Origin of the sequence: Candidatus Arthromitus sp. SFB-rat-Yit (assembly GCF_000283555.1) — a bacterium.
Classification (GTDB): domain Bacteria; phylum Bacillota; class Clostridia; order Clostridiales; family Clostridiaceae; genus Dwaynesavagella.
The window spans coordinates 519,044-634,386 of the sequence record NC_016012.1; the positions used below are offsets into that span (position 1 = coordinate 519,044).

Here is a 115,343-nt window from a genome sequence, read left to right on the forward strand (position 1 = left end):
GATTAGGTGTTAATGTATATCAATATAGAAAATTGTCAAGATACTTTTAATATAGATGTTAATGATTTTATAAATGACGTTGTAAGATGTGTATTAAAATTTGAGGAAGTAGATATTGATTGTGAATTAAATGTATTTTTGGTTGATAATAAAAAGATAAGGGGAATTAATTTGGAGTATAGGGGTATAGATAAGTCTACAGACTGTCTATCTTTTCCTATGCTTAATTATAAAAAAGGAAATGTTTTTAAGAATCAATATAAGAATTATAAATTTAAGGATTATGAATTAGATGATGGAAGACTTATTTTAGGTGATATATTTATTTCGCTTGAGAAAGCAAATGAACAGTCTATAGAGTTTAATCATAGCTTTGATAGAGAAGTTAAATATTTATTAATACATTCATTGTTACATTTACTTGGTTATGATCATATTGAAGATTGTGAAAAACAAATAATGAGGCAGCGAGAAAAAATTATAATTAAAGATTTAAAAATATTTAGATAAACTTTATAGTTAGGGAGGAAGATTGATATCAAGGTAAAGAGGATAGTTGATAGTTTTAATAATGCATTAGAAGGTATGTTATATGCTGTTAGAACACAAATGAACATGAAAATACATTTGGTTATGGCATTTTTTATAATGTGCATATCTTTATTTTATGATATAACTAAAATTGAATTGATAATACTATCTTTAACAATAACGTTAGTTGTTTTTGCAGAGCTTATTAATACGGCTATTGAAGTAGCAATTGATGCTACAACAAATTATTATCATCCATTAGCTAAAATAGCTAAGAATATATCGGCAGGAGCAGTATTACTTACTGCACTTAATGCAGGTTTTATTGGATATTTAATATTTTGGGATAAAATAAGTAACTTTAGTTTTACAGTTATAAACAAAATTAAACAGAGTAATCCGTACATGGTATTTATTATTTTGTTTATGGTTGTTATATTCACTGTAATAGCTAAAGCTATATATGGGGAAGGAACTCCATTAAGAGGTGGAATGCCGAGTGGTCATAGTACTATTTCATTTTCTATAGCAACGATAATGGCGTTTATAACAAACGAACCTATTATTGTTGGGTTAAGCTTTATTATGGCGGTTATTGTTGCGCAGAGTAGAGTAGATACTGGAGTACATAGTTTGAATGAAGTTATTGTTGGAGCTTTTATAGGTATAGGGTTAACAGTTGTAATACTTAAAATATTTTATAATTAATTTTAGGAGGAGTATTGTTTGGATAAAGTATTGATACAAGATCTTATAGGTAAATCATTAGAAGTTAGAGAAAAAGCGTATGTTCCATATTCCAAATTTCCTGTAGGTTCTAGTGTTTTATTTGAGAATTCAAAAATATTTACTGGATGTAATGTGGAAAATGCATCTTTTGGAGCGAGTAATTGTGCTGAGAGGACTGCCATATTTAAGGCAGTTTCTGAAGGATATAGAAAGATATATGCGTTATGTGTTGTTGGATCTTTAAATGATTTTACATATCCTTGTGGAATATGCAGACAAGTTTTATCAGAGTTTGTTTTTGATATGAATATTCCAGTAATCATAGCTAAGAATAAAGAAGAGTATAGAGTACATAAATTAAGTGAAATTTTGCCGTATGATTTTGGAGTGAAAAATTTAATTTAGAAAGTATATGAGGTCGTTTAATGCACAAATCTGGATTTGTAAGTATAATTGGAAGAGCAAATGTTGGAAAATCAACTTTACTTAATAATTTTATAAATCAAAAATTAAGTATTGTATCGAGTAAGCCACAAACTACGAGAAATAATGTAATCGGGATATTGAATGATGAAAATTACCAAATAATATTTACGGATACTCCAGGGTATCACAAACCAAGATATAAATTGGGAAATTATATGATTAAATCTATTTCTGATGGTTTGAAAGAAACGGATATTATTATTTTTGTAGCTAACATTAGGAAAGAAATTCCAAGACTTGATCTTGAAATTTTAGAAAAGATAAAAGATTTTAATATTCCAAAAATATTTGTACTTAATAAATGTGACGAAATAAACAGCAAGGATATAATGGATGTATTATCCAGGTATAGTAAGATTCTTGATTTTAATGAGTATATACCAATATCAGCACTTAATGGGAAAAATGTTGATAAATTATTGGGGTTAATATTAAAATATTTACCTAACGGACCTAAGTATTACGACAGTGATCAGATGGCTGCTAATAACGAAAAATTCTTTATATCTGAGATTGTAAGAGAAAAAATTTTAAAACTTATACGTGATGAAGTTCCTCATGGCGTAGGAGTTGAAATAGTATCTATGAAGTATGATGATGAAAAGAAAAAATATAATATTGAAGGAAATATTTTTTGTGATAAGGAAACTCATAAAGTGATAATAATTGGTAAAAACGGGGAAATGTTAAAGAAAATTTCAACGTATTCACGTCAAGATATGGAAAGATTTTTAGGCAGTAAAGTGTATATACGTATGTGGGTTAAGGTTAGAAATAACTGGAGAGATGATAATAATCATCTTAAGAGTTTAGGATATAAGTAATTTTTGGAAGTATTTTGTATACTTCCTTTTTTATTTTGTAGTGAAATTATAATTAAGATATAATAAACACATATTTTGAAATTTTTAAAATAGGAGGTGAATATTTCATAAATACTTTTATGAAGTTAGAAATTGAAGTTAATTGATATAAAAGGTTTCGTATTAAAAGAGCAGACGTACAAGGAAAATGATAAGATTATATGGGTATTGTGTGAAAATATAGGTAAGGTATCCATATTAGCGAAAAATGCAAAGAAAATGAAAAATTCGAAGTTTGTACTTACTCAGTTATTTAGTTTGGTGCAACTTACTCTTGTTAAGGGTAAAAGTTTTTATTATATAGAAGATGGTTCTCTTATTAAAAATGTGAATTTTATAAATAATGAGGATATTATTTTCTATCTTTCTTATTTTTTTGAATTGCTTGATATTTCTTTTAATGATGGAGATGTGATAGATGTAAATTTTTTTAAAATTTTAATAAAGATATTTTTGATATTGGAATCAAATACCATAGATAAAGATTTAATATTGAGAATTTTTGAATTTAAATTGTTGAAAAAATTAGGATGTAATATAGAATTTGAAAAATGTAATTATTGTTCACAAAATTTGAAAGAAAGTGTAGTATGGTTTGATTTTACTTTTCAGAGCGTTGTATGTAATTCTTGTTCTAAATTAAAGGAGTTTAAGATTGAAAATAGAATTATAAACATTATGAGATTTTTAAGTAAACTTGATATTAGAAATATACCGAGATTAAGTGTAACCAGTAGTGATATGAAATTTATTTTTAATTTTAATAAAATTTTACTTGATCAAAATCTTATTAAAATGCCTAATAGTATAAAGTTTTTGGGAGGATATGAGTAATATGAGTGATAATTTATTGTTTCAAAACATGGAGATATTAAAAGAAAAATTTGGGGTTAGTTATAAAGAGGCGAAGGAAGTTTTACAAAACAATAATAATGATTTAATAGAAGCTTTGATATATCTTGAGGAGATATATCCTATTAAAGAAAAAAGTTGTTTAGTTAAGTCACATTTATTATATTTGAAAAATAGATTGTCTGACTTGTATGTTGAGGGAAGTAATCAGAGAATTATTTTTAGTAAGAATGATGAAGTGATATTGGATATTCCTCTAACAGCACTTATAATTAGTTCATTTACATTTGTATTATACCCTTTACTTTTACCGCTTCATATAGGGAGTATATTGTTGTTTGATATACAGGTGAAGGTTGTTGATAAATCAGGGAAAGTTTATGATGTGAATTCTAATGTGAAGCAAAAGGTAAGTGATACAATAGCAACATCTAAAGATAAGATAAATGATATTATTTTAAATGCAAATATTAAAGCAAAAACAGATGATATCAAGATGAAAGCAGTCGAATTTGGAAAAAAGGCAATGGAAAATTTTAATGGAATGGTTGAAAACAAAATAGCTAATACAATAAAAGAAAAATCCTCAAATTATGCTAAGTTCGTTTATGATGTGGAAACTGATCATATAACGGAAGAAATCAATTTTGATAATGATATAGAAAATGATAATGAGAATCATGATTTTATAGAAGTTACTGAATTTGCTGAAAGCTCAGATGTTGAAATTTCAAAAAACGAAGAAGATAGTATAAAAAATGAAAAAATTGCAGAAAATGAGTGAAAAATTGCGATAAATTGGATTTGATTTCCTGTAATAATAAATATTTAAATAATTTAATTTATATACAATAATTGTGAAATAATGTATAATTAAGTAGGTTTTAGTCAAACATTAAATTATGCGCAGCAGTATAATTTTATTTCTTAAGAATAAAAGGAGTGAATTAAATGTCTAAGAAGTATGTTTACCTTTTTAGTGAAGGTGATTCTTCTATGAAAAACCTTCTTGGAGGAAAAGGAGTTAACCTTTGTGAAATGACAAAAATTGGAGTTCCAGTTCCTCAAGGGTTTATCGTAAGCACAGAAGCATGTAATCAATATTATGAGGATGGGAAAGTTTTAACTTCAAGCATTGAGCAAGAAATTTATGAAACAATGAAGAAGTTAGAAAATATAACAGGCAAGCAATTTGGTGGAACAACTAATCCTCTATTAGTTTCAGTTAGATCAGGTGCTAGGGTTTCTATGCCTGGAATGATGGATACAATTTTAAATTTAGGATTAAATGATGAAGTTGTTGAAGTTATATCAAAATCAACAAATAATGAAAGATTTGCGTATGATTCTTACAGAAGATTCATTCAAATGTTTTCGGATGTTGTTATGGGTATTGAAAAGAAAAGCTTCGAAAATTTAATGGACGAGATGAAAGAGAAGAAGGGTGTTAAACTTGACACTGAGTTGAATGCTAATGACTTGAAAGAATTGGTAAAACAATTTAAGGATCATTATAAGAAAGAAAAAGGTGAAGATTTCCCAAGTGATCCTAAGAAACAATTAATTGAAGCGGTTGTTGCTGTATTTAGATCATGGAATAATCCAAGAGCTATAGTTTATAGAAGAATGAATGATTATCCATCAAGCTGGGGTACGGCAGTTAATGTTCAAGAAATGGTATTTGGTAATAAAGGTGAACAGTCAGGTACTGGAGTTGCTTTTTCAAGGAATCCATCCACAGGAGAGAATAAAATATTTGCTGAGTATCTAATGAATGCTCAAGGTGAGGATGTTGTTGCAGGTATAAGAACACCTGAACCAATTGAAACATTAGAGAAAAGGAATCCTGCCATATATAAAGAGTTCATGGATATAGTTGAAAAATTAGAGAAGCATTATAAAGATATGCAAGATATGGAATTTACGATTGAAGAAGGGAAACTATATTTCTTACAAACAAGAAACGGTAAGAGAACAGCTCAAGCAGCTTTAAAAATTGCTGTTGATTTAGTTGAGGAAAAGTTAATTAATAAAGAGGAAGCGATATTAAAGGTTGAACCTAAGCAATTGGATACATTGTTACACCCTACATTTGACCCGCAAGTAATTAAGAATTCTACTCCAATAACAAAAGGTCTCCCAGCATCACCTGGAGCGGCTACAGGTAAGATTGCGTTTACAGCTCAAGAAGCTAAGGATAGAGCGGCTAATGGAGAACAAGTTGTATTAGTTAGACTTGAAACATCTCCAGAAGATATTGAAGGAATGGTTGCTGCACAAGGAGTTCTTACAGTAAGGGGAGGAATGACTTCTCACGCAGCTGTTGTTGCAAGAGGAATGGGAACTTGTTGCGTTGCGGGATGTGGAGATATAAAAATTGATGAAGATGCTAGGGTATTAGAAGTTAATGGTAAGAAGTATACATCAAATGATTTTATATCTATAGATGGTTCTACTGGTAACGTATACGGAGAACAAATTAAAACTGTTGCTCCAGAAATAAGTGGATATTTTGAAATATTTATGAAATGGGCGGATGAGATTAGATCTTTAAGAGTTCGTACTAACGCAGATACTCCAAAAGATGCTGAGCAAGCTATTAAGTTTGGAGCGGAAGGAATTGGATTATGTAGAACAGAACATATGTTCTTTGAAGCCGATAGAATTCCTGTAGTTAGAGAAATGATAGTTTCTAAAACAGAAGATCAAAGGAGAGCGGCATTAGATAAATTATTGCCAATGCAGAGAAAAGATTTTGAAGGTTTGTATGAGGCAATGGAAGGTCATCCAGTTACAATAAGATTTTTGGATCCACCTTTACACGAGTTTTTACCTCATAAAGATGAGGAAATTAAAGAACTTGCTGCTGAAATGGGATTAACATTCGAAGACTTAAAGAATACTGTAGAGAGTTTACATGAATTTAACCCTATGATGGGACATAGGGGATGTAGATTGAGCGTTTCGTATCCTGAAATAGCTGAGATGCAAACTAGAGCTGTAATAGAAGCTGCTATAAATGTAAATAAAGCAAAGGGATTAAATGTAATTCCAGAAATAATGATTCCATTAGTTGGAGAAATAAAAGAGCTTAAATATGTAAAAGAAGTTGTAGTTAAAACAGCTGAAAAAGTAATGGAAGAAAAGGGTGTTAAATTAGAGTACATGGTTGGTACAATGATTGAAATACCTAGAGCAGCTCTTACAGCTGATGAAATAGCAAAAGAAGCTGAGTTCTTCTCATTTGGTACAAATGATTTGACTCAAATGACTTTTGGATTTTCAAGAGATGATGCGTCTAGATTTTTAAATGACTATTATGATAAACAAATTTATGAATCGGATCCATTTGCAAGAATTGATGAAAATGGTGTAGGACAATTAGTTAAGATAGCTGTAGAAAAGGGTAAGAAAACGAGACCAGGCATAAAACTTGGTATTTGTGGAGAGCATGGTGGAGATCCATCTTCAATAGAGTTTTGTCATAATTCTGGATTAAACTATGTATCATGTTCACCATTTAGAGTTCCTGTTGCAAGACTTGCTGCAGCACAAGCTCAGGTTAAAAATAAAAGATAATTTAAAAAGCTGACTATTAATTTAGTCAGCTTTTATTTATTTTCATGTTAAACTTAGAACTAATATATTGTTCAAAATTTTTAATAAATAATAAGTGTTTATCAAAATCATTACATGATTTAATTAAATTATTTTCATAATTTTCTATCTCTTTATTTGTTAAAATGTGATTGCTATGGAAATATAATTTAGATATTTTTAAAAATTTATATGGAAATGACAGATATGATAATAAATAAAAATATTCGTCTATGAATATTGGGTTATTTGAATTGTAATAGTTTAATAATGTTAAAGTATTTTTAATATTCCAAGAATCAAATGAATGTTTTAGATATCTTTTTAAAAAATATCCAAAATCGTATATTGAATAATTTATACAGCATCTATCAAAATCTATTGGAATAACAGATTTATCATTTATAATGATATTTTTATTTACATAATCACCATGACATAAACTAATGTTTAAATTTTTAAAGTTTGTTATTAATGAATATCTATATGCATTATTTGCTAAATACAATGAATTATAAAAATTACTTAAAAAAATTTTTGAAAATTTATCATTTTTTAATTTGGCTATTTCATGTAATTTATGTAAATCCTGAATATATTTTATGAATTTATTTTTAATGTTAACTAAATTAATAGTTGGAACTGAATATTTTATGAAATCAATTTTATTTAAATGAAAGTGTATTTTTGAAATAATTTTAATAGCTCTAATACAATCATCTAAGTTATTATATAAAAGCTTATTTCCACTTATCCAATTGCTTAATGTATAAATTTTATTATTGTATAATGTGAAGGGTTTATTATTAATAGATTTAATAAAATATGGAACTTCAAATTTATATAATTTTAGCCATTCTAAATATGAATAAATAAATAATATTTTTTGTACGTTAAAATATGTTTGTTTAAGACAAAATGATTTGTCGAAAGTAGTTATTTTATATATAATTCTAGATTTTTTTGAAGTTTTTTCCTTTATTTTTTTAATTTTATAATTTTTAATATTAAAATTAGACAGAATATATGATAAATCTATATTTTTATACATAATATTATTTTCCTTAAAATCAAATATATAAATAAAGATATTTTAAAAATTATTATATTATACATTATTTTTTAAAAATATATTAAAGTTAGAAGGAAAATATATTTAAATGGAGAATATTAATATATGAGATAATGCTAAATATTAATTTTTATTACTTTTTGTAGAAAAATGGAAAAAAAATTTTTGTATTTTTTGATTAAACTTGTTAATTGGGAATAATAATGTTAAAAGATGGAAAAATTAATAAATGTATAATTTACACCTTTTGATATGTTTATATAAGGTGATTATTAATGAGAATTTCTGATGATATTATAAAAGAGATAGAAAATAAAAATGATATTGTAGATGTACTAAGTGAATATATAAATTTTAAAAAAAGCGGAGATAATTACTTTGCTTTATGTCCATTTCATAGCGAAAAGAGTGGATCGTTTGTTGCATCTAAAAGTAAGCAGATTTTCAAATGTTTTGGCTGCGGTGAAAGTGGAAATGTTATTTCTTTTATTATGAAATATAAAGGATTAGATTTCCTACAAGCAATGAATTTTTTAGCACAGCGTGTTGGTATTTTATTAGATACGCATCATTCGCAAAAAGATCTACATAAATATTATAGAATACTTAATGATACTGCAAGATATTTTTATTTAAATCTAAAAAAAAATAATAATGTTAAGCAATATTTAATAAATAGAGGATTATCTGAGGCTACTATTATTAAATTTGGATTAGGCTATTCTTTAAATAGTTTTAAAGCATTAAATATTTATTTACTAAACAAAGGATATGAACCAAATGATTTATTAGAGTTAGGTTTGATTAATAAAAAAAATGAAAATATATATGATCGTTTTATAAATAGGGTCATGTTTCCAATATTTAATGTTAATGGAAATGTTATAGGATTTGGAGGTAGAACTTTAGAGAATAGAACACCTAAGTATTTAAATTCTAAAGAAAGTTGTATATTTAAAAAGAGGAATAATCTATATGGTTTAAATTTCTTAGTTAAGGAAAATATGTCTTATGATTCTATCATTATTGTTGAAGGTTATTTAGATTGTATATCTTTATATAATAGTGGGATAAAAAATGTAGTTGCATCTTTGGGTACATCCTTGACAATAGATCAAATTAAACTTTTAAGTAAGTATACTAGAAGGATATATTTATGCTTTGATACTGATGAGGCTGGGAAAAAGGCAACAATTAGGGCTTTTGATATATTTAAAGAGTTTATTAATGACGATGTGCTTGAAGTTTATGTTGTAGAATTATACGGATCTAAAGATCCGGATGAGTTTTTAAAGAACAATTCAGTAGATAAATTTTTTAAATGTATTAATAACAGTAATACATTAGTAGAATATATATTATTATATTATATGAAAAATTTGGATTTATCTAAAAATGTATACAAAAAAAAATATTTAAATACTGTGAAGAATATAATAGTACAACTAAATATTGTTGATAAGGAACATTATATAAAGATTATATCAAAGAATTTGATGATTAGAGAAGAATTAATTGTAGACTATTTAAATGATAATTCTAAGAATGTAAAACTAATAAATAATGAAATTGAAAAAAATTTTATTGAAAGTGCGATTGCTAAATCTGAAAGGCAATTATTAAATTTGATGTTAAATAAAGAATATTTAACATATATCTTAAATAATAATGTGGATGAGAACTTATTTTGTATTAAGGAACATAGGGAAGCATTTAAACTAATATCTAATTTTGATGGCGATGAATTGAATATAGTAGATTATTTAAAAAATAAGTTAAATACTTATGAGGGTATTAAATTAATAACATATTTTAAAGAAAACATAGGAAATTACGATAAAAACAATGTTATTAAACAAATTAGTGATTTTATAAAAGTTTTAAAAAATAATGTAGTAAGTGATTTTAAAAAGAAAATTGCGTATTTGATAAAAGAAAATGAGTATGCACATGATGAGGATAAGTTTATTGAATATCTTAGTGTATTTAATACAGTATCTAAATTAGAGAGAGATGGAAATTTATCGGATATTATGGATTTTATTAGTAATTTTAAGGTGTGATTGTAGGAAGGAGGACAATTCTGTGAAGGATAATAGTTATGTTATGTCTGTCTTAAAAGGTTTGTTAACTAAAGGAAAAGAGTCAGGCGGATTATTATCCAAAGACATAATGGATGAATTAGAAGATGTAGACTTGACTCCAGAACATGTTGAAAAGTTATATATAGCTTTAGACAAGATGGGAATAGAAGTGGTAGATAATTTTTCTAATGAATTTGTTGAGGATTTGGATTTAAACTCTGTAATACCTGAAGGTATTACTATGGATGATCCTGTTAGAATGTATTTAAAAGAAATAGGAAGTGTTCAACTTCTTACGTCAGAAGAGGAGATTTTATTATCAAAAAAAATAAAGCAGAATGATGTGACTTCTAGAATGGCTAGAAAGAAATTAGCAGAAGCAAATTTAAGATTGGTTGTGAGTATTGCTAAGAGGTATGTAGGAAGAGGAATGCTTTTTTTAGATTTAATACAAGAGGGAAATCTTGGATTAATAAAAGCAGTAGAAAAGTTTGATCATACAAAGGGATTCAAATTTAGTACCTATGCTACATGGTGGATTAGACAATCTATAACTAGAGCGATTGCAGATCAAGCTAGAACTATTAGAATTCCCGTTCATATGGTTGAAACTATTAATAAATATACTAGAGTATCTAGGCAATTATTGCAAGAATTAGGGAGAGATCCTCTATCTGAAGAAATAGCAAAAGAAATGAATATGCCAGAGAATAAGGTGAGAGATATCCGTAAAATTGCACAGGAACCTGTATCTTTAGAAACTCCAATTGGAGAGGAAGAAGATAGTCATTTAGGTGATTTTATTCCTGATGATGATGCTCCTGCTCCTGCAGAGGTAGCAGCATTTACTTTATTAAAAGAACAGCTAATGAATGTTTTAGATACTTTGAGTCCTAGAGAGAAAAATGTTTTAAAGCTTAGATTTGGGTTAGATGATGGAAGAGCTAGAACTTTAGAAGAAGTAGGTAAAGAATTCAAAGTTACCAGAGAAAGAATTAGACAAATAGAAGCTAAGGCTTTAAGAAAATTGCGTCATCCAAGTAGAAGTAAAAAATTAAAAGATTATTTAGAGTAGCTTTACTTATTGGGCTACTCTTTTATTTTAATAAATTTTGAATAAAGGAATGAGATAATAAGATTATGAAGCTAAGCAATAGAATAAGACATATAATTAATATGTGTGAATATAATAAAACTATTATAGATGTAGGTTGTGATCATGGATATATATCTATTGGATTATTGAATTTTAATAAATGTTTAAAGTGCTATGCTGTAGATATTAATAGAGAGCCACTTAATATTGCTATGAAAAATATAAAAAAATACAGTCTAGATAGTAAAGTAGAATGTATTTTATCAGATGGATTTAGATGGTTTGATAATTTAGAAAATTTAAGTGCGATAATTGCTGGAATGGGAGGAACTACGATAGCATCTATAATAGATAGAGATTTGGATAAAATTCGACATATGAATTATATTTTGATTCAACCTAATGCTTATTCTAAAGATATAAGAAAATATTTGTACGAGAAACAATTCCATGTAGAAAAGGAAGATGTTATTTATAGCAAAGGAATATATTATGAGTATATACTAATTTTTCCTAAACAACAAGAAAATTTAAATAAAGAATATATTAATTTTTTAATGTGTTTTGATTATGATATACCACTATGTGTTTTTGATAATATAGGAGGTAAATATAATGATTTTATAAAACATAAGATAAATAAGTATAATAATATATTAATCAATTTAAATGAAAGTAAACTATCAACTAAATATAAATACGAAATATTTAGTAACAGGATTAAAATACTTAAAGGAGTTTTGGTATGAAGATTTATGAATTTATTAATAAATTAGAGATGTTGGTTCCAACTAATTTAGCATTATCATATGATAATGTTGGTTTATTAGTTGGGAATTTGGAAAGCGATATTTCTGGGGTATATATTTCATTAGATATTAATGAAACTATAATTAATAAGGTTTTGGAATTTAAAATAAATACTATTATAACTCATCATCCGGTTATATTTAATTCGATTAAAAACTTGAATTATTCGTGTGATAATATTGATATAGTGAGATGTATAAAACATGATATTAACGTTATATCATACCATACTAACTTGGATATGATACATAATGGTATAAATGATGAATTAATTAATATATTAGAATTTAAATATGATAATATATCTGTTTTAGAAAAAAGTAAAATTTATCCTAATTTAGGTATAGGTAGAATTATAGATTTATCTGAAAGTTTGGATATTAATACAATTATAGATAAAATTAGAAAAAATTTATACATAAATAATATGAGATTAGTAAATAATAGAAATTGTAAAATGGATAGGATAAAAAGGATATGTATTATCAATGGTTCAGGAAATAGTTTAATTAAGTTATGTTATTACAAGAATATAGATTTGGTTATTACTGGAGATATTACATACCATACAGCTTTTGAAGCACATAAAAAAAACTTATCTATATTGGATATTGGTCATTTTAATTCGGAAAATTTTGCCTATATGAATGTAATCAAAAAAATATTTAAAACTTTGGATTTAGATAGTAGTTTAAATATAATTTATGATCAAGTTTTAACGGATGTTTATAAATATATTTAGAGTACAGGAGGTATGGTGAATAAGAATTTATATGTAAGGATAGCATTTTTTTTATTTGGATTTATGTTATTGTTAAATATAGTAGATAATTTTGTTGGTTATAGTGCTGAGTATAATATTAAAAAATTTATGTTGTATGAATCAAAATATTTAAATTTTGATTATACACGTAATTATATAACACTAAGTATTAAAAATAATAATGAGGAAAGTAAATTTGGATTAATATTCTCCCCTGGTGCATTTATTAAGGAAGATGCATATTTGCCTATTTTATCTGAATTGTCAAAGAGGGGTATTAAAGTATATATACTTAAATCTAGTCTATTTGGTATGGGTGATGTGAATTCTATATTACTTAAATCCAATATTAAGAATTATATTTTGGTAGGACATTCTTTGGGGGGAAGTAAGCTACTTAATTATTTAAAACAAGAGAATCATTATTCACAGTTAGTAAAAGGTGTTGTATTGCTATCTTCTTATGGGAGAAATAGTCAAGATTTTTCTGATAGTAATATAAAGTTCATTTCTGTCGTTGGAAGTGATGATAAAATAATTAATTTTGAAAAGTATGAAAATTATAAAAATAATTTACCAAGTAGCACTAAATATTTATATATAGAGGGTGGAAATCATTCTTATTTTGGTAATTATGGTTTACAATACGGTGATTCTGAAGGGTTAATTAGTCGTGAATTTCAACAATTTATTGTAATAAGGGAAATATTAAAATTATTAGAGGAGATATAATTTTATTAGAATTATATCTCCATTTTATTAATATACTTTAAAAATAAATTTTGTTATTGGAGTATAGTTATTTATGAGTAATGTTTCAAATATTAGAAGTGAAATAGAGAATATTGTGAGATATGTTTATGTTAATATTTTAAAATTAAATATTAATAATGATACTTTGAATTTATGGGTTAATAGATTAACATCAAAACAGGTAACTCTATATGATTTTTTATACACAGTTATATCTCCTAGTATAAATTCATTATCTATTTCAACTTTAATTCAAAATCTTTATATTGGGATATTAGGAAAGTATATTAGTACGAGTAAGAAGTCGGAGTTAGTTTCTATTTATAATAATGAATTAAGAATATATGGGAATAAGAAACGTGCATTTAAGAAAGTTTTGTTGAATTTTATTAATGATGATTCTTTGAATAAATATTGTAATAGATTGGGAATAAAAATTAAATAAATTTATTTTAGGATTTATCTTTTATTATAAGATAAATCCTTTTTATTTGATTTAATATAATTAATTTGGTAGAATGTATGTGGAGTAAGTCAGACAATCGCTGCTCATTTTTATTGAGGAGAGGAAAGTCCGAGCTCCATAGGGCAGGGTGCTTGGTAACACCAAGTGGAGGCGACTCTAAGGAAAGTGCAACAGAAATAAACCGCCTAAGTTTTTAGGTAAGGATGGAAAGGCGAGGTAAGAGCTCACCAGCAGTATGGTGACATACTGGCTATGTAAACCCCACCTGGAGCAAGACTGAATAGGATAGCATATAAAGTTGCCCGCTTTGCTATCGGGTATGTCGCTTGAGTCTATCGGTGACGGTAGACCTAGATAGATGATTGTCTAATACAGAACTCGGCTTATAGATTTGCTCTGTTTTTAATGATACTTTTGGATTGATTTATTTATTCAAGTGGTATCGGATAAAAAGATCACACAATATGATGTAATGTCTGTTGTGTGGTATTTTTTGTAGTTGGTTATATTTAATTTGGTACATTTTTATACCTCTATAAAGTTATTTGTGAATTCAATCGATGTATCTTATTAAGGTTTATGTATTTAATTGGGTCTATGGGAGTTTATGCAATGTAATTGACATTACATAAAAAACAAAATAGTATTGGATATGCAAATTATGCTTATGGGGTGATAATAGGTGAATGTGTCGGAGATGACATATGCATGGGTAACTGGTTCGGATAAAAATGGACAAGTTTTAATTTTGAATAAGTGTAGCAGTATTTTTAGAATTAATTCAAAAGATATGCACTTTTTCATTTGATAAATTTATGGGTATAGTGTAGGGGAAAAGGGTGGTGATGCTAGTTGAAAAAGATAGCTTTTTTTTGTATTCCTGCTCATGGTCATACAAATCCAATGCTACCAGTTGCGGAAGAATTGGTAAAACGTGGTAATATAGTGAGATTTTATTCATTTAATGAATTTAAAGATAAGATTATATCGACTGGTGCAGAATTTATATCTTGTGATTCATACTTGCCAAAATTAACGGAAAGAGAAGAATTAAGAATTAGAAATGCATCAGTTACTGAAATGATAATACATGGTATTCGTATCTCGATTAGTATAAATAGTTTTCTTGATGATGAGTTTAATACTTTTCGACCAGATATTGTATACACAGATTCATTTTGTTTTTGGGGAAAATTGTATGCTTGGAAGCATAATTTGCCGATGGTTGTATCTACTAGTACATTTGCATTTAATCAAATGTCTTGCCGATATATTAAAAATACGTTTAAAGAGATAGTAAATGTGGTTTTTGGAATTCAAAGGGTTTTTCGTGAATTTAGAAAACTTTGTTTATCTAATTATAATGTGAAAAAAGTATTTTCCCTTGTTGTAAGTGACAATCAAACAGATACTATTGTTTATACATCACGAAGTTTTCAGCCATATCTGGAGAGTTTTTCTGATCGATATGCATTTGTTGGCCCTTCTATATTTTCAAAAATTGAACCTAATAAAGAGAAGACTAGACCACTTGTTTACATTTCTATGGGAACAATAGTTAATTATAAATTAGATTTTTATATTAAATGTATAGAGGCTTTGAAAACTCAAAATTTTGATGTTATTATATCATGCGGGAATACTATAAATCCTGAAAATTTTGGTATATTACCAGATAATATTAAGATCTATACTTTTGTTGATCAGCTTGACATCCTTTCTAAGGCGGATGTGTTTATAACCCATTGTGGGATGAATAGTGTTTCAGAGAGTTTATATATGGCTACTCCTATGGTTCTTTATCCTCAAACGATGGAGCAACACGCTGTAGCAAGAAGGACACTAGAGATAGGTGCTGGAGTTATGCTTATTGATGATTCAAGTGATGGAATTTGTTTAGCTGTTAGTGAAATTTTAAATAATATTAAGTATGGTGTAGCAGCAAGAGAATGTAGTGTAGATTTTAGATCCTGTTCAGGAATAAATGGAGCTGCATATTTCATAGAAAATGCACCACATTCTTCTAATGGTGTTGATATTATTAGAAAGCTTAATATAGCAGGGTTTATATTTCAACTTATATATTGGATTTTAATTATCATTGTAATTAGTTTTATTGGTTTTCTTATTAGTTGGAAGTATGTTTGGGTTATTCCTATAACTGCTATTATATTATCTATGCCAATAAGTAAACAGTTACAAAAAATTAAATACGCTTCACTTGTTAAAAAGATAAGTGTACAAAGAAAATAGTTATAAAAAACCACTCCATATATATTATGGAGTGGTTTTTGATTTTTTAGAAATATTTAATAGGATAATTCTCTTTTGTATATTCTTAATATTTCATTTTTTTCATTTTCTAATCTTGTTTTAATTCCATTATATAGTGATACTATACCTGGATTTGAACTATTTGGAGGATAAGACTTTGATATTATGTTTAATCTTTCTGTGTATATTGATTCTATAATTGATTCTATTGATGAGTCTAGTGATATTTTTTTTATGATATTTACTGTACCGCTAGCTCCATGTTGTACTGATGTAGACCATAGCATGTTTGATACTGAAGAATAGTTCAGTAAATAATCTATGTTTATATTATTTTTATTAGCAATTTTTATCAATGAATCATAGTAATTTCTTTTTATAAATAGTCTTTGCATTTCATAGAAATCTTCATATCTATTAGATGCAATTTCCTTCCATGCATATATAAAGTTTGATTCGAAATTTCCATTGTCATTTTGTTTGGCTTTGATTAATTTGTCGTATATTTCGCCATCTTTATCTTTTATAAATTCTAAAAATTCATCTACTGAGCCTGCCTTACTAGATAATTGCCAAACGCCAAATGATGTACCGCCCTTATCATTTGGGTTTAATCCAATAGCTCCAGGATCTCCATTAGATTCTTCTCTAGCTGATATATAACCAAGTTGTGATTGATTCATATCATCTTGAATTATATCTATGTAGCTTGGGATATATCCTGTTTTTAGATTGTTATTTGTATCGTAATATAAAACGTTGTAAAATCCATTTTTAATTTCAGATACTTCTAGTAAAGTTCCTTCAGGGATCGTTATTTCTGTTCTTGCACTCATATTTGGCTCACTTCTTAAGTTGACATTTGCTCTGGTAACACCAATTATTTTTTTGAAATTTAAATTTTTATTGTAGACTATATTTCCATTTTTGGATATTACAATAGAATTATCTAATGATGATGCAGAATTTACGGCGTCACGCAAAGATTTTGAAGATGTATTTGGTTCGTTATCAGAGTATACAAAATAATTAGTGTTATCCCATACTATAAAATCGTTATATTTGACTACCCCATTATTTTTGGAAGCTAGTGATATAGCATTTATTAAATTGTTTTTTGAAAAGCTATCTAAAGACATTCCATTTGAGTCGTATGCTGTAAATATTGCTTCAGAATCTTGACTAGAAGGTATTTGTTTAGCGATTGTAGCTATATCTAATGCGTCAACTAATCCATCATCGTTTACATCATACTGTTTTTTATTAGAGCCTATATGGGATCCTATTATTTGTAGGTCTATGTGATTTATAACACCATCATTGTTCACATCAATATTTTTAGCAAAAGTTAAAGCGCTTGGAGTAAAAAATAAATAGAATATGTATGATAAAATTAGCTGTTTTATATTTAGTTTTAACAACGAATTTACCTCCTTAGTTGTTTATAAATTAATATTATCTACAAAAAAAGTTAAAAAAATTTAAATTATTATTACTAAAACACCAAGAATTTGTAAGCAAATAAAATAATTGTATATTAATTTTAATTAGATAAATTAGTTGTATTTATATTGATGTGAATTCTATAAAACAATTATATTGTTTGTAATTTTGATAGTATTTTCAAATATATTTATTTGAGTATTTGTTCAATAAATTTTGATGATTATTCCAAAGTTCTTGAGATAAATCTACAAAATAATTTTGTGGATTTTCAATCCTAGTAATTTCTGGCCATAATTTGGAAAATTCTCTATTTTTAATTTCATGTATTTCCATAACACTAGGGGAACTATATACACAAATTCCTTTATCAAATATTTTTTTGTGTAATTTTATTGCATAGAAATCAGTTATGATTTTTTTCTTCCATGTGAAGTTTGGATCAAATATAGTAAGTGGTTTTGTTTCATCTATTACATCATCGAAGTTTGTTATGAGGTCTGCTATTGCCATATTGGTTTTAGAGTCAAATAATCTATAAACTGTTTTGAGTCCTGAAATAGTAATTTTATCATGGTTTTCACTGATTTTAATTTTTGGAATAAGAACGTCATTTTTGTATAATGCACAAAGCTTGTATACCCCTCCTAAAATAGGTTCGCTTTTAGAGGTTATAAGTCTTTCTCCAACACCAAACATATCTACTTCTGCACCTTCAGATAAAACATTTGCTATTATATTCTCGTCCAATGAGTTTGAAACTATTATTTTAACTTCCTGGAGCCCTTCGCTATCTAATATTTTTCTTGCCTTTTTGGTTAAATAAGTTATATCGCCGCTATCAATTCTAATTCCGAGAATTCTATCATTATTTTTAGGGAGTTCTTTAAATACCTTTATTGCATTTGGTAGTCCTGATTTTAAAACGTTATAAGTATCAATTAATAGAACACAATTTTGAGGTGAATATTTAGCCCATGTTTTGAATGCTTCGTATTCTGAATCAAATATTTGAATCCAGCTATGAGCCATAGTGCCAAATGAAGGTATGTTGAATTTTTTTTCTGATATTGTACATGAAGTTGCGACACATCCACCTATTATAGAGGCTCTTGCACCATAAATAGCTCCACTATATCCTTGTGCTCTTCTAGAGCCAAACTCTAAAACACTTTTACCATTAGCTGCAGTGCAAATTCTGCTAGCTTTTGTTGATATTAGTATCTGATGATTTAGTGTTAATAGAAGAATAGTTTCAATCATTAAACATTCTAAAATGGGTCCTTTAACTGTAACGATAGGTTCTTTTGGGAAAATTGGGAATCCTTCCTCAATCGCATATACATCACAGGAAAATTTAAAATTTTTAAGGTAGTTTAGGAATTTTTCATCAAATAAATTTTTGGATTCCAGGAATTTTATATCTTCTGGTGTGAATTTCAAATTTTTTATAAATGTAATAAATTGATCTAAGCCTGCCATTATGCAGTACCCACCATTATCTGGTATTTTTCTGAAAAACATGTCAAAACAAGCTATTACACCCTTTTGATCATCTAAAAAAAGGTTGTTGGCCATTGTTAGCTCATAAAAATCTACTAGTAATGATAAATTAATCTCATTATTTTCAAACATTTAATAAACACATCCTAAAAAATATTATAAATAAGATAGTAATTGCAAACATGAAAATTTTCAATAATAACTATAATATTTATTAAAAATTGTTTAAAATTAGTTTTTTTTGGAATAATTTTAAAAAAAAGGAATTAGGGGTGATTTTATGTTTGATGAATATCAAAATAATGCGATCTTTTCTAATGAAGATAAAGTTTTATTAGTTGCAGCACCTGGTAGCGGTAAGACAACGGTTATTATAGAGAAACTTATGTATTTGGTTAGTTCTGGTTTTAAGGAAGACAGTATTTTATTGATTACATTTACTAAGAAGGCATGTGAAAATATGCGAGAAAGGTTTGATAAATTAAGTAAATCATCAACATCGCCTCACTTTTATACTTTTCATGCTTTGTTTTATAAAATCATCAGGGATAATATAAATTCTAATTTTGAAATTATTACAGATGAAAATATACAGAAATTTTTAAGTGATATATTGAAGAATTATATAGATTTTGTGAGTGAATATAAAATTCAATCATTTATGTGTGAAATTATTAGATTTAATGCGAGTAATCAAAGTATAGATGAATTTGAAACAAGGTTACCTAAACATATATTGAAAGATGCTATTGAGAGATATAAGAGTTATAAACTTTTTAATAATTTGTATGATTTTGATGATTTGGAGAGAGAAGTATTACGGTTATTTAAAGATAGAAATGATATTTTAGAATTTTATAGAGATAAGTTTAAGTACATATTGGTTGATGAATTTCAAGATTGTAATAATGTGCAATTTGAGATTTTAAAAATGCTTAGCATTAAATCTAAGTTATTTTGTGTAGGAGATGATGATCAGAGCATTTATAAATTTAGAGGTGCAAATCCATCTATAATGGTTAGTTTTTGTGACGTATTTGAAGGGGCTAAAAAATATTATTTAAAATACAACTATAGATCTAAACATTCTATTATTAATTTTTCACGTAACGTCATTGAAAATAATAGGATAAGGAATAAAAAACAATTATGTGGAAATAAGAAGGAAGAAGGTGAGGTTATTTGTAAAAAATTTTTAGAGGATACTGATCAAGGTAAATATATTGTAGATGATATAGAGAATCTTCAAAAGAGTGGTGTAAATTTATGTGATTTTGCAGTTTTGTATAGAAATCATAAAGATTCTTTCAGCATATTGAGTGAATTTATCAAAAGGAATATTAAAATTAATTTTTTGGATAGTGATTTCAATATTTTTGAGATTTTCTATATAAAGGATATAATTAATTTTCTTAAATTTATAGATAATCCAACTATAAATAATTTTAAAGAGATATATAACAAGGTAACATTCTTGTTTAGTAGAAGAGTTAATCAGATTATAAATAAGTTTGATTACGATTCTAATTTTTTTAGTGTAATTGATGCGAATTTTGATAAAATTTCTTGTAATGATAAGCGAAGTATATTTAGTTTGAAAAAAATGATTAAAAGATTCAGAAAATATCCTATAGATAGTAGAATTAATGGAATTTTAAATAAACTGGGGTATTCGTTGTACCTTGATAACATTATTACACAGAAAAAATTGAATAAAGCAGAGGTTAATTATTTTATAGAGTATTTTTATAATGTAATTACAAAATTTAAATCTGTAGATGAGTTTAGTAAAAATATTAGATTAATTAATTCTACTCATGGAGTAAATTTTGGTACTATTCATTCTTCAAAGGGAATGGAATTTAGATGTGTTTATATTATAAATGCCCGTGATATGGATAGAGAGATGAATTTTAAAAATAATATAAATATATTCTATGATGAAGAAGAGGAAAGACGTATTTTTTATGTAGGTATTACTAGAGCAATAGATTCCTTAAAAATTTTATCTCCATATTTTATAGAGGGAAGATTTAATAATAGGTTATCGAGGTTTATTGGAGAAGGTTTGATGGATTCTGATTATGGCAATATAGATACTTGTAATATTAAAAAGATATCAAAGAATAAAGTCCTTCTATATGTTGATGGCAAAAGGAAGAGTTTGGATACGAAGGATTATTTAGAAATAACTTGATTAGAGATACTTATTTTTATAATAGGTATCTCTATTTTGTTTTAAATTAAATGATATAATATAAAATGGAACAAATTATTAGAGTTGGGAGTTTGTGCAGTTATGAGTAATGATTCAATTGTTTATATAAATGGTAAGTATGTACATAAAAATGAGGCTTTAGTTTCTGTATTTGATAGAGGTATATTGTATGGTGATGGATTCTTTGAAGGTATACGGATATATAATGGGAAGATATTTATGTGTGATGAGCACATAGATAGATTTTTTGATTCATCTAAGTATACAAATATAATTTTAAATTATTCAAAAGATGAAATAGTTGATATAATCGAGAAACTTATAGAAATGAATAATGTTAAAGATGGATATATAAGGCTTGTAGCTACAAGAGGAGCATATAATCTGGGTCTTACACCACCAACTCCTGATGTGGCTAACCCTACATTAATTTGTATAGTGTCTAATATAACTCTTTATGATAGGAAGTTTTATGATAATGGAATGAATGCTATTTTTTCATCTTTTACTAGGATTGGAACATCTATGTTAGATCCGCAATGTAAATCTCTGAATTATATGTTAAATATTTTGGCAAAAATGGAGGCAAATAATAGAGGAGCACAAGAAGCTATTTTTTTAAATTCCAATGGAATTGTTACAGAATGTACGGGGGATAATATTTTTATAATAAAAGATGATGTTGTTTATACACCGCCTAGTTATACAGGGATATTAAATGGGATTACTAGGATTTTAATTATTAAAATTTTGAAAAAGCTTGGATATGATATAAGAGAACAGGAATTTACAAGGTATAATGTTTATACAGCAGATGAATGTTTTCTTACAGGAACTGCTGCAGAAGTAATATCTGTTGTTAATATTGATGGACGATTAATAAATGATGGAAAGGTTGGACCACATACTAAGATTATAATGAATGAGTATAAGAAATATATAGATAGTGTTTGTAATTAAAAATGCTCAGAGAGATTAATTTCCCTCTGAGCTTTTACTATGTTTAAAAAATGGTTTAATTCAATTTATTATTTCATTAAGAATGGACCAGCATGTACTATTGTAGGTCTACCTCCACCTTGTCCAGTTAAAACAGTAGTTATTCCACTACCAGAATTACTACGTAATTGTAATAATAATGAAGCTGGAGTTGTACTTGTCGTATTTAAATTTGTAGTTTTAAGTCCTCCAGGAGTAGTAACTATAGGAAGTTTTAAAGTTTTCGTAGTTGAACTGATGATATTAATGCCAATACACATGATGCTATTACTTTATTATGTAATTTTTTCATAATTTTGCCTCCAAAAATTTTAGTCAAGCACAAATTATATATTAATATATAGTTTTTAAAAAATCAACAATTTGTTCATATTTTTTTCGAAAATTTTTACTAAAACATAAATTTTTACTATTTATGATTAAAAATGGTATAATGTTAAATGTAATTTAACTTTGGAGGAATTTTTTGAATGAGAAATAAAGATTCTGAAATGGTTTTAGAATATACTAATAAAAGATATATTGAAGATTATATAATAAATAATCAAAAGTATTTATATAGAATTGCATTTAGCTATGTTAAAAATAAAGATGATGCCCTTGAGATAGTTCAAAATACTATTTATAAAGCACTTTCATTTAGTAAAAAGATTAGGGATTTAAATTCAATCAAACCTTGGATTACCAAAATTCTTATAAATAGTTGTTTTGATTTTTTAAATAAGAGATGTAAGGGTATTTTTAATGATGAATTAGTTGATTCAGTTGAAGATAACAACGATAGTATACTGGATAAAATTGTTTTAAAATATGCTTTGGACAACCTCCCGCTTAAATTAAGAACTATAGTGATTTTAAGGTTTTTTGAAGATTTTAAAATCAAGGATATTTCAAATATTTTGGATATGAAAGAGAATACAGTTAAAACTAATTTATATAAAGCGCTGAAGATACTTAAAATTAATTTAGAGGAGGAAGGGATTAGTGTATAGTGATAAGGATTTGGATTCATTGAAGGAAGAATATTTAAATCAAGATTACCCAGATGATTTAAATAAACATATCATAAAATGCATTTCTAAACAATCCAATAAAAAGTTCAAAAAATTTAATTATACAACTAATATTTGTGTAGGTCTGCTTTTTGCATCTTGTTTATTACTTGCAATTATACCGAGAGCTCTAAAAAAATATGAAATTGATAGTCATCAAATTAATGATGAGATGAGAAGCTATACACAATCTACTTATGATTTATACAGTAATATCCCAAAAAATTTGATTAATGTGGCAGAAAACAATTCAATAATTTCTATATATAAAGATGGGGATGAAATTTATTCAAATAATATGATCTATAATATCGATAAAACCAGAGGTGTTTTAATTGAACTGAAGGATATTTTAATTGAAAAAATTGAAGATGTGGATATAGATAAGAAATTGAAGGATATTCTTCTTAATCATGAAACTAAATTCTTTTTAAATGAAGATGGAAGTTATATTATTTTATCTGAAAGTGGAAAAATTTTAATTGATAATGTTTTGAAATCTAAAATATTTAAACCTGAGTATATGTTTTGAGGCTAATAATTTTTTATTAGCCTTTTTATTTTTCTCAAAGTTCGGATAACTCCATTATGAAAAATAAGTTTAATTTTAAAATTTAATTTAAGTGCCCAAATAAGTTAATGGAGTTAACCAAACTTAAAGAAAAATAGGCTTTTTAAATATATTTTTAGGATAGATATTGTAAAGATTATGTTTTTAAAGGAGTTTTTTGGAAAATATAGATTCTATATGGTTTATAGTTTATATAATATCGTTTTATAATGTAAAAAAGATATAAATACTTTAATTGTTTTTTACTAAACGACATTAAATTTTAACATGTTAACATTTAAAGACATTAATTTTTAATTTTTTTTTAAGTAAAACTTACTATTTAATAATTTGATTTGGAAATATAATAAGATCATTGGAAGTGACAATTAAATTAAATGCAAATTGAAAGTTAAAATAAAGAATAAATTATTAGGAGATTAAGAAATATGTTGAAGGAAAAAACTAAAAATATTTTATTAGGTACGACTCTAGGAGCTTTTATAGTATTTGGAGCATTTGTTGTTAAATCAATGGTAACGAAAAATAATATAGAAGATATGGTTAGTGTTAAGTATAATAATTATAGATCAAATCGTTATATGGATTATTATCCTGACCATGATTATGATTATTCGGATTATGCAAGTGGTTATGGATATTTAGATGATTATGATTATTCGGATTATGCAAGTAGTTATGGATATTTAGATGATTATGATTATTCGGATTATGCAAGTGATTATGATTATTCAGATTTAATAAACGAAATGTTAAGTTCTGGATATATAGATCAAACAAAAGCTAATGAGTTTAAAAATGGAATTAAATCTGAAGCTACACAATTGGAAATAGAAAAAACTTATGATTTCTATATGATTGATCAGGATGTGAAAGATGGATTTTATAGTGCAGAAGCTGGTCAGTTAGAAAAGCAATTAGTAGAAGCGGAGTATTCAGGTAATGATGAGTTATATGATCAAATATATGAAAAATATATTTCTCAATTAGAGAAAGAGGGAAATTAAATATATTATTTTACAAGGCTTTACATGGTAAAGCCTTTTTTATATTTATTTTATAAATATTTGATGATATTAGTGTGTGAATTGTGTTAAGATATTTCTTAATATATGATTAGGAGGTAATGTACAATTGTCAGATAGTTTGAAAAAGAGATATGGATTCTGGACAGCTGTAGCGATGGTTGTAGGAATTGTTATAGGGAGTGGTGTGTTTTTTAAAGCAGAGAAAGTTATCCAGGCTACTGCTGGGAATATGTATATGGGTGTATTTTCTTGGATAGCTAGTGGTAGCATAATAGTTATTTGTGCATATGCTTTTTCTATTTTAGCTGGACGTTATTCAAAAATTAATGGAATCGTTGATTATTCAGAGGCTTCTATTGGTAAAACGTATAGTTATATTGTAGGATGGTTTATGTCGGTTGTGTATTATCCGTCATTAACAGCTATATTGTGTTGGATATCAGCACGATATACATTGACTTTGTTTGGAATTAATGTGGATGCAAATAGTATGGAAGTATATTTAATAGCTTTAGGGTATTTGGTAATAATGTATTTTTTAAATATATTTGCTCCGTTATTAGCTGGAAAAATTCAGGTATCAACAACTTTTATAAAATTAATACCATTAGTTCTTATGGGAATTGTAGGTATAATTAAAGGTGTTTCAAGTGGTCAAACAATACAAAATTTTGTTAATACATCAACAGATATAGTAACATCTAATCCATTACTTACTTCGATTGTTGCTACAGCATTTGCTTATGAGGGTTGGATTGTTGCTACAACAATAAATTCAGAGTTAAAAGATCCACGTAAAAATTTGCCTAAATCTTTGATAATAGGTAGTATTTTTATAGTTATTATATATTTGTTATATTTTATTGGAATATCTGGATCGATGTCTGTTGATGAGTTCATACATGCGGGAGAAGATTCTATAAAAATAGCGTTCTTTAATGTATTAGGAAATTTTGGAGGAAGCACATTATTTATTTTCGTTATAATTTCTTGTCTTGGAACTTTAAATGGAATGATGCTTGCAACTGTAAGGGGGATTTATTCTTTAGCAGTTAGAGGAATGGGTCCACGTCCTAGTTTTTTCTCTAAGGTAAGTGAAAAAAATAAGGTTCCAATTAATTCAGGATTATTTGCAGTTTCAATGATACTTTTGTGGTTACTTATGTGGTATTTAAGTAATGCAGGTTTTTTTGGAATGTTTTTAGATTTTTCTGAGTTACCAGTTATTAGTATGTATGCATTATATATTCCTATATTTTTTTGGATGAGCATAAAACTTAAGGATTTAAATCTGTTTAATAGATATGTTATACCTTATGCTGCTATTTTGTGTTCGCTATTTATGATATATGCAACTTTTGTTTCTCATGGGATTAAGGCTGTTGCAGTATATTTTGTATTATTCATATGTGTTATTGTAATAGGATTAATATTCAAAAATGATCGAAAAGAAGAGAGTCTTTAATTAGACTCTCTTAATATTTTATACCTATTGTTTCGATTATATTTTTGAATTCAGGCTCTCCAAGCATTCTAGTTACTATATTAGTAACAGATTTCTTTTCATCATTTGTGACCTTAAAATTCTCTTCATATTCTTTTATCCAAAAATTAAGTCCTTCATTATCAGGAGTTCTATTGTACATCACAGCATAAATTCTAGTTATTTTATCGATGGGATTTTGTGAAATTTTTAAAAATTCTTCAGTGTTCAACAAATTTAGTATGAAATCTCTTGCGTTTATTTTGAAAGTAGAAAGTTGAGAAAACCAATATTTAAAACCGCTTTTATCCAATTCAACTCTATTTAATGCTGTATTGTACGCATTTTCGATATATGAGGCTAGTTTTATTAAATCAATAGCTACGATATCGGTTGAAAAATTGTTAATTATAAAATTGTGTAATTTATTTTCAGTATCTTGAACGATTAATTTGATATTTTCATATGATTGGTTTTGTTCAAGATTGCTTAATATAAGTTCGTTTGTTTCTTTATTTATTACAAATTTTAAATTAGTATCTGATAATTTGGCATCTTTTATAGTTAAATCATTTGGTAAAATGACTTTAGCTTGTATATTATTATTATTTTTGCTTATGGATACATCAACATAGCTAAAATTTTTGTTTGTAGTTGTAAATTCATTCAAATTAAATACGTGGCTATTATTTTGATCATCGAAAATTGTTAAATTTAAGTATGAATATGTAGTATTAGGTTTAAGTTCAAGTATGGTAATAGTACCATCTGAAACGTCAACTAATAAATTATCATTAGAAATTTTTGCAGATATGGGATATATGTATGATGGAAGCATAACTTCTCCACTGAAATTATCTTTATATGAAGAAACTTTTACATCAAGAGATTTGGTGATTTGATTAGGAGTTTTAAAGTTGTTCAATTTAAATGTGTGTATTTTGTTAGATGAATCAATTAACTTTATTGAAATGTCTTTATATTCAGTTTCGGGCTTTAAATTGTATAATTCAACTTGACCATCTACGATATTAATTGACATTGAACTATTAGAAATCTCTGCACTTACAAAGTTGTATTTATTAATTTCAGGAATTAAAACTTTAGCCACTATTATATCACCTTCGTGTATAAAAAATCTGACATCTAAACTTTTTGATATATTATTTTCAATTTGATTTGTGTTTGTATTTTCTATAGCTAAACTTTTAATTACTGGATTTTTTATGTTACTTAAAGGTATTAAACATACAGTTGATACAATTAATAATTTTATAAATGATTTTTTCATGAAAGAAAATATCCTCCTATTCAAATTACGATTCTATAATGTAATTAAAACGAAATTAAATATTAAAAAATGTTACAATATAATTATATATTAATTAAAAATATATTGTCAATGTATAATTAAACTTACGTTTTTTCTAAATTTAAGCCATAATAAATTTTCGAAAAACATATTACAAAAAATAAATTATTTCAACAATAATAGACTTTTTTAGTTATAATTTATATTATTTTTAGAAATGATGTTAAAAATATAGTGTATTGGAGGTAATTTTATTTTTGTTAAGGTTGTAGATGCAAAAAAACTTGTGAATATGGATAATGTTTGTGTTATAGATGTTAGATCCGAAGATGAATTTAAAAATGGGACAATAAGTGGTGCGATTAATATTCCTATACTTAATAATAAAGAAAGAGAAGAAGTAGGTTTCACCTATGTTAATAAGAGTGTTTGCGATGCGAAGAGGTTAGCATTAAGGTACGCAGGATATAAACTTGAGGATATCTTTAATAAAGTTTCTGAGGTTTTTGAAAATAATAAAGAAATTGTATTTTTTTGTGCACGTGGGGGAATGAGAAGTTTAACTGTACATAATTTGTTTAACTCTATTGGGATAAAAAATTATAAATTGGATATGGGATATAAGGGTTATAGAAAATTTTTGAGGGAGAATTTTGAAAATTATTTAAAGAATATAAGATTCATTGTCATTCATGGGAAAACTGGAATTGGAAAAACAAAAATACTAAAAGAATTAAAAACACAGGGTTATCCTGTTATTGATCTTGAGCGTGCGGCGAATCATCGTGCTTCATTTTTGGGTGGAGTTAATCTCGGAGAGCAAAATTCTCAAAAAAACTTTGAATCAATAATTTTTCATGACATTTTAGAAATAATTAAAACAAATAAATGCGACGATTCTGAAAAAATACATGTATTTATAGAAGGAGAAAGTAAGAGGATAGGTAAAATTATAATACCTGAATATTTTTTTAAAGTTATGAATGAAGGCATTCATGTTTATGTGGATTTACCTATTCAAATTAGAGTTGAAAATTTGATTGCGGATTACTTAAAGGTTTCGCTTAGTGAGATAAAAAATAGAAAAGTTAATATTGATAGTGAAATTTTGAAAGATTTTAAAGAGAGTATGAATCTTCTGGATAAATACTCAAACAAAAATAACATGGAAGAGTATAGGACTTTGTTTAAAAACGCGGAATATGAAAGGTTAGCAGAGGTTTTGATTATGAATTATTATGATCCTAAGTATTTAAATTCCATGGGTAAACATAATTTTGAGTTTAAGTTTGAGTTGAATAATTTAAATGAATTTTTAATTGAGTTAAAAGGCGTGTATAAACTATTGAAAAAATAATTATGGATAAAATTAATTTTTATGGAAATACTAATATTTAAATTATTATGATTATGGTTTAATGTTTTAATTTTCTAAGAGGTAGTTTCATGAGAAAAATAATTATTTTTGTCATAGGATTTTGTTTGATTTTTAGTTTGAATGTAAACAGCAAGATTTTTGGTAGGGATACTAATTTAGTTGATATTATTGTGTTTAAAAATTTTAGTTACAAGCAACTTAAAGATGATTTTTTAAAGCAGGTGGGTATTGATATAAATTACGTTACTATTTTAAATCACGCTAACAAAGAAGTTAATGAATCTAATTATAAGGAAATTTTAACTAATTTTCATAATGAATTGATCTATGATTATAAAGATGTATTTGGTAAGAAGGTAATTAAAAATAGAAATGTATATATTTTGCCAGAAGATGAATTTAAAAATAGTTTGAACATAGATGATAAAATAAAAATAAGTAGTGTGTCAGTGGATACCGTGTATAATGATACATCTGCAAATAAAATATTAGTTGGGAAAATATATTCTTCGCCAAAGTTAGATGATAATAAAGATTGCTATATTATAAAACTTGATAGGAATAATGGAATAATTTGGGGGAAATTATTTGAAGATTCTAAAATAAATAGATTCAATAAAATTATAGGAATTTTGGATAATGAGTATTACGTGATAGGATCGGGATATAGAGAATCGGACTGGACTGATGGATTTATAGCAAGATTTGATAGTGATGGGAATCAAATTTGGAGTGATTTTTATGGATCATCCCATATAGATGATTTTAAAGATGTTGTATCTATAGGTGGTGGCGAAGTTGTTGTTTTAGCCGAAGTTAGTAATCAGGATGGAGATGTAAAAACGACTATTAGTATAAATAATCCTTTGAATAAAGATTTGGTATTGCTTAAATACAATAGTAACGGTGAAATAGTTTGGCAAAATAGTATAGTGAATGAAAAAGATTTATCAGGATTAAAAATTATAAATAACTCTGATAATATCGTGGTTGTTGGAGAAGTTTTTAATTGTAATAATTTTGATAAACAAAGAGATATAATATTATCTACATTTGACTTAGATGGAAAGATGAAACTTTGTACGATAATAAATGATTGTGATGAAAATATGTTAAATAAATTGTATTAAATATGTACATAATAAATAGGTATCAGGTTATCCTGATACCTATTTATTTTTTTAGGAGCGTGTAATGATTAATTATATAAATTACGGAGGAGCTGATGGTATAACAGGGGCGTGTCATATGATCTGTACAGATTATGGAAATATATTATTGGACTGTGGAATTTTTCAAGGTAAAGATATAAAGAAATATTCTAATACAGATTTTTATTTTGATGTGTCTAAAGTTGATGCTATTGTTTTGAGTCATGCTCACATTGATCATTGTGGACGGATTCCTATTCTGTACAGTATGGGGTATAGAGGAAAGGTTTATGGAACAAAAGCAACAAAGCTTTTATCAAAAGTTTTATTGGAAGAGAGTTTGAAAATATATAATTCTTCTGAGGAAAGTGATAAATTATTTGATGATAAAAGCCTTGATATGTTTATAGAAAACTATGTTGAATTAGATTACAGAAATAAAATTGAGATTTTAAAAAATATATATGTTGAATTGTTTGATGCTGGACATTTGTTAGGATCTGCATCTATTGTTTTGGAAATAAATGACAAGTCAATATTTTATAGTGGTGATATAGGGAAATTAAATACACCTATATTGAAAGACCCAGAACAAGTTACTGATGTTAATTATGCGATAGTTGAAAGTACTTATGGAAGCTTGGAACAACATGAAACGAATGAGTTTTTTGATAAATTTAGAGAAATTATTATTGGCACTTTAATGAAAGGTGGTAAGTGCGTAATACCAGCTGCAACTGTTGGAAAGATGCAAGAAATATTGTATTTGCTAAATGATATTTATGAAGAAAATAAATTTAAATATAAAGTGTATATAGATAGTCCAATGTCTACTAAAATTATAGATATTTACGAAGAGTGTGAAGAAATATATGATGATGAAGCTAAAGAAAGATTGGACAAAGGTGACAACCCTTTATATTTTGAATCACTTAAATATATAACGACTAAAGAAGAATCAATTGAAGTTCAAGAAAATAATGAGCCTTATATTGTTTTAGCAGCAGGGGGAATGTGTGAGGGTGGAAGAATAGTGTATCATCTAAGAAAGCAAATTGAAAATCCTCTTAACTCTATCATATTAATAGGAAATCAAAATCAGGGAACGTTAGGATGGAAGTTAAGTAATGGAGTCAAAGAAATAAAAATATTTAGAGATAAATTTAGAGTTAATGCTAAAATTTTTAATTTTCCAAGTTTATCTGGACATGGAGATTGCAATAGTTTAGTTAAATATCTATCTTTTATGGAAGAAAAACTTGAAAAATTATTTTTAGTTCATGGAGATAGAAAAAGTCAAGAAGGTTTAAAAAATAAATTGGGTAATTATGATATTGAATATACGAAATTTTTGGGAAAATATAGTTTAGGATAAAATTAAAAAATAACATACTTAACAAAAAATACACAATTTATTTAAAAAATGTCAATAAAAATTTGTTATAATTTAGCTTGTAATAAAATTATATAGCTTCTTCAAAAAAATGTTCTTAAGTATCAGTATTAGTATGGAAAGAAGGAATTAAATTGATTAAAAGAAAGACAATGACTGTTGATGGTAATGGTGCTGCAGCATACATTGCATATGCGTTTACAGAAATAGCAGCAATTTACCCTATATCACCTTCAAGTGGTATTGGAGAAAATATAGATGAGATGGCATCACAAGGCAAAAAAAATGTGTTTGGTAGGGTTGTTGATGTTATAGAAATGCAATCAGAAGCAGGTGCATCTGGTGCGGTTCACGGATTACTACAAGGGGGAACTCTTACAACTACTTATACAGCTTCTCAAGGATTATTATTAATGATACCTAACATGTATAAGATTGCTGGTGAGTTACTTCCAGCTGTATTTTATGTAACAGCAAGAGCTATAGCAGCACAAGCTTTATCTATATTCGGAGATCATCAAGATGTTATGGCTACTAGGCAAACAGGATTTTCTTTATTGGCACTTAGTGGAGTTCAAGAGATTATGGATTTAGCACCTATTGCTCATTTATCATCGCTAAAAGGTAGAGTTCCATTTCTTGTGTTTTATGATGGATATAGAACATCGCATGAAGTTCAAAAGGTAGAAGCGTTTGAATATGAAGAATTAAAAAAATTAATTGATTTTGATGCGTTAAATGATTTCAAGAACAATGCATTAAATCCTGGTAAACCTGTAACTAGGGGTACTGCACAAAACCCTGATATATATTTCCAAGCGAGAGAAGCTGCGAATAATTACTATGAAAGGTTACCAGAAATAGTTGAACAATATATGAATAAAATTAATGAGCTTACTGGTAAGAATTATAAATTATTCAACTATTATGGAGCACAAGATGCTGAAAGAATTATAATTTGTATGGGATCTGCTGCGGAAACTGTAGAAGAAACTGTTGATTATTTATTGGCAAAAGGTGAGAAAGTCGGAGTTCTTATAGTTCATTTATATAGACCATTTAGTATTAAGCATTTATTAAAAGAAATTCCTATGAGTGTTAAGAAAATAGCTGTTTTGGATAGAACTAAAGAGCCAGGATCTCAAGGTGAACCATTATATAAAGATGTTTTAACTGCGTTTTATGGAACAGATAGAAATCCAACAATAGTTGGAGGTAGATATGGATTAGCTTCTAAAGAGCTTAACCCTACTCATGTTGTTTCTGTATTTGAATTATTAAAATCTGAGGATGTATCTAATGGATTTACTGTTGGTATAGTAGATGATGTTACTAATACTAATATTAAGTTGGTAGATGATGTGTTAATAGAAGATTCAGCGATGATTAGCTGTAAGTTCTGGGGATTAGGATCTGATGGAACTGTAGGGGCTAATAAAATGGCTATCAAAATAATTGGAGATAATACTGATAAACATGTTCAAGCTTATTTTGAATATGATTCCAAGAAATCTGGAGGAATAACAATTTCTCATTTGAGATTTGGAGATAATAGAATTAGATCTACTTATGGAATAACTAAAGCTGATTTTGTAGCTTGTCATAATCAATCTTATATGAATAAATATGAAACAATTGTTTCTGGAGTAAAAAATAATGGTACATTTTTATTGAATACATTGTGGACACCAGAGGAATTAGAAGAAAAGTTACCTGCACATGTTAAGAGAACAATTGCAAATAATAATATACATTTTTATACAATAAATGCTGTTAAGATTGCTAGAGAATTAGGTCTTGGCGCAAGAATTAATATGATAATGCAGTCAGCGTTCTTTAAATTATCAGGAATAATACCTGTAGAAGATGCTGTTAAATATTTAAAAACATCTGCAGAAAAAGCTTATAGCAAAAAAGGTGAAAAGATTGTAAAAATGAATTTTGATGCTATAGATGCGGGCGTTTCTTCTTTAGTAAAAGTTGATGTTCCAGAAAGCTGGAAAAATGCACAAGATACTGATAAAAGTGATTATTATGTTTGTAGTTTAGAAAAAACTGATTATGTGAAAAATATTCTTGAACCAGTAAATAAACTTCAAGGAAATGAATTACCTGTAAGTGTGTTTAAAGGTAGAGAAGATGGTACATTTGAAAATGGAACTTCTAAATTTGAAAAGAGAGGTATTGCAGTTACTGTACCTAAGTGGAATCCTGAAACATGTATTCAGTGTAATATGTGTGCGTTTGTTTGTCCGCATGCTGTTATTAGACCTTTCTTATTAACAGATGATGAGATAAAAAATGCTCCAGAAGGATATTTGTCTGCTGAAGCAAAAGGTATTAGAACAGAAAAGAAATTGAATTTTTCTATACAGGTTTCTATAGAAGATTGTACAGGATGTGCTAACTGTGTAGACGTATGTCCATCTAAGCCAAAATCATTAGAGATGGTTGCAACTGATGGTGAGCGTACGAAACATAAGCAAGAGCATTATGATTATTCATTTGATTCAGAAAAAGTTGAACCTAAAGAGAATCCACTTCCTCTTACAACAGTTAAAGCAAGTCAATTCCAAGACCCATTAATGGAATTTAGTGGAGCTTGTGCTGGATGTGGTGAAACTCCTTATTCTAAGCTTGTGACTCAATTATTTGGACCAAGAATGGTAGTTGCAAATGCAACTGGATGTTCTTCAATATGGGGAGGATCCGTGCCTGCTATGCCTTATACTAAAAATAGTGAGGGAAGAGGACCAGCTTGGGCTAACTCATTGTTTGAGGATGCTGCTGAGTTTGGTTATGGTTTATATTTGGCTTCTAAGAATAGAAGAAACGATAACTTCACTTTAGCTAATGAATTAATTGAAAAAGGAAATATTTCTTCAGATTTAAGTTCTTTATTGAAAGAGTGGACTGAGAATTTTAATAATGGTGATAAGACTTTAGAATTACAAAAGAGAATAGTTCCATTATTAGAGAAAGAATCTAATGATGTAGCTAAGAAGTTATTAGATAATAAAGAATTTTTAGTTAAAACTTCTAACTGGATATTTGGAGGAGATGGATGGGCCTATGATATCGGATTCGGTGGATTAGACCATGTTATTGCACAAAATGAAGATATTAACATATTAGTATTTGATACTGAAATATATTCAAATACTGGAGGACAGTCCTCTAAATCAACTCCATTTGGTGCTATAGCTAAATTTGCTGCACAAGGTAAGAGGGTTAAGAAGAAAAATTTAGCTGCAATGGCTATGAGTTATGGTTATGTTTATGTTGCTCAAGTATCTTTAAGTGCTGATTTCAACCAAACATTAAAAGCTATAAGAGAAGCTGAAGCTTATCCAGGACCATCAATAGTAATTGCATATAGTCAGTGTATAAGCCACGGAATATTATCTGGAATGGGTACAGCTCAAAAACAAGCTAAGAGAGCTATTGAAGCTGGATATTGGACTTTATTCAGATATAATCCAGCATTAAAAGATGAAGGGAAAAATCCATTTATATTAGACTCTAAAGAGCCAACTCAAGATTTTAAAGAGTATATTAAGAGTGAGATAAGATTTAATTCTTTATCTAAAATTGTTCCAGATGAAATGGAAAAGATATTCGATCAAGCGGCTAAGGATGCTGAAGAGAAAAATAAACAATATAGGAGTCTTGCTGGTTTAGAATAAATTAATTTGGTAAATGTGAGTTGTTTTAATAACTCACATTTATTTTTATGGAGATGATTTTTATAATAAAGACGTTTTTATTGATGATATTTTTAAGTTTATTTACTATAAATTCTTGTTCATATAATCGTATGATGGAAGAAGATTTAATTCAAGTAAAAGTTAATAAGCCTGATGAAATATTAGAAAAAATAAATTCTATGAATTTAGATGAAAAGATTGGACAATTATTTATAGTTGGATTTGATGGAGAGTCAAATTTGACACAAGAAGATATTTTGTTAATAAACGATTACAAAGTTTCTGGATTTATATTTTTTAGGAGAAATATTCAAAGTTCTGATCAAGTTGTCAAACTTATTAATGAAATAAAGACTATTAATAAAAATGGATCTAATATTCCGATGTTTCTTTCTTTGGATCAAGAAGGAGGGACTGTTACAAGACTTCCTAATGAGATTATTAAATTTAAGAGTGCACGTGATATTGGGAAAATAAATAATGAGCAGTATGCTTATGATACTGCAAGAGTTATGGGTGAGCTTGTACATAGTTTAGGATTTAATATGAATTTTGCTCCAGTTTTAGATGTGTATACTAATCCTGAAAATACAGTCATTGGGTCAAGAGCTTTTTCTAGTGATAAAGAAATTGTATCAAAACTAGCAGTAGCTACAATGAAAGGACTTAAGGACAGTGGAGTTATTGCTGTAGGTAAACATTATCCAGGACATGGTGATACAAAAGAGGATTCACATTATGAATTGCCCATAGTTAATCATGATTATGAAAGAGTTAAGGATATTGAATTGTATCCATTTAAGATGGCTATAGAAAATGGCATTGATTCAATTTTGGTATCACATTTACTTTATAAAAATATTGATTCTGAAAATATTGCCACTTTGTCTAAGGTTTTTTTGGATGATATACTTATGAGAGAATTAAGATTTAGGGGAATTGTTATAACAGATGATATGATAATGAATGGGCTTACTAAAAATAATTCTATTACTGAGGCTTGTCTTAAGGCTCTTCAAGCTGGGGTTGATATTTTGTTGATAGGATCTGGTTATCAAAATATTGTGGATTCAATTAACTTTATTAAGAACGCAGTTTTAAATGGTGAAATTTCTGAGTTTGAAATTGAAAAAAAGGTTTATAGTGTATTGAAAATGAAACAAAAGTATAATGTGAATAATGATAACGTGTCAAAAATTAATGTGGATGAATTTAATGACAAAATAAGAAATTTATCTTATTAAGATTAACAAAAAAATAATATATTTACAAAAAATTCAAATTGTGTTATGATTAACTCGTGTCATTGTCATAGTGTTTTTAAAAGAGGTGAGTTGATTGGCAGTTAAAAGAGAATGGACAGATAATGAGAAACAAAGTCTTTTAGAACATATAACTGAGTGTAAAAAACGCAAAATAACCGTTAAGGATGCAGCAAAACTTTTTTCAAACATGTATCCGCATATTACACCAGGGCAAGCTAGGGTTTACTATTATAAATTGATTAATGAAACAGAAAATTTTAAAAAGAAGTATCCTCAGAGGATTTGGACTGATGAGGAGAATAATATATTATTCGACTATATGGCAGAATTTAAAAATAAAAAGAAGATAGAAATATTTGATATGTTATCTGTTAAGTTAAATAGACATCCAAAGGCAATAGCATCACATTACTATTCTTTAAAAAATAATATTGATAGAGAGAATGCAACTTGTTATTCAAATATAATAAATAATACAAGTTCAAGTAATTTTGGTACTTTGTTTTTTAAGATTAGTAAAATACATGAAATTTATGAAAAGGCTTTAGAGATAGAATCAATTTTAAATAAAGAAAAATCAATCATAGAATTAAAAGTGCAATTGAGTGAAGTTTTTAATAGGATTAGCAGTATAGAGCAAAAAATTGTAGCTTTTTAGATTTATGTTTTTGTGAACTTCTAGTTTATTTATGACTAGAAGTTTTATTTATTTTTATAAGTTAATTGACTAAAGTAGTTATATGTAATAGAATTGAGTTGTGAATGTTGAATATTCTAAGTATCGATATGAGGAAGTGTAAATTATGAAAAAAATAGATATTTGTGAAAGTAATTTTGCTTTAGGGACAGACAAAGTTGTAGAAGAATTAGAGAAATCAAACGAATTTGAAGTTGAAGTTCATGGATGTTTGGGTTATTGTGGAGAATGTTGTGAATCACTTTTTGTTTTATTGGATGGTAAAATGATCGCAGCAGATTCACCAGAGAAATTACTTGAAGAAATAAATAATAATAAATAACATAATTTCATTTTTAATTGTTAACAATATAAGATAAGTACGAAAGTTTAGAATAGGGAGGTGTATTCCTTTTAAGGATATATTATGGAAAATAAAGATAAAGAATTGTTAAATGACGAAGAACTTGAGCATGAGCCAGTCTTTGTTGAATTTGAAGATGAAAACCAAAACACTATAAGGTGTGAGGTTATTGATGGATTTGAATATAAAGATAAAAATTATTGTGTTGTTTACAATGAAGAAGATGGATCATCTTATGTTTTTAGATTAACTGATGATGATGAATTGGTTGTACCAGAAGAAAAAGAGTTCGAAGAAGTTGCTGCTTATTATGATAGTATGATAGAGGAAGATTAAGAACTTTTTATGTGTGCCCTTATTTTTTAGGGCACTTTTATTTTACATATTTGGGGGATTCTATGAAATTTGCAATATTTGATGTCGATTTAACGTTGACAAAGAGGGATACGTTTATTGATTTTTATAAGTTTTTATGTAAGGAGGACAAGCGTTTTTATGCTTATCTGAATAATGTTATTTTTTCGGGTTTGATGTATGGGCTTAAAATATATGATGAAAGAAAATCTAAAGAACAGTATTTATCTTTTTTGAATGGAGTTCATGAAAATGTTATTGATAGGTTTGCGAGAAAATTTTTCTATGAGCATTTGATGAATAAGCTGATTTATAAAGATGCTATAATTGAGATTGGAAAGCGTAAAAGCGAAGGGTATGTAATAGTTTTAATTTCAGCTTCACCAGAATTTTATTTGAAATATTTTAATGAGCTAACTTATGTTGATTATGTTTTGGGAACAAAATATGAAGTTGTGAATGGGTTTTATACAGGGAAGATGGTAGGATTTAATAATAAAGGTAAGGAAAAAGTTTTTAGATTCCAAGAACTTTTGTTTAAAGAGAATATAAGAGATTATGATTTTGATAATTCGATAATGTATTCAGATTCGTTGCATGACCTTCCTATGTTTAGTATGATTGGCGGCGGATTTCTTATAAATAGTAGTAAGAGAGTGAAGGGATTAATTAATTTGAATTGGAATTAATGGAGATGGAATTTAAGTTTAAGGAATTTTGGTTTAATGGTGAATTGATTTCTGAAAAAGAATTTAAAAATTATTATGAGTATCATAAAAGGAATGTTTATGAAGTTATTAGAGTTATAAATTCAAAAATATTATTTTTAAATGATCATATAGACAGACTTAATAATTCAATTTTGTTAATGCATGGAAGTAAAATTAATTTAGATAATTTGATTTCAAATATTGAGTTAGTCATACAAAAAAATGAAATTTTAAATGGCAATATAAAAATTGAATTTATATTTAAGGACGATAGAGTTAACTTTTATATTTACCCAATTAATTTTTATTATCCAGATACACGCTTTGGTGTTGCGAGTATTACATGCAATATTGAAAGAGAAAATCCATCTGTAAAATCTTACAATTATAATTTTAAAAATAAGATGGAAAAGATTATTGAAGAAAAGAATGTTTATGAAGTTTTGTTAGTTAATAGAGATGGATTAATTACTGAAGGAAGTAGGAGCAATATATATTTTGTTAAATATAACAATTTTTTCACTGCACCAACTTGTATGGTTTTAAATGGGATTACACGTATTAATGTAAATAATATTATATGTAATCTTGGATTCAATTTGTTTGAGGAAGCTGTACATGTTGATAATATAGCAAAGTTTGATGCTTGTTTTCTTACGAGTACATCGTCAAATGTTTTGCCAATAAATAAGATAAATGATATACTAATCAGCTCATCTGAAAATAAATATTTGAGCATGGTTAATTCTTACTTTGAAAAATATTTAAAAAAAATATAATAAGATAATATTCTAGGCTATTTGTGAAATAATAAAAACAAATAGCCTTGAGTTTTTTTGTATGTTTTGAAATGCAGTATGGTTTATAGAAGGAGGTAAGTTGTTTGAATGTTTATGAGTAAGCTTTTAATCTTTAAGGTTGGTAAGAGTAAGTATGCTTGCAATATAAAAGATGTTGATAGAATTATTAAATATGAAAATTTGACATATGTTCCATCAAAACAGGTAAGTTTTGAGGGGTTTTATAATCATGAAGGAAGGGTTATAAAAATATTTAATATGTCTAAAAGGCTTGGAGTGGAAGATGATACACCTATTAAAAGCACAAATAGAAAGATAATTATTGTAAAAGATGGGAATGTTTTAGTTGGAATAGTTGTTGATGAGGTACTTGAGGTTTTTAATTACGGTGATCAGAATAATAAGATTAAAGATAATAAAGAAAAATTAAATACATTTAAGGATAAAGATAAGTATATAGACTTGCATTATGTTAAAGATATGATTTTGTTAAATGGCGAAATTGTTATATATATTTCGATAACCAAAATAATTGCTATAGAATTAGAAGAGAGTGATTTGTAAATTTTATGAATACAAATGTGAATGTTGGAATTGGTGATGTGAAATTTGGGACACATCCAATGATTCTAGAAACAAGAGGTTTAGGGTCATGTGTTGGAGTTACAATGTATGACCCTACAAAGAAAATAGGTGGATTAGCACATATTATGTTACCAAATTCTAATCCTAGTGAGACAATAACAGATACAACAAAATTGCGTTATGCAAATTATGCATTACCTTTTATGGTTGGTAAATTGATACTTATGGGTTGTTTTAAAGAAAATATAGTAGGCAAATTGGTTGGTGGTGCTTCAATGTTCAAAAGAAATTCTCCAACTCTTGATATAGGGAAGAAGAATATAGAGGCAGTGAGGAAGTTTTTTCATGATAATTCATTATCTATTGTAAGTCAGCATATCGAAGGAGTAGTTGGAAGAAGTGTATTTTTTGACCTGGATAATGGCAGAGTTCTTGTAAAAATTTATGGGAAAAACAAACAAGAATTTGAAATATAGAGATCGAATTATAAAAACGAAACTTATTATATATGATGAATCAAATTTAATGAAAAAACTTGTCTACGATAGATTTTCGAAAGACCCTAGTATAGATATTATAGATATTTTTCATGATTGTGATGAAATGAAAAATTTCATTATAAATTCAGGAATTGTACTAGATGTAATAATTTTGAATCAAGTATATCATGATAAAAATGATTTTATTAAGCGTTTATTAGAATTGAAGAATTTTACTGTTAATTTAATAGTTATATCACATTTTGATAGTAGTACGATTGAATTTATTAAACAAACAATAGGTGCAGATAAGTTAATATTTATCAAAGCTTTGAATAAATCTGAGCTTAAAAATATTTTTGAGATAAAGGAAAAACTTGTAGATATTGTTTATGGTATAAAAAATAGTCGTATTAAAAGAGCGATATTTGATAGCCATAAAGCTATAGTAATTGCATCATCAACAGGAGGACCTAAGGTTTTAGAATATATATTTGGAAATCTTGAAACTAAAATAGATATGCCTGTATTTATAGTTCAGCATATGCCTGAAGGTCATACGAAACAATTTGCCGATAGGTTAGCTGGACTTTGTAGTTATAAGGTTTGTGAAGGAAAAAATGGAGAAATTGCAATTGCTAATGTAATTTATATTGCACCAAGTGGGTATCATATGGAGCTTGACTGTAATAAACAAATTAAATTAAACGTTAACAAACCAATAAACAATGTTAGACCATCTGCTGATATTTTATTCTGTTCAGCGTCTAAGATTTATAAAAAAGGTCTTTTAGGTATTGTGTTGACTGGAATGGGTAAAGATGGTTCTGATGGAATTAGGAATGTAAAAATAAATGGAGGCATTACTATAGCTCAAGATGAAGGAAGCAGTACTGTTTTTGGTATGCCTAAATCAGCAATTGAAACCGGAATGATAGATAAAATTTTATCAAAAGATGAAATATTGTTTGAGATTGTTAAGCATTCAGGCAAATTATAGAGTGGTTTAAATGAGGTAGGGATAATGTATGATATTAACAAAATCCATGATTACGTTTATAAAGAATTTGATATACGTTTAAATGCGTATAAATCTGTTCAAATGAATCGAAGAATTGAAAGTTTTATTTCAAAATTAGGATTTAACACGTCAGATGATTTTATAAAGAAATGTAAGTTTGATAAAAAAATAAATGAAGATTTTTTAGACTTAATAACTATAAACGTAACAGAATTTTTTAGGAATCCAGATGTCTTTTTTAAAATAGATGAACTAATTAAAAAACATTTACCTAAGAGAGATACTTATAGAATCTGGAGTAGTGCTTGTTCTAATGGTTCAGAACCTTATTCTGTAGCTATGATACTTGAAAATATTAATATCGCTAATTATGAAATATTGGCGACAGATATTGATAGAAAAATGTTAAATTATGCAGAAAATGGGATTTATACTAAAGATGAGATTGTTAATGTTCCATTAGATTATTTAGAAAAATATTTTGATATGAGTCAAGACAAATTCAAAATTAAAGATTTTATAAAGAATAAAATTAAATTTAGAAAGCATGATTTGATACTTGAATATTTTCCGAGTAATTTTGATTTGATATTGTGTAGAAATGTTGTTATATATTTCACCAAAGATGAGAAAATTAAGATATATAATAAATTCTATGATTCATTAAACGATCAGGGAATTGTTTTTATAGGTGCTACAGAAAATATTTACGATTACAAACAAGTTGGGTTCAATAAATTAGGTACATTTTTTTACCAAAAGGTGGTGAAATAAATTGGATATTTCACAATATTTATCGATGTTTCTTGAAGAATCTATGGAAAATTTATCTAAACTAAATGATTCTTTATTGGAGCTTGAGCAAAAACCAGATGATTTAGAAGTAGTTAATGAGATATTTAGAGTTAGTCATACCATTAAAGGAATGTCTGCAACAATGGGATATATGAAAATGTCAGAATTAACTCATAAGATGGAAGATGTATTGTCAAAATTTAGAGAGGGTACGCTCAAGGTTAATAGAGATGTTGTTACGATTTTATTTAAATGTCTTGATACATTGGAATTTATGATTAATAACATAAGCGATGGAAATAATGATGAAATGGATATAGATGAGATCGTTGAAAGTTTAGCTGGAATTTCAGGGGATAAAGTTGTAGGAAATGTAGATCAAACTATTGAAAGTACAGATGAGAGTAAAGTAAAGGATGAAACTGTTGAAGAAAAGTTAAAGCTTGAAGAGCATCATATAAACATTATAAATAGAGAAAAGACACCTTATTTTGTTTATGAAATAAAGATTATTCTTACTGATACTGTTTTATTGAAAACAGCAAGAGTTTTTATATTATTTAGAGAGATAGAGAAGTATGGAGATATTATACATACTTTACCGTCTACTCAGGATATTGAAACAGAAAATTTTGATTTTGAAGTTGATATGCTTTATATAACTATGATGCCTAAAGAGAATCTTCAAAATATTATAAAACATATTTCTGAGATAAAGAAGGTTGCTATAAAAGAAATAAATTCTGACAATGTTAAGAAATCTTATGGAAATGAGGTATTCATAAATCTTGAAGAGGCTTCGGAAAATTTAAAAAATAATATTAAAGATGAAGAAAATACTAAATCAAAAGACTTATCTAAGGAAAAAAATAACATAGCAGTTAATGATGAAAATATAAATAAAGTTCAAATAAATGCAAATAATAAAGATGGAACTATGGAAAAAGTGTCTAAGACTAAAAAACAATCTATGTCAATTAAGAAGGGGACACAATCAGTTAGAGTTGACTTGGATAGGTTAGACATGGTTATGAATATGGTATCAGAGCTTGTAATTCATAGAACAAGACTTGAGCAGATTAGTAATACATATAATTCTTCAGAACTTAATGAAACGCTTGAACAAATTGCTCGATCCACATCGGAATTACAAGACCTGGTCATGAAAATTAGAATGTTACCATTAGAAGTTGTATTTAGTAGATTTCCGAGAATGATAAGGGATTTGTCTTTAGAACTTAATAAAGATATTCAATTTGTTATTGAAGGAGCAAATACTGAGCTTGATAGGACAGTTATTGATGAGATTGGAGAACCGCTTATACATCTTTTAAGAAATGCAGTAGATCATGGAATAGAAACTAAGGATGAGAGAATTGAAGCTGGTAAAAATCCAACAGGGCAAATACATCTCTATGCTTATCAAGAAGGCACTAAAGCTGTAATTAAGATACGAGATGATGGCAGAGGGTTAAATGTTGAAAAAATTAAAGCTAAGGCTGAGAAAATTGGTATAACTACTAATGGAATGTCTGAAACAGATATAAAGAATTTAATTTTTTTAGAAGGTTTTAGTACAAATGAAAAGGTTACAGATATTTCAGGTAGAGGAGTTGGTATGGATGTTGTCAAAACAAAAATATCATCTCTTGGAGGAACTATAGATCTTCAAAGTGAAAAAGGTAAGGGATCAACTTTTGTAATAAAATTACCGCTAACTTTGCAAATAATTAAAGCGTTACTTGTTAAAGTTAATGGTGAAACTATGGCAATATCGTTGGGATTTGTAGATAGTGTTATAAATTGGAAGGAAGATTTGATAAAGAAAAGTAATAATAAGGAAGTTCTATCGTATAGAGATAAGATTATTCCGCTTATACGGATGTCTTATAAATTTAGTTTAGAGGATAGAATATCTATGAATAATACTGATAATAACTATATAATCGTTGCTAAAGTTGGAGAAAAAATTGCTGCTTTGTTAGTTGATGATATTTTAGGTCAGCAGGAAATAGTAATAAAAAATCTAGGAAAAAGCTTACAAGGATTAAAAGAGTATATAGGAGCAACAATATTAGGAGATGGTCTTGTTACCCTTATAGTCGATGTAGCATCAATTATATCTTAAAAATAGGAGGAGAGAGGGTATGCTCGAGTACTCTGAAGAACAATTAGATATGATGAAAGAAGTATCTAATATAGCACTTGGAAATTCAGCGACATCATTATCTGAATTGTTAAATACTAGGATAACTATGACTATTCCAAATGTTCATATTGAATCTATAAGTGACTTTATGGATGAAGTTGATGATATTGAGGTAATAGGGAAAATTTTAATTTTAAAAGGCGATATAGAAGGAAGTGTTTTGCTGTTATTTGATATAAACACAGCGAAAAATATAGTAAAGGATATAGCAAGCGGACAATTAATGTTTCAAGATGAGTTGGATGATGTAAGAATTTCTTTTATAGAGGAAGTTTGTAACATAGTTTGTTCAACTTATATAAGAAACATTGCTGATTATTTTAATTTGAGAATTGAAATTGAAAGTAGTAGTTTGCTTTATGACAATCTTACTGCGATTTTATCTTACACATTAATGGAAGAGGAGCAGTTTTATGATGAGATATTAAATATAAATACAGATTTCAAATATGAGTTAGAAACTGAAATGATGAATGTATATTTTTACTTTGTTCCCAGAAAGGGCAATTTAAATAAAATCTTTAAAAGTAAAAGTCAATTTTAGGAGGAATTACGATGAGTAGAATTTTAATAGTTGATGATGCAGCTTTTATGAGAATGATGCTTAAGGATATATTAGAGAAGAATGGTTATCAAGTTATTGGAGAAGCAAGTAATGGTCTTAAAGCTATAGAACTTTATAAAAAAGATAGACCAGATGTTGTTACAATGGATATTACAATGCCAGAGATGGATGGTATTGAAGCATTAAGAGAAATTATGAGTTTCGATCCTAAAGCAAATATCATAATGTGTAGTGCTATGGGTCAACAAGGAATGGTTATGGATGCTATTAAGTCGGGGGCTAAAGATTTTATAGTTAAACCTTTTCAATCAGAGAGAGTTATTGAGTCAGTTAAAAAAGTTTTGGGATAATTTAAGATTATGCAATTAGTCATATTTAAAATCAGGGAGGAATTCTTTGGAGTTGAGGCATCGAAAGTTTTAAGTATAAATGATATGATGACGGTTACAAAGGTTCCTAATGCTCCAAGTTATATTAAGGGACTCATAAATTTAAGAGGGATTATTATTTCGCTTTTTGATATTTCTATTTTATTGAATTTGAACCATAATTCTTATGATAATTCAACTTTAAAAGATAGTAGTATAATCATACTTGATATTGAGCTTGAAGAGATTGGAATAATGGTTGACAAGGTAGATGAAGTAATAGATATAGATCCAAATTTGATTAAGAGATCTATAGATACTAAAATTCCATTTGTTAAAGGTGTATTGGAACTTAATTTTAAACTGATTACGGTTATAGATATTAATAAATTTGTTCCGAAAGATAGCGAGGTGAGTTGAAGTTTTGGGCGATAATGTATTAAGCCAAGAAGAAATTGATAAGCTGTTGAATAGTATCGAATCCGAAGGTACTTCATATAATAAGCCTAATATTTTACAAAAAAATGTAAAAAAATATGATTTTAAAAGACCTCAAAAATTCACAAAAGATCATATGAAATCGTTAAGCATTATACATGAAAATTTTACTCAATATCTTTCGAGTTATTTTGTTTCAGTTTTTGGTGTTCAGGTTAAAATTGAAATTATGTCAACTGAACAGATAACATTTCATGAATTTGTTTTTTCAATGCCTAATCCAACTACAATAATATCATTTGAGATGCCACCTTTATTTGGAAATATTTTTATGGGATTGGAATCATCTTTATCAGTGTTATTGTTGAATTCACTCCTTGGTTCTAATGATAGAAAAAATTTAGGAATTATGAGAGAGTTTAGTGATATTGATAAGAAGATTTTGACGCAAGTATCGAATGAAATACTTAATATAATAAGGGTATCCTGGGATGATATTATAAGCGTTGAGCCTAAATTTGTTAACTTAGAGACTAATCCATCTACTGTTCAATCAATGGGTCCTAATGAACCTATATTATTTGTTACTTTCAAAATTGAGATTGAGGGAGCTGCATACTTTATGTATATTTGCTTACCTTATATTTCAATAGAGAAGATAGGTGATAAGTTAAATAGAGATTATTTAGTAAAGACAAATACTGAAGAAGAAGTAGAGATTATCAAAAAATCTATTAGAAAAGAATTGAACAGTGTAAATATAGAATTAGAGGCTATATTGGATAGGAAATTTATTAGTATTCAAGATTTTTTATCTCTTCAACCTAACGATATCATAATTTTAAATAAAAAATGTAATAGTCCAGTTGAGATATATATTGAAGAAAGATTAATTTTTAATGGAGTTCTTGGGCTTGTTGGAGAGAATAAGGGTGTAAAGATTTTAGATATTTATTATAGTGAGGAGGTTATGAAGAATGGAGAAGGAAAATCAAAGTCAGAATGATGTAAGTCAACTTGAGAATAGTACAGATCCAATTCTTACTAGTGAAGAGCGAGATCTTCTTGGTGAAATTGGTAACATTTGTATGGGAAATGCGTCAACAAGTTTTTCTAAGTTGTTACAAAAGCCTGTTACAATAACTACTCCTACTGTTGAAGTTGTTAATATATCTGATATAGCCAAAGAGTTTATGCAGCCACATATAGCTTTGAAAGTAAAATACACAAAAGGCATTGATGGGAATAATGTACTTGTTATGAGTATAAGAGATGCTATAATTATTGCGGATCTTATGATGGGCGGAGATGGCAAAAATGTTGAGGAAAGGAAAATGTTAAATGAAATAGAAATAAGTGCTGTATCTGAGGCGATGAATCAAATGATAGCTTCATCAGCAACTTCTATGTCTACTATGTTTCAAAAAAGCATAGATATTTCAACTCCTGAAACAGTTATAAGTTATACTCCTGAAGACAGTGATAAGTTTTTTGGAGATGGAAATGAAAAAATTATAAAAATAAAGTTTCAAATGAATGTTACTGATTTGATTAATAGTAATATTGTTCAAGTTCTGAGCTTGGAAACAGGTAAAAATATTATAAATATTATGCTTAATGATCAAAATGGATTTAAGGAGGGATCAACAGATCACAGGTATGATGATCAGAGCTTAGACAATCAAAATTTGAAAGCAGTTGAGAATTCTTCATATACTAAGCCTATTAAGGATTATGATGTAAGTGATGCTGTTTTAATGCCGCTTAGTCAAGGAGCTACACCAGCAAATCCTAACAATATAGATTTAATTTTGGATGTTCCACTTGAGATTTCTGTTGTTCTTGGAAAAACGAAGAAGAATGTTGGGGAAATTTTGAATTTAGGTACAGGTTCGCTTGTTGAGCTAGAGAAGTTAGCGGAGGAACCAGTTGATATATTGGTCAATGGAAAGCAAATTGCGACAGGAGAAGTCGTTGTTGTTAATGAAAATTTTGGTGTAAGGATTACAGCAATTTTAAGCAATACAGAACGGGTTAAAAACTTAAATTTATAGATATTTGGTTTTTAACTTTTTTATATAAAAATTTATATATGTTTATTATATTGGAGGTAATAGGTTTGAACAAAGAAATTAATGGTATAATTCTTAATCAAATTAAGTTGTTTGATACTTTGCAAAAACATTTAGAAGAGCAAAAAGAATTTATAAAGAATAATAAATTGTTTGAACTTGATGGAGTATCTGTGAAAATTAATAATGTTTGTAAGAGCGTTGCGGATGAAGAGGTTAAGCTTAGAAAATTATTAAATAAAGAATGTATTAAAGATTTTGTTATGAGGAACAAAGATGATAAAGAATTATACGAAAGTTATATACTTCTCGTTTCTTTGGTTGAAAAGCTGAGTTTAATTAAGGAAGATAATAAATTTCTTATCAAAAAATCGTTGAGCTTTACAAATAAACTATTATCCTCTATTAATAAAAATACAAATCAATCTAATGTTTACACAAGAAAGCTTAATTATTAAATTTTAATTATTGTTCATTAGAAAGGGGGAGTTTTATTTTGGCAGGTTTGTTTAATACTCTTAATATTTCTAAACGTGGTATAAATGTTATGCAGGCAGGTCTTAACGCAACTTCACATAATATTAGCAATGCATCACGAACAGATTATACAAGACAAAGAATAAGAGTTGAAGCGTCCTCACCATTAACAACTGTTGGAAGTGCTGGTCAAATTGGAACAGGTGCCCAAGTTGCAATGGTTGAGAGAGTTAGAAACACTTTTTTAGATTATCAAATTAGAAATGAAAATTCAGCTCTTGCAGATGCAAATGTTCGTCAAAATGTTTTATCTGAAATAGAAACACTTGTTAACGAAAGTGGTGATAAGGGACTTAGCAAAATGTTTGATAAATTTTTTGACAGTTGGCAGGATTTATCAAAAAATCCATCTGATATTAATACAAGGAATATTGTTTTGCAAGAGGCGTCTAACATGACAACGGAGATAAACCGTATTTATTCAAAACTTCAAGAATCAAAGGTCGATGTAAACGATACTATTAAAAATTCGGTTGTTGAGGTTAATTCAATTCTTAATGAAATTAATGAGCTTAATCAAAAGATACAAGAAATTACTGTAGTTGGAAATCAACCAAATGATTTAATGGATAAGAGAGATGCTCTTCTTGATCAGCTTAGCAGCAAAATGGGAATAACGATTGAAAATAAAAAAAATAACGGGATCAATGTTAATGGAAAAGATATAGCACTTGGAAATTTAGTGAGCAACAAAGAAGGTCAAAACGATTTAAGATTAACATATGTAGAAGAAATTGAGGTAAATGGACAGGGAGGATTTCCTAAAGATGTAACAATAACTTATTATAAAAATAACGATTCAAGCGATCCCAATAACAGAGCTACACTTGTAATAGAGAACATGAATGAGAAAGATTTTAATGATCTTCAAAAGAATAGAATTGTTTTATCAAATAAAGAAGGAAATCTTGTTGATAAAACAGGAACTGAAATTAAAACTCCACAAATTACTTCAACTAATTTCTCATCGCTTACTCTAAGCACTGGAGAGCTTGGTGGCCTCCAAAAATCCCATAACGAACTCGATTCTTTTATAAATCAATTAAATCAATTGACAAAGTCTATTGTTTTTTCTGTAAATGCTGTTCATAGTGGTAAGACAGATGCAACTGCAGATACTTTGCCATTTTTTGTAAGTTCAGAAGGCGGAGATGAAAATTCTATAACTGCGGGGAACATTTCTATAAACAAAACTCTTTTAGATGATCCTATGAAGTTAAAAGTAAGAAAGAATGATCATATGTTTGACGATGGTACACAAAATTCAATAGATGGACAAGGTGATGGAGATAGAGCTTTAGCTATTGCATCTTTAAGAGATAAGTTGTTTAATATTTCTGATATTGGAAAAACTATTAATAGCAGAGAAGATTTTTTTAATCCGAATAAAGGTGGAAGTGAGCTTGTAAATAACGGACTTGATATTACTAATGCGAAAAGTGGGGTAAAGATTGAATCGCAATATAAAAATATGGTGACTACTGTTGGCATAAGAGCACAGGAATCAGCTAGAGAAGCAGATAATTTTGAGGATCTTGTTTATAATCTTGAAATTTCTAGAATGAGTGTTTCTGGAGTTTCACTCGATGAAGAAATGAGTAGCCTTATAACTTTTCAACATGCATACAATGCAAGTGCAAGAGTTATCTCAACGGTAGATAAGTTATTGGATGTTATTATAAACGGATTGATGTAATTGATGGGAGGATAAGAGAATGAGGATTACAAATGGTATGACTAATCGGAATTTCAATTATAACCTTCATAAGAATCTTACAAGAATGAACAAAATAGATAATCAGTTGAATACAGGTAAGGAAATTAATAAAATTTCAGACGATCCTGCTAAAGCAGCAAAAATTATGCGACTTAAAACTGATATAGCAAAGAATGCACAATACAATAAAAATATTGTTGATGCAACTAATCACCTTGATGTTACGGATAAAGCTTTGGAACAAGCAAATGATGGACTTCAAAAGATGAGAGAACTTTTGGTTAGTGCAGGTAATGCAACTTATGGATCAGATGAAAGAGCAGCATTAAAAGAAGAAATATCTCAACTTGTAAATAAAATGGGAGATGTTTTGAATACAACTTTTGATGGTAAATATGTATTTGGTGGTGAGAGGATTGATCAAAAGCCGTTAAATATATCAAAAGATCCAGTAAGTGGGAATATTAAGCTTGAGTATAATGGAAAAAATGGGCAAGCAATAACTCAAGTTGAATTAGATCAAATTAGACAGCCAATTGAGATGGAAGTTTCTCCTGGAGTAAAAATTGATTATGGAGTTAATGTAACTGAAATGATTGAGTTTAAGGATAAGGATGGGAACGATGTTAATCTCATGGAGAGTTTTGAGAAAATTTTGGAAAACTTAGATAATACTGATGAGAATGCCTATAAAGAGCTTATAACAAAAAATTTGGAACAAATTGATGATGCACTTCAAAATGTTTCAAGAATAAGAGGTCAAATTGGTTCAAAACAAAATCGAATGGAAGATGCACTCGAGAGAAATGAAGAAGAAAAATTTAATATAAAAGAAATTTTATCGAGTATTGAAGATATAGACTTTGCAGAAAAAACAATTGATTATGTAACAGCTATGACGATGTATACAGCTTCACTTCAAGCAAGTTCAAAGATAATGCAACCGTCATTGATCGACTATTTAAGATAAACTTAATTGTATATATTTTTTAAACAGGATAATAATATTATTAAAAATATTTTTAAAAAGTATTTTGATTTTTTTAATTTTTGAATTTGGGAGGAATTTAATCAATGGGAGAGCAAATGGTTTTAAAAAATGGTAGTGTAGTATTTGAAAAAGGGTTACCTGGATTTGATGGGCTTAAAAATTTTGAATTAGTAGCATTGGAGCAGGTTGGATTTTTTAATTTAAGTTCTTCTGAACAGGAAAATATTTCTCTTCTATTAATTGATCCATATATTTATTTTCCTAATTATGAAATAGAAATTGATGATAGTACAACAGAAAGATTAAATATAAAAGATGCAAGCGATGTGTTAGTTTTAAGTGTAGTAACATTAAATGATGATGTAGAGAAAATAACTTTGAATTTAAGAGCTCCTATAATTGTCAACCTTACTACAGGAAAATGTGAACAAGTAATATTAGATAGAGAAGATTATTTAGTTAGACAATCATTAGTAGTCAAAAGAGGGTGATTTTTAAGTGTTAGTTATTTCACGAAAAAAAGAGGAAAGCTTATTCATTGGAGATGATATTGAGATAAAGATCGTAAAGATTGAAGATAATTGTGTAAAACTTGCAATAGAAGCTCCAAGAGAATTAAAGATTTTAAGAAAAGAGCTTATACAAGATATTAGTTCCCAAAATAAGAAATCTATTTCTTCTAATATGATTGACGTTATTTCTAAGATTGATAATTTAAAATAGGCAGGTTTATGTAATTATTATTTGAAAATAGGTAGGTAATATTTATGTTAAACGCAAGGGATACTTACAAAAACAGTAGTATTAACAACGTATCGAAGGAAAAGCTCTTGATTATGTTAGTTGAAGGTGGAGTCAAGTTTTGTAAGATTGCAAAACTTGCCTTTAAAACTAATAATTTAAAAGAGATTCATACAAACTTGATTAAAGCTCAAGATATTTTTTATGAGCTTATGATAACCCTAGATACTGAAAAGGGTGGAGTTTGGGCAGAAAACTTAAAAAGTATATACGCTTTTATAATAGATAGGCTTTCTAAGTGTAATATTGAGAAGAACGAAGCAATACTTGATGAAGTTTTTCCTGTTGTCCAAGAAGTAAATGATATGTGGCAAGAGGTTTATAAGAAGGTTTCTAGCTCGAAATAATTTTAGGAGGGATATATATGTCATCGATTCAAATGACTGGTATGGCCTCTGGTTTGGATACAAAAGCTATTGTAGAAAGTATGCTTCAGACTGAAAAAAGTAAGATCGACCGAATAAATCAAAATAAACAAATACTAGAGTGGAGACAGGAACTCTATAGGGAAATAATAACAGAAGTTAGGGATTTTTCTAAGAAATATTTTGATCCACTTAATAAAGAAACTTATATAATGGGTTCTGGATCTCTTTCTGGAATAAAGGCTGATTCAACAGTCAGCAAAACAGTAGCAAATATTATAGCCGGTGGAACGGCTGAGCCAGGAAATTATGAATTAAAAATGACTCAAATGGCAAAACCTGCAAAAGTAACTGGTTCAAATGTAATAAACCAATCTACAGTAAAGGGAGATTTAAAAATACCAGTTATTATTGGAGCAGATAACAATACGATAAAAATTGATGGTCACCAAATAAAACTGGACTCAAAATCTTTTGATAGTAAAGAAAGTCTTGCTAAGGCGATAAATGTAAAAATTCAAGAAAACGATTCTACAAAAGATAAATATGAGGTTTCAGTTAACAAAGATGGACAACTTGAAGTAAAAAGTAATTTTGTAGTAGATGATAAAAATGATTCTTTAAAAATTGATGTTGGCGGAAAAGAGTATACAATTAAATTAGATAAAGGTTCATATAGTCAAGATAAACTTGTAAATCAAATAAAGTCTAAACTTAAAAAAGTAATATCAAGTGATGAATATAAGGAATTGAAGGTAGAAGTTGATGAGAGTGGACAAGTTAAAGTTAATGATAAGAATTTGGATTCATTAAAATTTGAAACTCCTAAAGTTTCTATTGTAGGTCAAGATTCAACCAAAACATCAGCAGATAATATTTTGCAATATGAATCAAAATTTATTAAAGGTCAGAACTCGGATTTAGTAATCAGTGTTAGAGGAAAAGATCCTACTGTAATTGATTTGTCAGATATTGATACATCGAAGAGCAAAGAGGAAATACTTAATGAGATTTCAAAAAAGGTTAATGAAAATACAAACAAAACAAATGTAAGTAGTAGTGTTGTTAATGGAAAACTTGTATTTAAAACAGATTTAAAAGAACAAATTGTTATAAGCGGTAGTGCTGCGAATTCAATTGGTATTGGGAATAGTTTGGATATAACTTTGGACGTTAAAACTGAGAAGATGGTAAACGTTTTAAATTTTGATAATCCAGACGATAAAAAGGTAGAGTTTACGATTAATGGAGAAACATTTAAATATGATTTTGGATCTAAAGAAGATAAAGATGGGTATAAAGGTGGACAAGATTTAACGATTAAACAAGTTTTTTCCGATATTTCATCGAGAGCGAAAGTTAATATTTCCTATAATACTATTTCAAGGAGCTTTAATATTGAGTCTAAAGAAACAGGGAAAGAAGTTGTTTTGAGCGGAGGAGATACATCAGGGAAATTTATTGAGTCTTTATTTGGAACTAATAAGTTAGATGCAAAAGGAGAAAGTGCTATTGTGGAATTCATGGATGGTGATGGTAATAGTAACACTTTTGAATTTTCATCAAATAGTTTTACACTTGCAGGAATTACTTTTGATATAAAAACATTACCGACAGAACCTATAAAAGTAAGCGTTATTGAAGATACGGACAAGACTGTTGAGTTAATGAAGGGGTTTGTTGAGGATTTCAATAAAATTATGGATGATCTCAACACAAAGACGAGAGAGAGAAAGAATTCCAAGTTTAAACCTTTAACTGAAGCACAAAAAGAGGCAATGAGTGAGAAGGAAATTGAGCTTTGGGAAGCTAAGGCGAAACAAGGAATACTTGGAAATGAGTCGGAGCTTGAGAGTTTTATGTATGAACTTAGAAATGCTATTTTTACACCAGTTGATGGGGTAAATTTAAGCATGCGTGAAATTGGACTCGATACATCAAATGATTATAAACAAGGGGGAAAAATCATTTTTGATGAAGAAAAGTTCAGAAAGGCTTTAGCAAGTGATCCGCAAAGCATATCAGAATTGTTTACAAAAACTTCTGATAGTGGAAATGAAAATTATAATCCTGATTTGACAGCTGACGAGAGGAAGGCGAAGAACGCAGACCAAGGAATTTTCAGGAGAATAAATGATGTTGTGAATGATTATACGAGAACTACAAGAAATAAGAGTGGTAAAAAGGGAACCTTCATTGAAATTGCAGGTATAGAAGGTGATACCACATTTTTAAGTAACACAATATCAAAAAAGATTAAAGAATATGATGAGAAAATTGATAAACTTAATGATTTGATAACTACTAGAGAAAATAGATATTATGCACAATTTACACGATTAGAAACTGCGTTAAGCAAGTTGCAATCTCAGTCATCGATGTTCATGCAGTAATATTTAATTTTGAGGTGAATGTTTATGGAAGAGTTGGTTTATAATCAATTAAAGATATTTAAAGATCTTACTATGAGAATTATTGATGCTGTGAACTTTGAAGATACAGAACTTGTTTTGGATCTTATGGATGAAAGGCAAATCATATTGAATGAGTTAGATGGTTGCGACAAGGATGTATTAATTAAATGTGCAAATGATTTGGATATTATAAAGATGGATTTGTTACTTGAATCTCTCATGAAAAATAAAATAAGTGATATTTATAATGAGATTAAAAATATTAGCAGGGAACGCAAAACTGTGCAGGCATATAACAATAATAATTCATCAAATTATTCTGCGTTTGTATATGAAGTTTAAATAATTTTTTTGAATGAGGTGATTTTATGATTAGAGGTATGTATGCAGGTATCAGTGGAATGAAGGCTCAACAGAACAAGCTTGATGTTATTGGTAACAACTTGGCGAACGTTTCAACGACAGGTTTTAAAGGTTCTAGGGTTGTATTTAAAGATATGATGTATCAAAATTCATCTAATGCAGTTGGGGCGTCAAATAACCTTGGTGGAAGTAATGCGAAACAAGTTGGACTTGGTGCGAGTGTTGGAAGTATTGATAGAGTTATGGGACAAGGTATGATGCAGCCAACAGGAAGACCACTTGATTTGGCAATGGACGGAGATGGATTTTTTATGGTTTCTAAAGGTCCAGTGGCTCACAAAGATGACGATATAACAATTACTAATGGTCAACTTGATGCTGGAGGGCGTGAAATAATGTATACAAGAGATGGATCTTTATCCCTTGATGCTGATGGGTATCTTGTTACATCGAGCGGTGAGAGAGTTCTTGGTTATACTATGACCGATGGAATGGATGATGATGGAACGGTTAATTATGTTGATGCTGATGATCCAGACTTGGAAGCGGCAGATGGTTTAAAAACTCTTAGAATACCTGATAAGGTTAAGTTTCCAGGTACAAATGGACAAGCGGATGAATACAAAAAAGTTATATCATATTCTATTGGTAAGGATGGGGTAATAACTGGAGTTGTTGAAGGTGGTCAGATGACTGTTATTGGACAACTTGCTACAGCGAGTTTCAAGAACCAAGAAGGACTTGAGGCTGTTGGAAATAATATGTATTTAAACTCTGCAAACTCTGGAACTCCATTAATATCAACAGGACTTGGAGATCCTGACCCTATAGAGAATGGTAGTATAATGCAAGGTATGCTTGAGATGTCAAATGTTGATATTGCTGAGCAGTTTACTGATCTTATAGTTACTAGTAGAGCGTTTCAGGCTTCGTCAAAAATTATATCTGCGAGTGATGAAATTCTTCAAGAGGTTGTTAACTTAAAAAGGTAGCATAACAAAAGGGCACTAAAAATTTTAGTGGCTTTTGTTATTTTTTTATAAAGTTATCAGAAAACTTTACGATAATAAAAAATGTAACACGGATAGAGTGTTACAAAAACAAGGATGTAAGATGATATTCAAGGAGGAATAAACAATGATAATTAATCACAATATGAATGCAATGAATGCACATAGGAATATGGGGAGTACGACATCTGCGCAAGGAAAGTCAATGGAAAAGTTAAGTTCAGGACTTAGAATAAATAGAGCTGGTGATGATGCTGCAGGTCTTGCAATATCTGAGAAGATGAGATCACAAATCAGAGGATTGAATCAAGCTTCAAGAAACGCTCAAGATGGTATTTCAATGATTCAAACAGCTGAGGGAGCATTGTCAGAGACTCATGCTATAGGACAGAGAATGAGAGAGCTTGCAGTTCAATCTGCGAACGGAACTTATACAGATGAAGATAGAGAACTTATAAATCAAGAGTTCAATCAATTAAAATCTGAGATTGATAGAATAGCAAACGACACAGAATTTAATGGTAGTAAAGTTATAAATGGTAACCTTTCAAGTAAAGAAATAGTTGCAGGTACTGTTGCGAAATCAACAACAGGTACAGGAATAACTACAGGAATGGCAAATGTTGTAGATACTGATTTAGAATTTGGAGATGAAGCGCATCTTCTTGGTGAAGGTAGCTTTACATTTAATGTTGCTGTTGATGATCAGGGAGTAATTACGATTGATCTTTATGATAAATCTAGCTTTAATGATAATAAGGAATATGTAATGGAAACATTAGTTATTGATGATGTAGGATCTGATATTGGTCAGACAGGTAAAAGCGTTGGTGCTACTATAGGTGGAGTAGATTTTGTATTGAATCTTGAAAATTTAGAAAAAACTAAGCAAATTAATTTTACTATAGAAAATACAGCACAACAAAAAGATTCAGGATCTGGAGTTGAATTGCAAGTAGGTGCAAACAAAGACCAAATGATAGGATTGAGCATGGAGAATATGGGTTCAAGAGAATTAGGACTAGGTGGAGTTAGTGTTTCTACTGCTGAAGATTCAAAAGATGCAATCGGCAGATTGGATAAAGCGGTTTCTAGAATTTCTGCACAAAGAGCTGACCTTGGAGCTGCTCAAAACAGACTTGAGCACACAATCGCGTCAACTGATAATACTGCGGAAAACTTACAAGCTGCTGAGTCTAGAATAAGAGACGTTGATATGGCAAAAGAAATGATGAACTTAACAAAGTTAAATGTTCTTCAACAAGCTTCCCAATCAATGCTTGCACAAGCAAACCAAGCACCACAACAAGTTCTTTCAATCTTAAGATAATTAGGGATGCCGAGAGGCATTCCCTTTTTATTTTTTATTCTGAAATTTATACCAGTATATGAACTACATAAACCACCAATAATAATAATGTCTAAATATTTAACAGGGACGTAAATGAATTTCAAGGAGGAATAATAAACAATGATAATTAATCACAATATGAATGCGATGAATGCACATAGAAATATGGGAAGTACAACAATTGCTCAAGGTAAAGCAATGGAAAAATTAAATTCAGGACTTAGAATAAATAGAGCTGCAGATGATGCCGCAGGTCTTGCAATATCTGAGAAGATGAGATCACAAATCAGAGGTCTTAATCAGGCTTCAAGAAATGCTCAAGATGGTATTTCAATGATTCAAACAGCTGAGGGAGCATTATCAGAAACTCATGCAATCGCACAAAGAATGAGAGAACTTGCAGTTCAATCTGCAAACGGTACTTATACAGATGAAGATAGGGCTTTAATCGATCAAGAATTTAATCAATTAAGATCTGAAATCGATAGAATTGCGACAGATACAGATTTTAGCGGAAGTAAAGTACTTAATGGAGAAAAATCAGGAGAGAAAATAGAATTTGATACTGGGGTTGTTAAGGCAGGTACAGGAACTTTAAGTGGTGCAGATGCAGCAACTGTTTTTTTAGATACAGATTTAAAAAATGTTAATACTCTAGGAGAAGGTACGTTTCATTTAAAAATGTCACTTGATGGAGATGATGTAAAGTTAGAGTTAACAGATGAGTCTAAGTTTAATGATAATAAAGAGTATACTATAGAAACTGTAGTTCTTAAAGATGCTGCTAATGCTGATACTGAGCAAGTCGTAACATTAGGTGGGGCACAATTTAAATTAGCACAGTTAAAAACTAAAATTAAGGATGCAAATGTTAACAATGTTGAGCTTACATTAACTAATACTGTTACAGAAAAGAATCCAGGAGTTGAACTTCAAATTGGAGCAAATAAAGATCAAATGATAAGTATAAGTATTGGGAATATGAGAAGTCGTGAGCTTGGTCTTGGAGGAGTTAACGTTGCTTCAGCTGAAGATGCAAAAGATGCAATCGGAAGATTAGATGAGGCAGTTTCGAGAGTTTCTGCACAGAGAGCTGACCTTGGAGCTTCTCAAAATAGACTCGAACATACAATAGCTTCAACTGATAATACTGCGGAGAACTTGCAAGCAGCTGAGTCTAGAATAAGAGATGTTGATATGGCAAAAGAAATGATGAACTTAACAAAACTTAATGTTCTTCAACAAGCTTCACAGGCAATGCTTGCACAAGCAAACCAAGCACCACAACAAGTCCTTTCATTATTAAAATAAATAAAGGCAAGCATTTTTTAAAAATGCAAGCCTTTTATATTCTTCTATGTTAACAAAAGGAATGTTAATAAACATTCCTTTTGTTGTTTACTTATTTAGCTATCTGCAAAGTAAAGAGTAAAGTGCAATTAGTCCAAGTGTGCTACCATATCCACACCCATTTCCCCAAAATCCTCCGTTGTTTCCGCAACCACATCCACAACCAGAATACATAGGATAGCAACTATAACTAGGGAAATTATTGCAGTAGGAATATGGCATCATACAGTTTGTATATCCATAAGAATTACAACAGCTCATTGTGTTTTGCTCCTCTTTATTTTAAATTTTGTTTATAGGATATACTACGTAAAAGAAAAAAATTTGTTACTCGGATTTATAATTTTTGTTGAGAATAGGGCAAATATAAATCTGTTCTTCATTTTCAAAAATTTTAAGCGTTCCTAAATTTTCAAACTCATTAATATCATCACTATCTTTTGAATTTTTGATGTTATCATTGAGTGTAATAACACTTTTAGCTTCCATCCCCTTTTTAATAGGAACAACTACATCTTCCTTTAACATACCTTCAATCTTAATGCCATTCTCTAAACTTTCATCAATAATCAAATCATTTGCGGAAAATAATTTCTTGTATTCATAGTTGTCTTTTGCAAAATTGTAAAGCCATTCGCTTGATTTCCATCTTGGAGTACAGTTCAAAACAACAACGACAATTTCATTATCATCACCCATGTTAAATGATGACACTAAACATTTACCAGCTTGCCCTGTGTACCCCGTCTTTGTGCCCGTTGCTTGAGGGACCATGTATAAAATTTTGTTTATATTTTGATATGATCTTGAAAATCCCGTGTCTGTATATTCTTTGGTCTTTGAAAGTTCATTAAAAAACTCAATCTCTTTTGTCTTTGATGTAAGCAATGCTAAATCATATGCAGTTGAATAATGGTTCTGGCTGTCAAGACCATGAGGAGATTCAAAATGTGAATCAATAATTCCAATTTCTTTTGCATATTCGTTCATGAGATCACAAAATTCTTCTATCGATCCAGCAACCCCTTCAGCGATTGCAATCGCTGCATCATTTCCAGATTTAAACATAAGCCCATAAATAAGTTCTCTTAAAGAAATTTCTTCATCTTTTTTATATCCAACCTTTGATCCTCTAATTGATGAGGCATTAGCAGAAATTTTAAATTTTTGATCCAAATCACCATATTTAATAGCCACTAGTGAAGTAAGTATTTTTGTTGTACTTGCCATTGGTAAAATATTACGAGCATTTTTATCAAAAAGTATCCTGTGAGTCTTTGCGTCAATAACAATAGCGGCATGAGCATTTAAGTCGTAAGGCTTTTGACTTTTAACGCTAGAAGAATAAGCATCTATATGTACACTCGAGAGACTAAACAATATACAAAGTATAGCTACCAAAATTTTAGAAAAATTTTTCAAAGACTATCACCACCTAAAAATAAAATATATTAGTATAGTATGATTAATTAAAATAAAAACTATTCTTAGTAAACTTTTGCATAATAGAGGATATATTTGTAAATAACTAATTTAAAATGAGAACTTAAGATGGTGGTTGATATCATGATAAAAATATTAATTATCTTTCTTATCATTTTAATTTTTTTCATTTCGGTAAAAATAAGATTTGATTTGAGAATTGAAAATAATAAATTAGATTTTGAAGTTTACTTGTGGAGAATCAATTTAACAAATTTGATTATCAAAAATAAAAAGGTAAAGAAAAATGACAATGAAGAATTAATAAAATCCCTAAAAGAGAAGAGGGGAATGGACATAAAAATTTCCATAAAAATCTTTAAAGAAATTTTGTCAAGAATTAAATATTTAAAACACAAACCAAAATTTACAATCACAAATACAATTGAGTTTGGAATGGAAGATGCAGACATCACAGCAATTTTATATGGACATTTAAATACAATTGTATATTCTATATTCAATATAATATCGTCTTACGTAAATACACGAGATAGCAAAATCGAAATAATTCCAAAATATAACACATTACTTTTTAAATTACAATTCAAAGGTATATTAAAAATAAAAATAGCCCAAATTATTTACATAACTTTTTTATTTATTACTCTAGGGAGGAAATTAAATGGAACAACATCCAATAGAAAACTTAATGAAAACTACTCTTGAAAATATAAAAGATATGATCGATGTTAATACAATTATAGGAAATCCTATTACTACGCCAGATGGTACAACAATAATTCCTATATCAAAAGTTGGATTTGGATTTGGTACAGGTGGATCTGACCTTCCAATGCCAGAAAATGCAACTAGTACGGTAAAACCAAATTTATTTGGTGGAGGAGCAGGTGCAGGTATATCTATTAAACCTGTTGCGTTCTTGGCAGTAAGAGAGGACGCCATAAGATTATTGCCAATAGATCACAACAACTCATACGAAAAAATAATAGACTCAATCCCTCAACTAGTTGAAACATTTAAAGGAATGTTTGGTAAAGATGAGAATTAAATAAATACTTGAAGACTTTCGGTGCGATTATGCAACCGAGAGTCTTTTTTATTATATTTTTCATCTATTATAAAATTATTGTTGACTTGGAGTTAACTTTAAATTTTATAATCTATTTTATTATTGAAGCAGATGATGTAGGAGGATACTAATGACAATAAAAGAAGTATGTGAAAAATATGGAATTAGTGCAGACACTCTTAGATATTACGAAAAAGTTGGAGTAGTTCCACCAGTTACCCGTACTAATGGGGGATTTCGTTTTTATACTGAAAAAGATATTGAATGGGTGGAAAATGCTATTTGTATGCGTAATGCAGGGCTTTCGGTAGAAATGTTATCGGAATATGTTCGTCTGTTTCAAGAAGGAGATAGTACCATTCCGGCAAGACTATCTTTACTTATAGAAGCAAATGAAACAAATGATATGATTGCCTATGCATGGGGACTTGGTATTAATTTCATAGACACTGCAAATTTTTATGGCGGTGGAACAAGTGAAGAGTATACGGGGAGGGCATTAAAAAATATTGGAATACCTAGGGATAAAGTTATTCTTGCATCTAAAGTTTATTTTAATGAGGGAAAACTTTCTCGTAATGCGATTTTGAGAGAAATTGATGGTACATTGTCACGTCTTGGTACAGATTATCTGGATTTATATTTGATTCATAGATTTGATTATGATACACCAATAGAGGAAACTATGGAGGCTTTAGATTCACTTGTAAAATCAGGGAAAGTTTGTGCTTTAGGTGTATCAGCGATGTATGGATATCAATTCCATAATATGCAAGTTTGTGCGGAACAAAATGGATGGACAAAATTCTCAACTATGCAAAATCATTATAATATTTTGCATCGTGAAGATGAGAGGGAACTTATTCCAATCTGTAAACAGTATAATGTTTTCTTAAATTCCATATAGTCCATTAGCAGGTGACACTTGACTCGTATTGAGTGGGAATCTGGTAGTAAACGTAGTAACACAGATAGTTATTTAAAAATCAAATATGATGTTTCTATGGCACATATTGCTCTAGCATGGCACTGGAAAAAAGGTGTTGCATCACCAATTGTTGGGGCAACAAAAATTTCTCATTTGGATGGAGCAGTGAAAGCTCTTGATCTAGAGTTATCAGATAGTGATGTGATTTATCTTGAAGAATTATATAGGGTACATGAAGTAATTCTGACTAAAGTAGAAAATTAAAAAGTTTTAAACCTGTATAATAAGAATTAGAAAAGTGAGATAATTAAAATGAATGGTGAAAAATTAATATTAACAAATATTTGGGATAAAACATTTCCGAAAAGTGATAAAGTGAATCACCAAAAAGTAACTTTTTATAATCGTTATGGTATTACATTAGCTGCAGATCTTTATATTCCAAAGAATGTTTCTGGAAAGTTAGCTGCTATAGCAGTTAGTGGACCTTTTGGAGCTGTAAAAGAACAAGCATCAGGTTTATATGCACAAACTATGGCAGAAAGAGGTTTTTTGACAATTGCATTTGATCCTTCTTTTACGGGCGAAAGTGGTGGTTATCCACGATATGTAGCATCACCTGACATTAACACAGAAGATTTTCAGGCTGCAGTTGATTTTCTTTCTACGCATGAAAATTTTGATTCAGAAAAGATAGGTATTATTGGTATATGTGGTTGGGGAGGTATGGCACTCAATGCTGCAGCCATTGATACTAGAATCAAAGCAACAGTTGCATCTACTATGTATGATATGACTCGTGTAACTGCAAATGGATATTTTGATTTTGAGGATAATGAGGATGCAAGGTATCAGAAACGAAAATCTATGAATGAGCAAAGAACTAAAGATTATAAAAATGGAGCATATGCACTTGTGGGTGGAGTACTTGATCAAATACCGGAGAATGCTCCATTTTATTTAAAAGATTACTTTAGCTATTATAAAACAGATCGAGGATATCATGAACGTTCTTTAAATTCTAATGGTGGGTGGAATATAACATCTTCTTTATCATTTTTAAATATGCCAATTTTAAAGTATGCAAATGAAATTCAAAGTGCAGTCCTAATGATCCACGGAGAAAAAGCACATTCATGTTATTTCAGCAAAGATGCTTATGAAATGTTAAAAGGTAATAACAAAGAGTTATTAATTATTCCAGATGCTGTTCACATAGATTTATATGATAATCTTGAGGTTATTCCATTTGATAAAATGGATAGATTTTTCAATTTGAATTTAAAGTAAATTTTAAGTATGGATTAATATTCCATACTTTTTTTGTTTTATGAGTTCTTTAATAAATAAAAAATACATAAATATATAAGGTATAAATATTAAAAAACCCCGTTTAATACAACAAATGTTAAATATATTTTTATTTTAAAAGATACTTTAAGCTTATAAGTTGGAGAATAAAGGATAAGAAAAATAGTTATAATTATGAGTTTTTAAATTTGAATATATTGTATGTGTCTTAACAATTTAGGAGGGTAATAATGGCAAGGTTAAGTAAGCAAATCAAAAACAAACTTGTCGCTTATGTAAATAATCGAGAAAAAGGAAAAAAAGCCGGCCAAGCTATTATGGAATTTTATGCATTAAATGAAGAAGAACTTAAGAAATATCAAGATGATGTACCGATGGAAGAATTTATACAAAAGTTATATATAGCATATAGAAATGAATATTTTCTAAAAAGTGTTGCTAATAAGAACATAAAAATGGTACCAGTCGAAACTGATAAAGATAAATTGTTAAATGAACTTGGGGAAACTATAGATAAAATGAATGAGTTATATAATAAAGTTAAAAAGATGTTTAATGCCTAGCTGAATAAAGACATGTTGACTTATTAATAAGTAACATGTTTTTATTTTACAATTCAGTATAAAAATTTGTTATTTGAGCAATTTTATTATAGAATCAAAGTACGTAATACATAAATAATTATTGTTAAATAAGAAGGAGTTAACTTTTATGAATATATATATTTCGTCAGATCATGCAGGATATGAGCTTAAATTTAATTTAATTTCTATGATGATTGAAAAATTTAAAGATTATGAAGTTTTTGATTGTGGACCATACTCAGAAGAATCAGTTGATTATCCAGTATTTGCTGAAAAAACTTGTGAAAAGGTTTTATCTGACGTACAAAGTTTAGGAATATTGATATGTGGTACAGGCATTGGAATGAGCATGGCGGCAAATAAAATAAAAGGAATACGCGCAGCTTTATGTAATGATATATTTAGTGCTAGTCTTGCAAGGAAACACAATGATGCAAATATTTTAGTTCTTGGATCAAGAGTAATTGGATCTGGATTAGCTCAAGAAATTGTAGCATCTTTTTTGCAGAATAAGTTTGAAGGTGGAAGACATAGTGAAAGATTAGCATTAATAAAAAATTTAGAAAATAGAAACTAATCGTATATTAACACAAAAAAAGTACAAACTATCTGTGTAGCAATTTAAGGGGGATTTTGACATGGAAGTTTGTAAGAAGGAAGATTACAAAGAAGTTGCTAAAAGGGCAAGTAAATTATTAAAAGAAGGAATTGGAATTTCTGAAATTATTAATTCAACACAAAAAAGTTTAATTAATATTAAAAGATTAAATAAAAAAATTAAATAGATATGTATATTTATGGATTATTCTTTACTTATTTGAAAGTTGGAATAATCCATTTTTTAAATAATTTTATTGAATTTAAATATTTTTATTTATATAATATTCTTATTGTATTTTTATGTATATTATATGCAGAATTTGGTTTTATTTATTTTTAAGCTGGATTAGAAGGATGATGATATATGAGTATAAGATTTATTAACATAGGTTTTGGGAATATAGTATCTGCCAATAGATTAATTGCTATTGTAAGCCCTGAATCTGCTCCTATAAAGAGAATAGTAACTGAAGCTAGAAGTAGAGGAATGTTAATTGATGCTACGTATGGTAGGAGAACCAGAGCTGTCATAGTTACAGATAGTGATCATGTTATACTTTCTGCAGTACAACCAGATACTGTAGCACATAGATTAGATATTAAGGAAAATAGTTTGAAGGAACATTTGATGGAAGAGGATGAGTAGTATTTTATGGGTGAAATTTATACTAAGGGATTATTAATTATTCTTTCTGGGCCTTCTGGTGTTGGAAAAGGTACGATTTGTAAAGAACTTATGAAAAAATATGATTATAAAGTTTCGATTTCTGCTACTACTAGGACTCCAAGAGAAGGAGAAGTTGATGGAGTTAATTATTATTTTTTAGATAAAGATGTTTTTAAATTTAAAATTAAAAATAATGAATTTTTGGAATATGCTGAAGTTTACGGAAATTATTACGGAACACTTAAAAGTCAAGTTGAAGAGGAATTGGATAAAGGAAATAATATCATACTCGAAATTGATATTCAAGGTAGTATGCAAGTGCAGAAAGTTTTTAAAAATGCAGTATACATATTTTTATTGCCACCATCTATAAATGAGCTTAAAAGTAGAATTTTAAAGAGAGGTAGTGAAACTGAATCTTCGTTTAACTTGAGATTTTCTGCGGTTAGTGAAGAACTAAAATACATGGACAGCTATGATTATGCCGTTATAAATGATGATGTTGATAATGCGGTTGAAAGAGTAAACGGTATAATAAAAACCGAAATGAGCAGAATAAGTAGAATGAATTTAGAAAAATTTATTAATGGATATGTTTTCTAATTTTTAGGGGGGATTTTTGTGAAAGATTCTATTGTTCAACCATCTATAAGTGAACTTGTGAAGAAAGTAAATAATAAATTTTCTCTTGTTATACTTTCAGCAAAAGTTGCAAGACATAATATAGATAAGGATAAGGATGTAAAGAGAGATAAGCATATTAATTATTTAACTCAGTCTGTTCGTGATATTTATGATGATAAGATAGATTTTACTACAATTGATTCTGAATGAATTTTTACAGATACTTAGGTATAGATTGCCTAAGTATTTTATTTTAATTTAATGGGAGATCTAATGAGTGGGTATGCAAAAATAATAATACAATCTATAAGCGATAAGTTAGATAGATTTTTTACATATTTAATACCAGATGAAATGGAAAGTGAAATTTCTCTGGGAAATGTTGTGAAAGTACATTTTGGATCTAATAAGAAATTAATTTTTGGATTTGTTTTTGAAATATTGTGTGAGGAGGAGTTATCCGAAGAGGATAAAAAATATTTACATAAAATAAAGAGTTTAAATTCCATTGATAAAAGATTTTGTCTGAATCGGGAATCCATAGAACTTATTAAATATATACGCAATAAATATTTGTCTTCGTATTATGAGGCTATATCCTTATTTATACCGTCAAAGTTTTTAGATGACATAAATTTGAGAGTTAAGGATTGTTTATATCTGGATTCTAATGTCATTGTACCAGACAGATTTAAAAAAGATATGTATATTAAAATAATGGAGTTTGTATTTAATAATCCAAATCTCTATGATAAAAATGAATTGAGTAAAATTAATAACTTTTCAAAGAGTTCTATATCTACTCTAATAAAACATGGAATATTGAAAATTATATCAAAGGAAAAATCCGTAATTTCTTCGATAGAGAATTTAAATTATATAAAAAAATATCTTAACGATGAACAAAAAACAGTTTATAATGAGATTATACACGGAAGCGAAAAGGTTTTTTTGGTACACGGTGTTACTGGTAGTGGTAAGACAGAGGTTTATTTAAGTATATTTCAAAATTTTATTGATAGAGGTTATGATTGTTTAATACTTGTACCAGAAATTTCTCTTACTCCACAGATGATTGATAGAGTAAGGGAGAGATTTGATAATGATGTTGTTGTATATCATAGCAAGCTAACTGTTACTGAGCGTTTTACTGAATGGCAAAAAATTAATAATGGTAAAGTTAAGGTTGCTATAGGAACACGTTCGGCTCTTTTTCTTCCCTTTAAGAATTTAGGTTGTATTGTAATCGATGAAGAACATGAGGGTACATATAAATCTGACAGTGATCCAAAGTATTTGGTTAGGGATGTTGCTGTTAAATACTCTGAATTTAAAGAGGATTTAAAGATTATACTTGGATCGGCTACACCTAGTATAGAATCATATACTTTAGCCATGGAAGGTAAATATAAACTTTTGAATATTAAAAATAGAGTTAATAATAGAAGTTTTCCGACTGTTTCTGTTGTTAATATGAAAGATGAACTCAAGTGCGGAAATAAATCTATTTTTAGTAGAGCTTTGTATGACAAAATAAATGATAGGCTTTCTAAATCTGAGCAAGTAATACTGTTTATCAATAAACGTGGGTTTTCTAGTTTCGTTTCATGTAGAGCTTGCGGATATGTTTATAAATGTAAGTATTGTGATATAACTTTGACATATCATGGGAATAATAGTCATTTAATATGCCATTATTGTGGATATGCACAGGCTATGAGTAATATATGCGTTGAATGCGGAAGCAACTATGTTAAACATTTTGGAATTGGGACAGAAAAAGTTGAGTTTATAACTAGAAATATATTTCAAAAGGCTAAGGTTCTTAGGATGGATTTTGACACTACTAGGAAGAAAAATTCATATTCAAAGTTTTATGATGAGATAAAAAATAAGAATGTTGATATTATAATTGGAACTCAAATGATTGCCAAAGGATTTGATTTTGAAGATGTGACACTTGTTGGTATTTTGGCAGCAGATTTGAGCATGAATGTTCCTGACTATAAAGCATATGAAAGAACTTTTCAACTTTTGAATCAAGTTTCGGGAAGAGCTGGTAGGGGAAATAAGTCTGGGGAGGTTTGTATACAGACATACAGTCCAGAAAATTATGTTATAAGACATTCGATGAATAATGATTATAAATCATTTTATGATGAAGAAATTAAACTTAGAAAAATGTTAAATTATCCACCGTTTACAGATATATTAAATGTATTATTTCAGGCAAAACATGAAAATTTATATCGTGAATTTCTTGTTCCTTTGTATAAGGAACTCAAGGGAAAATTCGAAATGAAATATCAAATTTTAGGTCCATCTTATTGTATGATATCAAAAATAAATGATTATTATAGGTGGCAGATTATTTTCAAAGGAGATCAAGACGAGGAAATTTATAATGAAATAAAAACTTTAATTAATAATAGGTTAAGTGAAGTTAAATTTGAATATAAGATAAGTTTTGATGTAAATCCATATTCAATATTTTAAGGAGGAAAATTAAATGGCATTAAGACAAATAAGGATTGATGGAGATGAAATTTTAAGAAAGATAAGTAAGAAAGTAGATGTAATAGATGACAATCTAAAACAATTAGTTGAAGATATGTTTGAAACTATGTATTACGCTGATGGGGTTGGATTAGCAGCACCACAGATTGGGATATTAAAAAGAATAATAGTTATTGATATAGAAGTTATAAAAAAAGTTATGATAAACCCAGAAATAATCTCCGAAAGTACAAGTGAAACGCAAGATGGACCTGAAGGGTGTTTAAGTATTCCTGGTATTGAGGATAATGTAAGACGTCCAAAAGTTTTAACAGTTAGATATATGAATTTAGATGGGGAAATTGTAACGGAAGAGGCTAGAGATTTATATGCACGGGTTATTTGTCATGAAGTAGACCATCTAAATGGAATTTTATTTACCGATAAAGTTTTGAAATAAAAAGAAGGTGTTTGATTTGGGCAAAGATAAATTTAATGTATTATTTATGGGAACGCCAGAATTTGCAGTTGATACACTTGAGATGCTTGTGAATAACCATAATGTTTTAGGAGTTGTAACTCAACCAGACAAACCTCAAGGTAGAGGATATAAATTAAAATCATCACCTGTTAAGGAGATTGCTTTAAAATATAATTTAGATGTATATCAGCCTGACAAAATTAAAGGCAATATTGATTTTATTGATAAAATTAAGAGTATGGATTTGGATTTAATAATTGTTGTTGCGTATGGTAAAATATTACCATCAGATATTTTAAATATACCTAAGTTTGGATGTATAAATTCGCATGCTTCTTTATTACCAAGACATAGAGGAGCAGCACCAATTAATTTTTCTATAATATCTGGGGATAATAAAGGCGGAATAACTACTATGTTTATGGATGAAGGATTGGATACTGGCGATATAATCGAAAAATATGAAGTAAAAATTGATGAAAATATGACAGCAGGTCAATTGCATGATAAATTAAAGGTTATAAGTTCTGAGGGAATGAAAGACACACTTAAAAAAATAAAAAATGGAACTATAAGAAGACAAAAACAGGATGATTCGCAAAGCACATATGCTCCAATGCTTACAAAGGAATTTGGACATATTGATTTTTCAAAATCCGCAAAGGATATAGTTAATTTAATAAGAGGATTAAATCCATGGCCTGTTGCATATTGTTTATATGAAGAAAAAAAAATAAAGATATATGAAGCAAAAAATGTTTCGTTTACTGAAGATAAGTATAAGAATTCAGATTATGGACAAATAGTAAAAGTAGATGATGAGGGTATTTTAGTTAAATGTGGCCGAGGATTCATTTTGATAACTATAATACAATTTGAAAGTAAAAAAGTTATGTCTATTAAATCTTTCTTAAATGGTAATATTATAAATAAAGTTAAGTTAAATTAAGGAGTGATTTAAATGTTTTATTTTGATAGGACAATAATTTTGCTAATACCAGCAATAATTGTTAGTGTAATTGCTCAAATTAAAATCTCATCTTCGTATAATAAATATTCTAAAGTTACTAATCAACATGGGATTACAGGAGAACAAGTTGCTCTCGAAATTTTGAGATCAAATGGAATTTACGATGTTGAGGTTGAAATGGTTAATGGTCAAATGACAGATCATTATGATCCTAGAGCTAAAAAATTAAGGTTGTCACGTGATGTTTATTTTGGAACATCTATAGCAGCAGTTGGAATTGCGGCTCATGAGGTTGGTCACGCGATACAACATAATACTAATTATGTTCCTTTGATTTTGAGAAATTCAATTGTTCCAGCTGTTAATTTTGGAGCTGGGTTTTCTTGGATATTATTTTTACTTGGATTAATAATGAGTATAAAACCATTACTTACTATTGGTATAGCTTTATTTTCACTTACGGTTATATTTCAATTAATAACACTTCCTGTTGAATTTAACGCTTCAAATAGAGCGATAAAATCAATTAAAAATATGGGGTTATTAGTTGGAAGTGAAATTAATGGCGCGAAAAATGTTTTGTCATCAGCAGCATTAACATATGTAGCAGCGGCTTTAATGTCAGTCATGAGTTTGCTTAGACTTATAGTATTAGCAAGGGGAGATGAATGATAAATAATTTAAGATATGATTGTGTTATTATACTTAATAATGTTTTAAACGGTGGAGCTTATTCGAATATTACACTTAAGGATTATTTAGATAAATCAGATTTGAAATATATAGATAAGAAGTTAGTTACAGAGATTGTATATGGTACAATACGTTATAAGTTAACTATCGATGGTATATTAAGTAAGTTTGTTAAGAAACTTGATCAAAATGATATTTCAACTATTATTCTTAGAAGTGCAATTTATCAGCTTAAATATCTTGATAAGATTCCTGAATATTCTGTTTTAAATGAAAGTGTGGAAGTTGCTAAAAAATTATGTAGGAATAAGAGTGGATTTGTTAATGGAGTTTTAAGAAGTTATTTAAGAAATAAGAAGCTCATTGATGGTTATAAGAATACTCTGCAATATGAGTATTCTTTTTCTTCATGGATGATAAAGTTATTTAAAGATCAGTATTCTAAAAATTATATAAGTTTGATGGAAGCTTTAAATAAAAGAAGTGAAACTTGTTATAGAGTTAATTCTAAAATTATTTCCAAGAAGGATTTTATAGAAAAGTTTGGAGATGAATTTAAAATTGAGGATATTGATGGATTTAAAAACGCTATAAAGATTAAGTCGCTAATTAATATATCTCAATCAGAATTATACAAAAATAGTTTTATTAGTGTTCAAGGTTTGAGTTCTCAGGTAGCTTGTGAAATATTAAATCCTATTGAGGATGATGTGATTATTGATTTATGTGCAGCACCTGGAGGTAAATCTACATATATTGCTGAACTTTCAAAAGATAAGTGCAAGATAATTTCTTGTGATGTTTATGATCATAGAATAGAGTTGATTAAAAATAGTGCAAGAAGATTAAAACTCAATTCCATAGATTATTTTATAAATGATGCTACTATTTTGAATGAAAAGTTTATTGATAAAGCAGATAAGGTTTTAGTTGATGCTCCATGTTCGGGGTTAGGAGTTATTAACAAGAAACCTGAAATAAAATGGTTTAAAAATATTTCTGATTTGAAAGAAATTATTAATATACAGAGAAAAATTATTCTGAATGCATCAAGATATGTTAAATCAAGCGGTGTTTTAATGTATACTACATGTACTCTCAATAAAAATGAAAATGAAGAAATAATCAAATGGTTTTTGAGAAGTAATAGTGATTTTGTCGTGGAAGAAATTGAAGATTATCATTTTGGAAATTTGTATTTTGAAAATGAGAATGGAATGGTTACTATTTTTCCAAGTGAAGTTAATAATGGATTTTTTATAACTAAATTAAGAAAAAATTAAGAGGATTATATGTTAAATGTATTGAATTTTAAATGTGATGGACTTAGAAAATATTTAGAGGAAAATAAATTTAGAGGATTTAAAGCGAATCAAATAATAGATTGGATTTATAATAAGAAGGTTTTTGATTTTAATGAGATGACAAATCTTAGTAATGTAGAAAGAAAACAATTTAATGACATCTTAAAGATTGAGTTACCATTAATTGAAAAAGTTCAAAAGTCAAAGGATGGAACAGTTAAGTTTTTATTAAAATTAGTTGATGGAAATTTAATAGAATGTGTGTTTATGATGTATGAATATGGAAATACTATTTGTATTTCTACTCAAGTTGGTTGTGCTATGGGGTGTAAATTTTGTGCATCTACCGTAAATGGGTTTCTAAGAAATTTGGAATTGTGTGAGCTTATGGGTCAGATTTTAGTTGTTGAGAAATATACGAGGAAGAAAATAAATCGTATAGTTCTTATGGGTACTGGTGAACCATTGTATAATTACGAAAATGTAGTAACGTTTATACATGAAATGAAAAGCAAGATGGGAATGAGTAATAGACATATAACTTTGTCTACTTGCGGAATAGTACCTAAAATTTATGATTTAGCGAAAGAAGATTTGAATATAAATCTTGCTATATCATTGCACGCTGTTAGTGATGATAAGCGTAAGACTATAATGCCCATAGCAAATAAATACTCCATAGATCAGTTGATCGAAGCGTGTTTGGATTATTTTGATAAAACTAAAAGGAGGATATCTTTTGAGTATCTTCTTATAAATGGTATTAATGATGGCGAAGATGATGCTAAATCATTAGTTTCATTGTGTAAGAGAAGTAAGGCACACGTTAATTTAATACCAGTTAATGAAATAAACGAAAATGATTTTAAGGAGTCTAAGAGATTAAAAGAGTTTTATAATTATTTGTTGGATTCAGGTGTAAATGCAACAATGAGACAGAAAAAGGGAGTAGATATAGATGCAGCATGTGGTCAGCTTAGATTGAGTTATAGTAAGTAGGGGGATATTCTATAATGGTTGGAGCTATGAGTGATATAGGTAATCTTAGAGTTGTTAATGAGGATTATTTAGATTATTATATATGTGATAGTTATCAATTGTATATTATTGCTGACGGCATGGGAGGGCATAATGCTGGTGACATTGCTAGCAAGATATGTGTTCGAATGATTAAAGAGTACATAATAAATGAATATTTTGATGGTATTGATTTGGAATTGCTTTTGAAGAATGCAGTTCAATTTGCAAATAGAGAAATCTATTTTAAGTCTTTGGAAAATAAGAAGTATAAGGGAATGGGTACTACACTTACTCTTTCTCTCGTTCGGGGTAATAAAATTTATATTGTTAACGTTGGAGATAGTTGTTTTTTCTCTATAGATGGTAGAGAGATAACGAAGATAACTAAGGATCATTCATTTGTGCAACAATTAATAGATAATGGTTTGTTAAGTCAAGATGAAGCGAAGGATTATCCAAATAGAAATATTATAACTAGATCTATTGGGATTAATGTTAGTGTGGAAATAGATATGTTTATTATAAATAATGATAAAAATTTTTATTTGTTGTGTACAGATGGATTAATAAATGAGATGAATCAAGATGAAATAGTTCCATATATAGAAAACAATAAGAATGATTTGTATAAAGCATGTAATGATTTGATTACTTTAGCTAAAGAAAGAGGAGGCAGAGATAACGTATCTCTAATAATTTTTGGAGGCACTAGCAATGATAGGTAAGGTAATAGGTGGTAGGTATGAAATAATAGAAAAACTTGGCGAAGGTGGCATGGCAAATGTATACAAAGCTAAGTGTAGAATATTAAAGAGATTTATTACAATTAAAATTCTTAAACAGGAACTCATTAATGATGAAGAATTTGTACGTAAGTTTAAGGATGAGGCAATGGAAGTTGCTAAGTTATCTGACAATAATATAGTAAAAGTTTATGATATAGGTGTTGAAGATAATTTTCATTATATTGTAATGGAATATATAGATGGAAAGACTTTGAAAGAGCACATAAGCGAAAAGGGAGTGCTTTCCATTAAAGAAGCATTGGATTTTAGTATACAAATTTGTAATGGGTTAGTTATTGCTCACGATATAGAATTAATACATAGGGACATAAAGTCTCAAAATATTTTGGTTTCTAATTATGGCAATATAAAAGTAACTGACTTTGGAATAGCGAAGTCATCTGATTCTGCCACGATCACTAATTCGGGAAAGATATTAGGGTCGGCATATTACATATCTCCAGAGCAAGCTCGTGGTAATTTCGTAGATTGTAGAAGTGATATTTATTCTTTTGGTGTTGTGATGTATGAAATGTTTACTGGAAGACTCCCATTTACTCATGGTACGCCAGTTAATGTTGCGTTGCAGCATATACAGGTAGATCCAATTGAACCTATGGATATAGTTAAAAAATTACCTATTGGAATAAATAATCTCATAATAAAATGTCTTCAAAAAAATCCGGCATTGAGGTATCAGAGTGCTAAGGAATTAAGAGATGATTTAAAGGCTCTACAAAATAACAAAAAACATTTTGTTACAAGATGCAATATGGTAGATAAAACTACAGTTATGTCTGCAGTTACACCACAGATACAAAATAAGACAAATGATAGTAAAATATTTAAAAATCTTGTTATTGTTCTTTGCTCTATACTTGCTTTCATTATTCTAATACTGATTTTTAATAGAGGTTTATTGGGAAAACCTTCAAGTAATATTACGGTTCCTTCGTTTTTAGGAAAGACAGGGGTTCAATATGAACAAGAATTGGAAAAATTAGGTTTAAATTATAAAATTTCTGGATATGTTACTAGTGATTTAGAGAAGAATTTTGTGGTAGATACTTATCCAAAAGAGGGTACAGTAGTTAGAAAAGGTGATACTGTTAAAGCGATATTAAGTGAAGGTGTGGAATTAATAAAGGTTCCTAATGTTATTAATATGACTATAGAAAGAGCAAGATTAATTTTACAGAGAGAAGGACTTATTATTGGAAATATAGAAGAAAGATTTAGTGATGTATATGAACGTGGTGTAATAATGATTCAGAATCCGAGTCCAGGTTCTCAAATAAATAAAAACGAAACTGTGTCTATCGTTATAAGTAGAGGATCTGAAACTTCACTCGTTACTGTTCCGCAGTTTGTAGGCAAAGATATAGTTGAAGCTCAGAATTTAGCTGTTTTAAGCGGAATTAATATAAAATTGAAATCAATAGATACAGAAGTACAGGATAATGACAAAAAAATATTTTATCAATCTGTTCCGGATGGGATTGAAATCAAACCAACAGTTGAAATTGAATTAAGTTATTATAATTATGTGAAGAAGCAAGTGCTTGATGATGCTAATACTTCTGATAAAGATACAAATATAAATGAAAATAACAATATAAAAGATGACCCTATTAATGATACTGATGATAATAAAAATAACACTGAAGAAAATAATGTAAATAATTCAAGTACGAATAAGTTAAATACAGAAGGTTCAAATGTAGATAAAAAAGATGATATTATTGATGAAAATATGAGTAAAGAGGATAACGTGAATCAAACAGAGGGGAATGACATTGTTAATTCTACAATTGAAGTTGATTAGTTTGAAGTGAATTAATTTTAGGGTTTTAATAAGTGTATTGATATTTAGTTTATAGCTTTTTAAAAATTTATATTTAAATTTTTAAAGGCTATTTTTTAATGATTAAATTTATTGATAAGGAACTGAGGTATGGTTGAAATTGAAGGAATTATAGCAAAAGCTATAGATGGGTTTTATTATATATTAGTTAATAAAGAGGAGTATTGTTGTAGATCTAGGAAAAAATTTAGATTTAAAGAAATTGAACCTAAAGTGGGAGATAAGGTAACTATAAAGATAATTGATTTTGAAAAAAGAGAAGGGGTTATCGAAAAAATTCACGAAAGAACTTCGGACTTTATAAGACCACAAATTTCAAATGTTACACAAGTGTTTATAGTGTTAGCATATCTTGAGCCTAAAGTTAATCTTGAAATGTTGAACAAAATGCTTATTAATTTTGAGGTTGAGGGAGTCAAAACTAATATAATAATTAATAAATGTGATTTACATGGAGAAGAAGATGATAGAGAAGTTAATGAATTATTTAAAAGTTTCCCTTATGATGTGATTAAGGTAAGTGTAAAGGATAGAATTAACATAAATACTATAAAAAATAAATTACATAATAATATAAGTTGTTTTTGTGGGGCATCTGGGGTTGGGAAATCAAGTTTGCTAAATGAAATTGTATCGAAAAATATAATGGATATTTCAACATTGAGTCAAAAAATTAAAAGGGGTAAACATACGACGAGATTTTCTCAATTGATATATATTGATGAGTTAGATGGATATTTAATTGATACTCCAGGATTTACCTCTGTGAGTATTTCGAAAAATATAGGTATGGATGATTTGAAGGAATACTTTATTGAGTTTATGGATTATTATGAGGGCTGTAAGTTTAGAGGCTGTAGACATATTAATGAGGCTCAGTGCAATGTAAAGAAAGCTGTTCAACATGGTAAGATAAATGAAATGAGGTACGAAATGTATGTAAGATTTTACAACAAATTTAACCAAAAGGAGAAGTAATTGTATTGGAATGTGTTATTTTTGGTAATGGAGAATTTAGTGGATTCGACATAGTAAGTAGGTTTGTAGATTTGGATAATACGTTTACCATTGCCGTTGATGGTGGATGCAACTATTTGTTTGAAGGGAACAAGCGGATAGATTTAGTTATTGGCGACTTTGATTCGCTAAAATATAAAGAAGTCATTTACAATAATAGACATATTTTAAAGACAGATATGGATTATAATGATTTGGAAATAGCTATGAATTACTGTTTAGATAACGGGTTTAAAAAAATTTATCTTTTTGGATTTACTGGTAAAAGATCGGATCATTTTCAATTTAATATTAGAACTATGCAAAAGTTTATTGAAAGTGGATTAGATGTAGTTATGATTGATGAGTTTAATATTATATGCGGATCTATTGGGTGCAGGATTTTTGATAGAGGAGAGTATAAATTTTTTTCAATTTTGCCTGTATATAATGGAACTGTTATTTCTATATGTGGTTCAAAATATGATTTGGACAATTTTTCCTTAAACTTAATGGATACTCTTACCCTTTCTAATGAATGGGTATCTGAAAAAGTAAAAATATCGTCAAACAAATTAATTTTTATTTATTTAATATTTTGAAGATCATAAATTTACTAAGCATAAAATATATTGGTAATAAAGTTTTTTTATTTTTGAGATTAAGGAGAGATGAATAACATGAAGATTATAGCTATAAAACTACCTAAATGTTTATCTAAAATAGTTAAAATATTTAAAAAATAATATGTTTGTATAATAAAGAGTGTAGTTGTCACTCTTTATTATTTTGTATAGTTATCTAAAAATAATTAAATTATGAGTAATTTAATTTGACTTATATGGGAAAATATAATTGTAATTGAGTTGATAGTAATAGTACTATTATAATTAGGTATTACAAAAATGGACAAATTTAAATATGAAAGGAAAGTGTATAGATAATGTTTAAAATTAATAAGAACGTTTTTAGATGTGGATTACTTGCTTTTGTATTTTGTATTGGTTCAGTTAATGGTGTAAAAGCTTACGAAGTTGAAATAAGTGAACCTTATACTTGGACATGTCAGATGAGTAGCAAAGCGGAAGAATATGATTTGAATCTTAGAGAGCAAAGGGATACTAAGCTAAAAGAATTATTGGTTATTGATGACGAAGATTTGGAGAAATATTTAGACGATTATAATTTGTTTTATAATGTTTCTATTCAAAAAGGTAAATTAAACGAAGTTGAAGACATTATTACTAAATACGAAAAGGATTATATGTATTATGAATTGTTTTTGTTAACTGGAGATGAAAATTTAGCTAATGAATATTACACTGATCCTCAGATTTATTTTAGTTTCGAAAAAGCAATATAAATGATTTGTAAATTTTGAATCCTGTTAAAATTTATGTTTTAACAGGATTTTTTTATTAAAAATATTAAATTAAGATAAAAATTAGCTCTAACATATTTTCAATATAAGAATTTTTTGATATAATTTTCAATCGGAATTAAGGAAAATATATATTTTAAAGGAGTGTTTTGATGGTGGTATTTAGAAAATCTATACTAGCTGGAATTATAGTTTCTATTGCTGCTTACAATTACTTATTAAATTATGATACATTATCTAAAATAGTATTTTCAGCTGCGTTGTTAGTAATTTTGGCAATGGATTTGAATTTGTACACGAGCAAAATTGCTAAATGGTGTTGTTGTAATGAAAATTTATATTGTAAGATTAAAAATATATTTATTATACTTCTAGGTAATATTATTGCTTGTGTTATATTTGGATATTTATTTTCTTTTTTAGGTGAAACTCATGCTGAGATGATTTGGGAATCCAAGATGAATACACCGTTACTAATTGCACTTTTTAAGGCTGTAATAGTTGGTATACTTATGCAAATTGCTGTATTCAGTAAGCATGATCTTGTTACCATTGGGGTTGTGTTATTATTTTTGGGAACTAAGACTGAGCATAGTGTAGCAAATGTAGTTTATATGAACGTAGCTAGAGCTTTTTCTTTAAAGTCTTTATTTTATATTTTGGTTTGTTTGATAGGAAATGCGGTTGGGGGTAGTATTGTATATTTGTTAAATAAAGATGATAACTCAATATGTAATTAAATTTCCTATTTTTATAGGTAGTAGATCCATTAGAGATGTTTCTCTTATGGATTTATTTTTTTATTTCAGTAATTATTTAAATAAAAAGAAAATATATATTAATCATTAATCTATGAGGAGGAAAAATTGGTGAAAGATAATGGATTATTAAATGGATTAACCAAGGAACAAGTTGATAAGAATATCAAAGAATTTGGTAAAAATATAATAAAAGAAAATAAGAAAACATCTGCATTTTCAATTTTATTTTCTCAATTCAATGATATTATGATTTGGATTTTAATAGTTGCAACTATAATTTCAGGTATTATAGGAGATGTTGCTGATTCGATCGTAATTGTTGTGATTATTGTAATTAATGCTATTCTTGGATTTTTTCAAGAATTTAGAACAGAAAAATCATTAGAGTCGCTTAAAAAACTTTCATCACCGACTACAAAAGTTATACGTGACGGTAGCTTAAAAATAATGGATGCGGTTGAATTAACCATAGGTGATTTAATTTTGTTAGAGTCGGGTGATAGAATTCCTGCTGATGCAAAAATTATAAAAGGTGAGTTAACTGTAGATGAGTCTTTGCTTACTGGAGAATCTGTAGGAGTTAATAAAAGTAGTGATAATAAAGAAGATAGTATTTTTATGGGAACTATTGTCCTAAAAGGTAAGGCATACGCCAAAATTATTAATATTGGTATGAATACTGAGATGGGTAAAATTGCTAATATGCTCCAAAATATTGATGAAGACAAGTCGCCACTTAAAGAGAGATTAGAAGGACTTGGTAAGGTTTTAGTTGTTATATGCATATTAATATGTGCTGTTGTTACTGTTATTGGTATAGCAAGAGGACAATCTATTACAGATATGTTTTTAATTGGCGTGAGTTTAGCTGTTGCTGCGATACCTGAAGGATTACCTGCGATAGTTACAGTTGCTTTAGCTCTTGGTGTTTCTAAGATGCTTAAAAGACATGCTTTGATTAGGAAACTACCATCAGTTGAAACTCTTGGATGTACATCAATAATTTGTAGTGATAAAACAGGAACTTTGACCGAAAATAAAATGTCAGTTAGGGAAGTTTATTTTGATGGGAAGATTTATGAAAAAAGAGAAGATAATGTAGATAAAAATGAAATTTTAAAGAAAATATTTGTATTATGTAATGATTTTAATATTAACAAGAGCGAAAAGAATTTTAAAGATCAAATAATTGCTGATCCTACAGAAAAGGCTCTTATTGAATATTATTTTGATGATGTTGAAAAATTAGATAAGTATTACAATTCATTCAGGAAGTTAAGCGAGATTCCATTTGATTCTGATAGGAAAATGGCATCTGTAGTTATGAAAGATATTAAAAGCTCAGAGAACATTTTATTGGCTAAAGGTGCTCCAGAAAAAATGCTTGCAAATAGTAAATATTATTTACATAAGGGGAATATTGTTGAACTTACTAGTTTCAAAAAACAGGAAATAATTAAAGAAGTTGAAATGATGTCGCTTAAAGGTCTTAGATGCCTTGGGGCAGGATTTAAGAAAAATGATCTTAACAATAAATCAAATTTAGAGAAAGATCTTGTATTTGTAGGTTTTTGTTCAATAATAGATCCTCCAAGAAGGGATTCAAAAGATGCTGTTATTAAATGTAAGCAGGCAGGTATAACTACAATTATGATTACGGGTGATCATAAAAATACAGCGTTTGCAATTGCTAAAGAACTTCAAATTTGTACAGGAATACATGAGGTTTTAACAGGTAACGATATTGAAAAAATGTCTGATAAATCATTAGGTAAAGCAATTGATTCCATAAAAGTTTTTGCTAGAGTTACACCAAAACATAAACTTAGGATTGTTCAGGCATTTAAAGCAAAAGGTAATGTTGTTGCAATGACTGGAGATGGTGTTAATGATGCTCCAGCTATAAAAGAGGCTGATATTGGTATTTCCATGGGTATATCGGGTACAGATGTAACAAAAGAAGCGTCTGCCATGATATTAATGGATGATAATTTCAGTACTATAGTTTCTGCGGTTGAAGAAGGAAGAAAAATTTATCTAAATATAAGGAAATTTATAAGGTATTTATTGTCATGTAATATTGGTGAAGTTTTAACAATGTTTTTAGCTTCTATATTCAGCCTTCCAAATCCACTTACTCCTATTCAAATTTTATTTGTAAATTTGGCAACAGATGGACTTCCTGCTCTTGCACTTGGAGTTGATAATTCACATGATGATATAATGAATCAGCCGCCAAGACCACGAAATGAGAGTATTTTTTCAAGAGGACTTTGGGAAAAAATTCTATTTAGGGGGACTTTAATTGGAATTAGCACAATATTTACATTTATTATTGGGCTTTATCTTGGTTTTAGTGTGCGTACTTGTAGAACTATGACTTTAGCAACTCTTGTATTATCACAATTAATACATGTGTTTGAATGTAAATCAGAAACAAGAACATTATTTCAAATTAATTTATTGACAAATAAGTATTTATTAATATCAGTTTTTATTTCAGTGATTATGATTTTAGGAATAATATATATTCCATTTTTCCAATCAATATTTAAGACAAGCGGTATAAATTTAGTGCAATGGGGAATTGTACTATTATTTTCAGGGGTTATATCAGTTTCTAGCAGTTTATTTAATTTGATTAAACGCAAGAAGTAATTTTATTATAAAAAATATAAGGTAAGCAGTTATTAATAATGACAAACTGCTTACCTATTTTTGTTATTTAATATTATTGTTTATAAAGTCAAGGACTACTTGGGTAAATAAAAAACCAACTCCGTCTTTTTCACTACCAGCGTTACATAACCCAATAATTTCATTATTTGAATTTAGTATTGGTGAACCAGATTGTCCAGGTTTTACTGATGAGTTAAACCAAATAAGATTACTTTCAATTAAGTCAATTTGACCTTTGTCATAAGATAATTTTGGTTGTGATTCACCAGGATATCCGGCAAATTCAATTTGAGTTTTATTTTCAACTTTTTTAATTTCGTCAAGTGTAGCTAATTTAAAAGTTTCAAGTCCATCATATAAATTTTTTCCATCTTTAGGTTTAACTTGAATTATTGATAAATCCACATTTGTTTGATTATAATCATAATTTTCTTGTATAAATGTTATTATGTTTTCAATATCAAAATTAATTGTTTCATTACCTTTATTTAATGAAACGTATAATGTATCTTTTGTTTCACCTTCTGTAACGTGCCTATTTGTTAAAAGTGTGTTTGGTCCAATGATAACCCCAGTACCATTAAATATATCATTTGATTTTGAAATTATAGGAACAATTGATTGATATTTACTAGAACTAACTTCTGAGGCATCTATTAAAGTTCCAGTTGATGCAGAATTATTAGTAGTGGATGGTGTTACTATTTGGGTATTATTTTGTTGATTTAGACTTTTATTTGAACATTGCACTAAGCTTACACCTAACACTAGAAAGCATAATATTTTAATAAATTTATTCTTCATTTTTTAATTCTTACTCCTTAATTTTAATATGAACTTTTGTTTAGTAACTATTTTAATTATTGTAGCATAAAAAATTTATATATTTTATTTGCTTTTTGGATTAGGTGTATTATAATCTAAAATAAAGTAATTGTTAATAGGTGAATTAATTGTATGGGGAAAATAGATTATAGCTCTTTAAGTAAATTTGATTTTATAGAAGAGCAAAAGAAAAGAGATATTATTTTTAAAAATATACAAGATAAAATGAATTCAAATAGATATGATGATGAATATATACAAGGTCAGGTATCAGATCTTTTTGATTTTATGAATAAATTTTATGATTGTTCTATTGGAATGTTTAGGGGATTGGCTGAGGTGTATGAATTTAATTCTGATTTTTCTAAAATTTTATCTAAAAATTATGGAGAAGAAATGCCAAAGTATATAGCTAAAGCGATGAATTACTTTTGTGACGTTAAAGAGAAACAATAAGGTATTTAATAATTAAATTTAGAAAATAAAAAGTGTAATTAAGTTTAAAATCTTAATTACACTTTTTATTTAAGCAGATCTTTGTACTTTATCAGAACGTAAACATCTAGTACAGATCTTTATAGTCTTTGTAGAATTGTTAACAACGGCTTTGATTTTTCTTAGATTAGGAGTCCATTTTCTATTGGATCTACGGTGAGAATGGCTGTACTGTCCACCAAAAACTACACCTTTGCCACAAATTTCACATCTTTTAGACATATTATATACACCTCCATACCTAAAACCTATTACATATAAACAACCTTAATGATAACATGGAATAATAAAAGAATCAATATATAATTTAATGTTATATTAATTTAGATAATTTGATATAATTGAAAATAATTATTTGGATTTTGTTTTAATTGAATAATATACTTATTTAATATAAAATAAAAAAGAGGAAGGGAGAACCATTTTATGTTACATGTTAAAACGTCAAGTGGAAATGTTTATTATAGTGAAGAGTTGATTAAAAATATCGTAACATTAGCTACCATGGAATGTAATGCTGTTGTTGGTTTGGCAAATCGCAACTTTAGAGAAGATAACAATAATTTAAGTAGTGGAGTTAAGATAAATTTAACAGAGGATAAATCAAAATTAAATATACATGTTTTTGTAATTATAAAATATGGGATTAAAATCTCCATAATAGCAAATGACATAATTCATTTGATTAAAGATAGTATTGAAAGATTCTTGGAACTTTATATTAATTCTATAGTGGTTAATGTTCGAGGAATTAGATACGAAAATTAGAATTTTGTTTTTGATTTTTATAGAAGGATAAGTATGCTTGAGAAGGATATTATAAGCATTAAAGGTGTAGGAAAAAAATATGCTGATTTATTTTCGAAAAATAATATAAAAACAATTGAAAATTTAATTATGTATTTTCCAAAGTCGTATGAGTTTGTAGGTGATTATTTATCAGATAAATGTATTTTTGAAGGAATTGTCACGGAAATTCTTAGGGATGCAACGATTAGAGCAAAATTGGTTATTACAACTATTAAGCTTAGGAATTACGAAGGTAGGATCGCAAAGTTAATATATTTTAATAAGCCATATATGAAACATAGTTTTATTTTAGGTAATACATATAAAGTTTATGGAACTTGTAAGGAAACAAAAAATTATATAGAAATTGTTAATGCAGAGAAGATTAAAGATTTTTCAAATAATATTATACCGAAATATAAATCTATCAAAGGGATTGGAAATAATCAAATTATAAATATAGTAAGAAATGTTCTTGGACAAATTAATCTTAAAGATAATTTACCAGATATTATTGTTAAGAAGAGAAATTTAATTTCTTTAAATGATGCTTTGATAAATATACATTTGCCAAAAAATAAAGAACTACTTACTAAGGCTATATATAGATTTAAATATCAAGAGCTTATGTATTTTTTTATTAACACAAAACTTTTAAGAGATAAATTGAGTTCAAAAGAGAGTGGAATTAAGTTCAAAATTTTTACTGAAGAATTGATTGAACTTAAAAAAGAGCTTGGATTTCAGTTGACTGGAGATCAAAATAATGCAATAAAGAGAATTTTGATTGAACAAAAAGGTGATTTTTCAATTAATAGGTTGCTTCATGGGGATGTTGGTTCAGGCAAAACTATTGTTGCATTTATTACGGCGTTCAATGTTTTGTTGAACGGATATAAGGTTGCATTAATAGTTCCTACAGAAATTTTGGCTGTTCAACATTATGATGAGGCTATAAAATTATTTAAAAAATTTAATATACAGATTCGTCTTTTGGTTGGAAGTGTTAAAGAAAAGCAAAAAAATGAGATAAAGCAGGAGTTGAATGAAGAAACTCCAATTTTATTAATAGGTACCCATGCTATACTTGAAGATAATGTTGAATTTAAAAATTTAGGGTATATAATTTTTGATGAACAACATAGATTTGGGGTGAGTCAAAGGTCGAAACTTATACAAAAAGGGAAAGATAAAAATTGCGATGTATTGGTTATGACTGCGACTCCAATCCCAAGGACTTTATTTTTGTACATATACAACGGAATGGATATTTCTTCAATTAGAGAGCTTCCATCGAATCGAAAAAAGGTTAACACAATTCATATTAAAAGTGAAGACAAAGAAGCCAAATATAAAATTATGTTAGATGAAATTAATAAAGGTGGACAATGCTATATGGTTTGTCCTCTTATTGAAGAAAATGAAAAAATGGATTTATTTTCTGTTGAGTCGTTGTATGAAGAATTAAAGACATCTATTTTATCTTGTTGTAATATTGGAATTTTGCATGGGAAAATGAAAAATAAAGATAAAAATGAAGTGATGAATTGTTTTAAAGAGGGATTAATTGATATATTGATTTCTACTACTGTAATAGAGGTTGGAATTAGTGTTTCCAATGCAACTGTAATGGTAATTGAAAATGCAGAGCGTTTTGGGATTTCGCAGATACATCAACTCAGAGGACGAATTGGACGTGGTTCTAAAGAGGGTACATGTATTCTTGTTACTAGCAGTATGAATCCTGTTACTATGAAAAGAATTTCTACACTCCTTGAAAGTAATGATGGATTTTATTTATCTGAGCAAGATTTAAAAATAAGAGGTAGTGGAGATGTTTTTGGTTATAAACAGCATGGGAATACGGGATTTGTATTTGCGGATGTTATTAATGATGTAGGTATTTTGAAAAAAGTTAAAGAAGATATTGAGTATATGGATCAATTTGATATAGATGAAATAAGAGATTTTTATGATAGTGTTCAAAAAAAATTGGATAAAATTGATAATACTATTTGTTTTAATTAAGGAGATTTAAATGAGAATAATTACAGGTAAAGCTAAAGGGAAAAAACTTATTTCGCCTGATGGATATGATGTTACTCGTCCAACTCTCGATAGAGTTAAGCAATCTATATTTAATATAATTCAGAATGAATTAAACAGAGATAGTATTGTTCTTGATTTATTTGCTGGAACCGGAAGTCTTGGGCTTGAATCTGCTAGTAGAGGAGCTAAAAAAATTTATTTGTGTGATAAAAACGATGTTACCTTTTCTTATTTGGAACAAAATATTAAAAATACCGGATTATCAGATTGTGCATTTGCAATAAAAGGAGAGTTTGATGTAAATCTTAGGAGTTTTAAGGGAAAAGAGAAATTTGATTTAATATTTATAGATCCACCATATAACTCAGATTATGTTAATAGAAGTATAAATTTGGTTGACGATTTAAATATTCTTAATAAAAATGGGTTAATAATTGTTAAAATATCGAGTTCTGAAAGTAAATTTATAGAGTCTAAAAATATAAACTTAGTTGATTATAGGAAGTACGGAAATACAACTGTATGTTTTTATAGATATAAGGAGAGTTATAATGAATAAAGCGATAATACCTGGAAGTTTTGATCCTATAACGCTTGGACACATTGATATAATAGAGCGTTCCCTTAAAATTTTTGATGAAATAATGGTATGTGTTTTAGTTAATCCTGATAAGAAAACATTGTTTTCTATAGAAGAAAGAAAAAGATTAATTAATAAATCTATATCCAATCTTAACGATAGTGACAAAATAAAAGTGGATAGTTATGAAGGACTGTTAATTGATTATATGAATAAAAAAGATATAAATATTATCATCAAAGGATTGAGAGCTTTTTCGGATTTTGAATATGAGATACAAATGGCGTTTTTAAATAATAAAATGGCACCTAATATAGAAACATTTTTTCTTATGACAACAGAAAATTTATCGTACATAAGCTCTTCGTCTATAAAACAAATAGTAAAATTTGGTGGTAATATATCGGGGTTAGTGCCACCTGTTATTGAACAAGATATTATTCATAAAATTTTGGAGTGATTATATGGATGTTTTACAGTTATTAGACTATTTACAAGAGGTTATTGAGAATGCCACAGAAATTCCTATAACCGGGAAAATAGTTTTAAATAAGAAGGATATATTGGAATTAATAAAGAAGATTTTGCATGATTTACCCGATGAATTAAAAAGGTCTAAGTGGATAATTAGTGAGAGAGATAGAATAATAGGTGAGGCAAAAAAGTTTAGTGAAGAAGCAATGAAAGAATCTAAACTCATGCTTGAAAAGGAAATAGAACAACATGAGATTGTGATTGAGGCTAATAATAAAGCAAACAGCATTATAGAGATTGCAAAAGGTGAGGCAAAAGCTATAAGAGGTGGGGCAAATGATTATGTTCGTGAGGTATTGAGATCTCTTGTTGAAGATATTGAAAATACTAAGAATAATGCTATTGAAACATTGGAATCATTAAACTCAAAGAATATATCGGAAATATCAACTTTTTATGACGATATTTCTTATAGAATAAAAGATGACTTAGATAAAATAAAATAAATAGGTTAGTGAGGGATCGATTTTGTATAAATTGATAGCTATTGATATGGATGGTACTCTTTTAAATAGTAATGGAAAAATTTCTGATGAAAATATTTTTGCTATAAAGAGAGCTCTTGATAAAGGTGTAAAGGTAGTTTTTACAACAGGAAGAGGAATTAAAGCAATTACGAATTTTTTAAAAGAAGTGGGTTTATCAGAAAGAGATGAATATGCAATAACAAACAATGGAGTAGCACTCTATAAAACAAATAATTTGAAATGCTTAAAAGCCAATTTATTGTGTGGAGATGAATTGAAAAAATTAGTTGATTTGGGTATTGCTTTAAATGCAAAAATACTTGTTTATGATTATAAAACTGAAGAAACAATTGTTTTAGAAGAAAATGAGTTTTCAGCATTTGAAAGAGATCATATAGGAATGATTGTTCATATTAAACCGAATTTTCCAAATGAAATAAATAATGAAACAAAAGCATTTAAGATAATTTATACAGAAGAACCATCAAAATTAGATATAATACAAAAAAATATCCCAGATTATATAAGAGAAAATTATACGGTTGTAAGGAGTTTACCTATATGTCTCGAATTATTCCATAAAGCTTCAAATAAAGGAAATGCTATTAGAGATTTATCAAATATTTTTGGAATTTCAAAGGAAGAGGTAATCTGTATTGGTGATCAGCAAAATGATATAGAGATGATAGAATATGCTGGACTTGGTATAGCTATGGGTAATGCGATAGATAAGTTAAAAGAAATTGCAAATTATGTGACCGATACAAATGATAATCACGGAGTTGCTAAAGCTATTAATAAGTTTATATTATAAATTTTTAAAATATAGGTTTTTTAAAACCTATATTTTTTTAAAAATATATTGAAATATAATTTGAAATGTGGTATATTAATACCATAGTAATGATAATCAATATCAAATAAATTCTTTCTTTTTACTAATTTAAGAATTGTTAGATTTAATATTGAAGCTAGATTTTATACCTCCAAAATGTAAAATATTTGATTGAAGTATTAAATTCTAACTTAAAAACCTCTGCACATTGTGCGGAGGTTTTTTTATATTGTAAATGTGCAAATAAGGAATGTTAAGATAAATGCAATTACAGCTTGTACAAATTTTAGAAATATATATCGATTTATTTTAAACACAGTGTTTTTATAAACAAATGAATAGCATTGAAGAATTATACACAATCCACTAAAGCTACAAAAGAAGCTAATAAGTGAAAGTTTTAATTGGATGGATATGTTTGTGTCGCTTAATAATTTTATACCATTTGTTATTTCAAGAATTCCAATAATGATTGATTTTAATATAGGTAGATCTTTTATTAAAATTTGAGTGTAGAAGTTATTTAGAATAATTTCTTTTAGAAGTGAAAATAGTATTATAAATCCTCCAACCATTGCACATGTCTTCAATGAATTTTCTAATGAAGATTTTAAAATGTTGCCAAAATTATTTTTAGGATTATTTTTTTTAATAGGGATGCTAGTAACCAAGGTTTCATTCTTAGGATATAGTATGAAAGACATTAACAAACAAGATATGTAATTTGAAAATAATAATATGTATCCTAAAAATTTATTTTCGAGAATTGATACGCCAACAGTACCAATAATAAATAATGGACTAGCATTTGATGCTATATTAGTCATGCGGATGAATTCATTTTTTTTGATCATTTGTTGGTTGTACATATCATTTAGATACTTTATTCCCAATGGGTATCCACATATAAAACTTATAAGTAGTGGGAAAATAGAATTTTTTGAAATCCTTAGTGGTTTGGATATTATAGGACCAAGTAATTTTCCGAAAATATCTATTCCACCATAGTTTATTAAAATATTTGTTAAAATTAAAAATGGAAATAAAGTTGGAAAGACTGATTTCATAAACAAATCAGTTCCATTTATAATTGAATCAATTGATGATTTTGGGAAAATTATTAAGTAGGTTATGAGTATTGTTATTATGAATGTTGTTATGGCGTTTATTTTAGATTTTTCAGAGATATAAAAAATTGATAATATCATAACCGATAAAATTAAAAATAATAACAATTAATTTATCATCCTTTCTTTCGTCTTTATTAATTTTTATGAAAGAAAAAAAATATTATGATATTATAAAATATGAATAAATTAATATTCCATAACTGGAGGATGTGTAAAGTCATCGTTAGGTAACGTTTTTTTGCTTAAAATAGAATAAGCTCTTGTGCTTAAAATATCTAATGCTGCTATTGATGAAGTCTTTTTGTCAAACTTTGAGATTAAATTTATATCGCAAGATTTTTTGATTATGTTTAACAAAGATTTTCCTTTTGAATCAAACCCGATAATCCTGACATAGTTATGAAGATCCTCAATTTCTTTTATATTATAATTTTCAAATCCTATAAAAAATTTGCAAAGAATTCGACTCAATCTTGAATATGGATATCTTTTTGATTTTACATTTAAGATCAAATTATTTAAAGAGTTTGATTTATTAATTTCTGCGTAAAATTTGTTATCAAGTCCTTCGCTTATTTCATTGATTTTTGATAATTGTTTATTCGTTAAAAGTTTGTATTTTAAATATGGGAACATATCTTCTCTATTTACAAAACATTTTTCAGTGAAAGATTCTTTTAAGATTTTAAAAGTTTCTTTTGGAACATGATCTTTGATGATAGATATATCAGAATTATTGTTCAAAATATTTCTTATTGATGTTGCAGATGAAAAAATTTTATCTAAAGATCTATCATTATAGTTACTTCCGATTCGTTTAATGGGTAGTGCCTTTATCTTACTGTTTAAAATTTTTAAAGATTTGAGATATTCGATTGCTAAAATGTTGTTGGAACTTTTCATTAAATTTGTTAAGTTTTCATTTCTAGATTTTTCAAGCACAATTAACTCTTGTACTTTTGCGAATGAATAACCTTTGTTTAAATATTTGGAATGAATTGTTTTATCTGATTCTATTAAGATATTCGCAATTAAATCTAGGTTTTTTTCATCTGGAATTTCACACCCAAAACAAATGTAATCTACGCATTTTAGAGAATTTAGGATTTTAATTGCACCATATGAAAAATTTTCTGCAGAAGACAAGGAAATGTGTACAGGTATTTCTAAACATAAATTAACACCATTTTTAATAACAGATTCACAACGTTTAAATTTATTTATAATGCTGGGTTCTCCTCTTTGTATGAAATTACCACTCATGATTGAAATAATTATAACATCTTCTGTGTGGAATATTTTTTTGATTTGTTCGATTTGATGGAGATGTCCAAGGTGGAATGGATTATATTCAGATATTATGGCAACAACTTTCACTAAAACAAACTCCTTTTTAAAAATAAATAATAAAAAATATATTATAAATTGTAATATAAAGTAAAATTTTAAACATGTAAACATGTATTGTTTTGATTTTGTGATTATAGATAATGGTTGAAGAGTGTAGGTAAGTAGTTTATAATTGAAGTGAGTTTATATTTTGTTGCTTTGGAAGGAGCTATATATGAGACTATTAGAAAAAATTATAGAGTCAGCTAAAAATGATGTAAAAAAAATAATTTTACCAGAAGGAACTGAAGAGAGAACTATTAAAGCTACTGAAAAAATTATTAAGGAAAAAATAGCGAATATTGTATTAATAGGAAATGAAGATGTAATTAAATCTAAGGCTAACAGTTTAGGAGTTAATATAGAGGGTGCAATTATAGTCGATCCAATTAAGTCAGAAAAATATGATGAATATGTGAATTTATTTTTTGAATTAAGAAAAAATAAGGGTATGACTATTGAAAAAGCTAAGGAAATAGTTAAAGATGAAATATATTTTGGGACTTTAATGCTTAAAAATGGGGATGCTGATGGGATGGTTTCTGGTGCCGTACATACAACAGCAGATCTTTTAAGACCTGGAATGCAAATAATAAAGACTTCCCCGGGAACAAAAATTGTTTCAAGCTTTTTTATAATGGATGTTCCTAATAAAAATTATGGTCATGATGGAATATTATTTTTTGGAGATTCAGCAGTTAATCCGAATCCAACAGCTGAAGAATTGGCATGTATAGCTATATCTACTGCAGATAACGCTAAAGCTTTAAGTGGGGTAGATCCCAAGGTTGCATTATTATCTTTTTCGTCAATGGGTAGTGCAAAGCATGAGTTGGTAGATAAGGTTATTGAAGCACATAGAATTGCAAATGAGTTAAGACCTGATTTAATGATTGAAGGTGAACTTCAATTAGATACTGCGATAGTTGCTGATGTTTGTAAAACTAAAGCACCTAATAGCAGAATTAAAGGAATGGCAAATATTTTAATATTCCCAGATCTTCAATCAGGTAATATTGGGTATAAGCTTGTTGAGAGATTAGCTAATGCAGATGCTATAGGTCCAATATGTCAAGGATTTGCTAAACCTTTAAATGATTTATCAAGAGGGTGTAGTGTGAACGATATTGTAACTATGGTTGCGGTTACAGCAGTTCAGGCTAAAACAAAATAGTTATACACTTTGGAAAAACATAATTATGTTAAGGAGATAGTGGAATGAAAATTTTGGTTATAAATTGTGGAAGCTCTTCTTTGAAGTATCAATTGATTGATATGGATACAGAAAATGCAATTGCTAAAGGTCTAGTTGAGAGAATAGGTATATCAGGCTCTAATTTAGAACAAAAAATTGTTGGATCTGATGAGAAGTATAAAGTGGAAGTTGATCTTAAAGATCATAAAGAAGCTATTGCGTTGGTTTTAGAAACATTATGTGATAAGAGATTTGGATTAATAAAAGACTTAAACGAAATTAATGCTATTGGACATAGGGTAGTACATGGTGGAGAAAAATATTCTAAATCTGTTATCGTAGATGAAAATGTTATAAAAAATATAGAAGAGTGTATTAAGCTTGCACCACTTCATAATCCTGCGAATCTTATAGGAATAAAAGCGTGTAAAGAGTTGATGAAAGATACCCCTATGGTTGTTGTTTTTGATACAGCATTTCATCAAACTATACCAGATAAAGCGTTTATGTATGGATTACCATATGAGTTCTATGAAAAATATTCAATAAGAAAATACGGATTCCATGGAACAAGTCATTTCTTTGTTGCAAATGAATGTGCAAAGGCTATGGGTAAAAATATAGAAAATTTAAAAATAATAACTTGCCATTTAGGTAATGGTGCTAGTGTTAGTGCTATTAATGGCGGGAGAAGTGTTGATACATCAATGGGATTCACGCCATTACAAGGGCTTATGATGGGCACAAGATGTGGAGATATAGACCCTGCAGTTGTAACATTTTTAATAAATGAGCTTAATATGAGTGCAAAAGAAGTAGATGAACTTATGAATAAGAAATCTGGATTTCTTGGGGTTTCAGGGAAAAGCAGTGATTCAAGAGATATTGAGGATTTACAAAAACAAGGCGATAAGAGAGCGGAATTAACTTTAGAAATGTATTGTTATAGAATTAAGTCTTATATTGGAGCTTACATTGCTGCAATGAATGGAGTGGATGCTATTGTATTTACTGCAGGTATAGGTGAAAATTCTCCTATTACAAGATATAATGTTTGTAAAGATATGGAGAATCTTGGAATTATAATTGATGAAAATAAAAATAATGTAAGAGGAAAGTTGACAGAAATTTCTTCAGATAATTCTAAAGTTAAAGTCTATTTAGTTCCAACGAATGAAGAACTTGTTATAGCGAAAGATACTCAAGCATTATTGAAGTAATTTTAAATATTGACAATTTATGTAGTAGAATTATATAATTTATATGATAATTTAATGTTTAGTCACACATTGGACTATTAAGTGAGGTTAAATTAAATCATGCAGATAAATTTGAGAGAATACAAAAAGAATAAGGTTTTAAAGAGGGATGAAGAGTTTTCTATTCCATTACAGGATCTTAATGTTTATGATGGAGAAGATTTTAAATTTGTTGATGATATTAGGGTTAAGGCGAATGTATTAATTTCTGATGATTTGATACAATTTAAATTTGACATTCATACGAAATTTAGTTTTAATTGTTCCAGATGTCTAATTGAATTTATTAAAGATTTTGATTTAAAGTGTGACGATGAGATGTTATTAAATAATTTGGATGAGGATATTATTTTAGATTCCGACCAAAATTTAGATTTTAAAGGTTATATAAAGAATTGTGTAGTTGTTAGTATACCTCAGAAAAAATTATGTAAGGATGGTTGTTTGGGTTTATGTCAAAAGTGTGGCGTAGATTTAAATAATAATAAATGTAGTTGTGAAAAGGAAGAGTTTAGCAATGCATTTTATAAGTTAAAAGAAATTTTTGCAGATTTTAAGGAGGTGGAGTAATGGGAAATCCAGCGCGTAAATTTTCTAATGGGAGAAGAGATAGTAGGAGAGCACAAACTTTTAAGTTATCAGCTCCAAATGTTATGGAGTGTCCACAATGTCATGAAATTAAATTGCCTCACAGAGCATGTAAAAAGTGTGGCTTTTATAATGGTAAGCAAGTTGTGTCAGTTAAAAATTAATGGAACTGCCTAAATTAGTTTTTCTAGTTTAGGTAGTTTGTTTTTTAGGGGTAGAAAAATGATTAGGATAGTACTTGATTGCATGGGGGGAGATAATTCGCCTAAGGCTCATGTAGAGGGTGCGATATTAGCTTCAAAAGAAAATAAGGATTTGTATATAATTTTAGTTGGAAAGAGCAAGGAAATTTTGCGAGAGTTAAGTAAGTATGAGTTTGATAAAAATAAAATTAATATAGTTGATGCAGAGGATATTATTTATAGTTATGATGAACCAGTTAAATCTATAAGGAGTAAAAAAAGATCAAGTTTGGTTGTTGCACTTAATGAATTAATTGATAAGGATTATGATGGGATTGTATCTACAGGTAATAGTGGTGCTTTTTTAGTTGGGTGTTTGTTTACCGTGGGGAAGATTAAAGGAGTTTTTAGACCTGCACTTGCTCCTATAATAGATAGAGAAAATGGAAGATTTATTTTATTGGACTCAGGGGCTAATGTTGATTGTGATGTAAAAAATATTGTACAATTTGCTGATCTTGGTCGGCTTTATTATGAAATATTATTCAAGAAAGATAATCCGACTGTAAAATTATTAAATATTGGAACAGAAAAGAATAAGGGTAATTCTGTTATTAGAAAGGCGTATGATCAATTGATGAATGATCCAAATATTAATTTCAAGGGGAATTTAGAAGCAAGAGATATATTTAAAGATGATACAAATGTTGTTGTGTGCGATGGTTTTATTGGGAATATTGCTTTAAAGATAATGGAAGGAACTAGTAAACATATAATCTCACTTGCTATTAAGGATATTTCAAAAAATTTTTTATATAAGATAGTTGAAAAAATTGTACCGTCTTTTTTGAATAGAGTTAAGGGTAAATATGATTATAAAAAATATGGAGGAGCTGTATTTTTAGGTGTCAAAAAAGTATGTGTAAAATCTCATGGGAATTCGAATGAAATTACTATAAAAAATTCAATTAATACAGCGTTTAAGCTAGTTAATGAGAAAATTATAAGTTCTATAGAAAAACTTTATTTATAAAAAATAAGATATTGACTGTTAAACTTTTATAATTTATTATGTTTATGTGATAAATGGGAGGTGAATGTAGTGTTTGAAAAAGTAAGAGATATAATTTCTGAAAAATTAAATGTTGATCAAGATGAGATTAAATTAGAATCATCTATAGTTGATGATTTAGGAGCTGATTCTATAGATTTGATCGAACTTATAATGAACCTTGAAGAAGAGTATGGTATAAGTATATCTGATGAAGAAGCTGTTAAATTAAAAACAGTTGGAGATGTTGTAGATTTTATAAACTCTCAAGTAGAAAATTAAGTTTATTTACATATTAGTCGTCTTAAACTGTTATTGTGTTTTTGGCGACTTTTAAATTTTGGGGAGAAATATATCGTATGCATGAAACACTTATTGACAAATTTCAAGAGATAATAGGCGTAAAGTTTAAAAATATAGATATATTAAATTTGGCATTAACACATAGTTCTTATGCTAATGAGCGTGGTTTGACAGAATACAATGAAAGACTGGAGTTCCTTGGAGATTCTGTACTCCAATTATGTATAACAGAGTATTTGTATAAAAATTGTAAGGATAACAATGAGGGTGATCTTACTCGTAAGAGAGCATCTATAGTTTGTGAGGCATCGCTTTATAAAGTTGGAGAGAAATGGAAACTTGGAGAATTCATTAAGTTAAGTAAGGGGGAAAAATTAAGCGGTGGTAAAACAAGAATTTCTACTATAGCCGATGCAGTAGAGGCGGTTATTGCAGCGGTTTATTTAGATAGTGGATATGAGTTTGCAAAAAAATTTATACTCAAATTTTTCTCATATATTTTGGATACAGGAGCAATAGTAAATTATTTAGACCATAAAACAAGACTTCAAGAATATATTCAATCTAAAACTACTGATAAGATAAAGTATAGCTTGATTAAGGAGGAAGGTCCTCCACATAATAAAGTATTTTATGTTCAGGTTATTATTGGTGAAAAAATATATGGATCAGGAACCGGTAAGTCTAAAAAAGAGGCTGAACAAAATGCTGCATATAAAACTTTAAAATTATTTGAGTAGTGCATTGAATTAGTAGTTTAATTGTGTGAAACTATTAATTCAATGTAAATGTTTTAATGCGTTAATATAGTTGGAGAAAATTGTAAAAATCTTTTTGAGTAGAAATTTAAAAGGAAAAAAAAGGAAAAAGAGGAAATTGATAGAAGTATATAGGGGACAAATATTTAATAAAACTTAAGAGAATTTTGGGAGGAACACTTATGGAAATTTTAAAAGTATCAGCGCAATCTCAACCTAAAGCAGTTGCAGGAGCTCTAGCAGCAGTATTGAGAGATAAGGCAGTAGCTGAGGTACAAGCAGTTGGGGCTGGGGCAGTAAATCAAGCGATAAAAGCTATTGTAATTACTAGAGGTTTTGTAGCTCCAAATGGTATTGATTTGGTTGTTATACCAGCATTTTCTGAAATATCAATTGATGGTGAAGAAAGAACAGCAATTAAATTTATTGTTGAGCCTAAATAGATTTTTTATATAAAGGGAAAAGGAGTAATATTATTACTCCTTTTGTTTTTTATTTACATACTTTCATAAATATTTTTCATTAGCAATGCATCTTTTTCGAGGATTGGGCTTTCACAAATTATACACCCTTTAATATCATATTTAGCAAAAGCACGAAGACATTCAGTTATATTGAAATCACTTTCTTCAAATGGAAGATGGTTTTTTTCTCCTTTTGCAGTGTATTCAATTCCAGATAAGTGAACATGAAAATCTTTGAGTGCATCTTCACCTAAATGTTCACCGATGTATTCAAATATTTTGGCAAAGTCGTCATATTCTTTTAATATTCCATTATATCTTGCGTGTATGTGTGAGAAGTCCACACAAAGTTTTACGTGATCATGATTTTTTACAAGATTACAAAGCTCTTTTAGATTCCCAAACTGAGTTTCTTTTCCAGTCGTTTCAAGTCTATAATATGATCCTGGTATTACTGGAAGTTTTCCTAATTCTTCATTTACAGAATTGAAAGTATCTTCTTTTGTTGAATCTAAATAAAATCCTGGATGAAATATAATATCAGTTCCACCCACAGATGACAACGCAAGTATTCCTTTCTCTAATCTTTCTATTGACTTTTCTTTTTTTTCAACTTCTTTTGCATTCATATTTATAAAGTATGAGCCATGGGCTGTTATATGAAAATCATATTTTTCACGAGTAGTTTTCACAGCTTCACGATTTTTATCTGTTATGTTTACAGATCGAACAAATGGAAGCTCCATTGCAGAAAGCCCAAGTGAATGTAAGTATTCTATCCCAGTTACATATGTAAATTTTTCTGATCCATTTCCCATAGGTAGACCAGAAATTCCAAAGATAAGCTTATCCATCTTTAATAATTACTCCTTTATAATAATCATTATTTTAATTATATCATAATGGGTTTTATAAATAAAATTTGATAAAATTTTATTTATCTTGAATAATAATTACACCTACTCTATAATTAAAATTAATTTATAAAATGGAAGTAATTGTATTATGAGTTTTTATAAAATTACGGATACAGCTAAAAAATTGTTGTTTGAAAATGTTAAAGTAAAAAATATTTCTGTTGATTTCACTTTGGGTAGAGGTAACGATACTCTTTTTCTTAGTGAAAATTTTAATTATGTTTATTCTTTTGATTTACAAAAAGAGTGTATTAATGATTTTAAATTGAAAAATATCAAAAATGTAGAATTGATTTTAGATAGTCATGAAAATGTTGATAAGTATTTGGAAGAATTCGATTGTGGCATGTATAACTTGGGATATTTGCCAGCTTCAGACAAAAAGATAATAACAAATGTTGAATCCACTCTTATTAGTTTGCGTAAATCTGTAGATATTTTAAATGTTGGAGGTTTTATATCTGTTGTTTTATATGTTGGTCATGATCAGGGAAGGGTTGAAAGTCGGGAGGTTCTGAAATTTTGTTGTGACCTTGACAATAAAAAATTTAATGTTGCTTATCTTAATTTGTTGAATAAAAATAATCCGCCATCTTTGGTATTAATTAATAAAATGAGGTAGTTTTATTTATGAAAAATGTAATAGTTGTTGGATCGGGACCTGCTGGTATGATGGCATCTATAGCAGCTGCTAAATGTGGTCATAAGGTGACGTTGCTTGAAGCAAGCAACAAAATAGCTAAAAAAATGTACATATCGGGCAAAGGTAGATGCAATGTAACAAACAACAAATCTATAGAGAGTTTTTTAGATAATGTATTAACGAATAAAGAGTTTTTATATAGTGCTCTTTATAGTTTTACGAATGAAGACACGATAAAGTTTGTTGAAGATGGAGGAACTAAGCTTAAGGTTGAAAGGGGAGGTAGGGTTTTTCCGCTTTCTAACAAATCGAGTGATATAATTAAGAGTTTTGAAAAACAATTAAATAAAAATAATGTAGAAATTTTACTTGATTCAAAAGTTTCGAAAATAAATGTAAATAACAATATAGTTGAGTCGATTGAATTGTTAAATGATAAAATTATAAAGGGAGATCATTATATTTTTGCGACTGGAGGAGCATCATATCCTTTGACTGGATCTGATGGTAAACTTTTTAATGAATATAAAAGAATAGGTCATACTGTTACGAAATTAAAACCTTCTCTTGTTCCTTTAGAAATAAAGGAGAAATGGACTACGAAACTTCAAGGTGTTAGTATAAAGAATGTTAACATGATTCTTTATAAAAACAATAAAAAGGAAATTTCATTTCAAGGAGATTTTATATTCACTCATTTCGGTGTATCTGGACCGATTGTTTTAAAAATTAGTCGATATATTCTTGGGAATGAAAATTATTCTATAGAAATTGATTTGAAGCCAGCACTTGACGATAAAGAATTTGATTTAAGACTCCAAAAGGATTTTGTGAAATATAGCAATAAAGATTTTAAAAATTCTTTAGATGATTTATTGCCTCAAAAATTTATACCAATTATGGTTGACCTTGTAAAAATTGATCCAAATAAAAAGGTTAATTCTATTACAAAACAAGAGAGAAAACGAATTGTTGAATGTTTTAAACATCTTGTTATTAATGTCAAGGGATTAAGACCAATTAGTGAAGCTATAGTAACAAGTGGAGGAATAGATGTTTATGAAATAAACCCTAGTACTATGAAATCAAAAATTATTAAGAATATTTCTTTTGCGGGAGAGGTTATGGATGTTGATGCTTTTACTGGTGGGTACAATATTCAAATAGCAATATCTACTGGATTTTTAGCAGGAAATAGTATTTGAAGTTTGAGAGGTATGAAAATATGAATATATCGATAGCTATTGATGGTCCAGCTAGTTCTGGGAAAAGTTCGATTGCGAAGTGTATTTCAGATAGATTTAATTTTAAGTTTATAAACACAGGACTTTTATATAGACTTACTACTTATATTTCCATAAAAGAGAATATAGATTTTGATTTGGAGGAAGGTAGATTAATAGAAATTATTAAAAATTCTAAGATTGATGTACATAGTAATTATTTGGTTTATAATGGATTGATTTTGGGAGATGAACTGAGAACTCAAGAAATAGATAGTAAAGTATCCTTGGTATCATCAAAATCCAATATTAGAAGATTAATAAATGAAATTTTGAGATCGTTTAAGTCTGAAAATGGAATTGTTATGGATGGGCGTGATATTGGAACTGAAGTTTTAAAAGATGCCTGTCTTAAATTTTTTATAATAGCTGATCCGGATGTTAGAGCTAAGAGAAGATATGATCAGCTTGTTAAAAGTGGTGTTGATGTAGAATATAATAAAATATTAAATGAAATTGAAAAACGAGATAATATAGACTATAATAAAGAAGAAGGTCCTTTGAAAAAAGCAAATGATGCTAAAGTTATAGACACATCCAACTTAGACTTTCAAGAGTCAGTTGACGAGGTTTCGAGAATAATTGTTGAATATATGATACCTAAGATGGAGTTTAAACAAGTTAGGGTTGCGGAAAATAATGGATTTTGTCACGGAGTTCTTAGAGCAGTAAATGAATTGGATAAGGTAGTTAAGAGTGATAATGATAAAAATATTAGTACTCTTGGGGAGATAATTCATAATAAACAGATTATAAATTATTTTTCTCGACAGAACGTTAAAATAGTTAATAAAGAAAACTTGGATACCTTGAAAGATGATAGGGATATTTTGGTAATAAGAGCACATGGCATTCCTAGAGATGTTGAAGATGTTTTAATAACTAATTTTATAGAATATGTTGATGCTACTTGTGGTAGGGTTAAAGTTATACATAAAAAAGTAAGAGATTATTATGAAAAAGGATATGACATTGTAATAGTTGGAAACAAAAATCATCCAGAAATTATTGGAGCTAATAGCTATTGTGATTATAATGCGAAATTCTTTTTTGAGGACAAACTTGATGGAGAAATTTTATCAGACAAAGTATGTGTTTTGTCACAGACAACAGAAAAGTATGAAAATTTTGAAAACGCAATAAAGTTGGTTAGTGAAAAATGTAAAGATGTTGTTTCCTTAAATACTATTTGTGATGCTACATATCTTAGGCAACGTGATGCAGCACAATTAGCAAAAGATGTAGATTTTATGATAATTGTTGGAGATAAATTAAGTTCTAATTCTAATAAATTATACGAGGTTTCGAAAAAATATTGTGAAAATTCTATAATAATTGAAAGGGCTTCCGATTTAAAAAGTGACATTTTAAATGAGATAATTACTAATTGTTACAAAGTTGGAATAACATCTGGGGCTTCAACGCCAGATTGGATTATGAAGGAGGTAATTTTAATGATAGAAAATAGAACCGAAAACAATATAAAAATAGGAAAGTTGTTAAGAGGAAAAATAGAATCTATAGATGATAAAAATTTAGTTTTAAATGTTGATGAAAATTTAGAAGTAATTTTACCAATTGCAGAAATTAGTTTGGATGAGAGAAATAAATTTGGTGATACATTTAAGGTTGGAGAATACATAGATGGAAAAATTATTTCCCTAAGTAATTCAGATGGAAAAGTTGTATTATCTAGGCTTGAAGTTTTTAGAGAAAAATCCTTAGAAATCCTTAAAGAAAAGTTTAATAATAGTGAGCGACTTTCTGTTATTGTTAAGGAAGATGTAAAAGGCGGAGTAATTGTTGAATTTAATAGTATTAAATTATTCGTGCCTGCTTCACATTTAGATTTTATACATATAGAAAATTTAAATGAGTTTGTTGGTCGTGAATTAGAAGTTAAAGTTATTGAAATGAAAGAGGAAAAGAATCAATTTAAGATTATCGGTTCAAGAAGAGCTGTTTTAGAAGAGGAGAAAAAGATCAGAGAGAATGAAATTTGGAAAAGTTTAGTTCTTGGTGATGTTGTTGATTGTGAAGTAAAAAGAATAAATACATTTGGTGCATTTGTTGATGTAAATGGTGTAGATGGCTTGTTGCATATTTCTGAAATATCTTGGGGTAGAATAGATAAAGTAAGTGATGTTTTAAATATTGGTGATAAGATAAAAGTTAAGATAATTGATCTTGATAGAGAAAACAGAAAATTATCTCTAAGCATGAAAGTGTTGCAAGATGATCCATGGTCAAATGTTGATGAGAAATATCCTATTGGAGCAGTTGTGCTTGGTAAAGTTGTTAGATTTGCTGAGTTTGGAGCTTTTGTTGAGTTGGAGCCAAGCATAGATGGATTGGTTCATATATCACAGATCAGTCATAAAAGAGTTAATGATATATCTGACTTTTTACAAATAGGACAAGAAGTTAAGGCCAAGATCGTTGAGATAAATAAGGAAAATAAGAGAATAGAGTTAAGTATAAAAGTTATAGAGTAAATTAAGACTTAAGGGCTTGATGTCCTTAAGTTTTTTTTATGATAAGGGGTGTATTTTGTTTGGCAAAAAAATTTTATGCAATTAAGAAAGGATATAAGATAGGTATATTTGAAAGCTGGGATGAATGCAAAAAAAATATAGATGGATATTCTGGTGCCGTTTATAAAAGTTTTAAAACGCTTGATGAGGCGGAAAAATTTTTGAATGACAATGAAAAAAGTTTTGATTCAACTAATTTGATTGCTTACGTTGACGGAAGCTACAACTCAGATACGAAAGAATATTCATATGGGATGGTTATAATAAATGGCGATCATGAGGAACATTTTTGTGAGAAGTTTGATGATAAAGAAATGTGTGAAATGAGAAATGTTGCAGGAGAGATTATGGGATCAATGAGTGCGATGAAGTATTGTTTAGAAAATAATTTTCAAAGTATTACAATTTGTTATGACTACGAAGGAATAGAGAAATGGTGTAAGGGATATTGGAAAGCAAATAAGAGTGGAACTCAAAATTATAAGAGATATTACGATAGAGTTAAAGATCAAATACATATTGTTTTTAGAAAGGTTAGGGCTCATTCCGGAGATAAGTATAATGATTTAGCTGATAAATTGGCTAAGAAAGCATTAGACATTTAAAAATTTGATGCAATTGTTTTTTAATCATTGTATAATGGTTGAAATATATAAGCAAAGAAGATAAGGAGTGTGGATTACATGGCGAGAATTATTAAAAATGCATATACTTTTGATGATGTTTTATTGGTACCAAATAGGTCGGAGATTTTGCCAAATCAAGTTAGTTTAAGAACAAATCTTACTCGGAAAATATCTCTTAATATACCTCTAATGAGTGCTAGTATGGATACTGTTACAGAGAGTAAAATGGCTATAGCTATGGCTATGAATGGAGGTATAGGAATACTTCATAAAAATATGTCAATTGAGAAACAAGGTAAACAGTTAGAAATTGTTAAAAATTATGATGGAAAAAAACTAGAGGTATCTTCTTTAGATAGTAAGGGAAGGCTTTTATGCGGTGCATCAATTGGAGTTACTTCAGATATGCTTGATAGAGTTAAAGAACTTGTGAGTAAAGAAGTTGATGTTTTGGTTTTAGACACGGCTCATGGGCATTCAAAAGGTGTAATAGAGGAAGTATCTATCATAAAACAATTGTATCCAGATGTTCAAATAATTGCTGGAAACATAGCTACAAGTGAAGCTGTATATGATTTAGTTCATGCTGGTGCAGATGCTGTTAAAGTGGGGATAGGTCCTGGGTCAATATGTACAACTAGAATAGTTGCAGGAGTTGGAGTCCCACAGCTTACTGCCATAATGGATTGTTCAGAAGAAGCTATTAATCATAATATACCTTTAATTGCGGATGGTGGAATTAAATATTCTGGTGATATTGTTAAAGCATTAGCAGCTGGTGCAAGTGTAGTTATGCTGGGTTCTATTTTTGCTGGGTGTGACGAAGCACCTGGTGAAAAAGTTGTGTTTGGTGAAAGAATATATAAATCATATAGAGGAATGGGATCTCTTGGTGCAATGAATGATGGATCAAGTGATAGATACTTCCAAAATGGAAGTAAAAAATTTGTTCCTGAAGGAATTGAAGGCGTTGTTCCATATAAAGGTGAGGTTAGTGAAATAATTTATCAGTTAATCGGAGGGATAAAATCAGGAATGGGTTATCTTGGATCTGCAGATATTAAAACCTTATTTAATAATTCAAGATTTGTTGTACAAACTTCCTCAGGCATAAAAGAAAGTCATCCACATGATATAAGCTTAATGAAAGACGCTCCAAATTATACAAATTAAAAGATAATAAATAAATTTGAAAGTATTATTATATTTTTATATTGACTTTTTTAACCAATGATTTTAAGATTAAACTATTGGTATTGGATTATCCCGTATAAACTCGATAATATGGTTCGAAAGTCTCTACCTACTTACCTTAAATGAGTAGACTACGGGTCGTAATTAAATTGATAGGTTTAAATTTTGTTTTTATATTGATTTATCATGATAATTAGGGACTTTCAACTTTTTAGCTGATAGTCCCATATTATATTTTTTACTAAATTAATTATTAAATAAAATTAATTGGAGGTATTATTTTCTATGCTGAATAAGTTTTTCAAACTAGAGGAACACAATACAACGGTATTTAAAGAGTTTGTTGGAGGATTGACAACATTTCTCTCTATGGCTTACATAATTTTCGTTAATCCAAATATTTTATCTGTTACTGGTATGGATCGAGGAGCAGTATTTACAGCAACAATTTTAGCCGCAGCAATTGGAACTTTAATTATGGGTTTGCATGCTAATTTCCCTGTAGCTCTTGCTCCTGGAATGGGATTAAATGCATTTTTCGCTTATACAGTTGTATTAATATTAGGTTATACTTGGCAACAAGCTTTAGCAGGAATATTTATATCAGGAATTTTATTTATGATATTATCCTTAACTGGTTTGAGAGAAAAAATAATTAATAGTATTCCTACATCTTTGAAGCATGCAGTTGGAACTGGTATTGGATTTTTTATTGCATTTCTAGGATTTCAAAATTCACAAATTATTGTAAATAATGATTCAACATTAGTTGGATTAGGTAATTTTACAGATTTTAATGTATTGATTGCAATTATTGGATTAATCATAACTCTTGTATTGATGGTTAAAAAAATTCCAGCAGCTATATTTATCGGTATGATTGTTACAGCAATTATTGGAATATTTTTGGGAGTTGTTGATTTGCCACAACAAATTATCGCACCGATACCTTCTATAAGCCAAACTTTTGGCGCACTATTTGAAGCCCTACCTACTATTTTCACAGGAGATATTATATTAGTTATATTTTCATTTTTGTTTATAGATTTTTTCGATACAGCAGGAACGTTAATGGCTGTCGGATTTAGAGCAGGATTTGTAAATGAAAAGGGAGAATTAATGAGAGCTGATAAAGCTTTGTTAGCTGATTCAACAGCAACGGTAATTGGATCAATTTTAGGAACATCTTCTACAACATCTTTTGTTGAGTCTTTGGCAGGTGTTGAAGCCGGTGCTAAAACTGGACTTGCATCTGTATTTACATCGATATTTTTCTTGCTTATGTTGTTTTGTTCGGGACTTTTAACAGTTGTTACACCTGCGATTACTGCTCCAGCACTTATTACAGTTGGTATTTTGATGGCATCATCATTGAGTAATATTGAGTGGAATAAAATCGAGATAGCGATTCCAGCATTTATGACTATTATTATGATGGTACTTGGATATTCTATATCTGAAGGTATTGCATCAGGATTTGTTTTATATCCAATTACAATGTGGGCAGCTGGTAGAAGAAAAGAAGTTCATCCTATAATGTGGCTACTTACCATAATCTTCTTAGTGCATTTTATATTTTTATAATTAAATTAGTAAAGAAATATTTTATTAGGAGTGATCAAATGAAGAGTGATCAAGTGGTAGTTATTGATTTTGGAAGTCAATATAATCAATTAATTTGTCGACGTATTAGGGAACTTGGAGTTTATAGTGAGTTAAAATCTCATAAAATAATGGCACAAGATATTAAGAAATTGACAAATGTTAAAGGTATTATATTAAGCGGTAGTCCAAATACTGTTACGGATAAAGATTCATTTGGTATGGATCCAGAAATACTTAATCTCGGAATACCTGTTATGGGGATTTGTTATGGGATGCAACTTATAACGTATATGAATGGTGGAATTGTTGAAAAAGCATCTGAGAGAGAGTATGGAAAAACTGAAATTAAAACTAATAAAGATGGGATTTTTGAAAACCTCCCAGAAGATCAAATTGTTTGGATGAGTCATGGGTATCATGTTAAAACTTTACCTTTAGGTTTTAAAGTTAGTGCTAGCAGTGAATCTTGTCCAATTGCTGGAGCATTCAATGAAGATAAGAATATACATTTAGTTCAATTCCACCCAGAGGTTGAACATTCTGTGTATGGAACTGAAATTTTAAAGAATTTTATATTTAAGATCTGTAAGGCTGAAGCAAATTGGTCAATGAGTAATTTTGTTGAGGATCAAATTGTTAATATAAGAGAGCAGGTTGGAGATAAAAAAGTTTTGTGTGCTCTTAGTGGAGGGGTTGATTCTTCTGTTGTTGCAGCACTCATTTATAAAGCTATTGGTAATCAATTATTATGTATGTTTATTGATAATGGACTTCTTCGTGAAGGGGAGGCTCAGTCAGTTGTTGATACTTTTGATGGAAAATTCAAAATGAATTTTGTTAAAGTTGATGCTCAGGAGAGATTTTTAAATAAATTAAAGGGAGTTTCTGACCCTGAACAAAAACGCAAGATCATAGGTAATGAATTTGTATTTTGTTTTGAAGAAGAAACATCGAAGTTAAACGATTTTGAATTTTTGGCTCAGGGGACTCTCTACACTGATGTTATAGAGTCAGGAACTAGTACAGCACAAACAATAAAATCCCATCATAATGTTGGCGGACTTCCAGAAAACATGAAATTTAAATTGATTGAACCATTAAATACGCTTTTTAAAGATGAGGTTAGGGAACTTGGATTGGAACTTGGATTGCCTGAGAGCATTGTTTATCGCCAGCCATTCCCAGGACCAGGGCTCGGTATAAGGGTCATTGGAGAAGTTACAGAAGAAAAACTTAAAATATTAAAACAAGCAGATAAAATTTTAAGAGATGAAATTGAAAAGGCAGGTCTTAATAGAGAGATATGGCAATATTTTGCTTGTCTGACAAATATGAAGTCCGTTGGTGTTATGGGCGATGAAAGAACTTATAGTTATACAGTTGCTTTGAGAGCTGTTATATCAAGTGATGGAATGACTTCGGATTGGGCGAGAATTCCGTATGAAGTTCTTGATGTTATTTCAAGACGTATAGTTAATGAGGTTAATGATGTGAATAGGATTGTTTATGATATTACTTCAAAACCACCATCAACAATAGAATTTGAATAAAAAATTTGCCGAGTAATGTTATGTTACTCGGCATTATTATTTATTTAACATCGTTTATTATTTCTACTAATGGTTCTATATCTAGAGGATTATTTGTTGTAATGGAAAATGTATGATTTCCACTTGTCCAAGTTGCTACACTAACTTTTCCATTATTTCCTTTTGTTGTTATTTCCAAATTGTTTAAAGAAAGTTTGTTAATTTCTTTATAATTATTGTAATCGCCACTTATGTCTTCAGTCCCAAATGCTTTTCGAATAGATAGGGTATTATCATTTGCGTTAGAGTTTTTGTTGTAATAAATTGTTTGAATTGTTTTTGTACTAATAACTGAATATTTTTTGTCTTCATATCCATCGATTGTGTCAGGTACAGAAAATTCAAAATTGCATGCTTTTACAGCTTCTTCAAGAGTTTCATATTCTACTATTGGATTAGGTAATTGAACATTTTCATTATTTGATATAACGGTGTTGTTATTTGATATGTCTTTATTTTTATTTGAACTGCCACAAGATGCTATAGTAATTGAAATTAATGCACATATGATAGGTAAAGCTAATTTTTTCATATTTGTTTTACTTCCTTGTGTTAAAAAAATATAAACTGTTTACTGGGATGTATTATATATAAAATTTTTTAAAAAGTCTATTGTAAATCTTTCTTAATTTTCCAATAAATAATCTAAAGTCTCGCACATAAGGAAATAAAAATTGGAACAACTTAATTATAAGGAAATGAATTTTTAGAGGTATTAAGATTATGATAATAAATAACAATATTAATGCGATGAATGCACATAGAAATATGGCTAATATAACAGTCACTCAAGGAAAGTCAATGGAAAAATTGAGTTCGGGATTAAGGATAAATAAAGCATCAGATGATTCAGCAGGTCTTGCAATTTCTGAAAATATGAGATCACAAATAAGAGGACTTAATCAGTCGTATAGAAATGCACAAGATGGAATTTCGATGATTCAGATAGCTGAAGGAGCATTATCTGAAACTCATTCAATTGGGCAGAGAATGAGGGAGCTTGCAGTTCAATCAGCAAACGGAAGTTACACAGATGAGGATAGAAAATTGATAAATGAAGAGTTTAAAAATTTAAAATCTGAGATTGATAGAATTTCAGAGGATACAGAATTTAATGGTAATAAGATTATTAATGGAAATATTTCGGGAAAAGAAATTAAGACTTGTGATAATAGTAAAGTTCAGATTACTGGAGATGTTACAGATCCCAACAAAATTAGTCAAGTAATGAAAGAAGTAGATCCAGATGAGCTATCAAAACTTGGAGAGGGAACATTTGACTTAATACTTACTAAAAATAAATTTGATGTAACAATTAGTATAGTGGATAGATCACATTTCAATGGCGGTAAGCCATATGTTATGGATAGTGTATTTATAGAGAATCCTACAAATATTGAAGTTGTAAAATTAGCTGGTATTAATTTGAAGTTTAATAATATACAGGCTACTTCTCCACACCTTACTAGTGGAAAGGAAATGAAAATTTCTTTTTCAAACGATGCTAAAAAAATATCTAATGGGGTTGATTTCCAAATAGGTGCAAATGAAGGTCAAATGGTTGGACTTAATATTGAAAATATGAGAAGCCGTGAACTTGGACTTGGTGGGATTGATGTATCAACAATAGAAAACTCAAAAGAGGCGATTGAAAGGTTAGATATAGCAATTTTTAGAGTATCTGATCAAAGGGCTAATCTAGGGGCTATGCAAAATAGACTTGAACATACTTTGTCATCAGTTGGGAACACTGCAGAGAATTTACAAGCAGCGGAATCAAGAATAAGGGATGTTGATATGGCAAAAGAGATGATGAATTTAACAAAATTAAATATTCTTCAACAAGCATCTCAATCGATGCTTGCACAAGCAAATCAGTTGCCTCAACAAGTTATGTCGATTTTAAAATAATAAAACTATCTCCTTTTTAGATTCTTAAATATTTAATCAGAATGTCATTAGGATAACATAACATAATTCTACATTTTTTTGTAAATTTAATATAGACAATAAAAACAATTTTATATTAAAATGTACATATAACGATTTAATTTTGGCATTTTGATTGAAAAACATAATGATTCTTTACGTTTTTTTAATGTAGTTTTTAATAAATAGTTTTTACAGCTATTTATTTTAAAATATAAACCATTATATAAAAAGGAGATAAATTATGAGAAAGCATGTTACACGTATACTAACTTCTGGTTTTTTGGCATTATCACTTTTAACTGGTTGCGTGGGGTCACCTTCAACTAATGAATCAAATACTTCATCAAGTTCATCCAATACAACAACAAGTGTTAAAAAAATTGACAAATTAAATATTGCATTTGTTCCTTCAAAAGATCCAGAACAAATTATTACAGCAACAGAACCATTAAAAGAAATGCTTAAAGATGAATTAAGCAAGCAAGGTTATTCAATTGGAGAAGTTAATATTTCAGTCGGGACAAACTATGAGGCTGTAGGAGAGGCTTTGGTGTCTGGTACTGTTGATGTTGGATTTATTCCAGGTGGTACATATGTGTTGTATGATGATGGTGCAGAGGTACTGTTAACAGCTACAAGAGATGCGCTTAATCACAGCTCTGAAAACCCAATTGATTGGAATCAATCACCTACAGAATACATACCACAACAAGCTACTTCATATAGATCGCTTCTTATTGCTGGACCTTCTGCTAAAGGTAAAGAGCTTAGTGAGAAGATAAATAATGGACAAGATTTAACATGGGAAGATTTAAATAGTGCAAAGTGGGCTGTAATGAGTCCAACATCGTCTGCAGGATATATTTATCCAACATTATTTTTAAATGATAAATATGGAAAAACTGTAGCAGATTTAACTAATAAAGTTCAATCTGATTCTTATGGAAGTTCTGTTGCGAGATTGGCTGCTGAGCAAGTTGATGTTATAACAGTTTTTGCTGATGCAAGAATTGATTATGCTGAAAAATGGACAAATGAATATGGGCGTACAAGTCAAATTTGGGATGAAACAAATGTTATAGGTGTAGCTGCTCCGATTTATAATGATACGATAAGTGTAAGTAAAAATTCTCCTATTATGACACCTGAATTCAATAATGCATTTGCTACAGCAATGATAAATATAGCAAATACTGATGAAGGTAAAAAGGTTATTTCATTTTATAGTCATAAAGGATATGAACGTGCTCAATCTGCCGATTATGATAATGAAAGAAGGGTTCAGAAGCTTATTCGTGAACTAAAATCTCAGTAATTTTTAAATTTATGGCGGGGACGAGTCCTCGCCTTTTTTATGAATAAAAAATGAGAGGATTAATTTATAATGATAGAATTTAATAACGTTTCCAAAGTATATCCTAATGGTACTAAAGGACTTGATAATGTTAATCTTAAGATAGATAAAGGAGAATTTGTAGCAATCATCGGGTTATCTGGTGCAGGTAAATCAACTTTAATAAGAACAATAAACAGAATGATTGATATTACAGATGGAAATTTAATTGTGAATGGTAAGGATGTAAAATCATTAAAAGGAAAACAGCTTAGAGAATTTAGGCGAAAGATTGGTATGATTTTTCAATCATTTAATTTGGTAACTCGTACGACTGTTATAAAAAATGTTTTAACAGCAAAGGTACCCGAAATTTCATTTATAAGATCAGTATTTGGAATTTTTACAAAAGAGGAAAAGATTCAAGCTTTGGAAGCTTTGGATAAGATGGGAATTGTTGATAAGGCATTTATAAGAGCAGATCAACTTTCAGGAGGACAGCAACAGAGAGTTGCATTATCGAGAACCCTTGCACAAAATCCTGAGATAATTTTAGCTGATGAACCTGTTGCAGCTTTGGATCCGATTACAGCTAGAAAAGTTATGGAAGATTTTAAGAAGATAAATAAAGAGATGGATATTTCAATTTTGATTAATATCCACCATGTTGAACTTGCACTTAATTATGCAGATAGAATTGTGGGAATTAGAGATGGGAAAATAGTTTATGATGGACCTTCATCTGATGTGACAGAAGAAATATTAGAGAATATTTACAAAGGCAAGGTGGAGGTGGTTGCGTGAATATCTACGATAAGATATTTAGACCAAGGGTTATAGAACTTGGAAATGGCAAACAAGTTGTAGAAAAAAGATCTATGGTACCACTTTTAATTTTAATTTTTATTATTGCAGTTATAGTATCTATGGGAATTACTGGATTTAATTTCAATACATTAATTAGGCGTGGTGGAAATTTCTTTGATATTATAAAACAAATGTTCCCGCCAAATTTTGAGTACATAAATAAAATATGGAAACCACTTTTTGATACGATAAAAATGTCTTTTTTGGGATCTATTATAGGTGCTTTGGCTGTCGTACCCTTTTCTGTAGTGGCGTCAAGCAACATAATAAAAAATAAATTCATTGTATCTATAATGAGATTTTTACTGAGCATAATAAGAACGCTTCCAACATTAGTTATAGCACTTATTGCAACATATATTTTTGGTCTTGGGACTTTTGCGGGTACTGTTGCTATTGCTATATTTACTTTTGGATATGTTGGAAAGAAACTTTATGAGCAAATAGAAACTGTTGATATGGGAGCTTATGAGGCAATTCAGGCATTAGGAGCAAGTAAGGTACGAGCATTTTCAAGTGCTATTGTCCCGCAGGTTTTGCCTACGTATATTGCTACAAGTTTATTTTGTTTTGAAGGTAATGTTAGGCATGCGGCTATATTAGGTTATGTCGGTGCTGGAGGAATTGGTTTAATTTTAAATGAGAACTTGGGCTGGAGAGAGTATTCAAGTGTTGGAATGATACTTATATCTTTATTTGTAGCTGTAGTTTTAATTGAATTGCTAAGTCATTATCTTAGGAAGAAATTAACTTAGGAGGAGTAATATCTATGAGTGAAATAGTTTTAAGACAGTACGAGAAAGAACCACGTAAATTTTTATGGAAAATAATTACGGCTTTGGTTTGTGTCTTTTTTATTGTCTTGTCAAGCAGTACTATAAATTTAGATGGTATATCAAAAAATGGTATTCAAATAGCTAAGAATATTTTTCTTGGGATATTTAATCCGGATACCGAATTACTATTTAATTTTGTTGATGGAGTACCTTACCTTTTGCTTGAAACAATGTGTATTGCCTTTCTTGGTACACTTGTTGGTGCAATTCTTGCTATACCAATTTCATTTATGTCAGCAACAAATATTGTTCCTAAGCCAATAAGTGTTATCGGAAGATTTATAATAATGTCAATTCGTACAGTTCCATCAATTGTTTATGCTTTGATGTTCATAAGAGTGACGGGTCCTGGAGCTTTTGCTGGACTTCTTACGATGTCGCTGTCATCTATTGGAATGATATCTAAAATGTATATTGAATCTATAGAAGATTTGGATACGAAGATTTTGGAATCTTTAGATGCTTGTGGATGTAATTTCTTTCAAAAAATACGTTATGGAATACTTCCTCAGCTTTTTCCAGATTTCATTTCAACAGTTATATATCGATTCGATATGAATTTGAGAGATGCAAGTATACTTGGGATAGTAGGAGCGGGAGGAATAGGGGCTCCATTAATATTCTCTATGAATGCTTATAGATGGAGTCAGGTTGGATCAATTATAATAGGACTTATAGTTCTTGTGCTTATTATAGAATTTATTTCGACTAGAATAAGAGTAAAGCTAGCTAGGGGGTAGACAATGAATAAAAATTTGAGAATAATTTTTACATCTGATATTCATGGTTATTTTTTTAATACTGATTATATGGATAGAGAAATTAAACCTCAAGGATTGCTACATTTGGCAACGAGATATAATAAAGATGATGAAACTTTAATTATTGATGGGGGCGATATGCTTCAAGGATCGCCATTTACATATTTTAGCAAATTGAGAAATTCACCTGATAGAATTGCACGCATCATGAACAAAGTTGGATATGATTTTGTAACTATAGGAAATCATGATTTTAATTATGGATATGAATATTTTAAAAAATATTTGGAACATTTAGATGCTGAATGTGTTTGTGAGAATTGTCTTAATGAAGATGGCAATCCTATATATCCGTATAAAATAGTTACAATGAAAAATGGACTCAAGGTTGGGATTGTAGGATGTGTAACTGAATTTGTAAATCTATGGGAAAATCCAAAGAATTTGGGTGGAGTTTCGATTGGGAATATAATTGAAAATTTAAAGAGAGCCTATGAACAAATGAAAGACAAGGTTGATATAACTATCTGTGTATATCACGGCGGATTTGAATGCGATATTGATACGAAAAAAATAATTGAAACAAGTGGAGAAAATGTTGGTTTTAAAATTTGTAATGAATTGAACTTTGATATACTATTGACGGGACATCAACACGTTGGGATTGAGGGAAGATACTTGAATAACACTTACATAGTACAAAATTTATTCAATGCCATGAGCTTTCACGATATAAAAATAACAAGAAATAATGGTGAAAATATTATTAATTCTGAAATGATATTTGCAAAAGATATACCATTTTCTAACGAGATGTTACCATTTAATGAAGAGAATGAAGAAGTTCAAGACCTTATAGATGATTTTGTTGGTGAATTAGATGAAGAACTACTTCCGGATACTCATTTAAATATGGCAATTAATGGAAGTAAACTTGCTGACTTCATAAATAAAATTCAGATAGAATATACAGGGGCTGATATTTCTTCCACAAGTTTTGCAAATAGAATTTCTGGACTTCCAAAGAAGGTTAGAATAAGGGACATTTTGCTCACGTATCCATTTTCAAATACTTTAGTTGTTCTTGAAATAAATGGAAAGAATTTAAAGAAAGTTCTTGAGAGAAGTGCTGAATATTTTGATGTAAAAGATGGGGAAGTTATTATCTCTGAAAAATTTTTAAAACCTAAAATTGAACATTATAATTATGATTACTATATGGGCGTTGATTATAAAATCAATTATGGCGGAGCTATTGGTAATCGAGTTTATGATATCAAAGTAAAAGGTAAAGAAGTGTCGGACAATGATATTTTTACAATTTGTTTGAACAGTTACAGAGCAAAAGGAACTGGTGGATATTTTACATATAATGATTGTAAAGTTGTGAAAAAATATGATGAAGAAATGTTTGAAATATTAATGGAATATATCAAAAATTTTCACGAACATAAAAATAAATAAATTATGATTAAGCTTGATCAATATATCTTGATAAGTAAGTTTATAAAGTGTAATATATAATTGTCTAATATCTAAAGGGAGGTATACTAAATGATAAGTTCTTTGGGAGGTAAACGTAAGCTTAATAATGGAATTGAAATTCCTGCATTCGGTTTGGGTGTTTATAAAGTTCAAGATGATGAATGTGCAGCTCTTGTTAGAGATGCAATTAAAAATGGATATCGTTTGATTGATACAGCATCATTTTATGATAATGAGATTGGTACAGGTAAAGGTATACATGAAGGAATTAAAGAATCCGGATTACAAAGAAAAGATATTTTTGTTACAACGAAAGTTTGGAATGATGGACTTTCTTATGAACAAACTATAGATTCTTTTAACAAAAGTATGGATAAGCTACAACTTGATTATTTGGATTTATATTTAATACATTGGCCAGGCAATCCATATTCTTTCCAAGAACCGTGGAAGGCTTTGGAGGATTTGTATTCTCAGGGAAAAATTAAGTCTATTGGTGTTTGTAATTTTAATAAAGAACATTTTGAGGATCTCATGAAATTTGCTAAGGTTAAACCTGTGCTGAATCAGATTGAAATTCATCCAAAGTTAACTCAAGAAGATTTGAGAAAATATTGCGAAGAACATGATATTTTAGTTCAGGCATGGTCACCTCTTATGAGAGGTAAAATATTTACTGATGATGTGATTGTGGAACTTTCAGAGAAGTATAGAAAAACTCCAGCACAAATAATTCTTCGTTGGCATTTACAACAAGATATTCTAGTTATATTTAAGTCATCGAATATGGAGAGGGTTATAAGTAACGCTGATATTTTTGATTTTGAAATCGCCCCTGAAGATATTCAAAAAATATCTTCATTAAATGAGAATTTAAGGACTGGACCTGACCCAAAAGTTTTTAATTTCGGTAAATAGAGTACGAATAATTTAATGGAAGGATATCCTTATGAAGAGATTGGGAATTTCGAT

Annotated in this window: 117 protein-coding genes, 1 other RNA gene, 1 pseudogene and 1 riboswitch (2 of these 120 running past the window's edge); of the genes and pseudogenes, 106 read left to right on the forward strand and 13 right to left on the reverse strand. The window is 28.5% G+C overall.

Annotation, left to right across the window (positions count from 1 at the left end; all coding sequences use genetic code 11):
• The 8 genes from RATSFB_RS02410 to ppdK form a co-directional block, all read left to right on the forward strand.
• Positions 1–6, forward strand: the 3' portion of a protein-coding gene (locus tag RATSFB_RS02410) for an HD family phosphohydrolase (protein ID WP_070097096.1). The gene continues 2,064 nt to the left of window position 1, outside the view; only the last 6 of its 2,070 coding nucleotides appear in the window; its start codon lies beyond the left edge, outside the window; the stop codon is at positions 4–6.
• A gap of 6 nt (positions 7–12) precedes the next feature.
• Complete coding sequence (gene ybeY, locus RATSFB_RS02415; RefSeq protein ID WP_044035516.1) at positions 13–510, forward strand: rRNA maturation RNase YbeY; 498 nt, start codon at positions 13–15, stop codon at positions 508–510.
• Between the two features lie 27 nt (positions 511–537).
• On the forward strand, positions 538–1,239 hold the full coding sequence (locus RATSFB_RS02420) for a diacylglycerol kinase (RefSeq protein WP_044035517.1): 702 nt from the start codon (positions 538–540) through the stop codon (positions 1,237–1,239).
• 18 nt (positions 1,240–1,257) lie between these two features.
• Positions 1,258–1,665, forward strand: coding sequence for a cytidine deaminase (locus tag RATSFB_RS02425; RefSeq protein ID WP_014094460.1), 408 nt, complete (start codon positions 1,258–1,260; stop codon positions 1,663–1,665).
• A gap of 20 nt (positions 1,666–1,685) precedes the next feature.
• A complete protein-coding gene (gene era, locus RATSFB_RS02430) occupies positions 1,686–2,570 on the forward strand; it encodes a GTPase Era (protein WP_014094461.1) in 885 nt (294 codons plus the stop codon).
• A 132-nt stretch (positions 2,571–2,702) separates the two neighbouring features.
• On the forward strand, positions 2,703–3,443 hold the full coding sequence (recO, locus tag RATSFB_RS02435; RefSeq protein ID WP_014094462.1) for a DNA repair protein RecO: 741 nt from the start codon (positions 2,703–2,705) through the stop codon (positions 3,441–3,443).
• Position 3,444: 1 nt separating this feature from the next.
• Positions 3,445–4,245, forward strand: a complete 801-nt coding sequence (locus RATSFB_RS02440) for a DUF4342 domain-containing protein (protein WP_014094463.1) — start codon at positions 3,445–3,447, stop codon at positions 4,243–4,245.
• 167 nt (positions 4,246–4,412) lie between these two features.
• Entirely contained in the window at positions 4,413–7,040 is a 2,628-nt protein-coding gene (gene ppdK, locus RATSFB_RS02445) for a pyruvate, phosphate dikinase (RefSeq protein ID WP_014094464.1), read from the forward strand.
• Between the two features lie 25 nt (positions 7,041–7,065).
• Here the strand turns inward: ppdK and RATSFB_RS02450 are convergent, their stop codons facing one another.
• Entirely contained in the window at positions 7,066–8,109 is a 1,044-nt protein-coding gene (locus tag RATSFB_RS02450) for a phosphotransferase (protein WP_014094465.1), read from the reverse strand.
• Positions 8,110–8,405: 296 nt separating this feature from the next.
• On the opposite strand from RATSFB_RS02450, the gene dnaG reads away from it, so the two are divergent.
• The 8 genes from dnaG (at position 8,406) to RATSFB_RS02485 (ending at position 16,355) form a co-directional block, all read left to right on the forward strand.
• Entirely contained in the window at positions 8,406–10,193 is a 1,788-nt protein-coding gene (gene dnaG / locus RATSFB_RS02455) for a DNA primase (protein WP_014094466.1), read from the forward strand.
• Positions 10,194–10,215: 22 nt separating this feature from the next.
• Entirely contained in the window at positions 10,216–11,289 is a 1,074-nt protein-coding gene (rpoD, locus tag RATSFB_RS02460) for an RNA polymerase sigma factor RpoD (protein ID WP_044035518.1), read from the forward strand.
• Positions 11,290–11,354: 65 nt separating this feature from the next.
• Positions 11,355–12,059: a tRNA (adenine(22)-N(1))-methyltransferase gene (locus tag RATSFB_RS02465; protein ID WP_014094468.1), complete on the forward strand. Its 705-nt coding sequence runs from the start codon at positions 11,355–11,357 to the stop codon at positions 12,057–12,059.
• A complete protein-coding gene (locus RATSFB_RS02470) occupies positions 12,056–12,862 on the forward strand; it encodes a Nif3-like dinuclear metal center hexameric protein (RefSeq protein ID WP_014094469.1) in 807 nt (268 codons plus the stop codon). Before RATSFB_RS02465 ends, RATSFB_RS02470 begins: the two co-directional genes overlap by 4 nt.
• A 12-nt stretch (positions 12,863–12,874) precedes the next feature.
• Complete coding sequence (locus RATSFB_RS02475; RefSeq protein ID WP_014094470.1) at positions 12,875–13,615, forward strand: alpha/beta hydrolase; 741 nt, start codon at positions 12,875–12,877, stop codon at positions 13,613–13,615.
• Positions 13,616–13,688: 73 nt separating this feature from the next.
• Positions 13,689–14,081, forward strand: a complete 393-nt coding sequence (locus RATSFB_RS02480; RefSeq protein WP_014094471.1) for a hypothetical protein — start codon at positions 13,689–13,691, stop codon at positions 14,079–14,081.
• Between the two features lie 81 nt (positions 14,082–14,162).
• Positions 14,163–14,504, forward strand: an RNA gene (gene rnpB, locus RATSFB_RS07180) — RNase P RNA component class A.
• A gap of 450 nt (positions 14,505–14,954) precedes the next feature.
• Positions 14,955–16,355, forward strand: coding sequence for a macrolide family glycosyltransferase (locus tag RATSFB_RS02485; protein WP_014094472.1), 1,401 nt, complete (start codon positions 14,955–14,957; stop codon positions 16,353–16,355).
• Between the two features lie 56 nt (positions 16,356–16,411).
• On the opposite strand, the gene RATSFB_RS02490 is transcribed toward RATSFB_RS02485, so the two are convergent.
• Both RATSFB_RS02490 and RATSFB_RS02495 read right to left on the reverse strand, forming a co-directional pair.
• Positions 16,412–17,797, reverse strand: a complete 1,386-nt coding sequence (locus tag RATSFB_RS02490) for a dockerin type I domain-containing protein (RefSeq protein WP_014094473.1) — start codon at positions 17,795–17,797, stop codon at positions 16,412–16,414.
• Between the two features lie 202 nt (positions 17,798–17,999).
• Entirely contained in the window at positions 18,000–19,454 is a 1,455-nt protein-coding gene (locus RATSFB_RS02495) for a nicotinate phosphoribosyltransferase (protein ID WP_014094474.1), read from the reverse strand.
• Positions 19,455–19,602: 148 nt separating this feature from the next.
• Between RATSFB_RS02495 and RATSFB_RS02500 the strand changes: the two genes are divergently transcribed.
• Both RATSFB_RS02500 and ilvE read left to right on the forward strand, forming a co-directional pair.
• Positions 19,603–21,519, forward strand: coding sequence for an ATP-dependent helicase (locus RATSFB_RS02500; protein ID WP_014094475.1), 1,917 nt, complete (start codon positions 19,603–19,605; stop codon positions 21,517–21,519).
• A 102-nt stretch (positions 21,520–21,621) separates the two neighbouring features.
• On the forward strand, positions 21,622–22,500 hold the full coding sequence (gene ilvE, locus RATSFB_RS02505) for a branched-chain-amino-acid transaminase (protein WP_014094476.1): 879 nt from the start codon (positions 21,622–21,624) through the stop codon (positions 22,498–22,500).
• 68 nt (positions 22,501–22,568) lie between these two features.
• On the opposite strand, the gene RATSFB_RS07340 is transcribed toward ilvE, so the two are convergent.
• Positions 22,569–22,799 carry a hypothetical protein gene (locus RATSFB_RS07340; protein WP_148267215.1) on the reverse strand — a complete coding sequence of 77 codons (231 nt, stop codon included), beginning with the start codon at positions 22,797–22,799 and terminating at the stop codon, positions 22,569–22,571.
• Positions 22,800–23,009: 210 nt separating this feature from the next.
• Between RATSFB_RS07340 and RATSFB_RS02515 the strand changes: the two genes are divergently transcribed.
• From RATSFB_RS02515 to RATSFB_RS02530, 4 genes are all read left to right on the forward strand, one after another.
• Entirely contained in the window at positions 23,010–23,531 is a 522-nt protein-coding gene (locus RATSFB_RS02515) for a sigma-70 family RNA polymerase sigma factor (RefSeq protein ID WP_014094477.1), read from the forward strand.
• Positions 23,524–24,123 (forward strand): hypothetical protein, encoded by a 600-nt coding sequence (locus RATSFB_RS02520; RefSeq protein ID WP_014094478.1) that lies wholly within the window; start codon positions 23,524–23,526, stop codon positions 24,121–24,123. Before RATSFB_RS02515 ends, RATSFB_RS02520 begins: the two co-directional genes overlap by 8 nt.
• A gap of 467 nt (positions 24,124–24,590) precedes the next feature.
• A complete protein-coding gene (locus RATSFB_RS07235; RefSeq protein WP_014094479.1) occupies positions 24,591–25,169 on the forward strand; it encodes a hypothetical protein in 579 nt (192 codons plus the stop codon).
• Between the two features lie 127 nt (positions 25,170–25,296).
• Positions 25,297–26,655: an APC family permease gene (locus RATSFB_RS02530; protein WP_014094480.1), complete on the forward strand. Its 1,359-nt coding sequence runs from the start codon at positions 25,297–25,299 to the stop codon at positions 26,653–26,655.
• A gap of 10 nt (positions 26,656–26,665) precedes the next feature.
• Here RATSFB_RS02530 and RATSFB_RS02535 read toward each other — a convergent pair whose 3' ends face one another.
• Complete coding sequence (locus RATSFB_RS02535; RefSeq protein WP_014094481.1) at positions 26,666–27,964, reverse strand: hypothetical protein; 1,299 nt, start codon at positions 27,962–27,964, stop codon at positions 26,666–26,668.
• Positions 27,965–28,238: 274 nt separating this feature from the next.
• Between RATSFB_RS02535 and mnmH the strand changes: the two genes are divergently transcribed.
• The 31 genes from mnmH to RATSFB_RS02690 all read left to right on the forward strand — a co-directional run bounded on the left by mnmH (position 28,239) and on the right by RATSFB_RS02690 (position 59,175).
• Positions 28,239–29,342: a tRNA 2-selenouridine(34) synthase MnmH gene (gene mnmH / locus RATSFB_RS02540; protein WP_371136980.1), complete on the forward strand. Its 1,104-nt coding sequence runs from the start codon at positions 28,239–28,241 to the stop codon at positions 29,340–29,342.
• An 89-nt stretch (positions 29,343–29,431) separates the two neighbouring features.
• Positions 29,432–30,493, forward strand: coding sequence for a hypothetical protein (locus RATSFB_RS02545; RefSeq protein ID WP_014094483.1), 1,062 nt, complete (start codon positions 29,432–29,434; stop codon positions 30,491–30,493).
• Positions 30,494–30,557: 64 nt separating this feature from the next.
• Positions 30,558–31,889: an MBL fold metallo-hydrolase gene (locus tag RATSFB_RS02550; protein WP_014094484.1), complete on the forward strand. Its 1,332-nt coding sequence runs from the start codon at positions 30,558–30,560 to the stop codon at positions 31,887–31,889.
• A gap of 170 nt (positions 31,890–32,059) precedes the next feature.
• The gene (nifJ, locus tag RATSFB_RS02555; protein ID WP_014094485.1) at positions 32,060–35,593 is read left to right on the forward strand and encodes a pyruvate:ferredoxin (flavodoxin) oxidoreductase; all 3,534 of its coding nucleotides are present in this window, start codon (positions 32,060–32,062) and stop codon (positions 35,591–35,593) included.
• A gap of 83 nt (positions 35,594–35,676) precedes the next feature.
• Positions 35,677–36,858 carry a beta-N-acetylhexosaminidase gene (gene nagZ / locus RATSFB_RS02560; protein ID WP_242821420.1) on the forward strand — a complete coding sequence of 394 codons (1,182 nt, stop codon included), beginning with the start codon at positions 35,677–35,679 and terminating at the stop codon, positions 36,856–36,858.
• 94 nt (positions 36,859–36,952) lie between these two features.
• Positions 36,953–37,537, forward strand: a complete 585-nt coding sequence (locus RATSFB_RS02565; protein ID WP_014094487.1) for a hypothetical protein — start codon at positions 36,953–36,955, stop codon at positions 37,535–37,537.
• 145 nt (positions 37,538–37,682) lie between these two features.
• Positions 37,683–37,898 (forward strand): DUF1450 domain-containing protein, encoded by a 216-nt coding sequence (locus tag RATSFB_RS02570; RefSeq protein ID WP_014094488.1) that lies wholly within the window; start codon positions 37,683–37,685, stop codon positions 37,896–37,898.
• Positions 37,899–37,982: 84 nt separating this feature from the next.
• On the forward strand, positions 37,983–38,255 hold the full coding sequence (locus RATSFB_RS02575) for a DUF1292 domain-containing protein (protein ID WP_044035522.1): 273 nt from the start codon (positions 37,983–37,985) through the stop codon (positions 38,253–38,255).
• 62 nt (positions 38,256–38,317) lie between these two features.
• Positions 38,318–38,962, forward strand: coding sequence for an HAD-IB family hydrolase (locus RATSFB_RS02580; protein WP_014094489.1), 645 nt, complete (start codon positions 38,318–38,320; stop codon positions 38,960–38,962).
• Between the two features lie 5 nt (positions 38,963–38,967).
• Positions 38,968–39,762, forward strand: a complete 795-nt coding sequence (locus tag RATSFB_RS02585) for an aminotransferase class IV (RefSeq protein ID WP_014094490.1) — start codon at positions 38,968–38,970, stop codon at positions 39,760–39,762.
• Positions 39,763–39,876: 114 nt separating this feature from the next.
• Complete coding sequence (locus RATSFB_RS02590; RefSeq protein ID WP_242821421.1) at positions 39,877–40,347, forward strand: chemotaxis protein CheW; 471 nt, start codon at positions 39,877–39,879, stop codon at positions 40,345–40,347.
• A gap of 5 nt (positions 40,348–40,352) precedes the next feature.
• Positions 40,353–40,844 carry a chemotaxis protein CheD gene (locus tag RATSFB_RS02595; RefSeq protein ID WP_014094492.1) on the forward strand — a complete coding sequence of 164 codons (492 nt, stop codon included), beginning with the start codon at positions 40,353–40,355 and terminating at the stop codon, positions 40,842–40,844.
• The gene (locus tag RATSFB_RS02600) at positions 40,813–41,847 is read left to right on the forward strand and encodes a CheB methylesterase domain-containing protein (RefSeq protein ID WP_014094493.1); all 1,035 of its coding nucleotides are present in this window, start codon (positions 40,813–40,815) and stop codon (positions 41,845–41,847) included. Before RATSFB_RS02595 ends, RATSFB_RS02600 begins: the two co-directional genes overlap by 32 nt.
• 24 nt (positions 41,848–41,871) lie before the next feature.
• Positions 41,872–42,642: a CheR family methyltransferase gene (locus RATSFB_RS02605; RefSeq protein ID WP_014094494.1), complete on the forward strand. Its 771-nt coding sequence runs from the start codon at positions 41,872–41,874 to the stop codon at positions 42,640–42,642.
• A gap of 1 nt (position 42,643) precedes the next feature.
• Entirely contained in the window at positions 42,644–44,791 is a 2,148-nt protein-coding gene (locus RATSFB_RS02610; protein ID WP_014094495.1) for a chemotaxis protein CheA, read from the forward strand.
• 19 nt (positions 44,792–44,810) lie between these two features.
• Entirely contained in the window at positions 44,811–45,416 is a 606-nt protein-coding gene (locus RATSFB_RS02615) for a chemotaxis protein CheC (protein ID WP_014094496.1), read from the forward strand.
• A gap of 11 nt (positions 45,417–45,427) precedes the next feature.
• Positions 45,428–45,787 carry a response regulator gene (locus RATSFB_RS02620; RefSeq protein WP_005806621.1) on the forward strand — a complete coding sequence of 120 codons (360 nt, stop codon included), beginning with the start codon at positions 45,428–45,430 and terminating at the stop codon, positions 45,785–45,787.
• A 9-nt stretch (positions 45,788–45,796) separates the two neighbouring features.
• Positions 45,797–46,225: a chemotaxis protein CheW gene (locus tag RATSFB_RS02625; protein ID WP_014094497.1), complete on the forward strand. Its 429-nt coding sequence runs from the start codon at positions 45,797–45,799 to the stop codon at positions 46,223–46,225.
• A gap of 4 nt (positions 46,226–46,229) precedes the next feature.
• A complete protein-coding gene (gene fliM, locus RATSFB_RS02630; protein ID WP_014094498.1) occupies positions 46,230–47,249 on the forward strand; it encodes a flagellar motor switch protein FliM in 1,020 nt (339 codons plus the stop codon).
• Positions 47,221–48,297 carry a flagellar motor switch phosphatase FliY gene (gene fliY, locus RATSFB_RS02635; protein ID WP_014094499.1) on the forward strand — a complete coding sequence of 359 codons (1,077 nt, stop codon included), beginning with the start codon at positions 47,221–47,223 and terminating at the stop codon, positions 48,295–48,297. The genes fliM and fliY overlap by 29 nt, the downstream gene beginning before the upstream one ends.
• Positions 48,298–48,362: 65 nt before the next feature.
• Positions 48,363–48,773: a flagellar protein FlgN gene (locus tag RATSFB_RS02640; RefSeq protein ID WP_014094500.1), complete on the forward strand. Its 411-nt coding sequence runs from the start codon at positions 48,363–48,365 to the stop codon at positions 48,771–48,773.
• Between the two features lie 38 nt (positions 48,774–48,811).
• A complete protein-coding gene (gene flgK, locus RATSFB_RS02645) occupies positions 48,812–50,548 on the forward strand; it encodes a flagellar hook-associated protein FlgK (RefSeq protein WP_014094501.1) in 1,737 nt (578 codons plus the stop codon).
• A 19-nt stretch (positions 50,549–50,567) separates the two neighbouring features.
• Entirely contained in the window at positions 50,568–51,539 is a 972-nt protein-coding gene (gene flgL / locus RATSFB_RS02650; protein WP_014094502.1) for a flagellar hook-associated protein FlgL, read from the forward strand.
• A gap of 104 nt (positions 51,540–51,643) precedes the next feature.
• Positions 51,644–52,051 carry a flagellar assembly protein FliW gene (gene fliW, locus RATSFB_RS02655; protein WP_014094503.1) on the forward strand — a complete coding sequence of 136 codons (408 nt, stop codon included), beginning with the start codon at positions 51,644–51,646 and terminating at the stop codon, positions 52,049–52,051.
• A gap of 7 nt (positions 52,052–52,058) precedes the next feature.
• Positions 52,059–52,283: a carbon storage regulator CsrA gene (csrA, locus tag RATSFB_RS02660; RefSeq protein WP_014094504.1), complete on the forward strand. Its 225-nt coding sequence runs from the start codon at positions 52,059–52,061 to the stop codon at positions 52,281–52,283.
• 44 nt (positions 52,284–52,327) lie between these two features.
• Positions 52,328–52,708 carry a flagellar export chaperone FliS gene (fliS, locus tag RATSFB_RS02665; RefSeq protein WP_044035523.1) on the forward strand — a complete coding sequence of 127 codons (381 nt, stop codon included), beginning with the start codon at positions 52,328–52,330 and terminating at the stop codon, positions 52,706–52,708.
• Positions 52,709–52,725: 17 nt separating this feature from the next.
• The gene (gene fliD, locus RATSFB_RS02670; RefSeq protein ID WP_014094506.1) at positions 52,726–55,119 is read left to right on the forward strand and encodes a flagellar filament capping protein FliD; all 2,394 of its coding nucleotides are present in this window, start codon (positions 52,726–52,728) and stop codon (positions 55,117–55,119) included.
• Between the two features lie 24 nt (positions 55,120–55,143).
• Positions 55,144–55,482, forward strand: a complete 339-nt coding sequence (locus RATSFB_RS02675; RefSeq protein WP_014094507.1) for a hypothetical protein — start codon at positions 55,144–55,146, stop codon at positions 55,480–55,482.
• Positions 55,483–55,508: 26 nt separating this feature from the next.
• Positions 55,509–56,495, forward strand: a complete 987-nt coding sequence (locus tag RATSFB_RS02680; RefSeq protein ID WP_014094508.1) for a flagellar hook-basal body complex protein — start codon at positions 55,509–55,511, stop codon at positions 56,493–56,495.
• A 145-nt stretch (positions 56,496–56,640) separates the two neighbouring features.
• Positions 56,641–57,843 carry a flagellin gene (locus tag RATSFB_RS02685; protein WP_014094509.1) on the forward strand — a complete coding sequence of 401 codons (1,203 nt, stop codon included), beginning with the start codon at positions 56,641–56,643 and terminating at the stop codon, positions 57,841–57,843.
• Positions 57,844–57,984: 141 nt separating this feature from the next.
• Positions 57,985–59,175: a flagellin gene (locus RATSFB_RS02690; protein WP_014094510.1), complete on the forward strand. Its 1,191-nt coding sequence runs from the start codon at positions 57,985–57,987 to the stop codon at positions 59,173–59,175.
• Positions 59,176–59,274: 99 nt separating this feature from the next.
• On the opposite strand, the gene RATSFB_RS02695 is transcribed toward RATSFB_RS02690, so the two are convergent.
• Both RATSFB_RS02695 and RATSFB_RS02700 read right to left on the reverse strand, forming a co-directional pair.
• Entirely contained in the window at positions 59,275–59,475 is a 201-nt protein-coding gene (locus RATSFB_RS02695; RefSeq protein WP_044035524.1) for a hypothetical protein, read from the reverse strand.
• A 66-nt stretch (positions 59,476–59,541) separates the two neighbouring features.
• Positions 59,542–60,636: a D-alanyl-D-alanine carboxypeptidase family protein gene (locus RATSFB_RS02700; RefSeq protein WP_014094511.1), complete on the reverse strand. Its 1,095-nt coding sequence runs from the start codon at positions 60,634–60,636 to the stop codon at positions 59,542–59,544.
• A gap of 144 nt (positions 60,637–60,780) precedes the next feature.
• On the opposite strand from RATSFB_RS02700, the gene RATSFB_RS02705 reads away from it, so the two are divergent.
• The 23 genes and pseudogenes from RATSFB_RS02705 (at position 60,781) to RATSFB_RS02810 (ending at position 81,852) form a co-directional block, all read left to right on the forward strand.
• The gene (locus RATSFB_RS02705; protein WP_044035525.1) at positions 60,781–61,365 is read left to right on the forward strand and encodes a DUF2953 domain-containing protein; all 585 of its coding nucleotides are present in this window, start codon (positions 60,781–60,783) and stop codon (positions 61,363–61,365) included.
• Complete coding sequence (ytfJ, locus tag RATSFB_RS02710; RefSeq protein WP_014094513.1) at positions 61,322–61,708, forward strand: GerW family sporulation protein; 387 nt, start codon at positions 61,322–61,324, stop codon at positions 61,706–61,708. The genes RATSFB_RS02705 and ytfJ overlap by 44 nt, the downstream gene beginning before the upstream one ends.
• Positions 61,709–61,859: 151 nt before the next feature.
• Positions 61,860–62,921 (forward strand): annotated as a pseudogene (locus tag RATSFB_RS02715) (aldo/keto reductase).
• Between the two features lie 48 nt (positions 62,922–62,969).
• Entirely contained in the window at positions 62,970–63,947 is a 978-nt protein-coding gene (locus RATSFB_RS02720) for an alpha/beta hydrolase (RefSeq protein WP_014094514.1), read from the forward strand.
• A gap of 251 nt (positions 63,948–64,198) precedes the next feature.
• Positions 64,199–64,531 carry a hypothetical protein gene (locus RATSFB_RS02725; RefSeq protein ID WP_014094515.1) on the forward strand — a complete coding sequence of 111 codons (333 nt, stop codon included), beginning with the start codon at positions 64,199–64,201 and terminating at the stop codon, positions 64,529–64,531.
• 148 nt (positions 64,532–64,679) lie between these two features.
• The gene (gene rpiB / locus RATSFB_RS02730) at positions 64,680–65,129 is read left to right on the forward strand and encodes a ribose 5-phosphate isomerase B (RefSeq protein ID WP_014094516.1); all 450 of its coding nucleotides are present in this window, start codon (positions 64,680–64,682) and stop codon (positions 65,127–65,129) included.
• A gap of 61 nt (positions 65,130–65,190) precedes the next feature.
• Positions 65,191–65,337 (forward strand): hypothetical protein, encoded by a 147-nt coding sequence (locus RATSFB_RS07395; protein WP_173362855.1) that lies wholly within the window; start codon positions 65,191–65,193, stop codon positions 65,335–65,337.
• Positions 65,338–65,516: 179 nt separating this feature from the next.
• Positions 65,517–65,798, forward strand: a complete 282-nt coding sequence (gene remA / locus RATSFB_RS02735; protein WP_014094517.1) for an extracellular matrix/biofilm regulator RemA — start codon at positions 65,517–65,519, stop codon at positions 65,796–65,798.
• Between the two features lie 15 nt (positions 65,799–65,813).
• The gene (gene gmk / locus RATSFB_RS02740; protein WP_173362862.1) at positions 65,814–66,422 is read left to right on the forward strand and encodes a guanylate kinase; all 609 of its coding nucleotides are present in this window, start codon (positions 65,814–65,816) and stop codon (positions 66,420–66,422) included.
• Positions 66,423–66,440: 18 nt separating this feature from the next.
• Positions 66,441–66,653: a DNA-directed RNA polymerase subunit omega gene (gene rpoZ / locus RATSFB_RS02745; protein WP_014094519.1), complete on the forward strand. Its 213-nt coding sequence runs from the start codon at positions 66,441–66,443 to the stop codon at positions 66,651–66,653.
• 63 nt (positions 66,654–66,716) lie between these two features.
• Positions 66,717–68,939, forward strand: coding sequence for a replication restart helicase PriA (gene priA, locus RATSFB_RS02750; protein ID WP_014094520.1), 2,223 nt, complete (start codon positions 66,717–66,719; stop codon positions 68,937–68,939).
• Positions 68,940–68,952: 13 nt separating this feature from the next.
• Complete coding sequence (def, locus tag RATSFB_RS02755) at positions 68,953–69,399, forward strand: peptide deformylase (RefSeq protein ID WP_014094521.1); 447 nt, start codon at positions 68,953–68,955, stop codon at positions 69,397–69,399.
• Positions 69,400–69,415: 16 nt separating this feature from the next.
• Entirely contained in the window at positions 69,416–70,369 is a 954-nt protein-coding gene (fmt, locus tag RATSFB_RS02760) for a methionyl-tRNA formyltransferase (RefSeq protein ID WP_083832989.1), read from the forward strand.
• A gap of 12 nt (positions 70,370–70,381) precedes the next feature.
• The gene (locus RATSFB_RS02765; RefSeq protein WP_014094523.1) at positions 70,382–71,062 is read left to right on the forward strand and encodes a zinc metallopeptidase; all 681 of its coding nucleotides are present in this window, start codon (positions 70,382–70,384) and stop codon (positions 71,060–71,062) included.
• Positions 71,059–72,366, forward strand: coding sequence for a 16S rRNA (cytosine(967)-C(5))-methyltransferase RsmB (gene rsmB, locus RATSFB_RS02770; RefSeq protein ID WP_014094524.1), 1,308 nt, complete (start codon positions 71,059–71,061; stop codon positions 72,364–72,366). The genes RATSFB_RS02765 and rsmB overlap by 4 nt, the downstream gene beginning before the upstream one ends.
• 9 nt (positions 72,367–72,375) lie before the next feature.
• Positions 72,376–73,386, forward strand: coding sequence for a 23S rRNA (adenine(2503)-C(2))-methyltransferase RlmN (gene rlmN, locus RATSFB_RS02775; protein ID WP_014094525.1), 1,011 nt, complete (start codon positions 72,376–72,378; stop codon positions 73,384–73,386).
• A gap of 14 nt (positions 73,387–73,400) precedes the next feature.
• Complete coding sequence (locus tag RATSFB_RS02780; protein WP_014094526.1) at positions 73,401–74,132, forward strand: Stp1/IreP family PP2C-type Ser/Thr phosphatase; 732 nt, start codon at positions 73,401–73,403, stop codon at positions 74,130–74,132.
• Positions 74,122–76,017, forward strand: coding sequence for a protein kinase domain-containing protein (locus tag RATSFB_RS02785; protein ID WP_014094527.1), 1,896 nt, complete (start codon positions 74,122–74,124; stop codon positions 76,015–76,017). The genes RATSFB_RS02780 and RATSFB_RS02785 overlap by 11 nt, the downstream gene beginning before the upstream one ends.
• A gap of 129 nt (positions 76,018–76,146) precedes the next feature.
• Positions 76,147–77,034, forward strand: coding sequence for a ribosome small subunit-dependent GTPase A (gene rsgA / locus RATSFB_RS02790; RefSeq protein ID WP_014094528.1), 888 nt, complete (start codon positions 76,147–76,149; stop codon positions 77,032–77,034).
• A 5-nt stretch (positions 77,035–77,039) separates the two neighbouring features.
• Entirely contained in the window at positions 77,040–77,654 is a 615-nt protein-coding gene (locus RATSFB_RS02795; protein WP_014094529.1) for a thiamine diphosphokinase, read from the forward strand.
• A gap of 341 nt (positions 77,655–77,995) precedes the next feature.
• On the forward strand, positions 77,996–78,415 hold the full coding sequence (locus tag RATSFB_RS02800) for a hypothetical protein (protein WP_014094530.1): 420 nt from the start codon (positions 77,996–77,998) through the stop codon (positions 78,413–78,415).
• A 170-nt stretch (positions 78,416–78,585) separates the two neighbouring features.
• Positions 78,586–79,173 carry a formate/nitrite transporter family protein gene (locus RATSFB_RS02805; protein ID WP_014094531.1) on the forward strand — a complete coding sequence of 196 codons (588 nt, stop codon included), beginning with the start codon at positions 78,586–78,588 and terminating at the stop codon, positions 79,171–79,173.
• A gap of 126 nt (positions 79,174–79,299) precedes the next feature.
• Positions 79,300–81,852 (forward strand): calcium-translocating P-type ATPase, PMCA-type, encoded by a 2,553-nt coding sequence (locus tag RATSFB_RS02810; RefSeq protein ID WP_014094532.1) that lies wholly within the window; start codon positions 79,300–79,302, stop codon positions 81,850–81,852.
• Between the two features lie 63 nt (positions 81,853–81,915).
• Here RATSFB_RS02810 and RATSFB_RS02815 read toward each other — a convergent pair whose 3' ends face one another.
• Positions 81,916–82,677 (reverse strand): trypsin-like serine peptidase, encoded by a 762-nt coding sequence (locus RATSFB_RS02815; protein WP_044035526.1) that lies wholly within the window; start codon positions 82,675–82,677, stop codon positions 81,916–81,918.
• A gap of 153 nt (positions 82,678–82,830) precedes the next feature.
• Here RATSFB_RS02815 and RATSFB_RS02820 point away from each other — a divergent pair, with 153 nt between their 5' ends.
• Positions 82,831–83,154 (forward strand): TipAS antibiotic-recognition domain-containing protein, encoded by a 324-nt coding sequence (locus tag RATSFB_RS02820; RefSeq protein WP_014094534.1) that lies wholly within the window; start codon positions 82,831–82,833, stop codon positions 83,152–83,154.
• Between the two features lie 69 nt (positions 83,155–83,223).
• On the opposite strand, the gene rpmB is transcribed toward RATSFB_RS02820, so the two are convergent.
• Positions 83,224–83,415: a 50S ribosomal protein L28 gene (rpmB, locus tag RATSFB_RS02825; protein ID WP_014094535.1), complete on the reverse strand. Its 192-nt coding sequence runs from the start codon at positions 83,413–83,415 to the stop codon at positions 83,224–83,226.
• Positions 83,416–83,619: 204 nt separating this feature from the next.
• Here rpmB and RATSFB_RS02830 point away from each other — a divergent pair, with 204 nt between their 5' ends.
• The 6 genes from RATSFB_RS02830 to RATSFB_RS02855 are packed head-to-tail and all read left to right on the forward strand — an operon-like array spanning position 83,620 to position 88,426.
• Positions 83,620–83,961, forward strand: coding sequence for an Asp23/Gls24 family envelope stress response protein (locus RATSFB_RS02830; protein WP_014094536.1), 342 nt, complete (start codon positions 83,620–83,622; stop codon positions 83,959–83,961).
• A 33-nt stretch (positions 83,962–83,994) separates the two neighbouring features.
• Positions 83,995–86,010, forward strand: coding sequence for an ATP-dependent DNA helicase RecG (recG, locus tag RATSFB_RS02835; protein WP_014094537.1), 2,016 nt, complete (start codon positions 83,995–83,997; stop codon positions 86,008–86,010).
• A gap of 10 nt (positions 86,011–86,020) precedes the next feature.
• Positions 86,021–86,590: a 16S rRNA (guanine(966)-N(2))-methyltransferase RsmD gene (gene rsmD / locus RATSFB_RS02840; RefSeq protein ID WP_014094538.1), complete on the forward strand. Its 570-nt coding sequence runs from the start codon at positions 86,021–86,023 to the stop codon at positions 86,588–86,590.
• Positions 86,583–87,071, forward strand: a complete 489-nt coding sequence (gene coaD / locus RATSFB_RS02845; RefSeq protein WP_014094539.1) for a pantetheine-phosphate adenylyltransferase — start codon at positions 86,583–86,585, stop codon at positions 87,069–87,071. Before rsmD ends, coaD begins: the two co-directional genes overlap by 8 nt.
• Positions 87,072–87,075: 4 nt before the next feature.
• Complete coding sequence (locus tag RATSFB_RS02850; protein WP_014094540.1) at positions 87,076–87,591, forward strand: hypothetical protein; 516 nt, start codon at positions 87,076–87,078, stop codon at positions 87,589–87,591.
• Positions 87,592–87,613: 22 nt separating this feature from the next.
• The gene (locus tag RATSFB_RS02855; protein WP_014094541.1) at positions 87,614–88,426 is read left to right on the forward strand and encodes a Cof-type HAD-IIB family hydrolase; all 813 of its coding nucleotides are present in this window, start codon (positions 87,614–87,616) and stop codon (positions 88,424–88,426) included.
• 245 nt (positions 88,427–88,671) lie between these two features.
• Here RATSFB_RS02855 and ylbJ read toward each other — a convergent pair whose 3' ends face one another.
• Together ylbJ and RATSFB_RS02865 are read right to left on the reverse strand one after the other, a co-directional pair.
• Entirely contained in the window at positions 88,672–89,682 is a 1,011-nt protein-coding gene (gene ylbJ, locus RATSFB_RS02860; RefSeq protein ID WP_044035527.1) for a sporulation integral membrane protein YlbJ, read from the reverse strand.
• Positions 89,683–89,763: 81 nt separating this feature from the next.
• Positions 89,764–90,954: a nucleotidyltransferase gene (locus RATSFB_RS02865; protein ID WP_014094543.1), complete on the reverse strand. Its 1,191-nt coding sequence runs from the start codon at positions 90,952–90,954 to the stop codon at positions 89,764–89,766.
• Positions 90,955–91,141: 187 nt separating this feature from the next.
• Between RATSFB_RS02865 and pta the strand changes: the two genes are divergently transcribed.
• The 8 genes from pta to RATSFB_RS02905 all read left to right on the forward strand — a co-directional run bounded on the left by pta (position 91,142) and on the right by RATSFB_RS02905 (position 96,745).
• Positions 91,142–92,140, forward strand: coding sequence for a phosphate acetyltransferase (gene pta, locus RATSFB_RS02870; protein WP_014094544.1), 999 nt, complete (start codon positions 91,142–91,144; stop codon positions 92,138–92,140).
• Positions 92,141–92,184: 44 nt separating this feature from the next.
• On the forward strand, positions 92,185–93,381 hold the full coding sequence (locus RATSFB_RS02875; RefSeq protein WP_014094545.1) for an acetate/propionate family kinase: 1,197 nt from the start codon (positions 92,185–92,187) through the stop codon (positions 93,379–93,381).
• 99 nt (positions 93,382–93,480) lie between these two features.
• Positions 93,481–93,990, forward strand: a complete 510-nt coding sequence (locus tag RATSFB_RS02880) for a YceD family protein (RefSeq protein WP_014094546.1) — start codon at positions 93,481–93,483, stop codon at positions 93,988–93,990.
• Positions 93,990–94,172, forward strand: coding sequence for a 50S ribosomal protein L32 (gene rpmF / locus RATSFB_RS02885; RefSeq protein ID WP_014094547.1), 183 nt, complete (start codon positions 93,990–93,992; stop codon positions 94,170–94,172). Before RATSFB_RS02880 ends, rpmF begins: the two co-directional genes overlap by 1 nt.
• A gap of 58 nt (positions 94,173–94,230) precedes the next feature.
• The gene (plsX, locus tag RATSFB_RS02890; protein WP_014094548.1) at positions 94,231–95,223 is read left to right on the forward strand and encodes a phosphate acyltransferase PlsX; all 993 of its coding nucleotides are present in this window, start codon (positions 94,231–94,233) and stop codon (positions 95,221–95,223) included.
• A 69-nt stretch (positions 95,224–95,292) separates the two neighbouring features.
• Positions 95,293–95,523: an acyl carrier protein gene (gene acpP / locus RATSFB_RS02895; RefSeq protein WP_014094549.1), complete on the forward strand. Its 231-nt coding sequence runs from the start codon at positions 95,293–95,295 to the stop codon at positions 95,521–95,523.
• 77 nt (positions 95,524–95,600) lie between these two features.
• The gene (gene rnc / locus RATSFB_RS02900; protein WP_014094550.1) at positions 95,601–96,284 is read left to right on the forward strand and encodes a ribonuclease III; all 684 of its coding nucleotides are present in this window, start codon (positions 95,601–95,603) and stop codon (positions 96,282–96,284) included.
• Between the two features lie 200 nt (positions 96,285–96,484).
• On the forward strand, positions 96,485–96,745 hold the full coding sequence (locus tag RATSFB_RS02905) for a stage V sporulation protein S (RefSeq protein ID WP_005806504.1): 261 nt from the start codon (positions 96,485–96,487) through the stop codon (positions 96,743–96,745).
• Positions 96,746–96,798: 53 nt separating this feature from the next.
• On the opposite strand, the gene RATSFB_RS02910 is transcribed toward RATSFB_RS02905, so the two are convergent.
• Positions 96,799–97,620: a TIM barrel protein gene (locus RATSFB_RS02910; protein WP_014094551.1), complete on the reverse strand. Its 822-nt coding sequence runs from the start codon at positions 97,618–97,620 to the stop codon at positions 96,799–96,801.
• Positions 97,621–97,771: 151 nt separating this feature from the next.
• Between RATSFB_RS02910 and RATSFB_RS02915 the strand changes: the two genes are divergently transcribed.
• From RATSFB_RS02915 to guaA, 7 genes are all read left to right on the forward strand, one after another.
• Complete coding sequence (locus RATSFB_RS02915; protein ID WP_014094552.1) at positions 97,772–98,305, forward strand: tRNA (mnm(5)s(2)U34)-methyltransferase; 534 nt, start codon at positions 97,772–97,774, stop codon at positions 98,303–98,305.
• A gap of 8 nt (positions 98,306–98,313) precedes the next feature.
• On the forward strand, positions 98,314–99,531 hold the full coding sequence (locus RATSFB_RS02920) for an NAD(P)/FAD-dependent oxidoreductase (protein ID WP_014094553.1): 1,218 nt from the start codon (positions 98,314–98,316) through the stop codon (positions 99,529–99,531).
• Positions 99,528–102,104: a bifunctional 4-hydroxy-3-methylbut-2-enyl diphosphate reductase/30S ribosomal protein S1 gene (locus RATSFB_RS02925; RefSeq protein ID WP_242821422.1), complete on the forward strand. Its 2,577-nt coding sequence runs from the start codon at positions 99,528–99,530 to the stop codon at positions 102,102–102,104. The genes RATSFB_RS02920 and RATSFB_RS02925 overlap by 4 nt, the downstream gene beginning before the upstream one ends.
• Positions 102,105–102,163: 59 nt before the next feature.
• On the forward strand, positions 102,164–102,748 hold the full coding sequence (locus RATSFB_RS02930; RefSeq protein ID WP_044035528.1) for a ribonuclease H1 domain-containing protein: 585 nt from the start codon (positions 102,164–102,166) through the stop codon (positions 102,746–102,748).
• Positions 102,749–102,826: 78 nt separating this feature from the next.
• Positions 102,827–103,942, forward strand: a complete 1,116-nt coding sequence (guaB, locus tag RATSFB_RS02935) for an IMP dehydrogenase (protein WP_014094556.1) — start codon at positions 102,827–102,829, stop codon at positions 103,940–103,942.
• 73 nt (positions 103,943–104,015) lie between these two features.
• A riboswitch (purine riboswitch) is annotated at positions 104,016–104,117 on the forward strand.
• A gap of 131 nt (positions 104,118–104,248) precedes the next feature.
• Complete coding sequence (locus RATSFB_RS02940; RefSeq protein WP_014094557.1) at positions 104,249–105,547, forward strand: NCS2 family permease; 1,299 nt, start codon at positions 104,249–104,251, stop codon at positions 105,545–105,547.
• A 38-nt stretch (positions 105,548–105,585) separates the two neighbouring features.
• Complete coding sequence (gene guaA / locus RATSFB_RS02945) at positions 105,586–107,118, forward strand: glutamine-hydrolyzing GMP synthase (RefSeq protein WP_014094558.1); 1,533 nt, start codon at positions 105,586–105,588, stop codon at positions 107,116–107,118.
• Between the two features lie 40 nt (positions 107,119–107,158).
• Here the strand turns inward: guaA and RATSFB_RS02950 are convergent, their stop codons facing one another.
• Positions 107,159–107,689, reverse strand: a complete 531-nt coding sequence (locus tag RATSFB_RS02950; protein ID WP_014094559.1) for a hypothetical protein — start codon at positions 107,687–107,689, stop codon at positions 107,159–107,161.
• A gap of 191 nt (positions 107,690–107,880) precedes the next feature.
• Here RATSFB_RS02950 and RATSFB_RS02955 point away from each other — a divergent pair, with 191 nt between their 5' ends.
• The 8 genes from RATSFB_RS02955 to RATSFB_RS02990 all read left to right on the forward strand — a co-directional run.
• Positions 107,881–109,068: a flagellin gene (locus RATSFB_RS02955; protein ID WP_014094560.1), complete on the forward strand. Its 1,188-nt coding sequence runs from the start codon at positions 107,881–107,883 to the stop codon at positions 109,066–109,068.
• Between the two features lie 262 nt (positions 109,069–109,330).
• Positions 109,331–110,404, forward strand: coding sequence for a phosphate/phosphite/phosphonate ABC transporter substrate-binding protein (locus tag RATSFB_RS02960; protein WP_014094561.1), 1,074 nt, complete (start codon positions 109,331–109,333; stop codon positions 110,402–110,404).
• A 69-nt stretch (positions 110,405–110,473) separates the two neighbouring features.
• A complete protein-coding gene (gene phnC, locus RATSFB_RS02965) occupies positions 110,474–111,226 on the forward strand; it encodes a phosphonate ABC transporter ATP-binding protein (RefSeq protein ID WP_014094562.1) in 753 nt (250 codons plus the stop codon).
• Entirely contained in the window at positions 111,223–112,044 is an 822-nt protein-coding gene (phnE, locus tag RATSFB_RS02970) for a phosphonate ABC transporter, permease protein PhnE (RefSeq protein WP_014094563.1), read from the forward strand. Before phnC ends, phnE (RATSFB_RS02970) begins: the two co-directional genes overlap by 4 nt.
• A gap of 14 nt (positions 112,045–112,058) precedes the next feature.
• Entirely contained in the window at positions 112,059–112,865 is an 807-nt protein-coding gene (gene phnE / locus RATSFB_RS02975; protein ID WP_014094564.1) for a phosphonate ABC transporter, permease protein PhnE, read from the forward strand.
• A 3-nt stretch (positions 112,866–112,868) separates the two neighbouring features.
• Positions 112,869–114,350, forward strand: a complete 1,482-nt coding sequence (locus RATSFB_RS02980) for a bifunctional metallophosphatase/5'-nucleotidase (protein WP_014094565.1) — start codon at positions 112,869–112,871, stop codon at positions 114,348–114,350.
• 90 nt (positions 114,351–114,440) lie between these two features.
• A complete protein-coding gene (locus RATSFB_RS02985) occupies positions 114,441–115,289 on the forward strand; it encodes an aldo/keto reductase (protein ID WP_014094566.1) in 849 nt (282 codons plus the stop codon).
• A 31-nt stretch (positions 115,290–115,320) separates the two neighbouring features.
• On the forward strand, positions 115,321–115,343 hold the beginning of the coding sequence (locus RATSFB_RS02990; protein WP_014094567.1) for a DUF871 domain-containing protein. Its footprint extends 1,072 nt past the window's final position; only the first 23 of its 1,095 coding nucleotides appear in the window; the start codon lies at positions 115,321–115,323; the stop codon falls past the right edge of the window.

What these genes read in the sequence shown, in the direction of transcription:
- RATSFB_RS02450 (WP_014094465.1), bottom strand. Translation starts at nt 8,109, where the DNA reads ATGTATAAAAATATAGATTTATCATATATTCTGTCTAATTTTAATATT.
- recG (WP_014094537.1), top strand. Translation starts at nt 83,995, where the DNA reads ATGCTTGAGAAGGATATTATAAGCATTAAAGGTGTAGGAAAAAAATAT.
- RATSFB_RS02500 (WP_014094475.1), top strand. Translation starts at nt 19,603, where the DNA reads ATGTTTGATGAATATCAAAATAATGCGATCTTTTCTAATGAAGATAAA.
- remA (WP_014094517.1), top strand. Translation starts at nt 65,517, where the DNA reads ATGAGTATAAGATTTATTAACATAGGTTTTGGGAATATAGTATCTGCC.
- RATSFB_RS02800 (WP_014094530.1), top strand. Translation starts at nt 77,996, where the DNA reads ATGTTTAAAATTAATAAGAACGTTTTTAGATGTGGATTACTTGCTTTT.
- guaA (WP_014094558.1), top strand. Translation starts at nt 105,586, where the DNA reads ATGAAGAGTGATCAAGTGGTAGTTATTGATTTTGGAAGTCAATATAAT.
- RATSFB_RS07395 (WP_173362855.1), top strand. Translation starts at nt 65,191, where the DNA reads ATGGAAGTTTGTAAGAAGGAAGATTACAAAGAAGTTGCTAAAAGGGCA.
- RATSFB_RS02680 (WP_014094508.1), top strand. Translation starts at nt 55,509, where the DNA reads ATGATTAGAGGTATGTATGCAGGTATCAGTGGAATGAAGGCTCAACAG.
- RATSFB_RS02850 (WP_014094540.1), top strand. Translation starts at nt 87,076, where the DNA reads ATGGATGTTTTACAGTTATTAGACTATTTACAAGAGGTTATTGAGAAT.
- RATSFB_RS02545 (WP_014094483.1), top strand. Translation starts at nt 29,432, where the DNA reads ATGAGAAAAATAATTATTTTTGTCATAGGATTTTGTTTGATTTTTAGT.
- RATSFB_RS02785 (WP_014094527.1), top strand. Translation starts at nt 74,122, where the DNA reads ATGATAGGTAAGGTAATAGGTGGTAGGTATGAAATAATAGAAAAACTT.
- RATSFB_RS02690 (WP_014094510.1), top strand. Translation starts at nt 57,985, where the DNA reads ATGATAATTAATCACAATATGAATGCGATGAATGCACATAGAAATATG.
- RATSFB_RS02720 (WP_014094514.1), top strand. Translation starts at nt 62,970, where the DNA reads ATGAATGGTGAAAAATTAATATTAACAAATATTTGGGATAAAACATTT.
- fliD (WP_014094506.1), top strand. Translation starts at nt 52,726, where the DNA reads ATGTCATCGATTCAAATGACTGGTATGGCCTCTGGTTTGGATACAAAA.
- rsgA (WP_014094528.1), top strand. Translation starts at nt 76,147, where the DNA reads ATGGTTGAAATTGAAGGAATTATAGCAAAAGCTATAGATGGGTTTTAT.
- RATSFB_RS02465 (WP_014094468.1), top strand. Translation starts at nt 11,355, where the DNA reads ATGAAGCTAAGCAATAGAATAAGACATATAATTAATATGTGTGAATAT.
- nagZ (WP_242821420.1), top strand. Translation starts at nt 35,677, where the DNA reads ATGATATTTTTAAGTTTATTTACTATAAATTCTTGTTCATATAATCGT.
- phnC (WP_014094562.1), top strand. Translation starts at nt 110,474, where the DNA reads ATGATAGAATTTAATAACGTTTCCAAAGTATATCCTAATGGTACTAAA.
- priA (WP_014094520.1), top strand. Translation starts at nt 66,717, where the DNA reads ATGAGTGGGTATGCAAAAATAATAATACAATCTATAAGCGATAAGTTA.
- RATSFB_RS02765 (WP_014094523.1), top strand. Translation starts at nt 70,382, where the DNA reads ATGTTTTATTTTGATAGGACAATAATTTTGCTAATACCAGCAATAATT.
- RATSFB_RS02955 (WP_014094560.1), top strand. Translation starts at nt 107,881, where the DNA reads ATGATAATAAATAACAATATTAATGCGATGAATGCACATAGAAATATG.
- RATSFB_RS02910 (WP_014094551.1), bottom strand. Translation starts at nt 97,620, where the DNA reads ATGGATAAGCTTATCTTTGGAATTTCTGGTCTACCTATGGGAAATGGA.
- RATSFB_RS02595 (WP_014094492.1), top strand. Translation starts at nt 40,353, where the DNA reads ATGAATACAAATGTGAATGTTGGAATTGGTGATGTGAAATTTGGGACA.
- ytfJ (WP_014094513.1), top strand. Translation starts at nt 61,322, where the DNA reads ATGGAACAACATCCAATAGAAAACTTAATGAAAACTACTCTTGAAAAT.
- fliW (WP_014094503.1), top strand. Translation starts at nt 51,644, where the DNA reads ATGGGAGAGCAAATGGTTTTAAAAAATGGTAGTGTAGTATTTGAAAAA.
- ilvE (WP_014094476.1), top strand. Translation starts at nt 21,622, where the DNA reads ATGAGTAATGATTCAATTGTTTATATAAATGGTAAGTATGTACATAAA.
- rsmB (WP_014094524.1), top strand. Translation starts at nt 71,059, where the DNA reads ATGATAAATAATTTAAGATATGATTGTGTTATTATACTTAATAATGTT.
- RATSFB_RS02620 (WP_005806621.1), top strand. Translation starts at nt 45,428, where the DNA reads ATGAGTAGAATTTTAATAGTTGATGATGCAGCTTTTATGAGAATGATG.
- RATSFB_RS02550 (WP_014094484.1), top strand. Translation starts at nt 30,558, where the DNA reads ATGATTAATTATATAAATTACGGAGGAGCTGATGGTATAACAGGGGCG.
- rlmN (WP_014094525.1), top strand. Translation starts at nt 72,376, where the DNA reads ATGTTAAATGTATTGAATTTTAAATGTGATGGACTTAGAAAATATTTA.
- flgL (WP_014094502.1), top strand. Translation starts at nt 50,568, where the DNA reads ATGAGGATTACAAATGGTATGACTAATCGGAATTTCAATTATAACCTT.
- ppdK (WP_014094464.1), top strand. Translation starts at nt 4,413, where the DNA reads ATGTCTAAGAAGTATGTTTACCTTTTTAGTGAAGGTGATTCTTCTATG.
- rpiB (WP_014094516.1), top strand. Translation starts at nt 64,680, where the DNA reads ATGAATATATATATTTCGTCAGATCATGCAGGATATGAGCTTAAATTT.
- RATSFB_RS02705 (WP_044035525.1), top strand. Translation starts at nt 60,781, where the DNA reads ATGATAAAAATATTAATTATCTTTCTTATCATTTTAATTTTTTTCATT.
- RATSFB_RS02695 (WP_044035524.1), bottom strand. Translation starts at nt 59,475, where the DNA reads ATGAGCTGTTGTAATTCTTATGGATATACAAACTGTATGATGCCATAT.
- guaB (WP_014094556.1), top strand. Translation starts at nt 102,827, where the DNA reads ATGGCGAGAATTATTAAAAATGCATATACTTTTGATGATGTTTTATTG.
- rsmD (WP_014094538.1), top strand. Translation starts at nt 86,021, where the DNA reads ATGAGAATAATTACAGGTAAAGCTAAAGGGAAAAAACTTATTTCGCCT.
- RATSFB_RS02880 (WP_014094546.1), top strand. Translation starts at nt 93,481, where the DNA reads ATGCAGATAAATTTGAGAGAATACAAAAAGAATAAGGTTTTAAAGAGG.
- RATSFB_RS02570 (WP_014094488.1), top strand. Translation starts at nt 37,683, where the DNA reads ATGAAAAAAATAGATATTTGTGAAAGTAATTTTGCTTTAGGGACAGAC.
- RATSFB_RS02470 (WP_014094469.1), top strand. Translation starts at nt 12,056, where the DNA reads ATGAAGATTTATGAATTTATTAATAAATTAGAGATGTTGGTTCCAACT.
- RATSFB_RS02580 (WP_014094489.1), top strand. Translation starts at nt 38,318, where the DNA reads ATGAAATTTGCAATATTTGATGTCGATTTAACGTTGACAAAGAGGGAT.
- RATSFB_RS02515 (WP_014094477.1), top strand. Translation starts at nt 23,010, where the DNA reads ATGAGAAATAAAGATTCTGAAATGGTTTTAGAATATACTAATAAAAGA.
- RATSFB_RS02675 (WP_014094507.1), top strand. Translation starts at nt 55,144, where the DNA reads ATGGAAGAGTTGGTTTATAATCAATTAAAGATATTTAAAGATCTTACT.
- def (WP_014094521.1), top strand. Translation starts at nt 68,953, where the DNA reads ATGGCATTAAGACAAATAAGGATTGATGGAGATGAAATTTTAAGAAAG.
- RATSFB_RS02535 (WP_014094481.1), bottom strand. Translation starts at nt 27,964, where the DNA reads ATGAAAAAATCATTTATAAAATTATTAATTGTATCAACTGTATGTTTA.
- RATSFB_RS02575 (WP_044035522.1), top strand. Translation starts at nt 37,983, where the DNA reads ATGGAAAATAAAGATAAAGAATTGTTAAATGACGAAGAACTTGAGCAT.
- rnc (WP_014094550.1), top strand. Translation starts at nt 95,601, where the DNA reads ATGCATGAAACACTTATTGACAAATTTCAAGAGATAATAGGCGTAAAG.
- RATSFB_RS02480 (WP_014094471.1), top strand. Translation starts at nt 13,689, where the DNA reads ATGAGTAATGTTTCAAATATTAGAAGTGAAATAGAGAATATTGTGAGA.
- RATSFB_RS02605 (WP_014094494.1), top strand. Translation starts at nt 41,872, where the DNA reads ATGTATGATATTAACAAAATCCATGATTACGTTTATAAAGAATTTGAT.
- phnE (WP_014094564.1), top strand. Translation starts at nt 112,059, where the DNA reads ATGAGTGAAATAGTTTTAAGACAGTACGAGAAAGAACCACGTAAATTT.
- RATSFB_RS02820 (WP_014094534.1), top strand. Translation starts at nt 82,831, where the DNA reads ATGGGGAAAATAGATTATAGCTCTTTAAGTAAATTTGATTTTATAGAA.
- rpmF (WP_014094547.1), top strand. Translation starts at nt 93,990, where the DNA reads ATGGGAAATCCAGCGCGTAAATTTTCTAATGGGAGAAGAGATAGTAGG.
- RATSFB_RS02495 (WP_014094474.1), bottom strand. Translation starts at nt 19,454, where the DNA reads ATGTTTGAAAATAATGAGATTAATTTATCATTACTAGTAGATTTTTAT.
- ybeY (WP_044035516.1), top strand. Translation starts at nt 13, where the DNA reads ATGTATATCAATATAGAAAATTGTCAAGATACTTTTAATATAGATGTT.
- RATSFB_RS02905 (WP_005806504.1), top strand. Translation starts at nt 96,485, where the DNA reads ATGGAAATTTTAAAAGTATCAGCGCAATCTCAACCTAAAGCAGTTGCA.
- RATSFB_RS02980 (WP_014094565.1), top strand. Translation starts at nt 112,869, where the DNA reads ATGAATAAAAATTTGAGAATAATTTTTACATCTGATATTCATGGTTAT.
- RATSFB_RS02985 (WP_014094566.1), top strand. Translation starts at nt 114,441, where the DNA reads ATGATAAGTTCTTTGGGAGGTAAACGTAAGCTTAATAATGGAATTGAA.
- RATSFB_RS02600 (WP_014094493.1), top strand. Translation starts at nt 40,813, where the DNA reads ATGGGAAAAACAAACAAGAATTTGAAATATAGAGATCGAATTATAAAA.
- RATSFB_RS02950 (WP_014094559.1), bottom strand. Translation starts at nt 107,689, where the DNA reads ATGAAAAAATTAGCTTTACCTATCATATGTGCATTAATTTCAATTACT.
- era (WP_014094461.1), top strand. Translation starts at nt 1,686, where the DNA reads ATGCACAAATCTGGATTTGTAAGTATAATTGGAAGAGCAAATGTTGGA.
- RATSFB_RS02780 (WP_014094526.1), top strand. Translation starts at nt 73,401, where the DNA reads ATGGTTGGAGCTATGAGTGATATAGGTAATCTTAGAGTTGTTAATGAG.
- RATSFB_RS02830 (WP_014094536.1), top strand. Translation starts at nt 83,620, where the DNA reads ATGTTACATGTTAAAACGTCAAGTGGAAATGTTTATTATAGTGAAGAG.
- rpmB (WP_014094535.1), bottom strand. Translation starts at nt 83,415, where the DNA reads ATGTCTAAAAGATGTGAAATTTGTGGCAAAGGTGTAGTTTTTGGTGGA.
- coaD (WP_014094539.1), top strand. Translation starts at nt 86,583, where the DNA reads ATGAATAAAGCGATAATACCTGGAAGTTTTGATCCTATAACGCTTGGA.
- RATSFB_RS02590 (WP_242821421.1), top strand. Translation starts at nt 39,877, where the DNA reads ATGAGTAAGCTTTTAATCTTTAAGGTTGGTAAGAGTAAGTATGCTTGC.
- dnaG (WP_014094466.1), top strand. Translation starts at nt 8,406, where the DNA reads ATGAGAATTTCTGATGATATTATAAAAGAGATAGAAAATAAAAATGAT.
- RATSFB_RS02625 (WP_014094497.1), top strand. Translation starts at nt 45,797, where the DNA reads ATGCAATTAGTCATATTTAAAATCAGGGAGGAATTCTTTGGAGTTGAG.
- RATSFB_RS02805 (WP_014094531.1), top strand. Translation starts at nt 78,586, where the DNA reads ATGGTGGTATTTAGAAAATCTATACTAGCTGGAATTATAGTTTCTATT.
- RATSFB_RS02915 (WP_014094552.1), top strand. Translation starts at nt 97,772, where the DNA reads ATGAGTTTTTATAAAATTACGGATACAGCTAAAAAATTGTTGTTTGAA.
- RATSFB_RS02475 (WP_014094470.1), top strand. Translation starts at nt 12,875, where the DNA reads ATGGTGAATAAGAATTTATATGTAAGGATAGCATTTTTTTTATTTGGA.
- RATSFB_RS02440 (WP_014094463.1), top strand. Translation starts at nt 3,445, where the DNA reads ATGAGTGATAATTTATTGTTTCAAAACATGGAGATATTAAAAGAAAAA.
- plsX (WP_014094548.1), top strand. Translation starts at nt 94,231, where the DNA reads ATGATTAGGATAGTACTTGATTGCATGGGGGGAGATAATTCGCCTAAG.
- RATSFB_RS02725 (WP_014094515.1), top strand. Translation starts at nt 64,199, where the DNA reads ATGGCAAGGTTAAGTAAGCAAATCAAAAACAAACTTGTCGCTTATGTA.
- RATSFB_RS02585 (WP_014094490.1), top strand. Translation starts at nt 38,968, where the DNA reads ATGGAATTTAAGTTTAAGGAATTTTGGTTTAATGGTGAATTGATTTCT.
- RATSFB_RS02615 (WP_014094496.1), top strand. Translation starts at nt 44,811, where the DNA reads ATGCTCGAGTACTCTGAAGAACAATTAGATATGATGAAAGAAGTATCT.
- pta (WP_014094544.1), top strand. Translation starts at nt 91,142, where the DNA reads ATGAGACTATTAGAAAAAATTATAGAGTCAGCTAAAAATGATGTAAAA.
- RATSFB_RS02960 (WP_014094561.1), top strand. Translation starts at nt 109,331, where the DNA reads ATGAGAAAGCATGTTACACGTATACTAACTTCTGGTTTTTTGGCATTA.
- fliS (WP_044035523.1), top strand. Translation starts at nt 52,328, where the DNA reads ATGTTAAACGCAAGGGATACTTACAAAAACAGTAGTATTAACAACGTA.
- RATSFB_RS02875 (WP_014094545.1), top strand. Translation starts at nt 92,185, where the DNA reads ATGAAAATTTTGGTTATAAATTGTGGAAGCTCTTCTTTGAAGTATCAA.
- RATSFB_RS02685 (WP_014094509.1), top strand. Translation starts at nt 56,641, where the DNA reads ATGATAATTAATCACAATATGAATGCAATGAATGCACATAGGAATATG.
- RATSFB_RS02940 (WP_014094557.1), top strand. Translation starts at nt 104,249, where the DNA reads ATGCTGAATAAGTTTTTCAAACTAGAGGAACACAATACAACGGTATTT.
- nifJ (WP_014094485.1), top strand. Translation starts at nt 32,060, where the DNA reads ATGACTGTTGATGGTAATGGTGCTGCAGCATACATTGCATATGCGTTT.
- fliY (WP_014094499.1), top strand. Translation starts at nt 47,221, where the DNA reads ATGGAGAAGGAAAATCAAAGTCAGAATGATGTAAGTCAACTTGAGAAT.
- RATSFB_RS02815 (WP_044035526.1), bottom strand. Translation starts at nt 82,677, where the DNA reads ATGAAGAATAAATTTATTAAAATATTATGCTTTCTAGTGTTAGGTGTA.
- RATSFB_RS07235 (WP_014094479.1), top strand. Translation starts at nt 24,591, where the DNA reads ATGTTGAAGGAAAAAACTAAAAATATTTTATTAGGTACGACTCTAGGA.
- RATSFB_RS07340 (WP_148267215.1), bottom strand. Translation starts at nt 22,799, where the DNA reads ATGTGTATTGGCATTAATATCATCAGTTCAACTACGAAAACTTTAAAA.
- RATSFB_RS02920 (WP_014094553.1), top strand. Translation starts at nt 98,314, where the DNA reads ATGAAAAATGTAATAGTTGTTGGATCGGGACCTGCTGGTATGATGGCA.